Genomic DNA, 112,126 nt, shown 5'->3' with positions numbered 1-112,126 from the left:
GGAGCCGGAGAGGTTGATCGCTTTGGCGTCGGGTACCGAATAGAACAGGGTCACCATGGCCACCACGGCGATCAGGCTCGCCATGAACAGGATGAGCACCATGGAGCGTCCGATGGCGCTGCTGACCGAATGTACTTTGAACCACTTTCCCATGCCGGCTCTCTTCCTTCACTGCAGACAATAACCCCACAAAGTAGCATGGGAGTGTACTCCAACTTGTGCTAGCATCGAAAAACTAGATGAACTCCGAGCGGTTTTGCCTAAGTCCTCATGATAGGGGGAAACCGCCGTCAGCCGATGTTCGAGCTGTAAGGGTCAGGAAAGAAATGCCCTGGCCTCCCGTATTTGGAAAGGTGTTTATGTCGCCACTGCAAGATGGTTTTTCCCGTCGTTTTTACTATTTGCGCCTGTCGGTCACCGACGTGTGCAATTTTCGCTGTACCTACTGTTTGCCGGATGGCTATCGGCCACCGGCCGGTGGCAAGGCGGGGCGCCAGCCCTTTCTCTCTCTCGAAGAGATCCGTCGCGTCGTCGGTGGCTTTGCCGCCATGGGCACTCGCAAGGTGCGTCTGACCGGCGGGGAACCCTCCCTGCGCCGGGACTTCACCGCCATCATAGAGACGGTGGCCAATACCCCCGGCATCGAGAAGGTGGCCATGACCACCAATGGGTATCGTTTGAAAGAGCGGGCCAAGGAGTGGTTCGATGCGGGCCTGACCGCCCTCAACGTCAGCGTCGACAGCCTGGATCCGCGTCAGTTTCACCAGATCACCGGCGAGAACAAGCTGGCGGAGGTGATGGAGGGGATCGAAGCTGCGCTGGCCGCCGGCTTCAAGTCGGTCAAGATCAACGCCGTGTTGCTCAAGGGGCTCAACGACCACCAGCTGGATGCCTTCCTGGCCTGGATCCGGCACCAACCCATCGAGCTGCGTTTCATCGAGCTGATGCAGACCGGCGAGATGGATACCCTGTTTCGCGATCACCACGCCAGTGGGGCGCTCATCAAACAGCGTCTGCTCGATGCCGGTTGGTTGCAGCAGCTGCGTGGCGACGACGATGGCCCCGCCCAGGTATTCATGCATCCGGAGTCGATGGGTGGGGTCGGGCTCATCATGCCCTACAGCAAGGATTTCTGTGCCGGTTGCAACCGGCTGCGGGTCTCTTCCCTCGGCAAGCTGCACCTCTGCCTGTTCGGCGACCACGGGGTGGAATTGCGCGATCTGTTGACGGCCGATGGCCAGCAGGATGAATTGCAGCAGCGGATCCGCAGCGCCCTTGCCGGCAAGGCGGCGACCCACAGGCTGCACGAAGGCAATGCCGGCATGACCCCGCATCTGGCCTCCATCGGTGGCTGAGCGGCCTTGCTCGAAAAAATAGCCATCGATTAATAAGCAATCCTCAAATGGGGGTATTTTGTCTTGCCCCCGTTGTTCTTTCCTGCGCCAAGGGTTTGATCCAGCGCAAGAATCCCCCCTGTTTATCTCCCTGGTGGTATATCCCTGACCTTGTCAGGGCCGCAATATACACCCACTCTTATAATAGGTATTGAAAATACCTGTCATAGGACTCACTCGTGCGCCATCACCAGCAACAAGGAGCCGTTATGCCGGATGGGGTCAACCTGTCGCGTCGCAGTCTGTTTCGGGGTCGTCTGACATCGAATGAACCTCGGGTACAACTCCCTTGGTCCGTCGCCTGGTCCGACTTTGCCGCCGACTGCACCCGCTGCGGTGACTGTCTCACGGCCTGCCCGGAGCAGATCCTGGTCAAGGGCGATGGCGGTTTCCCGACCGTGGATTTTCTGCGCGGTGAGTGCACCTTCTGCGGAGAGTGTGTCGCCGCTTGCAAAGTGCCGATATTTCGTCCGACCACGGAGGCGCCCTGGCAATACATCGCCCATATTGAAGCCAGCTGTCTGGCTCAGGGTCAGGTGTTCTGCCAGCGCTGCCAGGACAGTTGCGAGCCCCGGGCGATCCATTTCTCCCCCGTGCTGGGCCGGGTACCGACCCCCAGCATCGAGGCCGCAGACTGCACCGGTTGCGGTGCCTGTGTGAAGGATTGTCCGGTCGGCAGCATCCGGGTGGGAGCCCCCGCCAGCGAGGAGTCCAGATGAAGCAAGATGTGTGTGAAGCAGGAGCCACAATGAAACAAGAGTTCCATGTATCGAGCCTGGTGGTGTTGACCCAGCCCTCCTTGCGCCACCGGCTCGCAGACGAGATCGCGGCCCTCGAGGGGGCCGAGATCCATGCCGTCAGTGATGAGGGCAAGCTGGTGGTGACCCTGGAAGGCCCGAGCCAGCGGCCCATCATGACGGCCATCGATGCCATCAATGCGATGCCGGGCGTGCTGTCCGCCGCCCTGATTTACCACCAGTTCGATGAGCTCGATGCCCAGTGCAAGGAGTAGCGCCATAAGGTCGAGCCTGCGTGACTCATCATGATGGCCGCCATGGATGCACAGAAAAAAGAAGCCAGGGTTCCAGTTCGCCGCCCTGAGCCAAAACCAGTTCGATACACTCGACAACTTACGCGATAAGCAATGTGAGGATATGCCATGAAGCTGAGTCGACGCGACTTTATGAAGGCCAACGCGGTGGCGGCAGCCGCTGCCGTGGCTGGTGTCAGTGCCCCCACGCTGGCGGCCAATCTGATCACCAGTACCGACAAGACTGCCATCAAGTGGGACAAGGCGCCGTGCCGTTTCTGCGGTACCGGCTGTTCTGTGCTGGTGGGTTCCCAGGATGGGCGCGTCGTGGCGACCCAGGGCGATCCCGATGCACCGGTCAACCGCGGTCTTAACTGCATCAAGGGTTACTTCCTGTCCAAGATCATGTATGGCCAGGATCGTTTGACCCAGCCCATGCTGCGCATGACCAACGGCAAGTTCGACAAGAACGGCAACTTCGCCCCCATCAGCTGGGATCAGGCCTTCGACATCATGGCCGAGAAGTTCAAGGCCACCCTGAAAGAGAAGGGCCCGACCGCCGTCGGCATGTTCGGCTCCGGCCAGTGGACCGTGTGGGAAGGCTATGCCGCCGCCAAGCTGATGAAGGCCGGTCTGCGTACCAACAACCTGGATCCCAATGCCCGTCACTGCATGGCGTCCGCGGTAGTGGGCTTCATGCGTACCTTCGGCATGGATGAACCCATGGGCTGCTACGACGATATAGAGCAGGCCGACGCCTTCGTGCTGTGGGGCTCCAACATGGCCGAGATGCACCCCATCCTCTGGTCGCGCATCTCCGATCGCCGCCTGTCCCACCAGGACGTGCAGGTGCACGTGCTCTCCACCTTCGAGCACCGCAGCTTCGAGCTGGCGGACAACGGCATGGTGTTCACCCCGCAGACCGACTTGGCGATCCTCAACTACATAGCCAACTACATCATCCAGAATGACAAGGTGAACTGGGAGTTCGTCAACAAGCACACCCAGTTCCGCAAGGGCACCACGGACATCGGCTACGGCCTGCGCCCCACCAACCCGCTGCAGCAGAAGGCCAAGAACCCGGACAACGGCGATTCCACCCCGATGAGCTTCGACGACTTCGCCAAGTTCGTGGCGGATTACGATCTGGAGTCTGTCTCCAAGCTCTCCGGCGTCTCCAAGGACAAGCTCGAGAAGCTGGCCCAGCTCTATGCCGATCCGAGCAAGAAGGTGGTCTCCTACTGGACCATGGGGTTCAACCAGCACACCCGCGGTGTCTGGGCCAACAACCTCTGCTACAACATCCACCTGCTGACCGGCAAGATCTCCCAGCCGGGTTCCGGTCCCTTCTCCCTGACCGGTCAGCCCTCCGCCTGCGGTACCGCTCGTGAAGTGGGCACTTTCGCCCACCGTCTGCCAGCCGACATGGTGGTGACCGAGCCCAAGCACCGTGCCATCGCCGAGAAGATCTGGAAGCTGCCGGAAGGCACCATCCCGGAGCAGGTGGGCTATCACGCCGTGCTGCAAAACCGCATGCTCAAGGACGGCAAGCTCAACGCCTACTGGGTGATGTGCAACAACAACATGCAGGCCGGCCCGAACATGAACGAAGAGGGGCTGCCCGGTTATCGCAACCCGGCCAACTTCATCGTGGTCTCCGACCCTTACCCGACCGTGACCGCCCAGGCGGCCGACCTCATACTGCCGACCGCCATGTGGGTGGAGAAAGAGGGGGCCTACGGCAACGCCGAGCGTCGCACCCAGTTCTGGCACCAGCAGGTGAAGGCACCGGAAGGGGCCAAGTCCGACCTGTGGCAGCTGATGGAGTTCTCCAAGCGCTTCACCGTGGAAGAGGTGTGGCCGGCCGAGCTCATCGCCAAGATGCCGGAAGTGAAGGGCAAGACCCTGTTCGACGTGCTCTATGCCAACGGTCAGGTCAACCAGTTCCCGAAAGAGCAGAGCAAGGGGGCGCTCAACGACGAGGCAGAGCACTTTGGTTTCTACGTCCAGAAGGGGCTGTTCGAAGAGTACGCTACCTTCGGGCGCGGCCATGGCCACGATCTGGCGCCGTTCGATCAGTATCACGAGGCCCGTGGCCTGCGCTGGCCTGTGGTGGACGGCAAGGAGACCCTGTGGCGCTATCGTGAAGGGTTCGACCCTTACGTGAAAGCGGGCGAAGGGGTGCGCTTCTACGGCAAGCCGGACGGCAAGGCGGTGATCTTCGCGCTGCCCTATGAGCCGGCCGCCGAGGCACCGGACAAAGAGTACGACATGTGGCTCTCCACCGGTCGCGTGCTGGAGCATTGGCACACCGGCACCATGACCCGCCGGGTCCCTGAGCTCTATCGCGCCTTCCCGGATGCGGTGCTGTTCATGCACCCGGAAGATGCCAAGGCTCGCGGCATGCGCCGTGGCGAAGAGGTGATCGTCTCCTCCCGCCGTGGCGAGGTGAAGACCCGGGTCGAGACCCGCGGTCGCAACCGTCCGCCCAAGGGACTGGTATTCATGCCCTTCTTCGACGCGAGCCAGCTGGTCAACAAGCTGACTCTGGACGCCACCGATCCGCTCTCCAAAGAGACGGATTACAAGAAGTGCGCCGTCAAGGTCGTCAAGGCATAAGGCGGGGAGCGCGAGATGAGTCGTAGTCGGCGCCAGTTTCTGGCCGACATGGCCAAGGGGGCCTGCGGTGTGGGCCTGCTTGGCGTGGGGCTTGGCGGCATGGCGCGCCAGCAGGTGCAGGCCATGCCTGCCCAGGCGCTGCGCCCGCCGGCAGCCCTCGACGAGGCCGAGTTCCTCGGCGCCTGCGTGCGCTGCGGGCTCTGCGTCGAGGCCTGCCCCTACGACACCCTCAAGCTCGCCCGGTTGTTTGAACCCGTGACCACCGGCACCCCCTACTTCAAGGCGCGCGCCGTGCCGTGCGAGATGTGTGACGACATCCCCTGCGTGGCGGCCTGTCCGAGCGGGGCGCTGGATCAGGCCATGACCGACATCGATCAGGCGCGGATGGGGGTGGCGGTGCTCATCGATCACGAGACCTGCCTCAACTACCTGGGGCTGCGTTGCGACGTCTGCTACCGGGTCTGCCCGCTGATTGACAAGGCGATCACTCTGGAGCTGCAGCACAACCAGCGCACCGGCAAGCACGCCATGTTCCTGCCCACGGTACACAGCGATGTCTGTACCGGCTGCGGCAAGTGCGAGCATGCCTGCGTGCTGGAGGAGGCGGCCATCAAGGTGGTGCCTCGTCAGCTCGCCAAGGGGGAGCTGGGCCACCACTACCGGCTCGGCTGGGAAGAGAAGGCGAAGGCGGGCAAGTCGCTCATCGGCGACAGGCTCACCCTGCCAACCCGCAAACCGGAGGGGCTATGAGTCGTTATCCGGGAGCCGAAGCCACGGCCAGGCTGGGCTGGTGGCGCGCCCATTGCTTCCTGCTGTTGCGCCGGCTCAGCCAGTTTGGCGTGCTGGGGTTGTTCCTGCTGGGACCGCTGGCGGGCATCTGGATCCTCGAGGGCAACCTCTCCAGCTCACTGTTGCTGGAGACAGTACCCCTCACGGATCCGCTGACCCTGCTGCAGTCGTTGGCGGCGGGCCATTGGCCCATCACCACCCTGTGGCTGGGAGCGGCCATCGTGCTCGCCGGTTACTGGTTGGTCGGGGGGCGGGTGTTCTGCTCCTGGGTCTGTCCGGTCAACCTCATCACGGATGCCGCCGCCTGGCTGCGAGCCCGGCTCGGTCTCAAGGGCAATGGCCAGTTCAGCCGCAATACCCGTTACTGGCTGTTGGCCATGGTGCTGGTGGCGCCGGCCATCGCCGGTGTACTGGTGTGGGAGCTGGTCAATCCGGTGTCGCTCACCCTGCGCGGCCTGCTGTTCGGCATGGGGGCGGGCTGGGCCTTGCTGGCGGTGCTGTTCCTGTTCGACCTCTTCGTGGTGGAGCGGGGCTGGTGCGGTCATCTCTGTCCGGTGGGGGCCTTCTATGCCCTGGTCAACCGGGTCGGGTTCATCAAGATTTCTGCCAAGGGGCGCGAGCGGTGCAGCAACTGCATGGATTGTTATGCGGTCTGCCCGGAACGTCCCATCCTGCGCGGCCCCGTTCACGGTGCCAAGCGTGGTCACGGGCCTTTGATTGCGGCTCAGGAGTGTACCAACTGCGGCCGTTGCATCGATGTCTGCGCGGAGCAAGTTTTTGAAATCACTGTAGGTTTTGCCGTCAAGGCAGAGAAAACGTCGGAGAACAAATAATGAAGAAGCTGATTGGAGCAATGCTGGCCTGTCTGATGGCAGGTTCCTTGATGGCGGCAGTCCCCGAGATCACCAACAGCACGGGGGGCATCAAGTCGGAACGGGGGAGCACGGATCTGGTGACGGATGCCGATGCGGCCCCCATGAAGAACTTTCGCAAGGATGGTGATCTCTACGATCGCCAGTACATGCATCAGCCCCCGCTGATCCCCCACGACACTCGCAACTATGAAGTGGACAACAAGGTCAACAAGTGCCTGGCCTGTCACAGCTTCAAGAACGCCAGCGCCATGAAGGCCCCCAAGATCAGCCCGACTCACTTCGAGACCCGTGACGGCATGACGTTGGGAGAAGTATCCCCCCGCCGCTACTTCTGCCTGCAGTGCCACGTGCCGCAAGCGGATGCCAAGCCGCTGGTGGAAAATACGTTTAAACCAGTTGAAGCCTTGAACTGAGGAACCCATAGATGAAATTACCCGGCTTTATCCAGCGTCTGTGGACCACCTTCAAGTCCCCCTCGAAGGCAGCCCTCTGGGTACTGCTGCTGATGGGCTTCTTCGGCGGGGTCATCTTCTGGGGCGGTTTCAATACCGCCATGGAAGCCTCCAACACCGAAAAGTTCTGCACCAGCTGCCACGAGATGAAGGACAACGTGTTCGTGGAGTACCGCGACACCATCCACTATGCCAACCGCTCCGGCGTGCGGGCCAGCTGCCCGGATTGCCACGTGCCGCACGAGTGGACCTACAAGATCATCCGCAAGGTGCAGGCCTCCAAGGAGCTGTGGGGCATGATCACCGGCAAGGTGGACACCCGCGAGAAGTTCGAGTCGCACCGGCGCGAGATGGCCGAGCGGGAGTGGAAGCGGATGAAGGACACGGATTCGAGGGAGTGTCGCAACTGCCACAACTTCGAATACATGGACTTCTCGCTGCAAGGCAAGCGGGGTGCCCAGATGCACTCCACCAGCCTGGCCAGCGGCGAGAGTACCTGTATCGACTGCCACAAGGGCATTGCTCACCAGCTGCCCGACATGACAGGGGTGAAGGGCTTCTAAGCCTGCACCAGCAACGAGGCCGGGTTCACCCGGCCTCGTTCATATTTCGCCCGGCCAGGGCAAAAGCACCACTGTGCCTCCTTTAAATCCCCCCTCTGGCGGGAGTTTTGATAGAATCGGCCCGCCGTGAGTCGCAGCGCATGACAGCAAGGCCAAAGGTTCAGCCCGGGCGGGCATGGACCGTGCCACCAGCGAGCGCTGTCAGCCGGGATCCTGGCCGCTTTTCTTCTTCTCTTTGCTCACGGTCCTTTGCCATCAGGAGCTGCCCATGGGACAGAAACACAACGCATTCATTCCCCTCAAGATCGCCGTGCTGACGGTCTCCGACAGCCGCACCGTTGCCGATGACAGCTCGGGCGACTATCTGGTTTCCGCCCTCGCTGAATCGGGCCATCAGCTGGCCGGCCGGGCGCTCTGCCCCGACAATCTGTTTCGTATTCGCGCCCAGGTGAGCGACTGGATCGCCGATGAGGGAGTGCAGGTGGTGCTCATCAACGGCGGCACCGGCTTCAACGAACAGAACCGGGTGCCCGAGGCGGTCGGGGTATTGTTCGAGCGCACAGTGCAGGGTTTTGGCGAACTGTTCCGTCAGCTCTCCTTCGCCGACATCAAGGGTGCCGCCATGCAGAGCCGCGCGCTGGCGGGTCTCGCCAATCGCACCCTGATCTGCTGCCTGCCGGGCTCTACCGGTGCCTGCCAGCTGGGGTGGGAGAAACTTATCCGCGATCAGCTCGATGCCCGCACCAAGCCGTGCAACTTCGTCTCCCATCTTTGAGGGCCTCTGATGAACCCGACCGAATCCAAGCAGCCTCAGCCCGGCCTGACCCATCTCAACCAGAGCGGCGAAGCCCACATGGTGGATGTGACCGACAAGCAGGTGACCGAGCGTGAAGCCCGCGCCGAGGCGTTTGTCGCCATGGCTCCCGACACCCTGGCCCTGATCCTGAGCGGTCAGCACCACAAGGGGGACGTGTTCGCCACTGCCCGCATCGCTGGCATCATGGCGGCCAAGAAGACCTCGGATCTCATTCCCCTCTGCCATCCGCTGGCATTGACCCGGGTGGAGGTAGAGATAGAACCCCAGGCGGAGCAAAATAGGGTCCATATTCGCACCCTCTGCAAGCTCTCGGGCAAGACAGGGGTGGAAATGGAAGCGCTGACCGCCGCGTCGGTGGCGGCGCTGACCATCTACGACATGTGCAAGGCGGTGCAAAAGGACATGGTGATCGAACAGGTTCGTCTGGTGGAGAAAAAGGGCGGCAAGTCCGGTCACTTCCAGTTGAATGCCGGTGCAGGAGAAAATGCATGATCAAGGTACTCTTTTTTGCGCAAGTCAGAGAGCTGGTGGCCTGCGACGAGTTGAGCCTGCCCTGTGACTACGCCAGTGCCGAGGCGCTTCGCGCCGCCTTGTGCGAGCGCGGCGACAAGTGGGCGCTGGCGCTGGAAGCGGGCAAACTGCTGGTGGCGGTCAACCAGACCCTGGTGCCGCTGGATACGCCCCTTCATGATGGCGATGAGGTCGCCTTTTTCCCGCCGGTGACCGGAGGCTGATGATGAGCGAGGCAACCATGACCGATCGCATCCTGGTGCAGCGGGAAGACTTCTCGCTGGCCGACGAATATGCCCGTCTCGCCGCCCGGCAGGACACCGGCGCCGTGGTCAGTTTTGTCGGCAAGGTGCGCGACTTCAATCAGGGGGAGCACGTGAAGGGGCTGGCCCTCGAGCACTACCCCGGCATGACCGAGAAGGCGCTGACGGACATAGTGGCCGAGGCCCGCAGCCGCTGGCCCCTGCAGGAGTGCACCCTGATCCACCGCATCGGCGAGCTGCTGCTCGGCGATCAGATCGTGCTGGTGGTGGTGAGCAGTGCTCACCGCGAGGCGGCCTTCGAGGCCTGCCACTTCATCATGGATTTCTTGAAAACCCGGGCGCCGTTCTGGAAAAAAGAGCTGACCGCCGAAGGAGTACAACGCTGGGTCGAGGCCAAGGAGAGCGACAACACTGCCGCCGCCCGCTGGCAAGCTTGACCTGTTCAAGGGGGCTGGCTCATCGGGAGCCGCGGCCCCTGTTTTCGGGGCCGCCCCCTTGGCTGGGGAGCGATAGAAGCGGCCCCACTCAGGAGGTAAAGGAATGAAACCGCTGTTATCCGTTGTCATCGCCGGGGTCTGCGCCAGTGCGCTGCAGGCAGGTGCCGTGCAGGCCGACGAGGTCAAGGTGGCCGTGGCCGCCAACTTCAAGGGCACCATAGAGCGCATCGGCAAGGCGTTCACCGCCAAGACCGGCCACACCCTGGCCATCTCCTCCGCCGCGACCGGGGTGCTCTACACCCAGATCAGCCACGGCGCCCCGTTCGACCTCTTCCTCTCCGCCGACGTGAAAACCCCGCAGAAGCTGGAGCAGGAGGGCAAGGGCAGCGAGCGTTTCACCTACGCCATCGGCCAGCTGGGTCTGTGGCAGAAGGGGGGGCCGGCTCCTGACGAGGCAACCCTGCGCGGCTGGAAGGGCAACCTCGCCATCGCCAACCCGAAGACCGCGCCCTACGGCACCGCCGCCATGGCGACCCTCGACCATCTCAAGATCGATCCCAAGCAGTACCGCCTGTTGACCGGTACCAACATCGGCCAGACCTGGCAGTTCGTCGACACCGGCAACGCCGAGCTGGGCTTCGTCGCCTGGGCCAACCTGGTGGAGGCGGGCAAGACCGGCGAAGCCTGGGCCGTGCCGGCCGACTTCTATCCGCCCATCGAACAGCAGGGGCTGGTATTGAAGAAAGGGGCGGCGGTCGAGGCGCTGGTGGCCTGGCTCAAGGGGCCGGGTCAGGCAGAGATCAAGGCGGCGGGTTATGCGCTGCCCCAGTGATGGCGCAACCACACACCTGCCTGATGAGTGGCCGGCCCTCGGGTCGGCCCACTCTTGCGATAAGGATGCACACCATGCCGTTGCCTGAATTCATCTGGAAATGCGGCTCAATCGATGTGTCTGGTGCTGGATCTGGCGTTGGGAGTGAGTCCGATGAGTGAAGGGGATCTGCTGGCGGTCTGGCTCACCCTGAGGCTGGCAGCCAGCACCACCGCCATCCTGCTGCTGCTCTCGCCGCCGTTGGCCTGGTGGCTGTCGCGCAGCCAGCACAGGCTCAGACCCGTGGTGGAGGCCCTGGTGGCGCTGCCGCTGGTGCTGCCGCCGACGGTACTCGGCTTCTATCTACTACTGGCCTTCTCCCCCTCCTATGGCCTGGGCGCCTGGTGGCGCGACACCTTCGGGGCGCCGCTCGCCTTCAGTTTTACCGGTCTGCTGCTCGCCTCCATCCTCTACTCGCTCCCCTTCGTGGTGCAGCCGCTCACCTCCGCCTTCGTCAACATGGGCAACAAGGAGCTGGAGGCCGCCGCCACCCTGGGGCTCGGGCCGGTAGAGCGCTTCTTTCACATCATCTTGCCGATGACGCTGCCCAGCTTCGTGATGGCGGCGGCGCTCGGCTTTGCCCACACCCTGGGGGAGTTCGGGGTGGTGTTGATGATTGGCGGCAACATCCCGGGCGAAACCCAGGTGCTCTCCATCGCCCTGTTTGATCACGTGGAGACGATGGACTATCAAAACGCCCACCTGCTGGCGGGTGGCCTGATGGGCTTCTCGCTGGTGATGCTGGTGCTGGTGTACGGGGTGCTGCAGCGCCGGCAACGGAGGCTGTTCGGATGAGCGACACCCGCAAGGCGAAACTGTTGCAACTCAAGGCGAGGCGGGCGTTCGGCGCCTTTACCCTCGATTGTGAACTGGCGTTGGAGCTCGGGGGGATCCTCGGTCTGTTCGGCCCCTCCGGCTGCGGCAAGAGCAGCCTGCTGCGCATCATCGCCGGGCTGGACCGTGCACCGGGCGACACGTTGAACTGGCAGGGCAGGGGGCTGAGCGATCTGCTGCCCGAGGCGCGCCGCATCGGCCTGGTGTTTCAGGATTCACGCCTCTTCCCCCATCTGAGCGTGCTCGGCAACCTGCAACTGGCGGCCCGCAAGGGGCGAGGGCGCTGGCAACCCGAGGCGCTGGCGACCCGGCTCGGTTTTGCCGAACTGCTGCCCCAGCCGGCCCACGGCCTCTCCGGCGGCCAGCGCCAGCGGGTGGCTCTGGCCCGGGCCTTGTTGGCCGAGCCCGATCTGCTGCTGCTCGATGAACCTTTCTCTGCGCTGGACAGACGCAGCCGCATCCATCAGGCCCACGTGCTCAAGGGTTTGCAGCAGGAGAGCGGCATTCCGATGATCTTCGTCAGCCACGCCATGGAGGAGGTGAGCCTGCTCTGCGATCAGCTGGTGCTGCTGGCGGATGGCCGGGTGGAGGCACAAGGTCGGCCGAGCGATATCTTTGCACGCACCGATCTCTCGCTTGCCAGTCGCGACGACGCCGGGGTGATGCTGGCGGCGAGCCTCTCTCACTACGATGAAGAGGAGCAGATGGCGACCCTGCAGCTCGGCGAGCAGCAGTTGCGAGTCACCATGACCCAGGTGCCGGACGACGGCGGCCCCCTGCAGATCAAGGTGGCCGGGCGGGACGTGGTGATCGCCACCGCTCCCATCGAGCACTCCAGCCTCTCCAACTGCCTCACCACCCGATTGCTGGCCGAACGCGAAGTGCGTCCCGGTCAGACCCTGTTGCAGTTGGCGCTGGGTCAGCAGATACTGCTGGCCCGGATCACCAGCCGCTCCGCCAGACGGCTGGCGCTCGCCCCGAACCAGCAGATCTACGCCTACATCAAGGCGGTGAGCCTGGTCAGCGAGGGTTGAGCGGATTGCAGAAGAGGCAGAAAATCAGGATGGTTCAGCGGATGAGTCGAGAGGCAATGAACTGATGCGCCGCAATCAGGTGATGAAATTCAACGGTCTTGCCCTGCGCAGCGCGGGGGAGGGCCCCTTGCTGTTGCTGCTGCACGGGCTGGGCTCCTCCAGCCTCGACTGGCAGGCGCAGATCGAACGCTTTTCCGAACACTACCGGGTGGTGGCGCTGGATCTGCGCGGCCACGGCCAGAGCATGCAGGAGGGACCGTTCGACGTGGCGACCCTGGCGGCGGACGTGGTGAACTGGCTCGACGAACAGCCTGAGCCCGCCTGGGTGGTGGGGCTCTCCTTGGGGGCCATGGTGGCGCTGGAGCTGGCGTTGCAGTTGCCACACAAGGTGCAGGGGCTGGTGCTGGTCAACGGCTGCAGCGAGTTTCTGCTGGAGACCCCAAAAGAGCAGGAGCGCTTTGCCCAGCGCCTCAAGTGGCTGCGCTGGTTCGGCCTGCGGCCGCTCGCCTGGTGGCTCGGCCGCGAGCTCTTTCCCGGCCCCGACCTTGCCCAGGTGCGTCACACCTTCCGGCTGCGTTTCGTGCGCAACAAAAAGAAAACCTACAAGGCGCTGCTGGAAGCGCTGCCCGGCTGGTCGGTGCGCGCCCGGCTCGGCAACATCTGGCAGCCGGTGGCCATCATCTCCACCAGCCACGACTATCTGCCGCTCGCCAAACGGGTGGAGCAGTTCGCCTCTCTGCCCAACGCCACCATCCACACCCCCAACGGCCATCACGCCTGGCCGGCGGAAGATCCCTCCGGCTTCAATCATCTGTTGCAGCGGATCCTCTCAACCCATTGAGGGAAATAGACAGCAGAGTAGACAGCAAAGGTGGATAAAAAAGCCGACCCAGGGGTCGGCTTTTTTGTTGGCGCAAAGGCTCGTTGAGGTGATTCACCCGTGCGAGCAGACCGGGCAGTCGGGGCGCTTGGGCAGCTTCATCTCGCGAAAGGTGCCGCCCAGGCCGTCGATCATCAGCAGACGGCCGCTGTAGCTCCTGCCCATGCCAGCCAGCAGCTTGATGGCTTCGAGCGCCTGCAGGCTGCCCACCAGTCCCACCACAGGGGCCAGCACCCCCGCCTCGACGCAGGTGAGCGCCTGCTCGCCAAATAGGGCGCTGAGGCAGGCGTAGCAGGGTTCCCCCTCCTGCCAGGTGAAGCTGCAGACTTGTCCCTCCAGCCGGATGGCGGCGCCGCTGACCAGCGGCACGCCGTGCTGGCGGGCCTTTTGGTTGAGCAGGTTGCGAATGGCCAGGTTGTCGGTGCAATCCAATACCAGCTGGTGGTGGGGCAACAGGGCATCGAGCAGCGCCTCGTCGGCCACGGCGGTGTGGGTCTCCACCTCAAGCCAGGGGTTGAGGGCGCGCAGGGCGTGGGCGGCGGAGTCCACCTTGTCGTGGCCGATGCGCTCATCGGTGTGCAGCACCTGGCGCTGCAGGTTGGAGAGCTCCACCTTGTCGAAATCGACCAGGGTGAGCCGGCCGACCCCGGCCACCGCCAGATACTGGCTGGCGGCGCAGCCGAGGCCACCGGCGCCGATCACCAGCACGTGAGCCTGCTTGAGCGCTTCCTGCCCCTCGAAATCGAAGGATTTGAGGATGATCTGGCGGTTGTAGCGCAAGAGCTCGGCGTCGCTCAGGATCTCGCTCACTTCAGCAATCCCCCGAACGGTTCGACGGCGACCGTCTCACCTGCCGCGACACGCCCCCGCTCGCGCTCAAGGACGATGTAGCAGTTGGCCCGCGACAGGGAGCTGAACACGGCGGAGTCCTGCGAGCCGGTGCTGCGCACCTCCAGGCCGTTTGGCCCCTGAGTCAGGATGCCGCGCTGGAAGTCGAGCCGGCCCGGCGCCTTCTTGAGCGGCTCTGCGGCAGTGGCTTGCAACTGGAGCGGGCGCTCGAAACGCTGGCCCGCCAGCTTGGCCAGCGCCGGTTGCACCAGCTGATCGAAGGTGACCATGGCGGAGACCGGGTTGCCCGGCAGGCCGAAGAACCAGGCGTGGGGCAGGCGACCGAAGGCAAACGGCTTGCCCGGCTTGATGGCCAGCTTCCAGAAGCCGATTTCGCCGAGCTCCTCCAGCAGCTGTTTGGTGAAGTCCGCTTCCCCCACCGAGACGCCGCCGGTGGTGATGAGGGCGTCGGCCTCGCGATCGGCCTGTTGGAAGGCGGCGCGCAGCTGGGCGGGATCGTCCGGGATAATGCCAAGGTCGAGGCAATCGCAGCCCATGCGATCCAGCATGGCCCGCACGCCGTAGCGGTTGGAGTCGTAGATGTCGCCGTGGGCGAGGGGGGTACCGACCGGTTTGAGCTCATCGCCGGTACTGAAAATGGCCACTTTCAGCGGTCGGCGCACCGACACGGTGGCAATGCCGAGGGAGGCCAGCAGCGGCATCTCCCGGGCGGTGAGGCGAGTACCGGCGCCGAGTACGCTGGCGCCCTCGCGGATGTCTTCGCCGCGGCGGCGAATGTTCTGGCCGGGCACAGGGGTGGTCAGAAAGGTGATCCTGTCGCCGTCGGCCTGGGTTTCTTCCTGCATCACCACCGCATCCGTCCCGGCCGGCACCGGGGCGCCGGTCATGATGCGCACGCAGTGGCCGGCGGGCCACTCGCCCTGGTAGGGCTGACCGGCGAAGGCCTTGCCCGCCATGATGAGGGGGGCGCCGCCGGCGAGATCGGCCAGCCGCACCGCATAACCGTCCATGGCGGAGTTGTCGAACGGGGGCACGCTGAGGGGGGAGGCGATATCCGCGGCGAGTACCCGGCCAAGGGCCTGCGGCAAGGGCAACTGTTCGCTGTCGCAGCAGCCGTCAAGCTGTGCCAGCATGCCCTGCAGGGCGTCGCTCAGGGGGAGTAGTCCGCTGGTATCAAATCCCATGTCATGACCTCATTGTGTGATGGAGGGGGGGTGAAGGGCGGATTATCCCAAAAATCCATGCCGATGGGCAGGTTGCAGCAGGATAAAACCTTTGGCTGTACAGATAGGCAGCGACCGGGCAGCGCGCCTCCCCCCGTATGGGTAGCGCCGGCGAAGTAAAAGCCGCCAGATTGGCATAAAGTCAGGGAACGGGCTTGAGTTAGCTTGAATTATGACAATAATCGCCGTCTACTATTGCGCCACAACCGAGTGCCGTCATAGCGAGGCGGCCATCACAGTCCCTGAGCGTGGGAGAGGAACAAGATGACGAGCTTAAGTCGGGAAGCCCTGTTGGTCAGGGCCGCCCTCGAGGCCGAGGGCCTCGAAACACCTCTGGTGGCCAATACCCTGGACGGCCAGCAGAAGCGGGAGAAGATCGAGGGCCACATGCGCGCCATCATGGAGACGCTGGGGCTGGATCTGGCCGATGACAGTCTGGCAGAGACACCGCACCGCATCGCCAAGATGTACGTGAACGAAATCTTCTCCGGCCTCGATTACGCCACCTTCCCCAAGGTGACGGTGATCGAGAACAAGATGAAGGTGGACGAGATGATCATGGTGCGGGACATCAGCCTCACCAGCACCTGCGAGCACCACTTTGTCACCATCGACGGGCTGGCCCACGTGGCCTATATCCCCCGCGGCAAGGTGATCGGGCTCTCCAAGATCAACCGCATCGTGCAGTTCTTTGCCCGCCGCCCCCAGGTGCAGGAGCGCCTGACCCAGCAGATCCTGCTGGCGCTGCAGACCCTGCTCGGCACCAAGGACGTGGCCATCAGCATCAAGGCGACCCACTTCTGCGTGAAGGCTCGCGGCGTGATGGACTCCACCTCCTACACCACCACCACCTCCCTGGGTGGCGTCTTCAAGACCCAGCCCGATACCCGTGCCGAGTTTCTGGCCGGTCTGAAAGGCTGATCTGCCAGGAGATGTGTCGCCACTGCGGCATGTCTCCTCGCTTTCCCCTCTTTTTTCACTGCCCCTGACGGCCCGCTGGCCGCCGGATGGTCGCACCGACGGATGGACATCCCCGGTCGATATATCCCGTTATGGCTTGTGCGCATCTTTCGGGAGTGCGTTCAAGTCTTCAAGGTGCCAGGCTTTGGCTGCTCTCTTGGCCGGGTGGGTCTGTCGATAAGAGACCTGCGCTCAGCCGGGCATCTTGTAAAAAATGTCGCCTCGTTCATGCAAGGACATATATTCATCAAGGCTGGATGAGCCGCCATGGAGGCGGTGACAGCGGGCCGTATGCGTACGGTTCAGACGAGCGTTATCTGTTCACTCATATCCAGGACATGCCATGAATACCAGTACCATGACCATCGGCAAGAAACTCACCGCGGGTTTTGCCATGCTCGGCCTGATGATGGCCTTTATCGGCGGCTTCTCGCTGCTGCAGTTTGGCAACATGAACCGGGCCGCCATCGGCTTTACCGACAGCATTTTGCCCGCCGTGGTGCGCACCAGTACCCTGGGCGAGACCATCAATACCCTGCGCCGCTATGAACTGGATGTGTTTCTGGTGGCGGCCGATCCGCAGCAGAAAGCCCACTATCGCGACCTTGGCGAGCAGACCCTGCAAGAGGTCGCCCGGCAGGTCAAGGCGCACGATGCCACCATCTGGGCGGAGGACGTGGAAGAGCGGCGCACCTTCGACATCGTCAAGCAGGACTGGGACAAGTACGTGGCCTTGCACCAGCGCATCCGGCAGATGCAGGATGGCGGCCAGCTGGCCGAGGCCCAGCAGCTGTTCATGAGCGAGGGGATCACCCTCTATACCAACCTGGCCAAGTCGGTGGGGGACCTGATCCGCATCAACCACGGCTACTCCGTGGGCTCCCGTGCCCAGGTGGTGGCTGCGTTTGACAGCGCCAAGCTGAGCATCATAGTGGCGCTGGTACTGGGTCTGGTGCTGGCGGGGGCGCTCTCCACCGTGCTGACCCGCCAGATCCGCGATCCGCTGGTGATGCTGGCCCGCCAGGCCCAGCGCATCGCGAGCGGTGATCTGGGCAAGAGCGAGTTGCAGGAGTGGATCCGCGGCAGTCGCTTCAAGCGTGACGAGCTGGGCCAGCTCGGCGCCGCCATCGATCGCATGCAGGGGGCGCTGGCGGATCTGGTGAGTGAGATCGCCGGCTCCGTGAGCCAGCTCAGCAGCGCGGTGGAGGAGGTGAGTGCCATCTCCGAGCAATCCGCCACCGGCATGGCCCGCCAGCAGAGCGAGGTCTCCCAGGTCGCCACCGCCATGAACGAGATGCAGTCCACGGTGAACGAGGTGGCCCGCAACACCACGGATGCCATGAGCGCCGCCAAGGATGCCTCGCGCACCTCGACCCAGGGCAACCAGGTGGTGCGCAGCGCCATCAGCAGCATCGAGGAGGTGTCGGTCAAGATTGAGCAGGCGGGCGCCGTGGTGCAGCAGCTGGAGCAGGACAGCACCAACATCAGCATGGTGCTTGATGTCATTCGCGGCATTGCCGAGCAGACCAACCTGCTGGCCCTCAACGCGGCCATCGAGGCGGCGCGCGCCGGTGAACAGGGGCGCGGCTTTGCGGTCGTGGCCGATGAAGTGCGCTCCCTGGCCCAGCGTACCCAGAACTCCACCGCCGAGATCAGCAAGATGATCGAGGTGCTGCAGGAGCGTACCGCCGAGGCGGGCAGCGCCATGCAGCTGAGCCGTCAGCAGATGCAGGAGAGCGTGGGGCTGGCGCGGGAGGCGGGCAACAGCATCGACACCATCAACGGTGCCGTCACCCAGATCACCGACATGAACACGCTGATCGCCACCGCCACCGAGGAGCAGAATGCGGTGACCGAGGAGCTCAACCGCAGCATCGTCAACATCCACAATGCGGCCGACGAGAACGCCCTGGGGGCCCAGCAGACCGCCCAGGCCTGTGTCGAGCTGAGCAAGCTGGCCAATACGCTGCACCATATGACTCAGCGTTTTACCCTCTAAGAGCGTTTGGCAGATAGCAAAAGGCCCCGTCCAGTGACGGGGCCTTGTTGTTTCTGGCAGGTTTGTTGATCGCAGGGTCGATGAGCGCAGCGTCATCGGCCGGCGCCAGATCCTTTATCCGGCCATTCAGCTCAGGCCGACTATCTCGCCGTGCTCGTCGATATCGATATGACGGTAACCGGTGGCAGGCTGTCGAGGCGGTGGCTTTGCCTGCAGCTGCCACTCACCATCAACCATCAGCTTAGTCCGACTATTTCGCCGTTATCATCGATGTCGATATGACGGTAGGCCGGCAGGCTGCCAAGGCCCGGCATGGTCATGATGGGGCCCGCCAGGGCATAGACGAAGCCGGCGCCGGCGCAGAGCTTTACTTCCTCGATGGGCACCTCGAAGTCGGTCGGTACCCCCTTGAGGGTCGGATCATGGCTGATGGAGAGCGGCGTCTTGGCCACGCAGACCGGCAAGTGGCCCCACCCCTCGGCGGAGAGTTGCGCCAGCTGGCGGCGCGCCTTGTCGGAGAGCTGCACGCCGCGCCCGCCATAACCACACTCCACCAGGGTCGCCAGCTTGGCGTCCAGGCTCGCCTCGTCGGGGTAGAGCAGCTTGACCTGGCCCGGCTGCCCACAGGCGGCCACCACCGCCCGGGCCAGCTCGTCGGCCCCGGCCCCGCCCTGGGTAAAGGCGTGGGAGATGGCGCAGCCAGAGGCGCCGGCTTGCATCGCCGCGCGGGCCAGCAAGGCCAGCTCCGCCTCGCTGTCGGTGGGGAAGCGGTTGATGGCGACCACCACCGGCACCCCGTAACGGCGGGCATTGGCGATGTGCCAGCCGAGGTTTGCACAACCTTGCGTCAGGGTCGGCAGATCCTCGCCCAGCAGGCTTTCGGGCAGCGGCTGGCCCGGGCGGATGTCGAGCAGGCCGCTGTTGGCCTTGAGGCCGCGCACCGTCGCCACCAGCACCACGCAGGCCGGGGTCAGGCCGGATTGGCGGCTCTTGATGTTGAAGAACTTCTCCAGCCCCATGTCGGAGCCAAAGCCCGCCTCGGTCACCACGTAGTCGGTGAGGCCGAGGGCCATGCGATCGGCGATCACCGAGGAGTTGCCGTGGGCGATGTTGGCAAAGGGGCCGGCGTGCACCAGCACCGGGGTCTGCTCCGTGGTCTGCATCAGGGTCGGCTGCAGGGCCTCCTTGAGCAGCACCGTCATGGCGCCCGCCACTTCCAGCTGCTCGGCGGTGATGGGGTTGCCGTGCAGGTCGCGGGCCAGCTGGATGCGACCGATGCGCGCACGCAGATCGTTCAGATCGCTCGCCAGCGCCAGAATGGCCATCAGCTCGGAGGCGGCGGTGATGACGAAGCGATCCGCTCGCTCGACGCCGTCGGCGGCGCCCCCCTGGCCGATGGTGAGGTGGCGCAGGGCGCGGTCGTTCATGTCGAGGGTGCGCGGCCAGAGGATGTTGTCTGCATCGATATCGAGCCGAGGCAGGCCGGTTCTGGCGCTGAACTGGTCACCGAGTTTGCGCTCATGGAACAGGCGGGCATCGAGGGCCGCCGCCGCCAGATTGTGGGCGGCGGTGAGGGCGTGAAAGTCACCGGTGAGGTGCAGGTTCATCTCCTCCATCGGCACCACCTGGGCGTGGCCGCCGCCGGCGGCGCCCCCCTTGACCCCGAATACGGGCCCGAGACTTGGCTGGCGGATGGTGGCGATGCTGGGCTGGCCGATATGGTTGAGCCCCATGGAGAGGCCGAGGGTGGTCACCGTCTTGCCCTCGCCAAGCGGGGTGGGGGTGATGGCGCTCACCAGCACCAGCTTGCCCGCCGGTTTGGGGAGCGACTTGAGCAGCTCGAGGCTGAGTTTGCCCTTGTAGTGGCCGTATGGGCTCAGCTGGTGCGAAGGGATGGCGAGGCGTTCGGCCAGCACATGAATGGAGAGACGGGGGGACTGGCGGGAGATCTCGATATCGCTTAGCATCAGCACCTCGTTGGCATGTCAGGTCAAATATGCGGCGAAGTCTAGTGGAATCAAGAGGGTTATCCAATGAGTAATAATATTTTGTCCGGCAATCGTGAGCTGCATCTAACGCCCATCGAGCTGGATCTCAACGCCCTCTATCACCCGCCCAAGCAGCCACTCACCGCCCTTGGCATCGTCAGCGCCTTCATTCCGCTGTTTGGCTACGGCTGGCAGGCGATGACCCAGGATCCGGAGACCCACTTTCGCCACGAGCTGGCCAAACGCATCAACAAGCACAAGACCGACGAGGCCAACCTCATCCTGATCCTGCAACTGGCCGGCATGCTCGATTGCCACTGCCTGCACATCAGTCTGCCCTATGCCCTCGGCGATGAGCAGCTGGCGACCCTGCGCCAGCGCCTGCCACGCTGGCAGCTGAACCTGCGCGACGTGCTGCTGGTGGCCGAGTTGCCGCTGCCTGCCGATACCGCCGCCTCATAGCCATCCCATCACCGAGGCCGCGGCAAAGACTTAAGCCTGGCGATCCCAGTAGTGGGGGGCGAGATAGCGCTCCTGCACGAACTCGATGAAACAGCGCACCTTGGCCGAGACGAAGCGGCGATGCGGATAGAGGGCATAGAGCCCCACCTGCCCCTTCTCCCACTCCGGCAGCAGTGACACCAGGGCGCCGGAGCGCAGCGCATCGCCGACGATGAAGGTGGGCTGCAAGATGATGCCCTGATCGTCGCAGGCCGCTCGGGTCAGGGCCACCCCGTTGTTGGCCCGCAGCGGCCCCTGCGGGCGTACGCTCAGCTGCTCGCCATCCCGTTTGAATACCCAGTCCGGCTGGGTCAGGGTATAGAGCAGGCAGTCGTGCTGCTTGAGATCCTCCGGGCTGTTCGGCGTGCCTCGACGGGCCAGGTAGCCCGGGCTGGCGCACACCTCCAGCCGCATCATGGCCAGCGGCTTGGCCACCAGGGAGGAGTCCGGCAGGTTGCCGATGCGCAGTGCCAGATCAAACCCCTCTTCCACCAGTGCCACTCGCCGATCGCTGTACTCTATCTCCAGCTTCAGGTCCGGGTAGCGTTCGCGAAACAGCGGCAGGGCGGGGGAGAGGTGCAGGTAGCCGAAATCCATCGGCACCGACAGCTTGAGGGTGCCCTGGGGCTGCTGGTTGTTGCGGGTCAGCTGGCTGTGGGTCTCTTCGAGCTCCGCCAGCAGCGCCTGGGAGCGCTGGTAGTAGAACTGGCCCGCCTCGGTGGGGTTGACCTGGCGGGTGGTGCGCGACAGCAGCCGGGTGGAGAGGGACTCCTCCAGCTGCTGCATCAGCTTGGAGGTCATGGCGACCGAGATGCCGAGCTGGTTGGCGGCCTTGGTAAAACTCTGACACTCCACCACCTTGATGAAGGTGCGCATGGCGGCTATCTGGTCCATCTTTCACTCTCAGTTGATAATTATTTTAATAAATCGCTGATTATCTATGTCCGGTATGGAGGTTAGCATCTTGGCTGTTGTTGTGAACCCCCAATATGAAGGAACGAACGGATGAAGATGACCAAGGCCCTGCTGGCCTCCTGCCTGTTTATGGCGGCGCCCCTGATGGCTGCCGATTACGACGTCGATGCGGCGCATACCACGGTGCAATTCAAGGTGGGACACCTCGGCTTCTCCGAGCTGGTGGGTCGTTTCAACACCTTCAGCGGCACCTTCAGCATGGACGATGCCAACCCGGCAGCGGCCAAGGCGAGCTTCGAGATCGATGCCGCCAGTGTGGACTCCAACCACGAGCCGCGCGACAAACACCTGCGCAGCCCCGATTTCCTCGACGTGAAGCAGTATCCCAAGATGACTTTCGTCAGCTCCGGTTACGAGGGCACCAAGGATAAGGGCGTGCTGAAAGGCACCCTGACCCTGCACGGCGTGTCCAAGGAAGTGGCCTTCGAGCTGGTTCACATCGGTGAAGGCAAGGATCCCTGGGGCGGCTACCGCAGCGGCTTCAACGCCACCACCACCATCAAGCGCAGCGACTTTGGCGTGAACTACATGGTGCCGAACATTCCGGACGAGATGACCATCGCACTGTTTGTCGAAGGTGTGCGCAAGTAATGGGCGCGGCACTCCTGCTTCAAACCCTGGCGGCTCCTTTGGGGGCCGCTTTGCTGTCGTGGCGCTGGCCGCGGCTGGGATACCTGTGGGGCGCCCTGGCGCTCTGGCTGGTGGGCTGTCTGCTGGGCGGTGCCTACGGGCTGCCGGTCAAGGCGTGGCAATGGCTGCCACTCACCTTGCTGGTGCCCGCCCTGGCGGCGCAGCTGGCCGACCAGCGGGCCGCGCTTGCGCTGTTTGCCGCACTCGGGGCACTGGTGTGGTGGCAGGGGCTGGCCTCGGTGCTGGCAAGCGAGCCCGCCATCTGGCTGGCGCTGTTGCCCGCCATTGGCTGGCTGGGATGGACCGGACTGCGCGGTGACAGCCGCGAGGGGCTCGGCTTTGCCCTCGGCTTCATCTGGCTGGCACTGGTGATCGGCATCGACGGCAGCCTACTGATTGCCCAGCTGGCCGGTGCGCTAGCGGCCTTCGCCGGTTTCCGTGCTCTGCTCGGGGCCTTTGCCGGCAGCCAGGTGGCGCCTGCGGCGCTCGGGTTGGCGCTGGCCTTCATGCAGATGCTCGCCTGGCAATACGTGGAAGTGCCGCTGCTGGTGTTGCTACCGGTCTGGCTGCTGCCGCTGCTGGAGTGGGCACTGCGCAACAAACCCTGGTTCCAGCGCTGGGCCCTGCTGATCCTGCTGGCGGGCGTAGGGGCGGGTCTGAGTCTGTGGAAGGTGTGGCCAGAGGCCTCTCTTTACTGATTTTTAGCATAAAAAACAGGCAATTAACCCAAAAGTTGCCGACTTCGTCATAGTCTGTACAGATAAAGATTGAGCCCCATAGTGGTTTCAGATAAAAAGGATTTTCAATTATCTGGACACACACAGAACCCGGTCTGACCGGGTTCTGTTTGCCTGCTTGTTTGCGGCGCGCTAAGGAGGCCACAGTTGCGCAGTCAAGGATCTGAGCATCTGTTTTTTCGCCATTTCACCGAGCAGGGACGTCTCGACGGTCTCTGCATCCTGCTGGTTACCCATCTGCTTCCCGATCGCCCCCAGTTTATTCAGGCCCTCGATCAGATCGGGCGGATCGGCGCCATCCTGCCCAAACCCAAGTCAGTTCACGGACCGACCCTGACCTGGGCCCAGCAGCACTATCCGGTGCTGCCTCTCAACCGCCAGTGGACCAATACCCCGCAGGGGGTGATAGAGCACATAGCCCCGCTGGTGGCGCCCCATGAACGGCTGATCATTCTCGATATCGGCGGCTATTTCGCCAGAACCCAGGCCACCCTCAGCGAGTATTTCGGCCCCCGTTTCCTCGGGGTGGTGGAGATGACCGAGAACGGCCATCAGCGCTATGAGCAGGAGGTGCTGTCCACCTCGGTCATCTCGGTGGCGCGCAGCCCTCTCAAGCAGGCCGAGGATATCCAGATCGGCCTGAGCGTGGTCTACTCCGCCGAATCCCTGGCCCGCACCCTCAACCGCACCTTCAATGTCTGCCAGGCCGCCCTGTTCGGCTACGGCAAGGTGGGGCGCAGCATCGCCCGCGAGCTCAGGTGCCGCAACCTGCATCTGGAGCTGGTGGAGACTGACGTGCTGCGCCAGGTGGAGGCGCTCTCCCACGGCTTCAAGCTGGTGGGCAAGGCCGAGGCCCTCAGCCGGGCCGAGCTGGTGATCTGCTCCACCGGCAACGGCGCGCTGGACCTGGCGGATCTGCAGCGGTTGCGCCCCGGCACCATGGTTGCCTCGGTCACCTCGGCGGACGACGAGTTTGCGTTCTGTCTCTCCCAACTGCCCTGGCCGAGCGAAGAGGTGTGCCCCCACGTGCTGGCGCTGACCCGCCCGGACGGCAGCACCATCTTTCTGCTCAACCGGGGCGAGGCGGTCAACTTCGTCCACGGCGCCGTCATCGGCGAATATGTCTACCTGGTGCTGGCGGAGATCATCGAAGGGGTGCGCCAGCTGGCGTTGCAGCCGCTTGCCCCCGGCCTGTTTGACCTGCCGCAGTCGACCATGCGCACCATTGCCCGCCACTGGCTGGCCGACTTCCACGGGGTCACCCAGTGAGCCTCTTTTTTCTTGCCGCCATTGATGGAGTGACCACATGAGCGAGACGACCTTGTCCGCCCCCAAACCCCGCATCGAGATCCGCTACTGCACCCTCTGCCGCTGGATGCTGCGCGCCGCCTGGCTGGCCCAGGAGCTGCTCTCCACCTTCGACAGCGAGCTGGGTGAGGTGGCGCTGGTGCCGGCCAGCAAGGGGGAGTTTCGCATCCTGGTGGACGGGGTGCAGGTGTGGGATCGGGTGGCGGACGAGGGCTTCCCCGAAGCCAAGGAGATCAAGCAACGGGTGCGCGATGTCATCGTCCCCGAGCGCGATCTGGGCCATGCCGATCGCAAACCGACTGCAGAGTAAACCGCAGCATCAATGACAAAGAGAGGGAGGCGCAGGCCTCCCTCTCTCGTTGTGGCGTCCGCTCAACGGTCGGCAGCTGTGCCCGGCTTATCTTCGGCGGGGAGGCCGATATAGCGGGCCCGCTTGTGGGGCTTGAGGCGGCTCACATCCACCCACACCAGGCCGTCGATGCAGTGGTTGAAGTCGGGGTCGATACCGAAATCCATGAACTGCACGCCGCCCGGCTCACACAGCTCGGAGTACTGCTTGTAGAGGGTGGGGATGGCGCAGCCCAGGTTGTCGAGGCGAGCCTTGAGCTCCTTGAGATCGGCGCCGTAATCCAGCCCGGCAAACAGGAGCGGTGTGGCGGGGTAGGGGCGGCGGGAGGGGGCGAGCGCCAGTTCGGGGGCAAAGTGCTGGCGATAGAAGCTCACCAGCAGATCCTTGGCCGCCGCCGGCAGGCTGCCGGAGAGCGACACCGGGCCGAACAGGTAGCGGTAGTCGGGATAGCGGGCCAGATAGGCGCCGATGCCAAACCAGAGGTAATCGAGCCCCCGCTTGCCCCAGTAGGCAGGCTGGATGAAGCTGCGGCCAAGCTCGATGGCAAGCTCCAGCCTGGGCAGTAGCTTCTCTTCAAAGCCAAACAGGGTGTGGCTGTAGAGGCCGTCGAGCCCCTTGCTGGCCAGCAACTCGGCCACCGGGGCGAAACGGTAGGCGCCGATGATCTCGAGCCTGGCCGGATCCCAGAGAATGAGGTGGTGATAGTCATCATCGAAGGCGTCGAGATCCCGCCGTCTGCCGGAGCCTTCCCCCACCGCCCGAAAGGCGATCTCCCGCAGGCGCCCCAGCTCGCGCAGGATCACCGAGTGACTCAGCTCGTGGCGTCGGTAGAGGTAGATCCCCTGACCGTCCGGGGTATGGCCGAGGGCCTCGCAGGATTCGATGGCCTGCTTGAGCTGGCGGCGCTCCTCCGGCAGGGCGATGGGGGCTTCGGTGGCTAGCAAGCCCCGCTTGCCACGCCCGATGCGATAGAGGTGGCTGCGCACCAGCCGGGCTGCGCTTTTGGCGGGCAGCTCCTGCACCCCGCTCACCGGAATGCGGGCACCTATGGTGATGGCGATGCGCTTGCCCTGCTGGCGAAACAGCTGCTTGACCAGCAACAGCCCGGCCCAGTCGTTGTTGAGCCAGGCGGCGAGATAGAAGGAGAGCCCATTGCGCCCGTCCAGATGGATCGGCACCAGCGGGGTGCGGGTGCGCTGGGCCAGCTTGATGAAGCCTGATTGCCAGGGGCCGTCCTTGACCCCCTTGGGGCCGAGGCGCGACACCTCGCCGGCGGGAAAGATCACCAAGGCCCCTTCTCCCGCCAGGTGTTCCCCCATCGCCAGGATGGCGCGCCTGTCTGTCTTGCCCCCCAGGTTGTCCACCGGCAGCAGCAGGGGTCGCAGTGGCGTCAGCTGGGCCAGCAACTGGTTGGCCACTATCTTGACGTCCGGCCGGATGCGGCCGAGCAGGCGCAGCAGGGCCAGCCCGTCGAGGGAGCCGATGGGGTGGTTGGCGACTATGATGACCCGGCCACTGGCCGGAATGTGCTCGAGCTGGGCCTCGCTCACCCGGTAGTCGAAGTCGAGCTCGGTCAACGCCTGCTCGACGAAGTCGAGTCCGCGCAGATGGGGGTGGCATGCGGCGAAGCGTTGAAACGCCTGCTCGTGCAGCAGCCAGCGCAACCCTTGTCGAAGCAGGGGGCGTAGCAGGTCGTTGGCCGACAGGCGGGGCAGGTGTTGTTGTAGCAGGGCATCGACACTGAACATGGGCTGGGCTCCGATGAGTCGTTGCCCTAGCGTGACGCCCTTTTGTTCCCGCCCCATGGCAGCGGGATGACAGTTTGATGGCAAAGAGGGGGAGCCGGTTAACCGGCTCCCCCTCTTTGGTCATGCTTTGGTCATGGCGGTAACGATGGCCGGTCTAGTCGCGCCAGGCCGAAGTCAGGCGCACCAGCTCCACCAGGGTGGCGACCGCTTTCTCCATGGATTGCAGCGGGATGAACTCGTGCTTGCCGTGGAAGTTGTGGCCACCGGTGAAAATGTTCGGGCAGGGCAGACCCATGAAGGAGAGCCGGGCTCCGTCGGTGCCGCCGCGAATGGGTTTTATCTTTGGCGCCACGTCGGCGGCCAGCATGGCGGCCTTGGCCAGCTCGACAATGTGCATGTGCGGCTCGATCTGGCTGCGCATGTTGCGATAGCTGTCGGTCAGGGTGAGCTCGATGCGCGCTTTTGGCGCCTCCAGCTGCAACGAGGCGACCCGCTCCTTGAGCTGGGCCTTGCGGGCGGCAAAACCCTCGTCGTCGAAGTCGCGGATGATGTAGTGCAGGCTGGTCTCCTCCACTGTGCCGTTCATCTGGGCCAGGTGGAAGAAGCCCTGATAGCCGTCGGTGCACTCCGGGGTCTGCTCGGCGGGCATGGCGGCGTGGAAGCGGGCGGCCAGGGTCTGGCTGTTGATCATGCAGCCCTTGGCGGTACCGGGGTGCACGTTGTTGCCGATAAAGCGCACGGTGGCGCTGGCGGCGTTGAAGTTCTCGTATTCGAGCTCACCGAGCTCGCCGCCGTCCACCGTGTAGGCCCAGCGGGCCGGGAAGCGGTCCAGCGGGAAGCGGTCGGCGCCGCGGCCTATCTCCTCGTCCGGGGTGAAACCAAGCCAGACATCACCGCGAGGGATCTCGGGGTGGGCCAGCAGGTGGTCGATGGCGGTGAGGATCTCGGCGATGCCCGCCTTGTCGTCGGCCCCCAGCAGGGTGGTGCCGTCGGTGGTGATGAGATCCTGGCCCAGGTAGTTTTTCAGGAAACGGTAGTCGCGAATGGCCAGCACCTCGTCACCCTTGCCCAGGCAGATGTCCCCCCCCTGATAGTTTTCGATGATCTGGGGCACCACGTGCGCCGCCTCGTAGTCGGCGGTATCCATGTGGGCGATGAGGCCGATGGCCGGCGCGTCCGGCTGGTTGCCCGGCAGGCAGGCGGTGAGGTAGCCGTGCTCGTCCAGGGTGACCTGGCTCAGTCCCATCTGCTGCATCTCGTCGCACAGGGCGCGGGCGAAGACCAGCTGTCCCTCGCTGCTGGGGCAGACGGGATTGGTCGCATCGGAGCGGGTATGAAAAGTCACGTAACGCAGAAAACGCTCAAGCAAGGTATCCATTGGCAAGCCTCAAACCTGTGGTGGAGGGTCATTGTGGCCAATCTGGCGGCGGGGCTTTTTGCGTCAGCGCAGTTTTTGCCACATTTTTTGGCGAAGATCGGGGTGGAAAGGTGTAAGGTGGTTGAGGCTGTGGTTGTTGATATCAATAACAGCATAAAATGGTCCATCAACCGCATTTTTAAGCGGCTTGTGATGGGACTCATTTTTCCGTCAATGCCCTTGGTGGCAGGGGAGGGGCGAGGGCGGGCCAGACGGGGTTATTTTCAGGGTGAAAAAGGGCGCGTGGCGGGACTTCTTCCCCCGCTTGCCAGGCCCGCTGGCAACAAGATTTGATCGCCTTATGAAAAGCTGTTTTTGAACACTATTTTTTATTGTCACCGCTGGCGGTAAGTGTGTACACTCCGCGCCGATCCAAGGGCAACCCTGAGCAGGCAGAGGCCGCCAGACTCCCGCAGGATCATACGCCTATAGGGCGAGGCACGCAGAAACGACAGACACTGCTAGGGTATGGTTTCTTTAATACCGGTTAGGCTCCGGTATCAGGGAGAACAACGGACTCTCATTTTCCGGCTGACCGAGTGAGCCATCGGCTCATCATCTTCCCTTGTCATGGGCGGTCACTGGCGGTGAGCTGGCTGTGGTTGTTGTCGTCTATCAACACGCTTGCGTGCTGACGCCTTCGCATCTCTTCCTTGAAACCCTCCCCTGCTGTCGTGACGGCTGCCGAATGATGAACGAACGACGTGGCTGATGTCGTTTGTCATCAAAGTACCGCGGCGCTGGTTGCAGCACCGCATACCGTTGAGCTTGATGTAAAGCCACCAGCCCCACATCAAGACTCGTTACTTCCCCAAGATCCACCAGGCAGCCTAGGCTTGCCGCGATGAACCAGGGAGGTGGCGACAGGTGAACGTTCAGGTCAACCCGCGGCGTCAACGCCCGGTGCCGGACGTCTTGCCTTGCTCGCCCGCAGGCCGCTTCGGCGCGCCACACCTGCTCATCGATGGTCTGGATGTGATTGAGGGTAACGAAGGCGGCCACCGGCCGCTCATTTGCGAGGCATAGCCCATGACTAACTGGTCCAGCAAGGACTCCTTGAAGGTCTACAACGTTCCCTACTGGGGTGCGGGTTTTTTCAACATCAATGACGCCGGTCATGTGACCGTCGCTCCCGACAAGTCACGCCCTGACGCACAGATCGTGCTCTCCGATGCCATCGAACAACTGCGTCAATCCGGGCTGACCACTCCGGTACTGCTGCGTTTCCCCGACATCCTCAAGAGCCGGGTCGATGCGCTGTTCAACGCTTTCGGTCAGGCCATCGAGAAGTCAGGCTATGAAGGGGACTACCTGTGCGTTTACCCGATCAAGGTAAACCAGCAGCGTCGCGTCATCGAGACCATCAGCCAGTCCTACAGCGACAAGCCCCGGCTTGGCCTGGAAGCTGGTTCCAAACCGGAGCTGCTGGCCGTGCTGTCCCATCACCATGAGCAAGGCTCGGTGATCGTCTGCAACGGTTACAAAGACCGCGAATATATCCGCCACGCCCTCTTGGGCAATCTGATGGGCCACAAGGTCTACATCGTGGTGGAGAAGCCCTCCGAGCTGGAAATGGTGCTGGACGAGTCAGCTCGCCTCAACATCAAGCCCAACATCGGGGTGCGTGCCAAGCTCGCTTCCACCGGCTCCGGCATGTGGGAATCGAGCGGCGGCTCCATGTCCAAATTCGGTCTGTCCGCCTCCCAGATCCTGGCGCTGATCGAGCGTCTGCGCGGCCTGGGCAAGCTGGACTGCCTGCAGCTGCTGCACTTCCATCTGGGTTCCCAGATCGCCAACATCCGCGACATCCAGGGCGGTATCCGCGAGTGCGGCCGTTTCTACGCCGAACTGCGTCGCCTCGGTGCCAACATCGAAGTGGTTGACGTGGGTGGCGGCCTGGGCGTGGACTACGAGGGAACCCGTTCCCAGAGCCACTGCTCCGCCAACTACAGCCTCTCCGAGTACGCCAACAACGTGGTGTGGGGCATTGGCGACGTGTGCCGCGAGTTCGACCTGCCGCACCCGACCATCATCAGCGAGTCCGGCCGTGCCCTGACCGCTCACCACGCCGTGCTGGTCACCAACATCATTGGTGCCGAAGGGGTGGAGATGAACGACATCAGCGCACCGGACGAGGATGCGCCCACCATTCTGCAGAACATGTGGAAAGGGTGGCTGGACCTGCGCGGCGAAGATCCCTCCCTGCTGGAGATCTTCCACGACTCGGTGGCAGACCTGGGCGACGTCAATACCCAGTACACCATGGGTCTGCTCAACCTCGAGCAACGCGCCTGGGCCGAGATGCTGCACCAGAACACCTGTCTGGCGCTCAAAGAGATGCTCAACCCGGTCAACCGCAACCACCGCGCGCTGGCTGACGAGCTCTCCGAGAAACTGGCTGACAAGTGCTTTGCCAACTTCTCCCTGTTCCAGTCCCTGCCGGATGCCTGGGGTATCGGTCAGGTGTTCCCGGTGATGCCGCTGGCCGGCCTCGAGCGTCCGCTCACCCGCCGCGGTATCCTGATGGACATCACCTGTGACTCCGACGGTCAGGTCGAGCACTACGTCGACGGTCTGGGTGTGGAAAGCACCCTGCCGATGCCGGTCTACGGCGAGAACGAAGAGTGCCATGTCGGCTTCTTCCTGGTGGGCGCCTATCAGGAGATCCTCGGCGATCTGCACAACCTGTTCGGTGACACCCACTGCGCGGAAGTGTGGCTGGACGAGGAAGGCAAGATGGACATTCGCAACGTGGTGCGCGGCGACACCGTCGACCAGCTGCTGCGTTACGTCAACATCGACCCGTCCGTCATTCGCGAGAACTATCAGCGGATCGTCTCCCACCCGGCGCTGGACGACGCGGCTCGCAAGGCCCTGCTCGAAGAGCTGGAGCTGGGTCTGCAAGGCTACGCCTACCTGGAAGACGAATAAGCGCCCGCGCTGGTTCGTTGCCCCGATGGCAGCAAAGAAAAGGGAGGCAGATGCCTCCCTTTTTTCATGTCTGGGCGCTCATGAGCCCAGGGCCAGGTGCAAGTCGTGCTGCAACTGCCGGCCCTCCTCGCCCGGCATGGCAACCACCCCCAGCCGCAGCGCCTCCTCTATGGTGAGGGTGCCGGCCAGCAGGGCGTCGAGGGCCGCCTCGCTTAGCAGCATCATCCGATCCTTGGGGTGCGGGCCGGCAGTATGGAGCTGGAGCAGCAGTGACTCCTTGCCCCGCAGCCTCGACCAGAGCCCGGAATCGACCAGCAGGATGGAGACGCCGCCCCTGACGCCGGCCTGCTGGAAGCGGCTCTTCAGGGTCTGCAGCCAGGCCTGGCTGCGGGCAAACCCCGCCTCGCCGGTGAGGCTAGGCAGACGGGCCACCCTCTCATCATTGACCGCTGCCGCGGTCGCCATGGCAACGTCGAGTGCGCCGGGCCAGCTCTGTTCAAACGGATTGGGGTAGAGGGCGTCATAACCGCAGGTCTGCCCCATCCCGGGGATGAGGCAGAGCAGGGTCATGCACACGCGCAGGGTGCGTCGCATCATGGGGTCACTATGTTGAACCAGAAGTTGAACTTGTCGAGCAGGCCGACGAAGTCGCTGAAGGTCTGCGGGTTCCCCTGAACCTTGATCTCGCCGCTGGCGATCTTCTGCTCCAGAGTGCCCTGGCCCAGCTGGATGTCGTCCAGGGTCTGCTTGCTCAGGGTGAGGGTGACATCCGGCTTGGCGGCATAGTGGGTGGTGTGATTGAGTACGGCGTTCTCCAGGCTCAGGGTGTGTTTCTCCCCTATGTCGGTGAAGTCCATGTTGATGACCATCTTCTTGCCGGCCGCTTTCTCCGGATTGATCCGCACCGCCAGATAGTCGAACAGCATGCTGGGGCTCATGGCGCGAATGGTGTCCGGCGAGGCGGTGACGGTACCGCCAGCGGTGGGCACGCCGTTGCGCAGCTCATAGGCCCCCTGCAGATAGACGGAGCGCCATGGGCCGGACTCGGCCTGATAGCCCAGCTGCTCGAGCGCATCGGCCAGCAGCAGCTTGCCCTCCTGATTGTTCGGGTTGGCGAACACCAGGTGCTTGAGCACTTCCGCGACCCAGCGATATTCCCCCTTGTCGAACGACGCCTTGGCTTTCTTCAGCAGCGCCTGCTCACCGCCCATGAACTCGACGTATTTGGGACCGACCATCTCGGGTGGCAGGTTGTCCAGATCGGAGGGGTTGCCGGAGTACCAGCCCATGTAGCGCTGATAGACGGCCCGGCTGTTGTGGCGCAGGGTGCCGTAGTAACCGCGGTTCGGCCAAAAGTCGTTGAGCTCGGGGGGCAAGGCAATCTTCTCCGAAATCTCCTCACCCGTGTAGCCCATGTTCATCAGCCGCACCGACTGGTCGTGGATGTACTTGTAGAGATCCCGCTGCTTCTTGAAGTAGTCGACGATGCTGGCATTGCCCCAGCGCGGCCAGTGGTGGCTCTGGAACTTGACCTGGGCCTGGTCGCCCCAGGTCTCGATGGTCTCGTTGAGGTAGCTGGACCACTTGAGGGCATCACGTACCTGGGCGCCGCGCAGGGTGAGGATGTTGTGCATGGTGTTGGTGGTGTTCTCGGCCATCCAGAGCGCCTTGCTGTCCGGGAACCAGGTGTTCATCTCGGCCGGCGCTTCGGTGCCCGGGGTCATCTGGAAGACCATCCGCACGCCGTCCAGGGTGACCTCTTCCCCACTCTTGGTGATGAAACGGGTCGGCAGCAGCAGGGAGGGCACGCCGGTGGAGGTAGTCTGCCCCAGGCCGCCATTCACGCCTCCCTGGGCATTGCGCGGCAGCAGGGCGCCATACATGTAGACGGCGCGGCGGGCCATGGCGTTGCCGGCGATGACGTTTTCCGAGACCGCATGCTCGGTGAACCCTTCGGGGGCGATGATCTGAACCCCGTTCTTTTTCACCTCGTCCGGCGAGTTGAAGAGGCCGGCGGCCCCGCCGTAGTGATCCACGTGGGAGTGGCTGTAGACCACGGCAGTGACCGGCCGCTCGCCCAGGGTCTTGTTGATGAAGGCGAGGGCAGCCTTGGCGGTCTGCGGCGAGATCAGCGGGTCGAAGACGATCCATCCCTTGTCACCCTGGATGAAGGTGATGTTGGAGAGATCGAAGCCGCGGATCTGGTAAATCTTGTCGGTCACCTTGAACAGCCCGTACTCCATGTTCAGCTGGGCATTGCGCCACAGGCTCGGGTTGACGGTATCCGGCGCCGTCTTGTCCAGGCCGATGTAGGTCTTGTATTGCTCCAGATCCCACACCACGTTGCCCTGCTCATCCTTGATGGTGAGGGTATCCGGTTTGGCGATGAAGCCGCGCCGGGCGTCCTCGAAATCCTGCTTGTCGTTGAATGGCAGGGTGTGCAGCACATTCTGGTTGGCCTGGATGGTAAATTCGCTGGCCGGCTTGGGGTTGATGACGGCCCAGGCCGGCTGCAACAGCAGGGAGCCGGAGAGCCATAGGGTGACAATGGTGTGCGTCGAGAACTTGAGCTTCATCTGTCTTTCTCCAGATTGTGGTGGGCAGGCAGGACCAAGTGTAGTCAGACTCTGATGCCTCCCAGTAATAAACAGGGTGAGTGACGGGTAGCCGAGATGACGCCAGCCATGGCTGGCGCTATCCGGACCCGGAGTGAAACGTTGGGCGAGAGATGCCCCCTGACGACATGTCCCATGAACATGGTCAGCATCGCTTGGTTAGTCGGGCGTTGCGGCATTGCGCCGAGGGCACGGCAACGGGGTCGGCACCAGAGTAGTCAAGCCGGCCGCAACAATCATGGCAGCCGGCAATAAACGACAGTTAAGCGGTGGTTAAATGAGGAGGGTCAGCTTGCGGCAATCAGGTGCAGTTGGCGGATAAACCACTGGAGGGCGGGATCCCGGCCCTGCGCCTGGTGCCAGCTGATGTAGACGGGACAGTGGCTGGAGGCCCAGGGCAGCGGAAAATCCTTGAGCCGCAGGGTGTCGCGCACCTGTGCGACATGCCACTGGCTGACCACGCAGAGCCACTCGGTCTGGCTGACCAGGGAGAGGGCGGTGAGCAGGGCGTTGCTCTCGTAGGCAATCTTGCGGGGGGGCAGGGCCTGCTCGCTGAGGCTGCGGATGACCCAGTCGTCCTTGCGGCGCACATCCCAGACCACGTGCTCCTCGGCAAAGAAGGTCTCGAAGTCGAGGCTCTCCCCGATGCGCGGATGATCGGCGCGACAGGCTACCCTGAGCTCCAGGGTCAGCAGGGATTCGTTGCAAAAGCCGGTCTCTTCCAGCGCCGTGCTGGCCAGCACCAGGTCGATGTTGCGAAGGCGCAGCGCCTGCTGACGCAGATGCTCTTCAAACATGCCGGGCACCGACTCCACCCGGCAGTGGGGCGCCACCCTGGCCAGATGGGCGAGCAGCGCCGGCAACAGCAGGAGATCGAGGTCCGGGTGGCTGGCGATGCGAAAGATACGCTGGCTGGTGAGGGGATCGAACGCCTGATTGAGCAGCAGGGAGCGTTCCATGGTATGCAGGGCGGTGCGGATCTCCCGGTGCAGGGCGAGGGCACGGCTGGTGGGGATGATCCCGCGGCCATCGCGGCGAAACTGGGGCTCGCCGATGAGATCGCTGAGCCTGCGAATGGCCTGACTGATGGCGGCGGGGGTCATCTCCAGGCTGGCGGCGGCAGCCGATACTCCCTTCTCGGTCATGACGCGATCGAAGATGCGAAACAGGTTCAGATCTATGTGGGAGTGGCTCATCTATGCCTCCTCTGTGGGCCTGGTCGTGTGGCGCCAGACGCTGGCTGTCGCCGGGCCCTGCCATGGGGTGAAGGGCGCCTGAGGGGCTGCGCAGGATCCGCTGCCCCAGCTCACATTGTGGCGGGCGTGGCTGACTGAGAACTTAACGAGCAGCATATGACCATTGCTGAGGCAGAAGAAGCGCCTTTCGGGGCTCTTTTACCGAGAAATGGTGGCGTCGGCAACCTGGCTTGATCTGCATCAAGTTTGTAACGCTCTGGTTACTTTACGGTCGAAAAAGGATGTGGGTAGTAGGTAACAGAAGGATGGATGTATGGAACTTGAAAGGGACCCGAGATGTTATACCGACGTCTGTATCGACGGTAAGTGGTATCACTATGACCACTGCAGCACGCACGTTTACATGCTGATGGGAGGGGCGGCGCCGAGCATGACGCTGGCTTATGAGCCCAGCAGCGAGGAGGAGTTGATCGAGATGCTCCGCCAGCTCGCCTGCGGTTGAACCATATTGCTGCGGCCATCGGCAGCTTGCCGATGGCCGCGCTTCATCTACTTACTCAATTGCCCCGGTTTTGCCCCCGCAGTGTCTTGCCGAGCGCCTGCACGGCGACGGCCGCGGCGTAACCGGCGTCCGACTTGCCTAGCTCATCGGCCACGTAGAGGAAGTTGGAGCCATACTTCTCCACCGACTCGCGCGGGTTGGCCGCGTCGATGAAATCCTCTTCTATCTCGAACCCCTGCGCCAGCAGCGCGGCTTTCTCAATCAGAAAGGTGGGGGAGGCCATGTCGATAAAGGTGTACTGCTGCCGGTTGGAGGCCGGGATAGAGAAAAACTGGTACTTCGCCATTTGCGATACCTCGCTTGAACTTGTGTGTCGTAATGCGAGCTTCCTCTCGTCGAACTGCCTCTCGGGCGTCGAACTGATCCCCGGGCCTGTTGCAGGCAAAAAGGTAACGTTCGAATCTTGTTGTGGCTGCAGATTACCCCGCTTGCATCTCATTGCACAATGGCTAGTCGATACTTTTTTCGCCAAGAAAAACAATGCAGCCTGACGGTCTGAATTTGCAAAAAAAGCCAGCCCGGCAAGGGGCTGGCGTGGGTGACGGGCGCCGGCTCAGAGTACGAAGCTTTGCACCATGGCACGCAGCTGCTCAGTGAGCTGGTGGATCTGGCGGGCGGCGTCGCGGGCCGCGTTGGCTACCTGCAGCGCCTCGTCGCTGCCATCGGAGATGCGCACCACGTTGCGCTCTATCTCGTTGACCACAGCCCCCTGCTGCTCGATGGCGCTGGCAATGACCGAGTTGGTGTCGACCATGCTGCCCACCCGTTCGGTGATGGCGCCAAAGGCCTGTTGGGCCTCCTGGGCCAGACCGACCCCCTCCTGCGCCTCGCGGCTGGCTGCGGACATGGCGCTGACCGAGGCACGGGCGCCGGTTTGCAGCTGCTCGATCATCTGCTGGATCTCGACCGTGGCCCCCTGGGTGCGACTGGCCAGCGAGCGCACCTCGTCGGCCACCACCGCGAAGCCGCGCCCCTGCTCGCCGGCGCGGGCCGCCTCGATGGCGGCGTTGAGGGCCAGCAGGTTGGTTTGCTCGGCGATGCCGCGGATCACCCCGATGACGCCACCAATCTGGCTGCACTGCTGCTCCAGCTGGCCGATGGCCTCGGCGGTGCGCAGCACCTCGCGGTTGATGTGGTCGATGGCGGTGATGGTACGCTCGACCACCGCCTCGCCCTGACCCACCACGGCATGCGCCTCCTGGGTCATGCGGGCGGCCTGCTGGGCGTTGCCTGCCATGTCGTGGGAGGTGGCGGCCAGCTCCTTGATGGCGGTAGCCACCTGGTGGGTCTCCCCTTGCTGATCGGCGATCACCTCCTGGGAGCGGCAGGTCCGTGCTTCGATGTCGGTGGCGCTCTCCACCACGCTGACGCCGTTCTCCCGTACCCGCAGCATCAGGGTACGCAGGGTCTGCAGGGTTATGTTGTAATCCCGGCTGATGGCCGCCAGCTCATCCTGGCCGACGATTTCGATCTGCTGGCCGAGATCCTGGGCGTTGACCCGGGCGGCGATCTCCCGCACCCGACCCACGGTGGCGCGCAAGGAGAGATAGGCGCCGATCATCAGGTAGAGATAGACCAGCAGGATGGCGGTCAGCGGCCCGGTCACCCACCAGAAGTGGCGCTGGTTGGCGGTCATGCGCTGGTGCAGATCCGCCTCTAGTCGCTGGCGCACCTGACCCGCCAGCGCCGTGATGGCGGCATCCAGCCCATCCCCCAGCGCCAGCACCTCCTGGCTGGAGAGCTGCACCTGCTGATCCTTCATCATCTTGCTTTCCAGGGTGTCGACCCCCTGATGGGCCTGCTGCAACAGGGCGTCGGTCTGCTGGCCCAGCTCGCTGCGATAGGCGGGCGCCATTTCATAGAGCAGGGTCAGGTCGGCCTCCAGCTCCTGCAGGGTGGCGTTGATGAGGTCGAGGCGAAAGCGCAGGGCGCTATACCCCTGCGCCTGAAACAGGCCGAAGTCGGCGATGGTGGCGGCCCGATCCCGAACCTGGGCCAGCAGGTCGCGCAGCTGCGGCAACCGCTCGCTGGCGAGCACCACCATGTAGTAGGTGCCGAGCGCGGGATCCTGCACCAGGCTGCTGGCGGCGGTAATGCTCTTGTAGAGGTGGCGCACCTCGGTCAGCAGCTTGTCGTGGCGCAGGTTGCTCTGATCCACCTCGAGTCCGAGCGCCTCGTTTTGCAGGCCGGCCCAGCCCTGGGCGAGGGCATCAAAGGTGGGGTTTTGCTGTCCACTGGCGGCAAAGGCGGCCAGGCTCGCATCGACGGCCCGGGCCGCGGCCTTGACCTCCTCTTCGTCGACCGGATTCTGCTCATAGCCGTGCCGGGTGACCAGGTTGCGATGGCTCAGCAGGGCCTGCTCGATGGCGGGCAGCGGTGCCAGCTTGACCACGCCGGCCAGCTCCTTGCGGGCCTGGGCATTGTCGTCCTGCAGCCGGCCCAGCAGGTTGGTCATGCTGTAGGCGAGCGGCAGCAGCATCAGGCATGACCAGAGCAAAAACTTGTATTTGAAGGAGAGCTGATTGCCGAGCCGGATGGCGGGCATGAATATCCATTTCATATGAAGCCTCGGGCCCCGAGGGGGGCGTGTAGCGGGATGGCTGGATATTACTCCTCGCCGGGGAGGCTCGGTTGGAAGGGCGGTGGAAGTTGTGATCCTCTTGGCTTTTTCACTCAGGAAGGGGGCTGAATGGGTCAAACAGGCGGGCCACCCTCAGGGTGGCCCGCCGCCGATGGCACAGGGTGCCGGCAGATCAGTTGAAGGCGAGGAAGGGCGAGACGCAGAGCAGCAGGCCGGTGACGATGATGATGTAGAGGGAGACCCCCTTGTACTTGTGCAGCGCCGGCACCTGATAGACCAGGTAGGCCGGGATGAGGCAACCCACCATGCCGAAGATGGGGCTGCAGATGGAGGTGAAGCTCAGCACCGGGGCGTTGAGCACGATGGCCCCCCAGGAGAGCAGCACGGTGAACACCATGATGCCCTTGCCCACCAGCCCCTTGTTGATGCGATCTTCCGGCATCACCCGGCGCAGCAGGTTCATCGCCAGCCCCTGGCAGGCTTCACGAAAGCCCAGATAGACGCCGAAGTAGGCGGTCATCACCGCGAAGATGTTGAGGGTCAGGCTCAAGAGTTTGAGGGTCTGGCCCGGCATGCCCTGGGCCACCATGGCCAGCGCCGAGATGTTCTCCTCGGAGGCCTTGACCGCCTGCTCGTGGCCCATGGCCAGGGTGAAGGAGACGGCGTAGAAGAACACCACCACGAACAGGATGCCGAAGGCGATGTTCATGGCGCGCATCGCCTTGAAGCGGGCCACTTCCAGGGATTTTTCCCGGGAGCGGTAGGAGATCACCATGGGGCTCAGGCTCTGGATGAAGAGAATGGAGGTGAGGGTGAAGGGGAGCATGACGATGGCATCCTTCAGCCAGTCACCGCTGGCCGGCATGGCGGTGATGTTGGCGGCATCCCACTTGCCCACCATCATCAGGCCGAGCACTGCCACCACGCTGATCTTGGTCAGCACCATGAAGGTGGAGATCTTGAACAGCAGGTTCTCGCCGCGCGAGGCCAGCGCCACCAGGGCGCAGATCAGCACCAGCCCGTAGAAGGGATTCTCGGAGAGCAGTTGCTGGGTGACCCCGAAGCTTTGCAGGAAGGAAGCGCTGTCATTGGTGATGGCGGTGGAGTAGACGAATACCCAGATCACCAGCATCACGAAGTAGAGGGCCCCGAGCAGCACGCCCCAGTTCTTGCCGAGGTAGCCGCTGATGACGCTGGGGTAGTCCTTGCACTCGGGCGAGGTGGCCAGGGTATTGATGAAGAGGCGCTGGAACATGTACATGGCCGGGTAGCCGATCACCGCCGACAGCAGAAACACCCACAGCCCCATCAATCCTACCTGCACGGGCAGGAAGACGATCCCTGCCCCGATGGCCATGCCGATGCTCATGATGACCCAGCCCCAGTCGGTGCTGTCAAAACGAACCGCTTCTTTCCATTCCAGCGTGCCCATTACGGGCCGGGTGAGTGTCGTACTGTGCGCGTCCATAAAATACCTTGTTTTTGTAGGGGTAAAAATCAAGTGCAAATATAGTTGAATAAAAAGTGGCAAAACAATGCCTTTTATCGCTCTTTTACCCAAAAAGGGAGGATGATCACGCTTTCCATTTGCACTATTACCGAATTTATCGCTGTTTTTGCAGGTTTTTGTTGAATGAAATGATTAATGAGCAAATAATGTTGAACAAGACAAGACTGTTGATTACAAATGATTGCAAAAATAATTGCATTTTAAGGAGTGGCGATATGAAAAAGATCATAGTGGCGGATGCCGCACCCGATGCCATCGGTCCCTACAGCCATGGCACAGCCTATGGCGACCTCATCTTTACCTCCGGCCAGCTGCCGGTGTGCAAACAGCAGGGCGGCGTGGTGGATGGGGGCATCGAAGCCCAGAGCCGTCAGGCGCTGGAGAACCTCAAGCATGTCTTGGAGGCCGCTGGCGGCAACCTGGATACCGTGCTCAAGACCACCTGCTATCTCGCCGAAATCAGTGATTTTGCCGCGTTCAACGAGGTTTATAAACGCTATTTCCTGAAAGATTGTCCGGCCCGCAGCTGCTTTGCCGTGAAGGATCTGCCGATGGGTGTCAGGGTGGAAGTGGAAGCGATCGCTCACATCGCTGGTTAATGTTGATAGAAAGGGTGTTCTGATGAAGCAAGCGTGGCAGCAGTATCTGCAGATTATTCAACAGGTTGTCAAACCGGCGCTGGGCTGTACCGAGCCCATCGCCGCCGCTTATGCCGCCGCCGTCGCCGCCCGGCAACTGGGCTGCAAGCCCGTCCGGCTGGAGGTGGTGGTGTCGGACAACCTCTACAAGAACTCCATGGGGGTCTATGTGCCGGGCACAGGCAAGATTGGGCTGGCCATTGCCGCTGCCGCCGGCGCCATCGGCGGCAACGCCGAGGCCGGGCTGGAGGTGCTGGCTGCCATCACGCCGGCCCAGGTCGCAGAGGCGCAGGCGCTGATCGATGCAGGCCAGGTGCAGGTGAGCCGCACCTCGGCCCCCGAGTTCATCTATTGCCGGGTCCGCTTGCTGGGCCTTGATGCAGAGGGCACCGAGCACAGCGCCGAGGTGACCCTGTGCGGCGGCCATACCCGCATCGTCGAGCAGCGCCGCAATGATGAAGTGACCTTCACGGCCGAGCAGGGTCAGGGCGGCGCCACCGGCGCCATTTGCGACGGGGTCGATATCAGCATCGCCGCCATTCATGAGTTCGCCACCCAGGTGGAGTTCGAGCAGATCCGCTTTATCCTGCAGGCCTCCGAGCTCAACGGCAAACTCTCCGACGAGGGGATGAACAACCCCTACGGCCTCGAGATCGGCCGCACCATGCAGCAGAACATCCAGGCCGGCCTCATCGGCGAAGACGTGATGAACCGCATCGTGATGCGCACCGCGGCGGCCTCCGATGCCCGCATGGGGGGCGCCAGCCTGCCGGCCATGAGCAACTTTGGCAGCGGCAATCAGGGCATCGCCGCCACCATCCCGGTGGTGGTCATCGCCGAGCGCTTTGGCGCCAGCGAAGAGCAGCTGGCCCGTGCCCTCATCATGAGCCACCTGGGGGCCATCTACATCAAGTCCCACTATCCGCCGCTGTCGGCCTTTTGCGGCAACACGGTCACCAGCGCGGCGGCGGCCATGGCCATGGTCTATCTGGCGGGCGGCAGTTTTGAACAATCCTGCCACGCCATCCAGAACGTGCTGAGCGACAGCGCCGGCATGGTGTGTGATGGTGCCAAGGCCTCCTGCGCCATGAAGGTAAGCACCTCCTCCGGGGCGGCGGTGCGCGGCTTCCTGATGGCGCTCAACAGCCATGCTGTGTCGGGGCAGGGGATCGTGGCGGGCAACGTGGAGCAGACCATTCGCAACGTGGGCCAGATGGTCAAAGACGGCATGTCTGCCACAGACAGCACCATTATTGATATCATGTCCGCCTGAGTGTCCCTGTCGGCTGCCGCCCTTGCCCGGGTCGGCAGCCCTTTTATAAGGTTTCAATGTGAAGCTGCAAGAGCTGAGTCAGACCGATTTCGAGATCCTCAAGGCGATGGAGATCATCGTGGACGGCATCGCCGCCATGTATGGTCAGCACACCGAGGTGCTGCTGCACAGCCTGGATGCGCGCAATCCGTCGATCATCAAGATTGCCAACGGCCATATCACCGGGCGCAGCGTCGGAGCCCCCATCACCAACCTGGCGATGATGAAACTCAAGAGCGGGCAGGATATCTCCAGCCCTTACATGACCAAGTGCGCCACCGGCAAGACGCTGCGCTCGCTCACCACCGTCATTCGCAACGGCGAGGGGCAGGCCATCGGCTTGCTCTGCATCAACACTGACATGGATGCCCCGCTGCAATCCGTGCTGCGCACCATGATGCCGGAGTGCCTGCACGGCCACGATGGTCACGCTACCCCGGAGGTGTTTGCCCGCAACATCGATGAGGCCCTCAACAGCACCATCGACACCGTCAGTGCCGAGGTGCGCGGCAACGAGGCGGTGCCCCCGTCCCAGAAGACCCGGGTCATGGTCAACCAGTTGCACGAGCTCGGCATCTTCGAGCTCAAAGACAGCGCCCAGATAGCGGCTCGCCAGCTCGGCATCTCGGTTCACTCCATCTACCGCTATCTGCGGGAGATCAAGAAGGGCTGAGCACGGCGCCAGTCGGCATAAACGGGTCAGCAGTGACCCGTTTTGTTTTTTCTTTCCCCCGTCTGCGCCTTGGCTGCCCCGGCACATCTGCTACCATGCCTCTCTTGTTTTTGTTATCTCGTTGAACCTGCTGGAGAAACCATGTCCCGTACCCTCTATCTGCTGCGCCACGGCCAGACCCGTTACAACGCCGAACTGCGACTGCAGGGGCGCTGCAACTCCGAACTGACCGCCAAGGGCGAAGCCCAGGCCCTCGCCATGGGGGCCCGCCTGGCCAAGCTGCTGGCCGAGCCTGCCGACTGGACCCTTTACGCCAGCCCCCTCGGCCGGGCGCGCCAGACCGCGGAGCGGGTGTGCCAGCAGCTTGGCTTGGAGCAAGCGCGTATCGTCTGGGACGAGCGGCTGGTGGAGTTGGGGATGGGAGAGTGGGAGAGTCGCCGGGTACCCGAGCTGCTGGCGGCCCACCCCGAGCTCGATCTGGAGCAGCCGGACTGGTATCTGCAGGCCCCCGAGGGGGAGAGTTTTCAGAGCATTCAGGGCCGGGCCCTGAGCTGGCTGCAGGATGAGCAGATCGCCGAGCGCGCCATCGTGGTCTCCCACGGCCTGTTCGGCGCCATGCTGCGCGGCGCCTATGCGGACCTGGATTACACCACCACCTGGCTGCAGGAGCTGCCGCAGGATGCCTTCTTCAAACTGAGCGGTGGCCGCATCGAGCGGATCCCCTGCTGACCCAGACCAACACGGCTCGCCACTGGCGAGCCGTTTTTTATGAGCGACGAAGGCGCGTTATTCTCGCACCAGCCTGGGTAGCGCCTGATAAAGGGCCTCACGCTTTTGTGCCTGGTTGACGCCATAGTGCAGCTCACGGTGGCAATTAGGGCAGAGCGCCACCGTGTTGCTGATGGTATCCGAGCCCCCTTCGGCGAGTGTGCGCAGATGATGCACCTCTAAAAAGGCCTCCCCCGTGGTGGCATGAAAAGGGGCCGGTTGTGCGCAGCTTTCGCAATGGCCTGCCGCCGTCATCAATACCCAAGCCTTCACCTTTGGATCTCGCCCATAGCCAGGACTGGCTCCATAACGCTGCTTTGGTTCTTGAATGCCTGTGGGCATGGGGAGTGTTGGCTTGGTCTGGTAGCGGCTCACTTGATGCTCAAAGGCAGCCTTGCCGGTATAGGGTTGGCCATCGAGTTCACAGAGCAGGCGCTCTATGATGGGGGCATTGTGGGGGCCCACGTTTTTAGCCGGTTTGAGACCAGATACCCAGGTTCGTCCTAGCAGGGCGCAGATATAAGAGATGTTCTGCATTCGATACTCGAATGCCTTCTCGGTGCGGCCAAACTGGTTAGCGAGTTCGGTGTAATAGCGCTTCTTGACGAAGGGGATGCCATTTTGCTCCATGGTGCGCATCGCCAGGTAGGCGCTGACCGTCGCCCTTAGTTCCTCTTCTGTCCATGACTCGCGCAAAACGGGCTCCTCAGCACTGTTTCTCGGTCGCCTCTCGCCCCCGACATGATCGGGATGGCCCCATCCGAGTTACCTGATATGGCGCGAATCATAATCCAATCGACACCTTATTTCAGCCGTGTTGGCACAATAATGTGTGCACCATCAAGCAATTAGCTGATAGTAAGCAGTAGGCTAGAGTGGGTTCTTTCGTTGAGGACTTAGAGTAGGGGAGTTACAAACGTCAGTTCACCCAGGTCAACCACAAGGAGGTGGTGATGGATCCGGTTTCTTATCTCTTCTCGGCTTATCTCAATCTGGTACAGCAGCAGGTATCGGATATTTATGGCACTGAGCTCAAGTCGCTGGTGGTGGAGTATGAGGGGGAACAAATCCCCTTTGCCTTCCAGTTCTGGCAGCTGCAGCCGAAAAGCGTCTGCCGCAGCTACGAGCAGGATGCACGGCGCTTCAGCCAATGCACCGTCAAGGCGGCGGCGCTATTTGGCAAGCTGTGCGATCAGTTGTCCCGCCAGGACGACAGCCACTCGCAGCAGCCCCAGTATCGCGCTATGTACTGTGCCGCTTCAGTCAACTACCGCCCCATGATCGCCGACATTCGCGAGAGCAAACCGGATGCGGCCCGGCAGGCTGAGCGCGCCTGCAATCAGGCCATTCTGGCCGCGATGGACAGTGATGATGAAACCCTGCTGGCCCAGCGTGATCAGGCGTGTGGTACCCAACAGTGAAAGCCACCGCCGCCTTCACTCAGCTAGCGGCTCTGCTCGACCATCTTTGCGCCATTCGGCACAGTTGCCAGGTGGGCAATTGGGTATGATGAGGGGGCCCACAAGCCAGTCTGTCTGGCCAGCGCTATCGACACACATCAGCCAGGAGGGGACATGATCAGCCATATCGACCATCTGGTATTGACGGTCAGTGACATCGAGCGGGCCGTCGCGTTTTACAGCTCGGTGCTCAACATGGAAGCCATCACCTTTGGGGCGGGGCGCCGGGCCCTGCGCTTTGGCAACCAGAAGATCAATCTGCAACTGCTGGGGCAGGAGCCGCGCAACCGGGCGCAGGTGGGCTCGGGGGATCTCTGCCTCATCACCCGCTGGCCGCTGGAACAGGTCATCGCCCAGCTCCATTGCCACGGGGTGGAGATTGTGGAGGGGCCGGTGACCAAGAGCGGAGCCTGCGGCCCCATCGAGTCGGTCTACTGCCTGGATCCGGATCAAAACCTGATTGAGATCAGCCGCTATCCCTGATGGCGCTTGGCATCGGGTGACGGCCGGTGGATGCCGCCCTGCCTGAGCAAGTACTGAGGGAGCCTACGTCAGCACCATACTGACGCACAGCCGCAACGGGCCCTGGCCAGGGCCCTAGAAGGGAGCCTCGCTCTCCTGCCCATCCTGTAGAAACTGTTCCCGCTCCGCCTGATAGGCGGCCTCGTCTTCGCTGTCCCAGACCGGGGTTGGCTGCTTGCCGGCTGGCGGTTGGGCTGGCGCTGTCAGCGTCTCTATCACCTTCTGCTGCAGATAGGGGTAGAAGGGGTTGGAGGAGGTGCGGGTGAGGGCGCCGGGGTTGACGATCAGCACCCCGCGCTCACCGCGCAGGGCCAACCCCCCCAAATTGATGCCGTATTGCTCGCGCTGCTCGGGCCGTGGCGCCATGCCGTAGAGGGGGTCATCCATCGGGAAGGGCAGGGCCACGTGGGAGAGGGAGTAGATCTCCCTGGGGTAGTCGATGTCGAGGGGCTGGATTTGCTCAGGCCCGCCGCCGGCCGGCAAACTGCTGGCCTGGGTGCGGGTGCTGGCGGGAGCCTGGTTGCCCACCACCGTCAGCCGGTAGGAGAGCGGCGGGCGCGGCAACAGGTGGCTCAGCGCCAATTCGGAGGCGCTGCTCAGCAGCGGGCCAAACAGGGTGCCGCGGTTGATGTCGAACAGCACCAGCTCGCTGCCGTTGGCAGGCAGGAAGTGATAGAGATCGGCGATGATGGAGCGGGTACTGACGGTGTAGTCCATCACCGACTGGAAGGTGAGGGTGGGCGGGAAGGCCGCCAACTCGCCGCTGGCAGCCTGCTCACGCACCTGCTGCTGGATGGCGTGGGTCAGCCGGTAGGACTGGCGCGCGCCGTTGACCGGAAACGAGTTGTACTTGAAGGGGTTGAACTCCGGCATGGTGTCGAGCCAGGCGGCACTGGCAAAGGCGGGCAGCAGGGCGGGCACCGCCTTGAGACCGGCGAAGCGGGCAAAGCGGGTCACCCCTATCATGGGGGAGATAAGCACCAGTCGATCCGGCCTTGTCAGCGTGCCCGTCTTGTCACCTTCCGCATCGAGCGCATATTTCACCGCCAGCGCGCCGCCGTTGGAAAACCCTACCAGATGCAGCGGCAGCGGGCTTGGCGCCAATACCCTGGCCTCGCGTACCGCCAGCCGGGTGGCGGCCAGCCAGGTCTCCCAGTCGATGTCGACCAGCCCGGCCGGCACGGTGCCGTGGCCTGGGATGCGCAGCCCCAGAGCGATGAAGCCCTGCTCGCGGTAGCGCTGGGCCAGGTGGCGCAGGCTGTAGGGGGAGTCGGTCAAACCGTGCAGGAACACCGCCACCCCTTTCACCTCGCCGTTTGGGCGCAGCAGATAGGAGCGGTTCCAGTCAGTCTCAAAATGAGCCGGATTGATGGGGGCGTCCTGATAGTAGCGATTGCTGTCGAGCTGCTGCTCCGGCGGCGTTCTGGCGACGACCTCCCTGGTCACCAGCTCGAACAGCTGCTGTTCGTGGGCCAGATAGGCCTGCCAGTCGCTGTCATCGAGCTGCTCGGCGCTGAGCTCGGGCGGCACCAGGGTGTGCCAGGGTTGCAGCGGTTCGGCCTGCCAGGCGAAGTAGGCGATCAGGGCCCAGCCGAGCAGCAGCAAGCCCAGCAGGCTGAGAAGAAGGCGGCGAACGAGGCGGCGGGTGCGAGCCAGCATGGGATAGTCCTTGGCACTGATAAAAGAGAGGCGGCCCCGCGTCCACGGCGGCCGTACTAAAGCTCGAAAGCTGGCTTAAAGCCTAAGGGAAACAAGATGATAAGTACAGGCAGCAGGCCGGGATGAGGTAGATGAGGGGCGCCAGGAGGTGAGGCTTTGGGCATTGTCCTGGCTGGGGATAAGGCGCTTTCATGGCGGCACTTGACGCCTGCGGCGCCGTTATATGGGGACGCATGGCGCACCGTTTTGGCGTGACGCGGCGCGCATTTTACGGGGCGCTGTGCCGGCCTGCTGCAACTATCCTGCGTGTGCGGCAGAGCAATGTGCTAATGTGCCGGCGTTTTTTGCTGACAAGGCCGACCTCGGCCGGTTTTAAAGATGGAGTGATATGCACAATTTTGACCTGGTGAGCCGGCCATCCCGCGCTCTGATGAGACATGCGCAGGCCGTGGGCCGCTGGCAGGTGACCCATGCTGGCTGATGAATCCATGCGTCTGAACAAATACATCAGCGAGAGCGGCATCTGTTCGCGTCGCGAGGCCGACCGCTTCATCGAGCAGGGCTGTGTCTTCATCAACGGTAAACGGGCCGGGGTGGGGGATCAGGTGTTCGCCGGGGATCTGGTCAAGGTCAACGGCCAGGTGATCGAGCCGCGCGAGGCGGACAGCCTGGTGTTCATCGTGTTGAACAAGCCGGTGGGTATCGTCTCCACCACCGAGGCGGGCGAGAAGGACAACATCGTCGACTTCGTCAACCACAGTACCCGCATCTTCCCCATCGGCCGGCTCGACAAGGACTCTCAGGGGCTCATCTTCCTGACCAACCACGGCGATCTGGTCAACAAGATCCTGCGGGCGGGCAACGATCACGAGAAAGAGTATCTGGTGACCGTGGACAAGCCGGTCACCGACGAGTTTATTCGGGGCATGGGCGCCGGGGTGCCGATCCTGGGTGCCGTCACCAAGAAGTGCAAGGTGAAGAAAGAGGCGCCGTTCGTGTTTCGTATCACGCTGGTGCAGGGGCTGAACCGCCAGATCCGCCGCATGTGCGAGCACTTCGGCTTCGAGGTGACCAAGCTCGAGCGTATCCGCATCATGAACGTCAGCCTCAAGGGGCTGCCGGTGGGCGAGTGGCGCGATCTCGACGGTGACGAGCTGATCGAGCTGTTCAAGCTGATTGAAGACTCCTCCTCCGAGGTGAAACCGGCCAAGGGGGCGCAACCGGGCAATGCCCAGGGTGGCAAACCCAAGGTGCCTGCGGCGCAAGGCAGCAAGTCGGCACCGGGCAAGAAGCCACGGCGCGACGACGATCACGAGATTGGCGGTCGCCCCAACGTGCCGGGCCCGGAGGCGTTCGAGAAACGGACCCCGGCAGGCAAGGGTGCTACGGGCAAAGGCGGGTCAGCAAAAGGGAGCGCTGGCAAAGGAGCCCCGAACAAGGGGGCCAAACCGGCCGCTGGCAAGCCGCGCGCCGGTCAGGGTGGGCGGCAGAAGAAGGGGCGTTAAGCCCCCTCTCACTCCCCGCGTTGACAGTAAAAAACACCGGCCACAGGCCGGTGTTTTTGTATCGATGACCCGCGATTCAGAGCTCGTCGCGGGGCTGGGTGGTGTAATCAGGCAGGGTGCTGATGGCGCTCTCTTCCTGAGGCACGCTGGCAGGGTCAAGATCGCCGCCGACGTTGCGTGGATCCGTCGGTATGGTGGAGGGGATCACCACCGCCTGCTCTGCCAGTCGCCAACCCAGAATGGTTTCCAGGCGTCCCCCTTCCTCTTCCGGCCCTGTGATGGCCTCCAGCTGCAGCGGCAGGGGGTGACCGATCAGGCGGCCGACCTCATCGACGGCGCCGGGAGCGGCCAGAGTCTGCTGGGTCGCGTAGAGGCGGGGCAGTGCGGCGCGCGGCACATACACCCGCAGCAGCACGCCATTGCGGATGCGGCCACGGGCATCCGCTTCCTGATCCTGGGCGTAACCGTAGGTGAGGGCCGGATCGCCGGCGACATAGAAGCCTTGCCAGGGGGCGATGGAGGATTGATCCCGTTCATGCACCCCCTCAAACACTATGCTGTGGGCGGCTTCGAGGAAGGTGCCGTGATAACCGACGAAGAGATAACCGCGCGCCAGCAGCTGGCGATGGGCCTGCTCCAGGCGGGTCACCGACCAGTTGCGAGTACCGGCCGTGCTGAAGCTGACCTCGTCCCCGTCACCCAGGAAGCTGGCACCGTTCGGATAGTCCCGCTCCTGCAGGGCATCGGCACTGTCGGCCGGCGCCAGGCAGTTGAGATCGGCGGCGGGGCAGGTGAGATTGACCACGTCGGCGCTGGCGGCCTGTTCTTGGCTATTGCCCGCCTGCTGGTGGCTAAAGGCATCGCTCTGGGCGGCCGCCATGCTCAGGGCCAGCCGTGCCTGGGCCGGGTTTTCCCGAATGGCTTGCGCCAGCTGCCCTCGTGGCGTTGAGCCATCCTCTGGCGTGGTGTTGGCCAGCGCCTGGGTGATCACGGTATCAAGCTGGGACCATGGCAGGCGGGTCAGCAGATAGAGGGTGACGAGATTGTGGACCGGATAGCCACACTGGCTGAGCTCTTCCCAGCCTCTGGGTTGACGGCTTCTGGCCAGGGATTCAAGGGGGATGGCGCAAACCTGATGAGTGGTGAGGGCCGCCAGACCGTCTCCCTTGGCAAAGTGCAGCCGATGACTGATGGCGGTCGGCACGATATGGGTGTCGTGAGAGGCGGGTGCCCCGGCCAATACCCGGTAGACCTTGCCTTCCCAGGTATCACCCAGGTTGCAGGTGCGCTGCGACAGATAGTTGTAGACCGCATCCAGCGGATCCAGCAGGCACAGCACCTTGCAGGTGTGCCACTCGCTCCAGCGTTTATGGCGGCTGTGCTGGGTGGGCGCCGCCACGAAGCCGACACCGGCCGCACTGAGGGTGAGGCTGCGATTGATCTCGTTGTTTTCCACGTGCCTGACGAAGAGCGTCGAGTTGCTGGCCATGGTGCGCAGCAGGTCGTCGCTCACTTCGATGCTGTAGATGGGGGAGATATGGCTCACCTCGGATCCTGCATCCAGCTCATGGAAGAAGACCTTGATGCTGGCGGGCGCATCGTCGCCGACGGGAACCAGCCAGTGCAGCGACCAGTTGCCGCGTCCCTGGCGGGTATAGCTGTAGGTGCGTGGGCCCTTGTCCGCGGTGGCGCTGGTCAGGGTGATGGTGGTGCCATCCGTGCGCAGGGTCAGCGCATTGCCGAGGGCCAGCTTGAGGCTGTTTCCACCTTCTTCCAATACCATGGAGTAGTGCAGTACCCCGGAATCGGTCTGTCCGCCCAGCAGGCTGGCGACATCGAGCTGGCTGGCGCGCACCCCCTGGGCCAGATCCAGGGTGCAGCGGGTAGCGCACTCCTGCCACAGGTTGAATGACTCGTCGGCCATGACCGGTGAGATGGCACCGCCTAGCATGGCCAAGCCACCGAGTAGAGAAGCCCATTTTGTGTTTGTCTGCATGTGATTTCCTTTGTGTGATAGCAAAGCCACTGGCGCGTGGCGCTCTCCTCCTTGATGAATACAGCCTCTTCCCTGTCAGACGAAACGAGATTAATTCTCGTCTGAGTGCCTTACCTTAATGGGCTCATATGGCAGCACAACCCTCCATATGGGAAGATTTAATATGTTATAAATCAAATGGATATGAAGTGCTTTGCTGATGCTTTGCTCAGCTGGCCCGATGCCGGAAAGCGAGCAAAGGATGGAAAGGAATAGCAGGGGGGTGAGTTTGCCTCCTCATCTGGAAAAGGAGGCGAGTACAGATCAGCTGATGGGCGTGGGGGTGGGAGACGGTGTGGCCAGCTTCATGGCGCTGGGGTAGCGGCGCGGGTCGAGACGCAGCACCAGCAGGCTCATCAGCACCAGGCCGGCCAGCTGCCACTGCCAGGCGGCGGCGAAGTCACCGCTCAGGTGATGCAGGCGGGCCGCTACCCAGGGGCCGGTGGCTGCCAGCATGAAGCCGAATCCCTGCATCAGGGCGCTGAGGGTGCCGGCGCGGCGCGGATCCGGCAGGTGATCGAGCGCGATGACCATGATGAGGGAGAAGCTGCCGCCAAGCCCGGAGCCGCACAACATGCACCAGAGGATGGGGGCGGCAGTCGGCGCCAGCCAGAGGCCGCCAAAGCCTACTAGTTGCATGGCGATGGCCAATCCCATCCAGGGCCGCCGGTCGAGCCGGCGGGCGGCCAGCAGCGGCAGGCCGAGGCCGCTCACGGTCTGGGCCAGTGCCAGCCAGGCCACCAGCTCGCCCCCCTGTTGGGGGCTCCAGCCCTGCGCCATGTAGGCCGGCGCCAGCCAGGCCACGACGATGCCGTAACCGCTGTTGATGATGCCAAAGCAGCTTATCAGCAGCCAGCTGCGGGGCAGGCTGATGAGACGCTGCTCGCCGCCGCCGGACATTGCCACCGGCGCTGCGGGCAGCCGTACCCGCCAGCCGAGCCAGCCCATGGCCAGCAGCACCGGCAGGCTCCACAGCGCCAGCGCCTGAGACCAGTCGAGCCGGGCGGCGAGCTGCGGGGTGAGGCTGGCACCCAGGGCCCCGCCCCCCATCATGCAGGCGGAGAAGATGCCCATCACCAGCGGCACCTTCTGGGCAAAGGCCTGCTTGATGAGACCGGGCAGCACCCCCTGCACCAGGGCCGAGCCCAGCCCGCAGAGGGCGGCGCTGGCGATGAGCAGGGCGCCGCTGGCCGCCTCGAAGCGCATGGCGCTGCCCATGCCCAGCAGCAGCAGGGCCGCCCCCAGCAACTGGCGCGGCCCGCTGCGACTGCGCAGGGCCGGGGTGAGCAGCACGCCGCCACCGATGAGCCAGAGTGGCAGCAGGGTCAGCCAGGCCTGGGTGTCCATGCCAAGCCCGAGCGCCTCGGCAATGTCGCGGCTCAGGGGGCCGATGGCGGTGAGAAACGGCCGCAGGTTGAGCCCGATCAGGATCACCAGCACCAGCAGGGCCTGCTGCTGGCGCGTATCGATGCGGGCCTCAAGCATGACTTTGCGCACCATAGAGCTCGGCGGCGGCCAGCGGGCTCGGCAGCTTGATGAGCGGCAGGGGGGGCGGCGCGAGGGGCAGGCCCAGCTTGCGGTAGGCGGCCGTGCTGTCAAAGCCGAACGGGGCCGCATCCTCGTTATCGAAGGCGTAATAGACGGCGGCGATGCCGTTCATCACCAGGGCGCTCAGGCACATGGGGCAGGGGTGACCGCTGGCGTAGACGATGGCGCCCGCCAGCGGCCCGACCTGGCTGGCCTGGCGCAGGGCTTCCAGTTCAGCGTGGCGGGTGGGGTCGCCATCCTGGTGCATGCCGTTGACGGCGCTGGTCACCAGCTGGTTGCCTTGCACCAGCAGGGCGGCAAAGGGTCTGCCTCCCTGCCGGCGGTTGTGGAGGGCCAGTTGCAACGCCTGCTCCAGCCACTCCTGATGAGTGGGGTTGGTGGTGAGCGAGGCGATCAGGCGTGAGCCGGCGGGTTCGGCAAGGGAGTGGGGCATGACGGATCCTCGAGGCAAGGGGAGGAGACCAGCCTAGCGGGGAAGCCAGCCATGGGGAAATTAAATGATAGAATGATATCCAGTGGTTTTGTAAATGGAGTCACCATGCTGGATCCCCTCTTGCTGCGCAGCTTTGTCGCCATCGTCGACAGCGGCAGTTTTACCCGCGCCGGTGAACGGGTGCACCTCACCCAGTCCACCATCAGCCAGCAGATGCGGCGGCTCGAACAGCAGCTCGGCTGCCCGCTGCTGGATCGCTCCGGTCGCCAGGTGGTGACCACGGCAGAGGGGGAGAAGCTGCTGGGGCTGGCCCGCAGCATCCTGGCCCTGCTGGCCCGGGCCGAGGAGCAGGTGGCCGAGGCCAGCCTGCAGCTGAGTCTGGGGGTACCGGAGGATTTTGCCGCCGGCGCCATCGCCCCGGTGCTGGCGGCCTTTGCCCGCGATTACCCGCAGGTGCGGCTGGAGGTGCACAGCGGCCTCAGCCACGAGATCTGGCAGCGTTTCGAGGCCGGCGAGCTGGACTTGGCGCTGGTCAAACAGGCGCGGGGACAGGGGATGCCGCGCGCCTGCTGGCGCGAACCGCTGGCCTGGGTCGACAGCCGAGCCTGGCCCGCCAGCGAGCGGGATCCCCTGCCGCTGGTGGTATTCCCGAGCGAAGGGCTCTATCGGCGGCAGCTGACCGAGGCACTCGACGGGATGGGGCGGCGCTGGCGCATCGCCTACGTCAGCGCCAGTTTGGCCAGCCTGCAGGGGGCGGTGAGCGCCGGGATCGGGGTCAGCCTGCTGCCCCGGCGCCTGCTGCAGCCGGATCAGCAGGAGCTGACCCACTGGCCGGCGGTGGCGCCGGTGGAGCTGGCGCTGCATCTGGGGGCGGAGCGCGGCGAGCCGCTCACTCGCCTCTGCGAGGCCCTCATCAGCCTGTGCGATCGGGTGATGGGGCCCGCTGAGCAGTGAGAGGATGCAGGCAGGGGCCTGCTTAGCGCACCTTGGTGCGCACGATGAGCAGGGTGATGAGCGCCAGGGTGAAGACGAGCGGAGCCCAGGCACCGTGATGGCTCACCAGGGTGGCGCCGGCGGCGGCCACCCCGGCCACCCCCTGCTGCAGGAAGCCGCACAGGGCCATGGCGTAGGCGCCGTGCTCGCGGCCATCGCTCACCGCCAGCGCCATGCTGTTGGGAAAGAGCACCGCCTGCCCGAAGATGATGAGGCAGTAGCAGGTCATCATGGCCACCAATCCGCCGCTGCCCTGCAGGGCGCCCAGTGCCCAGAGCAGCAGCATGCCGCCGGCCGCCAGCAGTATGAGCGCGGCCCCCTGGCGCATCAGCTGGCGGCCTCCCACCCGGGCGACCCGCCGGTTGACCGTCATGGCGCCGGCGAAGTAGGCGATACCGATCAGCAACCCCAGACTGCCGAAGGTGGTGACCTCGAGGGCAAACCCCTGCTGCAGCACGAAGGGGCTCACCTCCTGCAGGGTTACCGTGATGGCAAAGCCGATGCCGCCGGCACAGGCCGGCCAGAAAAAGCCGGGGCGGCGCAGCAGGCTGGCGTAACGGGCCCACATGCCGCCGCCCGCAGCCGCCGGATTGGGCCCGTGCAGCGGCAGGCTGCTCATCAAGAGCAGCGCCAGCACGCCGACCCCGGCCATCAGCACGAACCCCAGCTGCCAATGGGCATAGTGGCTGATGAGGCCGCCTATCCACTGACCGCCGCCAAGGGCGGTGATGAAGGCAATGGAGAGCACCGAGAGGCGGCGCGCCAGCTCATCGCCGTGCCAGTGATCCCGCACCAGGATGCGGGCGATGATGGCCGCACCGCCGGCCGCTACCCCTTGCAGAGTACGCAGGATCAAGAGCAGCGGCCCCTGGCTGGTGGTGGCCAGCAGCAGGCTGAGGCCGACAAACAGCAAGAGTGACAGGGCGAGGGGCAGCCGGCGACCGTAACGATCGGCGGCGGCGCCCCAGAACAGCACCGGCAGGGCGGCGCCGATGACGAACAGCGAGATGGAGAGCTCGGCCCCCTGCCGGGTCATGGCGAGATCCGTCATCACCACGGGCAGGGAGGGGAGGTAAACGGTGGTGGCCATCTGGGCCATGAAGACGATGAGGCAGGCCAGCGTCATGATGCGGGCGGAGCGGCTCCAAAGACCAGCCTGGTCGAGACATTCCTGGTTATCCATAACAACTCTCGGGCAGTAGGGGAGCCATATCCTTGCACCGCCCGTGCGCCGAGTCAGCCCCTCGTCTGGGTTAAACCTGGCCGGTTTACCAGGGCAGAGCGCGGTATGCTCAGGCGATGGCCTGGCGCGGCAGCACGGCGAGCCAGAGTTCGACCTCGCCGCTGCCGGTCTCCGGGTCAAAGGCGGCGCCATAGCGCTCGAAATCGGGCTGGTGGGCCGACTGGTAAGCGGACTGCGCCAGCCACTCCAGCGCCAGCTGCCAGGTGTGCGGCATGGTCGAGACATGCCCCTGATGCAGGAAGACGGCATAGGTCTGGGGCTCGATGCGCATCCGCCCCAGCATCTTGGGCAGCACCTCCAGCGCGGCGACCTCTACCGCACACATGTATTCGCACTCGGTGGCGGTCACGCCGCAGATGACGCCATAGGCATGTTCGCCCAGCTGGCCCGGCAGCGGACCCAGGGCGCTGAAATCGCGCCACTGGCCGCCGAAGTCGGCGTGGGCGAAGGCATGGTGACGGCGCAGGCCGCCAAGCAGCATGGGGCGGCCGGTTTCAAAACGGATGGGATCAGTCATGACACCTCCTAGGCAAAATGGGGTGGGCAAGGCAACCTTGCTCAGCACTCCTTGCCTTCGTTGAGCTTGCGCTGATAGTCCGCGGAGACGATGGCCAGCGCCGCCAGGGCGAGGGCCGGCTCAATCCGGTTGGTCTCCAGCAGTTCGATGAGATCCACCGCGAGCTGGACCTCGGGCGGGGCAGTTTCCAATGACATGACAGACTCCGTAACGGGGAAAACGCCATTATACAGGGCCGCACCCGGATGGGGACCTGTCTGGTTGCGGGCGACCCGGCTAGAGGTGCTGGCGCATCTCCTGGTCGATCTGCTCGCGCAGGGCCATCAATTTGAGGGCGTACTGCTGCAGCTGCCGATCGCTCTCGTTCTGCGGTTGCCACTGGGGCACCGGGGTCGGTTTGCCGTGCTCGTCCATTGCCACGAAGATGATGATGCAGTGGGTGGTCTTGTGGCGCTCTCGCTGGGTCGGGTGGCGGCTGTAGACATCCACCGCCAGGTGCATGCTGGTGGTGCCGGTGTGGATCACCTGGGCGTGCACCTCCACCAGCTGACCTATCTGGATGGGGCGCAGAAAGCGGATCCCCCCCACATAGACGGTCACCGCGTAGCCGCCGCACCAGCCGGCGGCGCAGGCGTAACCCGCCTGATCGATCCATTTCATCACCATGCCGCCGTGCACCTTGCCGCCGAAATTCACATCGGCGGGCTCGGCCAGAAACTGCAGGGTCAGTTCGCGGGGTGGGGTCATGGGGTCTCCTTGATTGAGGGTCATTGCCGGTAGCTCTTGCGATAGTCGTCAGCCTGCTGGCAGGGGGCCAGGTTGTTGAGATCGGGCCGTTTGTTGCCCTCGCGCTGGCCGAAGCTGGCGAACTCCTGCTGGCACTTGGCAGCCTTGCCGCCCGCCTTGATGCAGGCGTCGATCCGCTGTTGCTTGCCCTGTTCGACCAGCTGTTGCTGGGCCTGCTGGCAGGCCGCATCCAGCTTGGCCTGTTTGGCATCTCTGTCCTCCACTGCGGCCAGCAGGGGGAGCGAGAGGGCACAACCGAGCAGCAATACGAGCATCTTCATGATGATTTTTCTCCTGATGGGGGGCGTCCGGCAATGACCAGGGCGATCCCCCCCAGGATGCCCAGGGTCGACAATACCAAGCGCAGCGACCAGGACTCATCCAACCAGATGAGCCCGGCCAGGGCGGCGAGCAGGGGCACCAGCAGCTGGACGCTGGCGGCCAGGGTACGGCCAAGGTGAGGCAGCACCAGATACCAGAGCGCATAGCCAAGGCCGGAGGCCAGCGCCCCCGAGGCCAGGGCATAGCCGATGGCGGCGGGGCTGGTCTGCAGCTGCCCTAATAGCAGATAGAGCAGGGCGGCCGGCAGGCTGGCGCGCAGAAAGTGGCCGGCGTTGGCGGCGACCGGGTCGGCAAAGCGCGAGGCCCGCAGGGTATAGCCGGCCCAGGCGATGCCGGCCACTATCATCAGGGCCGCCCCCAGCGGATCCGGCGCGCTGAGGCCGGGTAGCAGCAACACCACCAGGCCCGCCATGGCGAGCAGCAGGCCGAGCCACTGGCGGCGGGGCAGGGGCTCCCCGCGTAGCAGGGGCGGCGCCAGCATGCTGAGCTGGACGGCGGCAAACAGCAGCAGGGCGCCGGTGCCTGCGGTCAGGGTGAGGTAGGAGAACGAGAACGCCGCGCCATAGGTGATGAGGGCCAGGGCGCCGCCCCAGTCCCCCTGGCGGGGGGATTTTTTGCGCGCGCCGCACAACAGCACCAGCACCAGGGCGCCGCTGGTCAGGCGCAGCAGGGTGAAGAGGGCGGGATCCATCCGCTCTTCGAACAGGGCGAGCCGGCAGAGCACCGAGTTGGCGGCGAACGCCATCAGGGTCAGCAGGGTCAGCGACAGCAGGCGGGGCAGCGGCATCCATTCACCTTGAGTTCAGTGGGGCAGGTTCAGCATGGTTCACCATCCAACGAGGAGGTCCCATGAAACAAATGCTGGAGCAATTGATGGGAGCTGGCAAGGGCTGGCTCAACGAAGGTGGCGACAGCCGCAAGGCGCAGATGAAGGGGATGGCGCAAGGGGGCCTCGCCGCCGGTGCCATGGCCCTGCTGCTTGGCAACAAGAAGGTGCGCAAATATGGCGGCAAGGTAGCGGCGGTGGGCGGCGCGGCGGCCCTCGGCGGCCTGGCCTACAAACTCTATCAGGACTGGCAGGCCCAGCAGTCTGCCCCGGCCCAGCCGACCCAGCCCCTCGATACCCTGCAGGGCAATGCGCTGGATGCCAGAGCCGCCCTCCTGGTGCGCGCCATGGTGGCGGCGGCCCGGGCCGACGGCCATATAGACAACGACGAGCGTCAGAAGATCCAGCAGTACCTGACCGAGCAGGGCCAGAGCGATGCGGCGCGCTGGATTGATGCCGAGCTGGCTCGCCCCCTGGATCCCCACGCTCTGGCGCGGGAAGTGACCGACATGGAGCTGGCCACCGAGGTCTATCTCGCCTCCCTGCTTGCCATCGACGTGGATCACTTCATGGAGCGCGGTTATCTGGACGAGCTGGCGCGCGCCCTCAAGCTCGATGAGAACCTCAAAGGCAGCATTGAGCGCCAGGTGGCCCAGCTGGATGCCCCCGCCTGACCCCCCGCTCAGTACATGGATTGTCGACAAGGCCCCGTGACGGGGCCTTGTTGTTTTCAGATGCCTGCCAAAGGCTGTTACCGCACTTCTTGTCTGGCCGGGCAGCCACTATGATGGAGCCCTGATCAAAGGGAGCAGATGAGACCGTCTCATCACCAGGACACATCATCGTCAGGACACAGAGGCAAGGAGCATTCATTGGAAATACGCAAGGCACGTGAGCAGGACATAGACGCCATCCTCGAGCTGAACCGGCAGATAGGGGAGATCCACTTCGCGCAGGCGCCGCAGGTATTCTGCCCGCCATCCCCCGAGGAGCGGGCCTTTCTGCTGGCAGCCATCGCCGCCGAAGGGCGCCTGTTTTGCGTGGCCGAGCAGGAGGGGGCCGTGGCGGGCTTTCTGACCGCCCGCATCGACATCAACGAGACCATCCCGTTTCTGAGCAAGGAGCCCATCTGCCGCATCGGCACCCTGGTGGTCGATGAGGGGCACCGTTCCCAAGGCATAGGCAAGGCGCTGATCGCCCATTGCGATGAGTGGGGCAAGGCGCAGGGCGCCAGCCAGTTGCGGCTGGAGGTGATGGCATTCAACGAGCGCGCCAAGGCGCTCTACGAGAGGTTGGGGTTCAAGATACTGTCACAGACCATGGCCAGATAAGCCCGTTTCAACCGGATAATTTCGCAAGGAAAAGGCCCCGTCATGGGGCCTTTTGGTCCTTGGCGGGAGCTGTGTCCAGCTGTTGGTGAATAAGTTCGGCCAACCGGGTGAGGGCCGCCTCCAGCTGCTCGCTCCAGGGATGGGAGCTGTTGAGTCGCAGGCAGTGGTTGTGCAGCCCCTTGCTGGAAAAGAGGGCGCCGGGCGCCAGCGAGAACCCGCTGGCCAGCGCCCGGGCGTGCAGGGCGCGGCTGTCGAGGCGCGGGTCAAACTCGAGCCAGAGAAAATAGCCGCCATCGGGGGAGGAGATGCTCACTTCCCCCGGCAGCAGGCGCAGCAGGGCGGCCCGCATCTGCTGCTGGCGCTGGGCCAGGGTGTGGCGCAGCCGGCGAAAGTGGGCATCCACCCCGCCCTGGCGCAGCATCTCGGCCAGCGCCAGCTGGCTGGGCACATTGGTGGAGAGGGTCGACATCAGCTGCAGCCGCTGCACCCGCTCGGCGTGGCGACCCGCCACCACCCAGCCGACCCGAAAGCCCGGTGCCAGGCACTTTGAGAAGGAGCTGCACAGCAGGCTCTCGCCCCGGGTATCCCAGTATTTGATGGGCCTTGGCCGCTCACGGCCAAAATAGACCTCGGCATAGACGTCATCCTCCACCAACGCCACCCCGCGTCGGTTGAGCAGCGCCATCAGCGCCTGCTTGTGCTCATCCGGCATGGTGTGACCCAGCGGGTGCTGAACATTGCCCATCAGCCAGCACGCCTTGATGGGGCGCTGGGCAAGGGCCTCCTCCAGCAGGGCGAGATCGATGCCCACCCCCGGGATCACCGGGATCTCCACCGCATTCAACTTGAGCCGCTCGATGGCCTGCAGGGCGCCATAGAAGGTGGGGGACTCCACCACCACCCAGTCACCGGGCTCGGTCAGCACCTGCAGACTGAGGGAGAGCGCCTCCATGGCGCCGGTGGTGATGATGATCTGCTGGGGGTCCACCGCCAGCCCCTCGCTGGCGTAACGCTGGGCGATGGCCCGGCGCAGCGCCTCGTTGCCGGGGGGCAGGTCTGCCACCGTGCTGAAGGGGTCGAGCCGACGCATGCAGCTGGCCAGCGCCCGGCCAAGCTGGGGATGAGGAAACAGGGTGGGGTCGGCCACCGACATGCCAAGGGGCACCAGCCCCCGTGACTTGCTCGCCTGCAACACCTCGAACACCAGATCGTTGATGTCCACCGAGCCGCTGTAGTGAGCCTGCTGGGGCAGGCTGGCGGCAGGACGGGAAGGTGCCGCCTTGACGTAGTAGCCGGACTGGGGGCGGGCGAGGATCCGCCCCTGGCTCTCCAGCAGCTGATAGGCCTGCAACACCGTCATGGGGCTCAGACCATGGGTCTTGCAGCTCTGGCGGATGGAGGGGATGCGTTCGCCGGGTTGCCACACCCCGGCTTCTATCTGCTGTTGCAGGCGGTCGGCCAGCTGACGGTAAAGGGACATGTGATGCAGTAACTGTTATAGATGTAATTCAATATAACTGCATCTGTTATAGGTGTCATGCTCCGTGGTGTACTTGTCTCGCACAAAACGTGCAAGGTAAATACAACAAAAGAGAGTGACGCATGATCAATCCGGATGACGTGGTCAGCCTATCGCGCCTGCAATTTGGCGCCACGGCCATGTTCCACTTCCTGTTTGTGCCCCTCACGCTGGGGCTGTCCTGGATCCTGGTGATCGCAGAGTCGGCCTATGTGATGACCGGCAAGGTGATCTACAAGGACATCACCCGTTTCTGGGGCAAGCTGTTTGGCATCAACTTCGTGATGGGGGTGACCACAGGCATCACCCTGGAGTTCCAGTTCGGCACCAACTGGGCCTACTACTCCCAGTATGTGGGGGACATTTTCGGCACCCCGCTGGCGGTGGAGGGGTTGATGGCCTTCTTCCTCGAGTCGACCCTGGTGGGACTCTTCTTCTTCGGCTGGGACAAGCTCTCCCGCGGTCAGCATCTGCTGGTGACCATGCTGGTGGCGCTCGGTTCCAACCTCTCCGCGCTCTGGATCCTGATCGGCAACGGCTGGATGCAGAACCCGGTGGGCGCCGAGTTCAACCTGGTGACCCAGCGCATGGAGCTGGTGGACGTGGTCGCGGTGATCTTCAACCCGGTGGCCCAGGTCAAGTTCGTGCACACGGTGGCGGCGGGCTATGTGGCCGCCTCCCTGTTCGTGATGGGGGTGAGCAGCTGGTATCTGCTGCGCCGCATGGAAGTGCGCTTCGCCCTGCGCTCCTTTGCCATCGCCTCGGGCTTTGGGCTGGCCGCCATTCTCTCGGTCATCGTGCTGGGTGACGAGTCGGGTTATCGCACCGGCGAGGTGCAGAAGGTCAAGCTGGCCGCTATCGAGGCGGAGTGGGAGACCGAACCTGCGCCGGCCGCCTTCACCCTGTTCGGCTTCCCGGATCAGGGGGCCGAGACCACCCACGCTGCGGTCAAAATCCCCTATCTGATGGGCATCATCGCCACCCGCTCCCTCGATGAGGCGGTGACCGGCATCAAGGATCTCAAGGCCCAGCACGAGACCCGCATTCGCAGCGGCATGGTGGCCGCCGGTGCGCTCGAGCAGATCCGCGCCGGCAACGACTCGGCCGAGAACCGTGCGCTGTTCGACAAGCACGGCCAGGATCTCGGCTACGGGCTGCTGCTCACCCCCTATGCCAGCAACATCGCCAAGGCCGGTGAGGCCGAGATCGCCAGGGCGGTGGAAGACTCGGTGCCGCAGGTGGCGCCGCTGTTCTGGGGCTTTCGGATCATGGTCGGGTTGGGGGTCGTGATGCTCGGGCTGTTCGTGGCGGGTTTCGTTCAGCTCTGCCGCAACCGGCTGCTCGCCTCGCCCCGCCTGCTCAAGGCGCTGCTGTGGAGCATTCCGCTGCCCTGGATTGCCATCGAGGCGGGCTGGTTCGTGGCCGAGTTCGGTCGCCAGCCCTGGACCATCAGCGACGTGCTGCCGGTGTCGGCCTCGGTGTCGCTGCTGCAGCCGGGCCAGCTCTGGTTCAGCCTGATCTCCATCTGTCTCATTTACTCCTGCCTGCTGGTGGTGGAGCTGTTCCTGCTGCGCCGCGTGATCCGCCAGGGGCCCGCCGTGCTGCATACCGGCCGCTACAGCGGTGAACAACCCGAACTTGCGAGGATCGCCTGATGGATTATGAAACCCTGAAACTCATCTGGTGGGGGCTGGTGCTGTTCATGCTGGTCGGCTTCATCGTGATGGATGGCTTCGACCTCGGCATCGCCATGCTGCTGCCGGTGGTTTCGAAAGAGGATGAAGACCGCCGACTGGTGATCAACAGCGTGGGGCCGGTGTGGGAGGGCAACCAGGTGTGGCTCATCGCCGGCGCCGGCGCCCTGTTCGCCGCCTGGCCGCTGGTCTACGCCGCCGCCTTCTCGGCGCTCTATGTGCCCATGATAGTGCTGCTGCTTGGCCTCTTCCTGCGCCCGGTGGGGTTTGACTATCGCAGCAAGCTGGCCGATCCCCTCTGGCGCCGCTGGTGGGATCGCGCCCTGGTGGCTGGGGGGCTGGTGCCGACCCTGGTGCTCTCTGCCGCCATCGCGCTGGTGATGCAGGGCCTGCCGTTTCGCTTCGACAGCGCACTGCGCCTGCACTACGGGGCCTTCGATTTCCACTGGAGCTGGATTGTCAGCGTGGTGGCGACCGGGGTGAGCCTGTTGCTGCTGCACGGTGCCAGCTTCCTGCAAGCCAAGGTAACGGGCACCCCTGCACTGCGGGCTCGTGGCCTCGCCATCCTGCTGGCACCGCTGGTGACCCTCTGCTATCTGCTGGCTGGCTGGCATCTGCTGGGGTTGCCGGGTTATCAGCTGACCGGCCTGGCGGGCCAGCCCTTTGACCCCAATGCCGCTATCAGCCCACTGATGAAGGGGGTGATCCCCCACGCCTGCGGCTGGCTTGGCAACTACTTTGACTACCCGCTGCTGTGGCTGGTGCCCCTCATCGGCGCCCTGGCACCGCTGGCCAGCGGCATCGCCGCCTGGCAGGAGAAGGGACGGCTGGCGCTGCTGGCCAGCGGCCTGGCCTGCGCCGCCATGCTCTGCTCGGTGGCCATCGCCCTGTTCCCCTTCGTGCTGCCCTCGTCGCTGGATCCGGCCAGCAGCCTGACCCTGTGGGACGGCACCTCCAGCTTCAAGACCCTGACCATCATGTTCGGGATCGTGCTGGTGCTGATGCCCATCAACCTCGGCTACACCGGCTGGGTCTACCGGGTGGTGCGCGGCAAGCTGGATCGTGCCGGCATCAAGCGCGACAGCCATCAACTCTACTGACCCCAAGGGAGCCGCTATGTGGTACTTCACCTGGATTTTGGGCCTGGGTTTCGCCCTGTTGCTGGGCCTGTGCAACCTGCTCTGGCTGGAAGCACGCTGGGAAGCCGATGAACGGGATGAGCCCCGCTCTCAACCCTGATCCCCCTCGGTCGGGGAGGGCAGACACTGCCTCGCCCCGACCCCTTTCTCTTGTCATCCAACCGACAGGTAATCCGTTATGAAACAGACAATCAAAGCGGTGACGCTGGCCATCGGCTGCGCGCTCGCCACCGCGCCGGCCTGGGCCGAGCCCGTACAACTGACGCCACTGGACAAGGCATTCACCCTGCAGGTGCTCGGTAGCGGTGGCCCCATCTCCGACGATCTGCGCGCCTCCTCCAGCGAGGTGATCTGGTGGAAGGGCAAATCGCGCATCCTGATCGATGCCGGTGGCGGCGTCTATCTGCGCTTCGGCCAGGCGGGCGCCAAGCTCGAAGAGGTCGACTTCATCGGCATCACCCACTTTCACACCGACCATGTGACCGACCTGCCTGCGCTGCTCAAGGGGGCCTACTTCTTCAAGCGCAGCGATCCCCTCGATCTGGCGGGGCCACAGGCCGGCTCGGCCTTCCCGAGCATGAGCGGCTACTTTGATGCCCTCTTCAACAAAGACAAGGGCGCTTATGCCTACCTGAGCGGCTTCAAGGATGGCACCGATGGTCTCTTCCCCATCAATGTGCACGATGTGCCCTACCAGACGCCCAGGCCGCAACAGGTCTATCAGCAGGATGGCCTGACCATCACGGCGCTCGGCATTCCCCACGGGGACGTGCCCTGTCTGGCCTATCGCATCGAGAGCGCCGAGGGGACCATCGTCATCTCGGCGGATCAGAACGGCAGCAACCCGGCCTTTGTGCCGTTTGCCAAGGGGGCCGACATCCTGGTGATGCCGCTCGCCATCCACGAGGGCGCCGATCCCGTCTCCGCCTCGCTCCATGCCAAGCCCTCGGTGGTCGCCAACATTGCCGCCGAAGTGAACCCCAAGCTGCTGGTGCTGAACCACTGGATGGGGGTCGGCCTCAATCACAAGAAGGAGGCGATGGCCATCGTCAAGCAGCAGTTCCACGGCCAGGTGGTGGCCGCCCGCGATCTCTCCAGTTACCCCGTTTCATCCGTCAAGGAGTCCAGCCATGAGTAACGCAAGCAGCATCAAAACCTCCTGCAAATTGAGCCTCTCCATCGCCATGACCGGCCTGATCGCGCTGACCCCCGGGCTTGCGCTGGCGGCCACCCCGAGCGAGGCGCCGGTGAAGGCGGCGCCGAGCGAACAGCACGGCGGCAAGTGTGCGGCCGGCAAGTGCGGCACCGAGAAGCGCTTCGAGAAGCAGGCTCTCGACAGCGATCCACAGGGCCGGCTGGTGCGCGCCCGCGATGGCAAGTGTGGTCTGGCGGAGCAGGGGATCAACGGCGAGACCCAGCGCCAGGAGAGCAAGATGACGGAGGGGGTATGCGGCCAATAAGCGCCAGCAGCCGTGGCGTGGGGCTGCGCCAGGAGCATCTGGCCCAGCTCTGTGCGGCGCCTGCCCGCCCCGGCATCGACTTTCTCGAGCTGGCGCCGGAGAACTGGATGGCCATTGGCGGCGCCAGGCGGGAGCAACTGCAGCAGATCGCCGCGCGCTATCCACTGGTGGCCCACGGGCTCAGCCTCTCCCTCGGCGATTGCCAGCCGCTCAATATGACCCTGCTCGGCCAGATCCGCGCCTTTCTCGACGAGTTTGCCATCGACATCTATAGCGAGCACCTGAGCTTTTCCCGCGATGCCCGGGGTTATCTCTACGAGCTGCTGCCGGTGCCGCGCCAGTGGGAGAACCTCCCCTACCTGGCGGAACGGATCCGGCAGGTACAGGATGCGCTGGCCCGCCCGTTGGTGCTGGAGAACATCTCCTACTACCACGGCTATGAGCACGAGATGGCGGAGGAGGCGTTTCTGACCGAACTGGTGGCGCGCAGCGGCTGCGAGCTGCTGCTCGACATCAACAACGTTTTTGTGAACAGCCGCAATCACGGCTACTGCCCCGAGCGGATGATTGCCGGGCTGCCGAGCCAGGCGATCCGCTACTTCCATATCGCCGGCCATCTGGAAGAGGCGGACGGCACCCTGCTGGATACCCATGGTCGTCCGGTCTGCGAGGAGGTGGTGGCGCTGGCCCGCTATACGGTGCAGACCCACGGCCTGCACCCCCTGCTGCTGGAGCGGGATCACCATCTGCCCCCCTTGCCCGTGCTGGAGGCCGAACTGGCCCGGGTCCATCAGGCCTGCTGCGAGGCGACGGCGCATCCGGCGGGTCGGGAGGTGTGTCATGACTAGGCGAGAGCAAGCGGCATGGCCTGCCGCAGCGGTCCCGCCCCGGTTGTGGCAGCAGACCGAGTGGCTGGCTGGTTGCATACGGGAGTCGGCCACCGAGCTAGCCCCCCACTATGTGCGCAGTGTGCGGGCCAATGTCGAGGCGGTGCTGGAGAGTACCTTCGCGCTCACCCTGAACCACCTGACGCCGGCTGAGCGCGATGCGCTGGTGAATGGTTTCGTCGCCCACCATGGCGCGATCGAGCCCGCCTTTCACCAAATTGCCACCGAGTTGGTGCGCCATGTGCAGCTTGGCCAGGGTGAGGGTTGGCTCAACTGGCCCGGGCTGCGGTTGGCGCTGCTGGAGTATGAGTGGGCCTGCCTGTGCGTCGAGATTGACGACGCGCAGGTGCCGCGTCCGCTCGCAGGGGAAGCGGTGGAGATGGGCAGCCAGCTCTGGCTCAACCCCACCCTGCAGTTGCTGACGCTGCCCTTTGTGATCCAGCAGGGGCGGGTAGTGGCAGCCGGTCAGGCGCCTCAGCTCTGCGCCCTGTTTCGCTGCCCTGCCCATCAGCTGGTCAGCCAGACGCTGCGCGAATTCGATGTGGCCCTTCTGCAGTTGCTTGGGCAGCAGCAAGGGGTCAGTGTGGCCGGGTTGGCCGCCCAGGTGCACCCCTATCGCAGCGGTTTTGATCTGCTGGGGTGGGCCCGCCATTTTCACCGGCTCGGCCTGCTGGTCACGCAACCGCCATCCATTGAACGTCAGGTACCCCCTTTCCAAGGAGACATCCCATGAACAACACCCTTATCCATTGGTACGAGCGGGCCGTGGCCCAGTGCAAGCGGCTCGATTTTCTGGCCCTGCTGGCCATTCGCCTCTACCTCATCCCGGTCATCTATGTGGGGGCCCACTCCAAGGTGGTGGGGTTTGCCGGCACGGTCGCCTGGTTTGGCGCGCCAGTCTCGGAAGGGGGGCTCAACCTGCCGTTCCCGACCCTGCTCGCCTTTCTGGCGGCGGGCACCGAGGTGCTGGGCTGCATCTGCATCGCCCTTGGTCTCTTTACCCGGATCATGGCCATTCCGACCATCTTCCTGATGAGCGTGGCGAGCGCCATGGTGCACTGGAAGCACGGCTGGGATGCCATCGCCACCGGCAGCATGGAGGCGACATTGCGCCTCAACGGCTTTATCGAGTGGCTGGCCGCCAACTTCCCCGGTCGTTACAACTACATCACCGAGCTTGGGGATCCCGTGATGCTCAACAACGGGATGGAGTTTGCCGCCACCTACTTCGTGATGCTGCTGGTACTGCTGGTGTACGGCGGCGGTCGCTACGTCAGCCTCGACTACTGGCTGGCACGCGCCGTGACAGGCAAGGCCGGGCCGCAAGCGGCATAACAAAAATAAACAGAGCGTGAAAGCGAGACGAGCGGCATCAGCCGCTCGTTTTTATTTTGCATAACAAAGGCCTGCGGTTTCAGTACTGGGGGCAGGCCTGTGCCATCCGGGCGGCTTGCCGCTCGCTGACATGGGTGAGGCCGTAGGCCAGCAGCACGATCAGCGCGCCGATCCAGGGGGTGTGCATCAGACCCAGGTGCTCCACCACCAGGCCGCCGACCACGGATCCCAGCGCGATGCCGACGTTGAAGGCGGCGATATTGAGGCCGGAGGCCACATCCACCGCCCTCGGCGTGTGTTGCTCGGCCTGTTTCACCACCAGCACCTGCAGGCCCGGCACGTTGCCAAAGGCAAAGGCGCCCCACACCAGCACGGTGAGCACCGCCAGCACCGGGTGTGGCGCGGTAAAGGTGAGCACCAGCAGCACCATGGCGAGACCTGCAAACAGCAGCTTCAGCGCAGGCAATGGGCCCATCTTGTCGGCCAGCTTGCCGCCCCAGATATTGCCGACGGCGACCGATACCCCGTACACCAGCAGAATGAGGCTGACCGCGCCGGCGCTAAAACCGCTCACCTGCTGCAGGATGGGGGCGAGGAAGGTAAAGGCGGTGAAGGCGCCGCCGTAACCGAGCGCTGTCTTGGCGTAGACCAGCAGCAGCGGCTTTTTGGTCAGCACCGAGAGCTGCTCGCGGAGGGTCGAGGCCGCCCCCTTGGGCAGGTTATTGGGGATCAGCAGCAGGCTGCCCACCATGGCGACCAGCCCCAGCAGGCTCACCACCAGAAAGGTTTCACGCCAGCCGAAGACCTGACCAATCCAGGTGCCGAGCGGGACGCCGGTCACCAGCGCTATGGTGAGGCCGCTGAACATGATGGCGATGGCACTGGCCGCCTTCTCTTTGGCCACGAGGCCGGTGGCGATGGTGCTGCCTACCGAGAAGAAGACCCCGTGGGCCAGCCCGGTCAGGATGCGGGCCAGGATCAGGCTCTCGTAACCGGGGGCCTGCCAGGCCAGCAGGTTGCCTGCGGTAAAGAGCGCCATCAGCCCCACCAGCAGCCACTTGCGCGGCACCTTGCCGGTGAGTGCCGTCAGCACGGGGGCGCCGATGGCCACTCCAAGGGCATAGAGGCTGACCAAGAGGCCCGCCGAGGGGAGCGAGACATTGAGCTGCTCGGCGATGGTGGGGATAAGCCCCACGATCACGAATTCGGTGGTGCCGATCGCAAAGGCACTTAAGGTGAGGGCAAACAACGCCAGTGGCATAACAACTCCTTGGATGGTGACTCCCGACGGGAGAATGGCGCCAGTATGCCGAGGCAGTTTGTTGGCAAAAATGACGGCGACATCAAATTACTTTTGCCAAATAAGCAGCAATAGAACAGTGGAAGGAGGAGTGGCAGAGGCAACGCGCACGGCAGCAATCCGTGCATAGCGAGCCAGGACAACGAGAAAAAAGGAAAGAGGAAAGAGTTAAGAAACAAAGGGTTGATGGAAGGCACTGGGGGAGCGGCACGGGCGGCCGTGGCGCTGTGTTGGAAACAAAAAAGCGGGAGGCATGATGCCTCCCGCTCAGGTTCTCGTCGATGTTGTCGGGTTTTCTTTGCTCCCTTCTTCCCTTGCGGGAGAAGGGTTGGGGATGAGGGGGGCCTGATGACCCAAAAAGAGGAGCTTGCCCTCACCCTGACCCTCTCCCACAGGGAGAGGGGATAGTCCGTGGCTGCAATAGGCTCGTGCGGGTTGCCGCTATCCGCCGCCGAAGCGAGAGGCCATGGCTCCACTCCCGTTTAATCCCAATCCGGCGCAAAGTCCGGGTTGGCACAGCGCTCGCCCCGCTCCAGGGTGGCGATGGCGGCCAGCTCGTCGGCAGTGAGGGTGACCTTCAGCGCCGCCAGGTTGGCGGCGAGATTCTCCCGCTTGGTGGAGCTCGGGATCACAGCCATATTCTGCGCCAGCAGCCAGGCCAGCGACACCTGGGCCGCCGAGACGCCGTGGTGCTGGCCGATCTCCATCAGCAGCGGCTCGGTGAGCACCTTGCCATAGGCGAGCGGCATATAGGCGGTGATGGCGATACCGTGGGCTTTGCAGAACTCCACCACCTTGCGGTTTTGCAGCAGGGGGTGGATCTCCACCTGCTGGTGAGCGATGGCCCCAGGCCCCAGAATGTCGATGGCCTGTTTGAGTTGTGCCACGGTGAAGTTGGAGACCCCGATCTCGCGGGTCAGGCCCCGGGCTTTGGCCTCGGCCAGCTGCTCCAGATAGACCGTCATCGGCACCTCATCCCTGGGGGAGGGCCAGTGGATCAGCGCCAGATCCAGATAGTCGGTGCCCAGTTTTTCCAGGCTCACCTCCAGGCTCGGGATCACCTTGCCCGGCCCGAACTCGCTGGTCCACACCTTGGTGGTCAGGTAGATATCCTGGCGGGGCACGCCGCTCTCGCGCATCAGCTGGCCCACTTCGGCCTCGTTGGCGTAGATCTGGGCAGTATCGATATGGCGGTAGCCAAGCTCGAGCCCCTGCAGCAGAGAGTCGCGCAGGGGTTGGCCGGTCAGGCGAAAGGTACCAAGACCCAGGTTGGGCATCTTCATCATTTATTCCTCGAATGGGTTGCAAGAATGCGCTCGGCGGCGCGGCACATCAGGCGTCCAGCGGCTGATAGCGGCGAATGGTGCTGCCGGCAAACCAGGGCTCGGCCCTGGCGACAAATTCGGTAAAGTGGGGCTGGCCCTGATGGGCGCGAAGGGCGGCCTCGCTCTCCCACACCTCGTAGAGCATCCAGCTGTGGGGATTGTCCAAATCCTGATGCAGCTGGTAGCGCAGGCAGCCAGCCTCCTGCAAGGTGGCGGCGATCAGCGCCTCGAGGGCGGCGCAAAACTGGGGGGCGAATTCGGGTTTGGCTTCAAGCTGGGCAATCACAATCACGGGTGATGACATCGGAACCTCCTTGCAAAAACGAAGGGTCAGTATGCCCACCGCGACTTGCCCGAAACAGGGCCGCTGTCGCAAAACACTATTGAGATAAGAGCAGCAATGGGACACATAAATGCCACCGACAAAGGGCGGTGGCTAAAAATTTGTCAGAGACTATCTATAAGTTTCTTTGTCATATCATATAAGGCTTGGCGCCCCTCACTAGTTTTCAAAACTTCCTTTATTGTTTTGGTGATTTTGCTTACAGCTGTTTTGTACCAAATACCTTTTGGGAAAGCATCGATATCAGATTTTGTTTTTTCTATAGTAGCTTCTAATTTTATTTTGTCTGCTGCAGTTAAATTGTATTTTGACTCTAATTCGGATAGCCTTGCTTGCAAAGAGTCTAACTTTCGATAAAGTGCCTCAGCCTCTGATTTGCTAAAATAATCATTGGGGTTTTCTATAGATTCATCAATCGATTGATGAATATCTTTAAGGAAATCATCTGGTGTTGTATTGTTTGCATATTTTGCGCTAACTAATTCCTCTCTGATGTGTCTAGTCCATGTGTGAATGTAAGATATGGCACTATCAAGTTCGCTATGAGAAATTATTTCTGTATTTTTATATTTCCCCGGAGATATGTGGCATTTAAATTCATCAATGTATTCATTTGTAGTGTTTTTCCCTAGCGTAATCAAAGCATTACTAGCAAAAGAAGTAACGGATTTTTTATCCTCCTTAACATAGAAATAATATTGCTCTTTTGCTAAGAAGACTATGGATAACAAGATGCTTCCATTGTCAGGGAAAGACAGCTTAAAGTCTTCTGAACAAAATTCAGAACTATCTAATGTTTGTATAACGTCTGCTATTATAGAGTTTTTCAGTAGGGTCATGACATATCCATATTTTGTCTTTTCAAAGGTTTGGTTTAATTGCCAATTGTTTATGACTTGAAACCATCTCATTAAATCAGGAGGGGGTGAGAGTTAAAATTAAAGTTTATCTATAACATTGATTAGCAACATAAGGTCACGCGATAGATTATGAACTTTCATCTGAATCAGCATGCAAAATATTAACATATTTTTGTGAACCGAACCGAACTGAATTGACCGGGACGGAAGGACTTTTCCTTACCGCCCCTTACCATTAGGAGGCCTGTTCGGACCAGACCGCAAATTCATTGCCGCTGGGCTCGACGAAGTGAAAGCGGCGGCCACCGGGAAAATCGAACAGAGGGCGAACTATGGTGCCCCCTGCGCTGGTCACCTTGGTCTGGGTTGCGACAATATCGGTACTGTAGAACACCAGCAGGGCGCCGCCTTGCGCACTCTGGTTGCAGAGGTCTGCGCGGTAGAAGCCGCCATCCAGCCCTTCTCCCTCGAAGGCGCAGTAATCGGGGCCATAATCGGCAAATTGCCAGCCGAAAGCGGCCTGAAAGAAGGCCTTGGTGGCGGCAAGATCCCTGGCCGCAAACTCCACATAGTTCAGTTTTTCATGGGCCCTGGTCATGAGGATCTCCTTGTCGGTGATTATTTCGGTTGCCAGCGTTTTTGCGTGCGGATTGTGGAGTGGGGCAAGGCGTCCCAAGGGGTCAGCTTGAGCTGCTTGCGCCGAAACCAGAGCCAGGTTGCCATCAGCAGACCGACCCCTATGCCGAACAGCAGGCTCTGGCGCAGGGCAAATGCTGGCGTTACCTCATGTTGCCAGCCGAAGAACCACATCAACACCCCCCAGATAGCGCCGATGGGGATCCCCAGAGCAAGGACATTGACCAGAAAGCGTTCGTAGTGGGGCGGCCTGATGGTGAACCCAGCCTTTCGCAGCAGCCAGGTGATCGGCGGGTTGTAGTTGAGCGTCTGCACGCCTTTCTCTGCCAGCTCCCGGTGGGCGGCCGCCAGCCTGTTGTCGAATATCATAGGTCGTCCTTGTAATAGCGTGGCGCCATACGATGCCAGTTGACGGCATTGTACTGACAAGGACGGAGATAAAACAGGCTGTATGTCACGATACGAAGCGACGCCGTACTTGCCAACCCAAGGACAATACGCCTATAAAGGCCCATTACTCTTGTCTGGATTGCAGCAATGAAGACCCATTCTGATGAACTGACCCTGTTTGTGGCGGTGGTGGAGGCGGGCAGCTTTCGCCAGGCGGCGGAGAACCTCGGCGTGGACAATTCGGTGGTGAGCCGCGGCATCAAGCGGCTCGAGGAGAAGCTCGCCACCGTGCTGCTCAATCGCACCACCAGGCGGGTCAGCCTGACCGAGGAGGGGGGCTGGTTCTATCAGCGGGCGGTGAAGATCCTGACCGAGATGAGCGAGGCGGAGGGGCTGCTGCTGATGCGCCGCGAGCAGCCGGAGGGGGTATTGCGGGTCGATGCCGCCACTCCTTTCATCCTGCACCGGCTGGTGCCCATCATCGGCGAGTTTCGCCGCCGTTATCCCGCCATCGAGCTGCAACTGCACAGCTCCGAGGGCTTTATCAACCTGATGGAGCGGCGGGTGGACATGGCCATTCGCATCGGCGAGCTGACCGACTCCTCCCTGCGGGCGCTGCCGCTGGGCCGCTCGCGGCTGCGGCTGCTGGCGTCCCCCGACTATTTGCGCGAGCACGGTACCCCGCGCCAGCCGGCGGATCTGCTGAGCGGGCACGAGCTGCTCGGCTTTTTGCACCCCGATCACCTCAACCACTGGCCGCTCTTGAGCCAGGAGCAGGGGGATCGCTTTCCCATCACCCCGACCCTGCGGGCCAGCAGCGGCGAGACCTTGCGCCAGCTGGCGCTGCGGGGGCAGGGGATCGTCTGTCTGTCGGACTTCATGACAGGGGATGACAGGGCGAGCGGGGCGCTGGTGGAGGTGCTGGCTCGCAGCAACAGCGGCGCCTCGCGCCCCATCAATGCGGTCTTCTACTCCGATGCCCAGCGCGACATCCGGCTGCGGGTCTGGCTCGATTTTCTCAAGGAGCAGCTGGGCAGCCATGCCCTGTGATCCAGCGGTCGGGTGAAGGGGGCAGGGGCCGCTCCGGATAAGCAGACGGCCGCCTCAAGGGGCGGCCGTCTGCCTGGGAAGGTGGGGAGGGCTTAGCGGGGCAATCTGCCCCATACCCGGCTGAGCAGGGCGCCGCCGATGGCAGGCGGCACGGCCAGCAGCAGCGTCCCATACCAGGGGAGCTCAGCCAGGGTGGTGGCCAGGACGATGCAGGTGAGCACCAGCAACTGGGCAACCATCATCAGCAAGGTGCCTTCACGGGGGGTCAGCGCCGCCTTGTGGGTGACACAGGTTTGGGCGGCGGGGGTGTGAGTGGTGGTCGGCTTCATGGCGATGTCCCTGGGTTGCGTCTGATCTGACTCAACGATGACTAGCAATGACCGTTCCAAATCTTTTCGTGTTACTTATCAATTGGTTGTGTATGTGCGTGCCATTCCCGTTTCGGGAGTGATGCAAAATCGTTCGCAAAATGAAAACGCCACCCCAGGGTGGCGTCTTGTCTGACCGACAGCGGTTCAACCGATCCGGTATTGGCGGATCTGCTCGTCTATTGCCTTGGCCAGTTCGAACAGCTCGCGACTGGCGGCATTGCTCTCCTCTGCATGCTCCCGTTGATGCTCGGCCACCATGGCCAGCTCGTCCAGCGCCGCTCTGGCTTGTCCCATCTGTTGATCCTGCGCCTGGGCCAGCGCGCTGATCTCGTTTATCTCGAGGGCGGTCTGCTTGATCTGGCGGCTGGCATCCATCAACACCGCCCTGGCCTGATGCATGCGGTCATGGCTCTCTTCACTCAGGGTGCGGGAGTCAGCCATGGAGCCGCTGGCCTGGCGGGTACCCTCCTGCAGACGCAGGATGAGATCCTGCACATCCTTGGTGGCGGTCTGGGTGCGCACCGCCAGCTGGCGCACCTCGTCGGCCACCACGGCAAAGCCGCGTCCCATTTCGCCCGCCCGCGCCGCCTCGATGGCGGCGTTGAGCGCCAGCAGGTTGGTCTGGTTCGAGACGTCACGGATGAGGTTCATGATCTGGGTGATGTTGTTGCTGTCCTTGACCACCTCTTCGAGCAGGGCGGAGGAGCTGCCGATGCTGCTGCGCAGGGTATCGAGCTGCTGGGCGCTCTGACTGACGTCCCGTTCGATGGCGAGCATGTGATCGGCGATGCGGTGGGTCACCTCGTTGACCCCCTCAGAGCGACCGGCAATCTGCTCGGCATTGTCGCCGATGAGGGCGACCACGCTGCTCAGCTCCTGGATGCTCTGGGCCTGCTGGCAGGCCTCTCCTGCCAGGGCCTGCGCCTGATGCAGGGATTGGGAGGACTGGGCCGAGAGGGCGCTGCCTGACTGCTGGAAGCGGGAGAAACTCTGGTTCAGGCTCTGGATCAAGCGGTTGAAGCTCTGCGCCATCTGGCCCAGCTCCGACTGATCCGAGAAGTCCAGGCGGGTCGCCAGATCCCGATCGGCGGTGATGTGGTGCATGCCGTCGGCGGCCTGGCGAATGGGGCGGCTGATGGAGTGGGCGAGCCAGGCGGAGGCCAGCATGGCGAGCCCGCCGATAGCCAGCGACACCATGATAATAAGCCGGCGGGATTCGCTGCGTCCCTCTTCCAGTTCGGCTGCATTGATCTCGCCTATCAGCAGGCGATTGAGTGCCGGAATGTAGCGCACGGCTATCAGATAGGTCTCTTTCCCAAGCGTCAGCGCCTGGACCGCGACCTGTTCTCTGGCTGCCGGGATCAGCGCCCTGACGGTGTCGAGGAAGGCGCTCTGATGGTGGGCAGCCTCTTTGAGCTCCTGCTCTGGGTGGATCTCGATATGACCCTCCATGTCGGCCAGATAGACCTGCCCGCTCTTGCCTATCCGGTAGCTGCTGATGAGTTTGCGCAGTGCGCTCATGTCGATGGAGGTACCGGCCACCGCCAGAGTCTTGCCCCCTGCCGTGACGGCGGTATTGATATAGAGGGAGGCGCGCTTGTCAAAGTCGGAGATGTCGAGGTTCAGCTCGTAGGGCTTGCCCCGTTTCAGAAAGCCGTAAAACCACTCGTCTTTGGGGTCCGATGCGCTCAGTCTCTTCTGGGCCGTGGTGCCGTTGCTGAAGTTGAGCAGGGTGGCGCTCTGGCGCGGCGCGATAAACACATTGCCCCCGATGCGTTGCTGCAGTGCCAGAAAGTAGCGCTCCATGACCGGCCACTGCTCGGCGGGCATCTCCTGGCTCAGCCAGTCGATGACAAAGCTGTTGCCGGCCAGTGCCTCGGCTTCGGTCAGGTGCTGGGTCAGCTCGGCGGTCAGCTGGTTGGCGATGCGCTCCACGCTGCTTGGCAATTCATAGCGTTCCACCCGCTGCTGTGCCTGGTCGTGGGAGATCTGCTCCAGGATCAGGGTGATGCAGCTGATGGCAATGATCATCAGGATGGCTACTCCGAGCAGGATCCGGCTGCGGATCCCGAGCCCCGACCAGAGTGATTGCAATCTAACAAGGTGTATCGCCCGCTCCATAACGCTCTCCTGTATTAAATAAGGTCGCATATGCGACCCAAGAGATGATTATAGATAGATAACTCAATTGAGAATGACTGACATGAAATCGTCATCAAGGCAGAGGCGGCTGGCAGGGGGCGGCAGGCCATAAAACAAGAGGCCGACATTGCTGTCGGCCCCTTCAGTTTCTATTTCAAGGATATCGGTTGCCCGATCACTCCTCTTCGGCCCAGCGGCGTGAACGCTCGACCGCCTTCTTCCAGCCGTTGTAGCGCTTGGCGCGATCGTCGCGGTCCATCTGCGGGATGAACTCACGGTCCACACTGAACTTGTCTTCCAGCTCTTCCGAGCTCTTCCAGAAGCCGACGGCGAGGCCAGCCAGGAAGGCGGCGCCCATGGCGGTGGTCTCGATCCGGGTCGGACGCACCACAGGGGTGTGCATCATGTCGGCCTGGAACTGCATCAGGAAGTCGTTGGCTACCGCGCCACCGTCCACCTTCAGGGCCGCCAGCTTGATGCCGGAGTCCTGCTGCATCGCATCCAGCACATCGCGGCTCTGATAGGCGATGGATTCCAGCGCGGCACGGATGATGTGGTTGCGGTTGGCGCCGCGGGTCAGGCCGACCATGGTGCCGCGAGCATACGGATCCCAGTAGGGGGCGCCCAGGCCGACGAAGGCCGGTACCAGGTAGACGCCGTTGGTGTCGCCCACCTTGGAGGCGAAGTAGTCGGTGTCGCGGGCATCGTGAATGATCTTGAGCTCATCACGCAGCCACTGGATGGTGGCGCCGCCCATAAATACTGCACCTTCCAGCGCGTAGTTCACTTCCCCTTTCGGGCCGATGGCGACCGTGGTCAGCAGGCCGTTGCTGGAGCGAACCGGCTCGGTGCCGGTGTTCATCAGCATGAAGCAGCCGGTGCCGTAGGTGTTCTTGGCCATCCCTTTCTCGAAGCAGAGCTGGCCGAACAGGGCAGACTGCTGGTCACCGGCGATACCGGCGATGGGGATGCGGGAGCCGCCGCCACGGGTGGTGTAGCCATACACCTCGGAAGAGGGTTTCACTTCCGGCAGCATGGAGGCAGGGATGCCCAGCTCGTCCAGCATGCGCTGATCCCACTTCAGGTCGCGGATGTTGTAGAGCATGGTACGAGAGGCGTTGGTCGGGTCGGTGACGTGTACTTCGCCGTTGGTCATCTTCCACACCAGCCAGGTGTCGATGGTGCCGAACAGCAGCTCGCCGTTCATCGCCTTCTCGCGGGCACCTTCGACGTTGTCGAGGATCCACTTCACCTTGGTGCCGGAGAAGTAGGCGTCCAGCACCAGACCGGTGTTTTCGCGGACGTACTCTTCCAGGCCGCGGGCTTTCAGCTCTTCACAGATGGCCGCGGTACGGCGGCACTGCCAGACGATGGCGTTGTAGATGGGTTTGCCGGTGGCCTTTTCCCATACCACTGTGGTTTCACGCTGGTTGGTGATGCCGATGGCGGCGATCTCTTCGCTGCGCAGGCCAGTCTTGGCCAGCACTTCGGTGAAGACGGAGGATTGGGTCGCCCAGATCTCCATCGGGTCGTGCTCCACCCAGCCCGCTTTCGGGTAGTGCTGGGTGAATTCGCGCTGGGAGGTACCGACTATGTTGGCGTCCTGGTCAAACACGATGGCACGGGAGGAGGTGGTACCCTGGTCCAGAGCGACGACATATTTCTTTTCAGCAGACATGATGTTCTCCACGTTTTTATTTTCCACGTTTTTACACGTTGGGGAGGGCAGCTCTTAGGCGGCGGCCTCTTCTTTGGCGGTTTGGGCAGCTTGCTCGGTGGCGGCAACACGGTTGCCCGGCACACAGGGAGCCAACACTTTCACATAGAGGGCGGTACCAATCTGGGCGCCGACGATGGGGCCGAGGATGGGGACCCAGAAGTAGGGGTTGTCACGACCACCGGTCAGGGCCACGTCACCCCAGCCGGCCAGGAAGGCGAACAGTTTGGGGCCAAAGTCACGAGCCGGGTTCATGGCAAAACCGGTTAACGGGCCAAGGGAGGCGCCGATCACCGCGATCAGGATACCGATCAGCAGGGCGGCGGCGAAGCCTTTGGGGGCGCCGTTGTTGTTGTCACCGAGTGCCATGATGCCCAGCATCAGCACGGCGGTGATCACCAGCTCGACGGTGAAGGCCTGCATGTTGGAGAGCAGGGCATTCGGGTAGGTAGAGAAGATGCCGGCGGTGCCGAGGCTCTCGACGCTGCCGCGTACCACGTTGTGGGTCACTTCCCACTGGCTGAAAAGGTTACCATAGAGGAAGTAGACCAGCGCCGCGAAGCAGAAGGCGCCAGCCACCTGGGCGATGATGTAGGGCACCACCTTGCGCTTGTCGAACCCGCAGAAGGTCATCAGCGCCAGGGTGACCGCAGGGTTGAGGTGGGCACCTGAGATGCCGCCGGTCACATAGATGGCGATGGCGACGCCCAGACCCCAGGTAATGGAGATTTCCCATTGCCCGAAGTTGGCACCGGCCAGCACCAGTGCGGCCACGCAACCGACGCCGAAGAAGATCAGCAGGCCGGTTCCGATAAACTCGGCGATGCACTCGCCAAGCAGGGTATTGGGTCTTTGTATGCTCATACCGTTATTCCTTATATCCACCCAGAGTAGGTTTGATGTTCCGTTTTGTTGTTTTTCATTCCCATTGTTGCGCCCGAAAACGTTTCTTCTTGTTTTTTGAGCTGACGCAAACGTTATGCTCGTTTACGCTCGTTCTCGGACGAGAGAGAAAATAAACCGAAATCGACCATTCACCACTCCCTCCCCGCAGGAAATGTGGACAAGATCCCACTCATTGCTAAGAAAATGTGACGGAAAGCAAGTTGACACCGTGGTTATACCACTTAGTGGGTAGCTATAAGCCTTGCTACACAAGGGATTGCGGCTGATGAGTGATTACTCATCTGACACTTTCTTTTGTAATAAAACTGCAATATTTCCGACTACATCACAGATTAAATGTTCACATATGAGCACAATAGGCTCGCTTTCGAATCGGGACTCCTCTGATTGGTCAGCATGGACAGGGCACCCTCAACCGCCCACAACAACAATAAGGAAGCAGAACATGCTTAGTCTCTTCAGGCCTGCACCACACATAGACAGGCTCCCGGCCGACAAGGTCGACCCCTTCTACAAACGCATGCGTTGGCAGGTGTTCTTCGGGATCTTCTTCGGTTATGCCGGTTACTACCTGGTACGGAAAAACTTCAGTCTGGCGATGCCTTATCTCATCGAGCAGGGCTTCTCCCGCGGTGATCTGGGCCTGGCCCTGTCCGGCGTCTCCATCGCCTACGGTCTCTCCAAGTTCCTGATGGGGAACGTGTCGGACAGATCCAACGCCCGTTACTTCCTCTCCGCCGGTCTGCTGCTGTCGGCCGGTATCATGTTCATGATGGGGACCATGCACTGGGCCACCTCCAGCATCGCCATCATGTTCGTGCTGCTGTTCCTGAACGGCTGGGCACAGGGCATGGGCTGGCCGCCCTGCGGTCGCACCATGGTGCACTGGTGGTCGCAAAAAGAGCGGGGCGAAATCGTCTCGGTCTGGAACGTGGCCCACAACGTGGGTGGCGGCATGATAGGCCCGCTGTTCATTCTGGGGATGGGCTGGTTCAACGACTGGCGCAGTGCCTTCTACGTGCCGGCCGCAGCGGCAGCCGCCATCGCGGTGATCGCCTTCTTCGTGATGCGTGACACCCCGCAATCGGTGGGCCTGCCGCCCATCGAAGAGTTCAAGAACGACTATCCGAAGGACTACAACGAGAGCCACGAGCAGGAGTTTTCCGCCAAGGAAATCTTCATGAAGTACGTGCTGCACAACAAGCTGCTGTGGTACATCGCGATCGCCAACGCCTTCGTCTACCTCATTCGCTACGGTGTGCTGGACTGGGCGCCGACCTACCTGAAAGAGGCCAAGGACTTCAGCGTCGACAAGTCCTCCTGGGCCTACTTCCTCTATGAGTGGGCCGGTATTCCGGGCACCCTGCTGTGCGGCTGGATCTCCGACAAGATGTTCCAGGGCCGCCGCGCCCCGGCCGGTATCCTGTTCATGGTGCTGGTGACCATTTCCGTGCTGGTTTACTGGTTCAACCCGGCCGGCAACCCGACCATCGACATGATGGCGCTGGTGGCCATCGGCTTCCTCATCTACGGTCCCGTCATGCTGATCGGCCTCTATGCCCTGGAGCTGGCGCCGAAGAAGGCGGCCGGTACCGCGGCGGGCTTCACCGGTCTGTTCGGTTACCTGGGGGGCGCAGTTGCGGCCAACGCCATGCTGGGCTACACCGTTGACCACTTCGGCTGGGACGGCGGCTTCATGGTGCTGACTGCCTCCTGCTTGCTCTCCATCGTGCTGCTGGCGATGACCCTCAAGCACGAGAACGAGTCGATTGCCGCCAAGGCTGCTGTTCATAAGGCATAAAACGTGATCCTGCCCTTATCGATTGGAAAAGGGATCAGGTAAACTGCCCAAGGCCCCGCATCTGCCGGGGCCTTTTTTCGTCTCATCATCGGAGTTCAAGCGTGAAGCAAACCCAACGACATCTGGAGATCCTGGACGTCCTGACGCGGCAGGGCTTTGTCTCGACCGAGGATCTGGTGACCCATTTTGACGTCAGCCCCCAGACCATTCGCCGGGATCTCAACGATCTTGCCGAGCAGAACAAGATCCGGCGCCACCATGGCGGGGCCTCCCTGCATTCGAGTACCGTCAACACCGCCTACAGCGCCCGCAAGGTGATGCAGCTCAAGGAGAAAGAGCGCATCGCCCGGGAAGTGGCCGCCAATATTCCCGATGGCTCGTCGCTGTTCATCGACATCGGCACCACCACCGAAGCCATCGCCCGCGCCCTGCTCGATCACCGCGAGCTGCGCGTGGTCACCAACAACCTCAACGTCGCCAGCATCCTGACCGCCAAGGATGACTTCACCGTCATCATCGCCGGCGGCGAAATTCGCAACCGGGACGGCGGCATCGTGGGGGAGGCGACCCGCGACTTCATCGGTCAGTTTCGGATGGACTACGGCGTCATCGGCATCTCTGGCATCGACAGCGACGGCTCACTGCTCGACTTCGACTACCACGAGGTGAAGATCGCCCAGGCCATCATCGCCCACTCCCGCCAGGTGTTCCTGGCCGCCGACCACACCAAGTTCGGCCGCAACGCCATGGTCAACCTCGGCAACCTCAGCCAGATCCACGCCCTGTTCACCGATCAGGAGCCGCCGGAGAAGCTGATGCGGCTGATGTCCCAGCATCAGATCGAGTGTCACATCTGCTGAGTCGCCGTTAATCCGCTCCAGCATCAGGCCGCCATCGGGCGGCCGCTTCGTTTTCAGCCTCCCGCCTTTCTGCTCGCCCTCATTCCACTGCCGATGCCGCGCTGATTACCCAAAAAGCGCGAACTCGCTCACAGCCTTGCCCCCGTTTTCCCCATGCTCTGCCGCTTTATCACCGACCGGCAGCATTTTTAGCATTGCCAAAACAATCGCGATCACATTTTCTCCATAAAATGTTCGTTTATCATTTTTTCATGCTCTAATATGAGCGAAATCAAACATTGCGACGGTTTCGCAAGAGCAAAATAAGAAAGTAGGTGAACATGAGCGAACATTATGATCTGGTCGTCGTCGGCGGCGGCATCAACGGGGTAGGCATTGCGGCTGATGCGGCAGGGCGGGGTCTGAAGGTTGCCCTGTTCGAGGCGCGCGATCTCGCCTCTGCCACCTCTTCCAACTCCAGCAAGCTGATCCACGGCGGTCTGCGCTATCTCGAACACTACGAATTCCGGCTGGTGAAAGAGGCGCTGGCGGAGCGGGAAGTGCTGCTCGGCATGGCCCCTCACATCGCTCGCCCCATGCGTTTTCGGCTGCCCCATCGCCCGCACCTGCGCCCGGCCTGGATGATCCGCGCCGGCCTCTTCCTCTATGACAACCTGGCCAAGCGCGACAAGCTCAAGGGCAGCTGCGGCGTGCGCTTCCTGCCGCAGGATGGCCTCACCGCAGGCATCAGCAAGGGGTTCGAGTACTCGGACGCCTGGGTCGACGACGCCCGGCTGGTGGTGCTCAACGCCATGATGGCGCGCGACAAGGGCGCCGACGTGCAGACCCGCACCCGCTGCGTCAAGGCGGTGCGCGGCTCCAAACACTGGACTCTGACCCTGGAGCGGGAAGGGGGCGAGCAGTTCAACGTCACCTGCCGCGGTCTGGTCAATGCAGCCGGCCCCTGGGTCAAGACCTTCTATGACGAGAGCCTGCACGAGAAATCCCCGCGCGGCATTCGCCTCATCAAGGGCAGCCACATGATAGTGCCGCGCATCCATGAGCGCGAAGAGGCCTACATCCTGCAAAACGAGGACAACCGCATCGTCTTCGTCATCCCTTATCAGCAGGACTACTCGCTGATCGGCACCACCGACGTGGAGCACAAGGGCAGCCCGCGCGAAGCCAAGATCAGCGACGCCGAGATCAACTACCTGTGCAAGGTGGTCAACGCCCACTTCACCCGCCAGATCGCCCCCAAAGACGTGATCTGGACCTACGCCGGGGTGCGCCCGCTGTGCGATGACGAGTCCGACTCGCCGCAGGCGGTGACCCGCGACTACACGCTGGAGCTCAGTGGCGAATCCGACGGGGCGCCGCTCTTGTCGGTGTTCGGCGGCAAGCTCACCACCTACCGCAAGCTGGCTCAGGCTGCCTGCAACAAGCTCAAACCCTGGTTCAGCCAGATGGGGGATGACTGGACCGCCAACAGCCGGTTGCCCGGTGGCGAGTTCGACTGCTCGGTGCGCGAACTGGCGCGCGCCTTTGCGCTGGAGTTCGACTGGCTCGATGATCGCAGCGCCCTGCGCATTGCCGAGGCCTATGGCGCCCATGCCCGCCTCTGGCTCAAGGAGCCCCGTGGTCAGCACTTTGGTGCCGGTCTGTACGAAGCCGAGGTGCGCTACCTTATCGAGCGGGAGTGGGCCTGTAGCCTGGAAGACATCCTGTGGCGCCGCAGCAAGCTGGGGCTGCGCCTCTCCGACGCCGAGCAGCAGCAACTGGCTGCCTGGCTGAGCGAACACCATCACGCCCTGCCAAAAGCAAGCTGACCCCCTGCGGGCGGCCTCGGCCGCCCGCCGTAAAACTGCAATAAACCTCTGTTATAACAATAACCTACATCCCATAAACAATAACAAAGAGCACCGCGCATGAAAAAACATACTCGCTCCCTGATTGCCCTTGGTCTGGGGGCTGCCCTGGCATTGCCCGCGCTGGCCGCCGAGGAAGGCAAAATCGTGATCGCTCACCGGGGCGCCTCCGGCTACCTGCCCGAGCACACCCTGGAGTCCAAGGCATTGGCCTATGGCATGGGGGCCGACTATCTGGAGCAGGATCTGGTGATGACCAAGGATGACCAGCTGGTGGTGATGCACGATCACTTCCTCGATGGCATCACGGACGTGGCCGAGCGCTTCCCCGGCCGGGCTCGCCCGGATGGTCGCTACTATGTGGTGGATTTCACCCTGGACGAGGTGCGCTCCCTGCGCATGACCGAGCCGTTCCAGCTGGTGGACGGCAAGCAGGTGCCCGTCTATCCGGCCCGCTTCCCGCTGTGGAAGTCCAGCTTCAAGATCCACACCTTCCAGGAAGAGATCGAGATGATCCAGGGGCTCAACAAGAGCACCGGCAAGAACATCGGCATCTACCCGGAGATCAAGGCCCCCTGGCTGTTCCGCCATGAAGGCAAGGACATCTCCAAGGCGGTGCTCAAGGTGCTGAAGGAGTACGGCTACACCAGCAAGAACGACAAGGTCTATCTGCAGTGTTTCGATACCAACGAGCTCAAGCGCATCAACAGCGAGCTGATGCCCGCCATGGGGATGGACTTGAAGCTGGTGCAGCTGATGGCCGAGACCGACTGGAACGAGACCATGGTCTACGACGCCAAGGGCAAGGCGACCCCCTACAACTATGACTGGATGTTCAAGCCGGGCGCCATGAAGGAGATCGCCGCTTACGCCGAAGGGATCGGCCCCTGGAAGCCGATGATAGTGCCGGAGCCGGGTACCCTGGGCAAGCCGACCTTCACCGGCATGGTGAAAGAGGCCCATGCGGCCGGCCTCAAGGTGCATCCCTATACTTTCCGTCAGGATGAGGGCCAGATCCCGGCCTACGCGAAAGACTTCACCGATCTGCTGAATATCTTCCTCTATCAGGCCGATGTGGATGGCGTGTTCAGCGACTTCCCCGACAAGGCGGTCGAGGTGATCAAGGCGCACGGCAAATAATAAAAGAAGAGCAACACGGGAATGCAAGCGGGGCCAGGTGCCCCGCTTTTTTATGTCTGCTGGCAAGGGAAATCAGCAAGAGTGTAATTTTATGTTTACGATTTTGGTGTTTTGAGCATGTAGCTAGCACTACTTTCTGGTCGAAAGGGTCTCTTTTGTGGTCATTTATCCATCTGTCAGCGAATAAGCCCGCTAGTTTCACTTGATTGTTTGTTTTTAATTGGTAAGGTGGGGGCGGTTGCGTAACAAAGTGCTGACTTGTGTAAACAAAGCTGAACGGTCGGCGCAGTTGGCTTGAAACAGTAGAGAGAATGAGAAAATGCAAAGAGACCCCCTCAACAACATCCATATCCAGTCCGAACAAGTGATGATCACGCCTGCCCAGCTCAAGGAGAAACTGCCCATCTCCGATCGCGCGCTGGCATTCGTGCAAGGGGCCCGCAATACCATCGCCGACATCATCCACCGTCGCGATCACCGTCTGCTGGTGATCTGTGGTCCCTGCTCCATCCACGACATGGACGCCGCCAAAGAGTACGCAACCAGACTCAAAGTGCTGCATGACGCCTATCAGGACACTCTCTACATTGTCATGCGGGTCTACTTTGAGAAGCCACGCACCACGGTCGGCTGGAAGGGCTTCATCAACGACCCTAACCTGGACGGCACCTTCGACGTGGAGCTGGGGCTGCACCGGGCCCGCGAGCTGCTCTGCTGGCTGGCCGAGCTGGAGCTGCCGCTGGCCACCGAGGCGCTCGACCCCATCAGCCCGCAATACCTGGCGGAGCTCTTCTCCTGGTCGGCCATCGGTGCCCGTACCACCGAATCCCAGACCCACAGGGAGATGGCGTCCGGTCTCTCCATGCCGGTTGGCTTCAAGAACGGCACCGACGGCAACCTGGGTACCGCCATCAATGCGCTGCAGGCGGCCTCCAGCCCTCATGCCTTCATGGGGATCAACCAGCAGGGCCAGGTCGCGCTGCTGCAAACCCAGGGCAACCCGGATGGGCATGTGATCCTGCGCGGCGGCAAGCACCCGAACTACGACTCGGTCAATGTGTCGCTCGCGGAAGAGGCGTTGGAGAAGGCGGGCCTGCTGCCCGGCCTGGTGGTGGATTGCAGCCACGGCAACTCCAGCAAGGATCACCGCCTGCAGCCCAAGGTGGCTGACAACGTGATCCATCAGATTGAGGAGGGCAACCGCTCCATCATAGGGGTGATGCTCGAATCCAATCTGTTCGAAGGCAATCAGTCGAGCGAGCAGCCCAAGTGCGAGATGCGCTACGGTGTCTCCATCACCGATGCCTGCATCGACTGGGAGACCACGGACGCGCTGCTGGCCCGTTGCCACAGCCAGCTGGCGGCACCACTTTTGGCCAGAACCAAGGCATAAGCCGTGGTATCTTGTCAGCACTGATTGAACAATCGAGGTGTCACCGGCCGAGGCGGTGACACCTCGTTGCCTCTTGAATCACAGGGCGTCGCTGCGGGCGGCGCCGCAGGGACCGGATATGGCTGAAGAGTTGAATGCCCTCAGGGACAAGATAGACGCGGTGGACAAGCAGCTGATTGATCTGCTGGCCGCCCGTCTCGCCCTGGTGGGGGAAGTGGGGGAAGTGAAGAGCCGGCACGGCCTGCCCATCTATGCACCGGATCGGGAGGCGAGCATGCTGGCCCGCCGCCGCGCCGAGGCCGAGGCTCTGGGAGTGCCGGGGGATCTCATTGAAGACGTGCTGCGCCGGGTGATGCGCGAGTCCTATATTCTGGAATCCGCCAGCGACAAGGAGCACCACTTCAAGTGCATGAAGCCGGACCTTGGCAAGGTGGTGATCATCGGTGGTCAGGGGCAGCTCGGTCATCTGTTTGGCAACCTGTTCAGTCTCTCGGGCTACCGGGTCGAGACCCTGGGTCAGGCCGACTGGCCGCGCGCCGACGAGATCCTGCACGGCGCCGGACTGGTGATGGTGGCGGTGCCCATCGACGTCACCTGCCAGGTGATCGATCGGCTCGGCAACCTGCCCGAGAACTGCCTGCTGGTGGACGTGACCAGCGTCAAGAGTGAACCGCTTGCCCATATGCTGGCGGTGCACAAGGGGCCGGTGCTGGGGCTGCATCCCATGTTTGGGCCGGACGTGGCGAGCCTCGCCAAGCAGGTGATCGTCTGCTGTCAGGGGCGCGACAACGATGCCAGCCAGTGGCTGCTGGAGCAGATGACCATCTGGGGCGCGCGTTTGCAGCAGGTGGAGGCCAGGGCCCACGACGAGGCGATGACCTTTATCCAGGCGCTGCGCCACTTTGCCACCTTCGCTTACGGCTGGCACCTCTCCCGTGAGCAGGCCAACCTCGACCGCCTGCTGGCGTTGAGCTCCCCCATCTACCGGCTGGAGCTGGCCATGGTGGGACGGCTGTTTGCCCAGGATCCCCACCTCTACGCCGACATCATACTGTCGTCGCCGCAGAATCTGGCGATGATCCGCCGCTACTACCAGAACTTCGGCGAGGCGCTGGGGCTGCTGGAGCGGGGAGACAGGGAGGGCTTCATCGAGGCCTTCAGCCAGGTTTCGGGCTTCTTTGGCGAGCGGGCGGACGAGTTCCTGCGCGAAAGCCGTACCCTGCTGGCCCAGGCCAACGATCGTCGCCATCACGGCTGACGATGACCAAAAGCAAAAGGGGCCAACAGGCCCCTTTTGCTTTTGCATGCCAGCGCGCGTTGCGGCGTTTTTATTCTGGCTGCGGCAAGCGCAGATCGGCGCCATCCCAACCCAGCGGCAGGGTGAGCAGCTGATCGATCAGCTCCCGCCGATCGGACTTTTCCAGATAGGCGAGGTAGAGCGGACGGCTCAAGGCCTGGGCGCCTTCCACCAAGTGCAGACGCCCCTGCTCCAGGAAGGGGCTTACCATGCGCCTTGGCAGGTAAGCTGCGCCGCCGTTGGCCAGCACGAACTGCAGCGCCATGTTGGCGGAGCTCGAGTGCAGCACCGGGGTCTTTTGCAGGCTCTGCAGCCGGCTGGGCTGCGGCTCAAAGCTGGTGCCCCAATCCAGATGAATGTGCGGCATCTGCATCAGGCTGTCGGCGTTGGCCGCGCCATCCCGGCTCACCAGCTCGAACACCAGCTCACCGATGGGGTGCAGGGCAATCTCGTCGATCTTGGTCGGCTCGGAGAGCAGGGCGAGATCGAGGGAGCGCTCCAGCAGCTGGCGACACAGATGCTCGCGGGAGGCGGTCTCGAGCCGCACCGCAAGACCCGGGGCCAGGGCATAGACATGGTTGAGCCAGTCATTGAAGTCGAGCTCCCAGAACACCGCGGGGGCGCCGATGGCGAGCTGCTGGCTGAAACCGGGGGAGAGGGCCACATCCTGCTTGGCGCGGCCCAAGGTATGCAAGATGGCGTCTGCGTAGGGCAGCAGACGCTCACCGGAGGCGGTCAGGCGGATGTTGTTGCGATGGCGGGCAAACAGACTGACCCCGAGTTGCTGTTCGAGCTGGCGGATCCGAAAGCTCACCGCCGACTGGGTCAGGTAGAGATTTTCAGCAGCCCGGCCGAAGTGCCGGGTCTTGCTGACCTCGATAAAGGTCCGAAGCAGTTCGGTATCCATTAATCGATGGACTCGTCGCTACCGCTGCCACCTTCAAAACCGCCGCCACTCGCTTCCTCGTTGGCACCGCCGGCGACGGTGCACAGACGGTGCACGCGCTTGGGACCGATCACCTTCAGATACTTGAACCACACCTTGGCGTGGGGGTTGTTGCCGGCGGCGCCGGACTTGACCTGCTCGATGAAGGCGCTTTCCACGTCATCGCGTGCGGCCAGGTTGCCCTGATAGAGCGCCAGCATGGCGGTACCGTATTTTTCCAGACTGTCCGCTTCGGCCACAGTGAATTCGCCACTGCGACGCAGGCCACGGGGAAAATGTTTGAAGTCGTTGAAACGCTTGTCTGATTCGAAGCTCATAGTGCTCTTTTTCTGGTTAGTTTGACCTTTGCGGGCAAGTATCATCAGGCCGTCGCAGAGTGCAAAATCAATTTTTTCACTATATTGATAAATCTCTTTCATCGAAAGTGATTTGCCGCGGATCCATGGGCCCGGGTCGGCTGAAAAGGGCAAAAAAGTGAGAAAAAAAGCGGAGTTATGTCAGGTTCTATAAAGGTTGGCGGGGTGGGAAACAGCACAGTTTGTTACAAATAAAGCGCCATTCGGCGCTCTATTTGATGTCATTCATGAACCAAAGCGGGAGGTTTGGTCTCGGTAGAGACTCACTCGATCATGGCTGGCTGAGCCAGGGTATCGGCACGCCACAGACGGTAGCGCACTTCATACTCCTGCGGTACGTAGAGCACGAACGGCAGCTTGGAGTTGTAGTTCACGAAGAAGCCCTGGCCGTAGATCTGGACGAAGGTCTCTTTCTTCTGGCCATCCGGGCAGGCCATCAGGGTGCTGATGGGATCGGACACCTTGCCGAGCATCAGGTAGTTGTAGCCCCAGCCTTTGACGCTGTGCTGTTCCAGGTTGCCGGCAAAGCGCGGCACATTGCAATCGACCATCATTTTCTTGCCGACCTGCAGCTCGACCATCATGTCGGCTTCGTTTTCGACTTCCGGCAGGCGGATCACCACACGTTCCTGGTTCACTTCGGCGGCCGGGAACATGCTGATATCAAATTTTTTCGGTTCGGCGGCGAAGGCATGGCCGCCCAGCAACAAGGCGCCCAGCAGGCTAAAACGCAATACGGTTTTCATCTGTACCTCATGGGGTTGGTTCAACGCCGCTAGACTAACCGCTCTGCCCGTTTCATGCCAGCGATCTGCTACGTAAAAACTGCGTAAAATGATGCAGATCCGGCACACAATGACGTCTTCTGGCTATTTTCTGACAGGGCGCAGATCCGCCGAACGACAGGCCGGGCCGCAAACGCGGGTGGCCAGCCGGGATCCTGTGTTCATCGGGATCCCCTGGCCACCCGACTCCATCAGCGCACCAGCAGCACCTGCTTGGCCCAGGCGCCGGGGGCCCGCATGCCGACGGCGCCGCTGGTGATATCCAGATAGGCGACCCCCTTGCTGGCCGGCACCGGGGTGGAGGACCAGAGGTAGACGTAACCGTCGTTCACCTCTTTGCCGTCACCGGCCATGGCGCGGGGGAAGATGGTTTCGTTGAGCGCCGGTTTGTAGCAGGCGGACTCCAGCACGCTGGCCAGCTCCTTGATGGTGGGCAGGCGCCAGCCGCCGTGGCCGCCGAAGTTGTACAGCGCATGGCTCGGCTCGGTGCGGATCCGCTCGGCGGTCAGCAGGGCCTGCTGCCAGTAAAGCCGGGTCGGCTCGCCTTGGCAGCTCTGGTTGCGCCAGGTCTGGCCGAGCTGGCAGCGCATCCAGGTCAGGCCGGTGGAGCGATCCGTGACGGTGCCGTTGCTGCGGTCGATGAAGCGGGCGGTGGGACTGGTTCTGGGCATGTTGTCATCACAGATGGCGGTGGCCAGGGCGAGGGGACTGCCAAGGGTCAGCAGCAGGGTCAACATCAAGCGGTTCATCGGGTTACCTCCGCCACCAGTCGCAGTTGCAGACCGTTGGCATCATCGCTGTTTTGAACTGTGGTTGCGTAGTCGGTGCCGGCGTCATCGCCAAGGAAGATGTGGGCGATGGCGCTGATGGGGGCGCTCTCCAGCCGGCGCGAAGGGGTCAGGGTCTGGCTCCAGTAGTAGCCGCTGAAATCCTTGCTGGTGGTGCCGACATCGGGGAAGTAGCGCACGTCCATGCTCACCGGCTGGTCGTCCTGGCGGGAGAGGGAGCCGTAGTGCTGCAGGCTCATCAGCTCGCGCGAGTGGGGCATGCGCCAGCTGGTGATGCCGCACAGCTGCTGGGCGTTGAGCCACTGGCGGTACTGCTCCGTGGTGCAGATGGCCTCGCCATCCGGGCAGGCGTAGTCCAGCTCCTGCTGGGTGGGGTGATAGTCGTCAAGCTCCCAGGCGAAGGTGCGGTGCAGATCGCGCGGGCTGGCGGGATCATCGAGCTTCTTCTCCCAGACCAGACCGGTGTTGAGATCTTCCACACACTCCCAGACGGGGGCGTCATCGGCCAGCGGCTGCCCCTTGCCGTCGAGCTTGCGATAGCGCAGCGGCGCCTTGTTGAGGCTGGCCTCCTGCCCCGGGTGGTCGGCGGGTTCCTGGGTGAGCAGGTAGTCGACCCCGTCCGTGTAGGTGGTGACGCCACTGCCGGTGATCAGTGGATGGGAGTGCTGTTGCAGCAGCCGGGCGCGGACGTCTGCCTGCTGGCTGGCCAGCTCGCCGTGCAGGGCAAAGTGGCCAGCCAGCTCGGGCAGCAGGCTGCCGATGGCAGGCCACACCAGCATATGCAGGGTGGCGGTGGAGAAGCCCTCCTGGGCCTTCAGATCGGTCTCGACGACCGCCTGCAGCAGCTGGCCCAGCGCCATGTTGAAGTCGCTCAGCCGGGAGAGGGCGGCCAGATCCTGACCCGGTTGCAGCGGCGCCAGCGCACTCAGCAGCTCGCCGAGGGCTTGCCTCGGGGGCTGCCCCTCGGCGATGCGGTATTGCAGCAGGGTGCTGAGCGGGCTGGGGGTCAGGTGCTGATCATCGAGCCGGGCGGCGGGATGCAGCAGCACGGGGGCGGCCGGGTTGCTTGGCAAGAACAGCAAGGTGCTGGTCAACAGGGCCGGGGCGCTGCCGCTCAGCCGGTGAGTACCGGCCGCGCCGCTGACACTGGGCTCCCCCGCATCACAAGATGCATTCTGGTTGAGGTTGATGCACAGGGTGCCGGCTTCGGGCAGGGTCACGGTCAGGCTGTAGTCGGGGACCGCCAGCGGCGCCTCGTCCGAGCCGCCACCGCCACAGGCGGTGAGCAGGGGGGCCAGCAGGCAGGCCAGGCGGGAGTAATGTGGTGTCATCTCTAGTCCTTAGGGAGGGGGCCTTGGCCCCCTCTTCTTATATATGGATGGGGTGGATTCAGGTGCGCTGGCGCAGGCGGCGCCAGAGTGCCAGCGGCAGCAACCAGAGCAGGTTGGTCGTACCGCCGCCGCTGCCGTCGTCCACCTGGAAGTGGATGATGCCGTCATCGGGCGGGGTGACCGGCTTGCTGCACTGGGCGCCGGTGCGCTGGCTGATGCTCCAGCCGTTGATGCGGCCCCGATTGCCGGGCTTGCTGTCCACTATCTCCAGCGTCCAGCGACCGGCCAGCGGCTCGCCTTCCAGTGCGCTGAAGGGCTGCAGGGGCAGCAGCTCGGTGGGGAAGACCCCCTTGAGGCGCGGCAGCGGGCTGTAGCCCTTGTCCCAGATCTGGATGCGGGTGCCGGAGGGGGAGTTGAGCCAGATCTCCAGCTCATCGAGCGCCGGGTGCTGCAGATCCAGGTTCAGCTGCAGCCGGTCGCTCACCCTGGCCTCGCTGCTCTCTATCAGCAGGCTGGTTTCGCTGAGGCCACGCACCTCGTCGCTGATGGCATCGCTCAAAGTGAGCGGCTGACCGCTGGCGCGGCTGACGATGGGGGCGCCGATGGGCAGGGTCAGCGACTGTTGCCACTGGCGCTCGGTCGGGCTGGTGCCGCTCATGGCGAGGCTTACCGGCAGCGCCACCTCATCACCACAGGCGAGCGGGCTCTGGGCCAGCAGGCGCAGGGTGGTGGTCATGCTGGCACCCGCCGCGAGGGTCGCCGGTTGCCAGCTGTAAGGATCGGCCTGCAGCCCGCTTGGCAGCTGGAGGGCCAGCTCGTTCAGGGTCACCGGCGCCTTGCCCTGGTTGGTGAGGGTCAGCTGTACCGACTGGCGCTGCCCCAGCTCGATGACACTACCATCACCCAGGCCCACATTGACCGGTGCCTGCAGCAGGCCGTGCTGGCGAAACGCCTGCTCCAGCAGCCTGGCATAGGGGCGGGCCGGGTAGAGGCGGGCGGCGGTATCCACCGTGATGCGGGCCAGTTGCGGCATGCGGATGGCCGGGCCGAGACCGAAGTGAGACTCGATGATCAGGCGGTCAAACTCGTCCCGTGCCCCTTCGCCCTGCTCGGCGACCGCGGCCAGCAGCGCCTGGAACAGCGGGGTGCCCCACAGCTGGTCGCCATTGCTGCCGTTGATGGTGCGGTGGGCCGGATAGTTGTAATCCGGGTGGTAGCGGGCGCGCAGATCGTCCAGCTGACGCGGGGTGCGGTCGGTGAAGCGGGCATCCCAGTTGAACACCATGGCGGGCTCGAACTGGCGGCCGGCCTCGCTGCGCTGGCGGTGGCTGGCGGCCAGGTAGTCGCTGAAGCCCTCGCCGATGGCGCCCCAGTCCGCCTCGTCCCCCAGATCCGGCACTATGTGATGCTGCACCGCGTGGCCGAACTCGTGCCAGATCACCATGGGATCCTCGGCATCGGGCACGCCGCTGCGACCCAGCTCCAGCCGGCGTTCGAACGGATCGTAGAGGGAGTTGTCCTGATAGCCGGCCTCGGTGTCGATGTCGAGCGCCCCCGGGATGAGGTCGACAAAGCCGAGGCGCTTGAGGTGGCGCTGGGCCAGATCCAGGTGGTAGTAGGCGTTGATGTCGGCAAAGCCGCGATCATCGCGGGTCAGGCGAAACGCCTGCGGGCTGTCGGCGCTGAAGGGGGCGGTATCCGGCTCCATGGCATCCACCACCCGGGCGTGGGGGCCGCTCAGCAGATAGCGTCCGCCCGCCAGGGTGACCGGCAGCGGCACCTTGTCCTGATAGGCGGCGTTCGCCAGTTGCAGGGATTCGTGCCAGACCAGACCGGCGTCGCGCAGCTGGGTGCGGGGATCCGGATCGAATACCCGAGCCTCCAGCTGGGTGTCGCCGGCGTCGGCGGTGCGGCTGGCCCGGGTGCTGGCCGCATCCATCCAGCGGCCGAGCTCGCGGCTGCCGTCACAGCTGGCGAACAGCTGCACCTGGCTGGCCTTGGCGTTGCCCGCCTGATGCTCGCGCACCCGTTGGCGCAGGGCCGGCACCAGGGTGTCGCCGTCGCGCCAGTACCAGGCTTCGACCGGACCAAGGGTGTCGATCTCGCTGCCGCCATCGCGCAGCTGTTCCAGCAGGGGATCCAGATTGCCGGTTGCGTCGCAGCCGGGTTCGCGGCTATCCAGCGGCCGGCTGTTGTGATAGATGCGCCAGGGCTTGCCTGTTTGATCGACGCTGACGGCGGCCTGGATGGTGGCCACCGGCAGGCCGTTGACCAGCTGGCGGAAGCTGTAGTGATGGCCGAGCAGGCTGGCCCGCTCGTAGTCGGGGGCCAGGCTCACGCCAAGGCGCTGCTCGAGCCAGAGCTTCGGCGTGGTGGTCAGCGGCTGTTCATCGACAAACTGCAGCTCGGCCGCCAGCAGCGGCTGGGAGAGCAGGGTTGCCGCCAGCCAGAGGGCCAGGGAAGAGGGTTTCATGGTTTACTCCAACACAAAAATGAGAAAAGGGATCACCGGCGGGCACCTGCCAGGGTGAGCAGGAAGGCGTACTCGCGGGCCGCCTGCTGGCGCGCGTTGGCCGGGCTGATGCGGTGGCCGCCGTCGAGTGCCGTGCTGAGCAGATAGGGACCCGGCCCCGTGCTGTGTTCCCGCAGACGGGCCACCCACTTGAGCGGCTCCCAGTAGGGCACCTGACTGTCGTGCAGCCCGGCCGTCACATAGACGGGGGGATAGGGGGCCACATGCAGGTTGTCGTAAGGGCTCAGGCGGCGCATGGTGGCGTAATCGGCGGCAATGGCCGGGTTGCCCCACTCGGCGTACTCCTGGCGGGTGAGCGGCAGTTCGGGATCGCTCATGGTGCCGATGAGATCGACGAAGGGCACCTGCAGCACGGCCCCGGCGAAGCGGGTCGGTGCCTGGTTGAGGGCCGCCGCCACCAGCAGGCCGCCGGCGCTGCCGCCCATGGCAAACAGCCGGGCGGGGTCGATGGCGGGATCCCGGGCCAGCGCCTCGGCCACAGTCAGGAAGTCGTCCACGCTGTGCTGTTTGTGGCGACCGCGTCCCGCCAGATACCACTCATCCCCCAGCATGCCGCCGCCGCGCACGTGGGCGATGGCGTAGACGAAGCCGCGATCCAGCAGGCTCAGCACCTGCGGCTGGTAGTAGGGGCGCATGGGGGTACCGTAGGCGCCATAGCCGTAGAGCAACAGCGCCTTGGGAGTGTGGATGTCCTTGCGCCACACCAGAGAGACCGGCACCTTGACGCCATCCTTGCCCACCACCCAGCGGCGCTCGCTCTGGTAGGGGGAGGGACGCTGCGCCTGCGCGTCGGCTTGCCACTGGCCGCTGGCCAGATTGAGCCAGCGTTGGTGTGGCGGCTCGGCCATGCCTTGGCGGCGGATCAGGATCTGCCCGCTGGCGGGGTCGTGGGCACCCTGGATCCAGGCCGTGCCGGCCCCCTCGGTCAGCAGCAGACGATGGCTGAGCCGGCCGCGGCCATCCAGCACGTCGAGCCAGTCATCCCCTTTGTGGCGATACTGCAGCACCGTGTAGTCGGCAAACAGGCGCCACTTCTCGAGGCTCCTCTCTTCGCCGGACCAGAGCGGCTGCCACTCACCCTTGGCCACCTGGCTCAGATCGGCCACCTGATAGAGGCCGAGGGCACCGTCCCGGTTGCTCTTGAGCAGCACCCGCTCCCCCTGGGTATCCAGGTAGTACTCGAGGCCGTCCTGACGGGCCTTGAGCAGAGCAGGTCTGCCCTCGTCCAGCAGGTACTGCTCGGCGCTGTCGTGGTTGTTGCTTTGCAGCAGCAGGTGGCGCCGATCCGTGGTGCGATAGAGGCTGAGCAGCCAGGCGGGATCCGCCTCCTGGTGGATCTGCTGATCCTTGCCATCGCGCCAGGCCCACAGCTGCCAGGGGCGCAGGGTGCGAGGTTCGTTGGCGATGGTGTAGAGGGTCTTGCCGTCCAGGCTCCAGAGCAGATCGCTGGCCCGGTGCGCCAGGGTGGCCAAGGGCTGGCCGTCGGCCAAGTTGAGCAGGGTAATGCGGTAGTCCCTATCGCCCTGCAGATCTTCGGCCAGGGCCAGCCAGCGCCCGTTCGGGTGCAGGGCCCAGCTGGCGAGCTCGTAGTAGCCGCTGGCCGGCTGACGGGCCGCCAGCCGTTGCCGGGGTTCAGCCTGCTCGCTATCTCGCTGCCACAGGCTGCCGTCGACTTCCATCCGCCACTGGCTGCCCGCCTCGCTCAACCACTCTTGCGGCATGGGTTCACCGCGCGCTTGTGCCTGCCACTCGGCCTGCAGAGCCTGTTCCAAGGGCCGCTGAGCGGCGAGCTGCTGCTCGGTCCAGCGGTTCTGCTCGCCCAGCAGGGCCAGCAGGGCGGGATCCTGGCGGCTGTCATCGCGCCAGCCGCCATAGGGATCGAGCCGGGCCCGCTCCCCCGGCATCGGTAGCGGGCGGTGAGGAATAAGCGGGGCCACGAGCGGCGCCGACGCGGCGACGGCCTGGCTCGGGGCGCCGGCAGGTGCAATGGCTGCGGGCTGGGCAGCCGCCGGAGTGGCCAGCAGGCTGGCCAGCATCAGGAGTGCGTGCATCAGAGCCCCACGAAGGTGTAGCGCAGGCTGGCGCTCAGGGAGCGGCCTGTCTGGGTGTAGAGGCCCGCATCCGTGCCTGCTTCCAGCCCGGCGACATCCTGATAGCGGGTGTAGCGGGTGTCGAGCAGGTTGTCGAGCTTGAGGTTGGCCTTGAGGGCGTCGGTGATCTGCCAGTCGGCGGTCAGGGCGAAGCTGAGCCAGCCGGCGGTTTTCAGGCACTCGCCCTGCTGCTGGGTCAGGCTGTTGCCACAGGTGGGCACCCGGCTCATGGCGGCGGCGTAGTCGGCCTGCAGCCCCAGGCTCCAGTCGTTGGCCTGATAGCTGAGGCGGGTGTTGCCCTCGAGCGGCGTGAGGTTGCGCGGCGATTCGCCCTGGCTGGTCTTGCCGTCGACCCAGCCCAGCTTGGTGGCCAGCTCCCATTGCGGGGTCAGCCAGTAGCTGGCGGCGACTTCGGCACCCCAGGTCTCGGACTTGGCGACGTTGCGATATTGACGCAGCATGACCCCGTCCCGCAGGCGGAAGCCCACCTGACGCCAGTCGACGAAGTTGTAGTAGCGGTTGTAGAAGAGGGCCGGCTTGATGCTCCACTCATCCCCTTCCCCGCTCACTCCCCACTCGAAGCTGTGGCTGGTCTCCTCCTTGAGATCCGGGTTGGCGATGATCTCGAACGGCGGCAGGGCAAAGTAGTGGGGGATGTTGCCGTACACCTTGTCGTAGGAGGGGGCGCTGAATCCGTTGGCGTAGCTCAGCCAGCTGCGCCACTGCTCGTTGAAGCGGTAGCTGGTGGCCAGACTCGGCGAGAGGTGCCAGCTGTGGTTGCTCTCGCCCCGACCATCCTGCGGGCTCAGCCACTGCTGATCCATGCGCAGGGTCGGGGTGAACTGCCACTGGCCCAGGGTCGCCACGTCTCCCAGCCAGATGCCGGCCCGATCGGTGCGGGCGCTGCTGAAGGGGGCGGACTGGGTGGGTTGGGGAATGCCGGCTTCCAGCATCAGCTTCTCCACCGGTCGCTCGTGCCGGGTGCGCGCCAGCTCGATGCCGTAGCTCAGTTTGTGCTCGATGGGGCCGGTGACCAGATCGCGGCGGATATCCAGCTCGCTGCCGAGCAGGTGCTCGGTGAAGGTGGCCAGCTCCCGCTCGCTGCGATAGCGGGGGTAGCCGCTCAGCTCGTCATTTTGCAGCAGGCTGCGCTTGTTGGCGGTGTTCTTGGCGTAGTTGCCGTGCAGGTTCCAGGTAAAACGGTCGGCCAGCGGGTGGCCCAGATCCTGCGCCTCCCAGCTCAGCTTGCCGCCCTGGGAGCGCTGGCTGCCGTTTTCACGATACTGGCGCACCTGCCACTTGCCGTCGGGCTGGGGAATTTCGCGCGGCCCCTGATCCCGCTTGGCGTTGTCCTCGAAGTAGTCGAGCTCGAGGCGCAGCAGATGCCGTTCATTGAGGGTCAGGCTGGAGCTGGTGGAGGCGCTGAGGCCGTCGAGATCCGCCGGAATGCGGCTCTGGTCGTAGTTGGCAGTCTCGTGCCCCTGCCAGCCGGAGAGGCGCAGCAGGTGGGCGCTCTCGCCCCAGCGGGCGGCGCCGGTGGCGCTCAGCTTCTGCTTGTCGCTGCTGCCGTCGTGCAGCACCTTGCTGCTGAGGTAGCCATCCTGCCCTTGCAGGTAATCTTCCGGCTGCTTGGTGGTGATGACCACGGTGCCGCCGATGGCGTCCGAGCCGTGCAGGGCGGAACCGGCTCCCTTGGCCACCTCGATCTGCTTGACGTCATCGAGATCGAAGCTGAAACGGCCCACCTTGTCGTTGAGATCGTCGGCGCCGAAGCCGTCGCTGACCCGGACTCCGTCCTTGACGATCAGCACCCGGTTGCCACCGATGCCGCGGATGCTGATGTTTTGCGGCCGACCCGCCGAGCCGGTCACCGAGACGCCGGGTTCGTTCTTGAACACGTCGGTGAGCTCGGTGGCTATCTGGCGCTCCAGATCCTCTTCGGTGATGACGGTGATGGAGCCCGAGATGTCGGACAGTTTCTGCTCGACCCGCTGACCCTTGACGATTATGGTCTCGCGCGTCTTGGGCGGGGTGGTGCCGGAGGTGTCTATCCCTGCGGGATCGCCGGCGGCCAGCGCTGTACCGGACAGCAGCATGGGCCAGTAGTGAAGTAGTGTTTTCATTTTGAGAATAATTATTATTTAAGCCTGAAGGCCGCGGATTATTGCAGAGAGGTCCAATCAGATCAACGATTGATAATCATTATCATTTTGTTTTTATGATCCTGATCAGGCTGCATTTTTTGATGAAGACATCAGTAGCAAAGTGGGCCAACGTTTGCGCCTGCAGGACGCAGGGCAGGCAGACGGGGGGATGAAATGGGGGAGGGTGGCAAGGTGTTGGCTGAGGGTTTGGCAGCTCATGCCAAGGTTATGTCGGCAATAAAAAACCCGCTCGGGGAGCGGGTTTTCAACGGATACAGGACGGGCCTCAGGGGGCGCGGTAGAAGCGGTTCAGCTCGTTCATCACCTGGATCATGACCCCCATGTCCGGGGTGCCGTGCTTGATGGGACGGTAGCTGTTGCGCTCCAGCAGCTCGAAGTCACCCTGCTTGTTGAAGTGGGTGATGGTGTTGCCCTGATAGATGGCAAAGTCGCGCTGATCCCCGGCCAGCAGCCAGTTGCGCGGGCTGTTGTCGAACAGGTTGCGGCCTATGCTGTAGTCCCGCGGCGGGTTGCGCACCCCCAGCATCCCCTGCATCAGGGTCGGCACCAGATCCAGGTGGCTGCTCACCGGGCTCGTCGGCAGTGTCTCGTTGCCCGGCCAGGCCAGCACGAAGGGTACCTGCACCTGATAGGGCGAGTAGTTGGTGCCATAGCCCCAGCTGTTGCTCTGGGTATCGTTGAACTCCTGGCCGTGGTTGGCGGTGACCACGACGATGGTCTGTTCACTGAGCCCCTGCTGTTGCAGCTGGGTCAGCATCTGCTCCAGCAGCTGATCGGTGTAGAAGACCGAGTTCTTGTAGCGGTTCTCCAGCTTTTGCAGGTTTTCGGCCTGATAGGCGGTGGCCGGGTTGAACTTGGTGAGCTCCGGCTGGAAGGGGCCCTTGATGCCGGCCGGCAGCTGGTAGTCGCCCGGGCTCGACAGATAGACCAGCGAGAACCAGGGGCGGTCAGGGGAGCGCTTGGCGAGCCACTGCTGCCAGTCGCCGACAAGCTGGGTATCGTCGGTCTGCTCGGAGACGAACACCTGTTTGCGCAGGCCGGAGAGGATGCTCTGGCGATACTGCTGGGCATCTTCCAGCGCGCCGAACAGGCCGAACTGGTAGTCCTGGCGCAGCATCTCGTCAAAGAGCACCGGCGGGGTCTTGTCGTTGCGAATGTCGTCGTAGTAGTGACCTGGCAGGCCGTAGAACAGGCTGAACATCCCCATGGCGTCATCGTTGCCGCCACTCATGTGGTTGGCAAAGTTGAGGTGCTGATCCGCATAGCGCTGCAGATTGGGCATGTTGATGTTGTTGAGCATGTCGGCCCGCAGGGAGTCGACCACCACGATCAGCAGGTTCTTGTGGGTCAGCGGGGCGTTGACGCTGAGCGGGCGCAGCGGGTAGCGCAGCCGGCTCGCACTGTCGCCATCCTGGGACTCGGCCTTCTTCTCGTACTGATCCAGATCCAGCCAGCCGTGCTTGGCGAGGAAGCTCTTGGCTGTCATCGGGTAGGAGAGCGGGAAGTTGGCGCGCTGCATGGTGATGGGCTGATACAGGGTGGCATCGGCCCAGCTGTTGACCACGTGGGTCAGGATGAAGCAGACCAGCAGGGCCAGCCCCACCTGATTGCCGTACTGGCGGCGCTTGCGCTTGTTGATCTTGCGCCACACATAGGCCGACAGCAGCAGTTGCACCAGGAAGATGGTGGGCACCGCCACGAAGATGATGCTCCAGATCGAGCCCTCCTCGGTCTGGGCCTGATCCAGCAGCAGCTGCCACACCTGACCGTTGAGGTGGAACTTGAACAGCTGGAACACCTGGGTGTCGATAAGCAGCAGCACCAGCGCCAGGGTGGCGATGATGGCGGAGATGAAGCGCAATGGTTTCTCCCTGGGCAGCACGAAGCTCAGGGGGAAGATCGTCAACAGGTAGGTGACAAAGCTCAGAAACGAGAAGTGACCGATCCAGCTGATGATGAGATAGGTCACGCCGAGCGTGGTCGACGGCCAGCTGATCGCCCCCAGATAACGGGTGGCGATCAGCATGGCCAGAATGATGTTGAAGAAGGAGAACCAATGCCCCCAGGTGATCAGGCGAGAGACATTATCACGATAGGGGTTGCCGGTTTCGACCATAGTGATCCATCTGCTTGAAAAACATCAAAGAATGCGAAGAGACTCAATGAGCGTCGTGGCGATGATCGACCGAGGCGGTGAGCGCCTGGATGAATTTCTCGGTGATCGCCTGACGCTGGGCCGGGGCCATGCCATTGATGATGTTGGTGGTCAGGTTGCCGAGCACCATCAGACTGAGGTCCACCGGCGCCTTGTGCTTCTCCAGGGCGGTGATCAGGTCGTTCATCAGGGCGTCAAACTGCTCGTTATTGTACTTTGATACGATGGGCATAATCTTGGGTTCATCTCGGTTCAAAGCGCCTTATAATACTTCACCCTTTCGGCTAACACTATGGCTTTGTGACATGAGTCTCGATATCGACAAGATCATTCTTCACTCCCTGCGCCAGGGCGGCGATGGTCAACCTCACGCCGACACCCGCAGCCAGCTTCTGCCTGCCGATGAGGCGGTACAGGGGCTGATGGCGGAGCTGCACCGCATTTACAACGGCAAGGGGGGCAAGGGCTTTGGCTTCTTCGCCGACCCCGAGGCCGCCGTCGCCGAGCTGGCAGAGGGGGAAGAGGCCCCCAAGCAGCCCTCTCCCCTGTTTCGCATCGCGCTGGAAAAGCTGCTGGACGAGCAGCTCGAATTCGTTCCCTTCTCGGTGGAGATGACCCAGCTGCTGGTCAAGCAGCTGGTGGAGCACGCCCTCGACGAGCAGGGGGTGCTGCTGTTTGCCAAGTACAACTACGTGGGTGTGGATTATCTGATGATCGCCCTGCTGGAGGGCAAGGAGAGCGTCACCGTCAGCGAGGCGCTGGAGCTGCGCCACATCCAGTATCTGGATATCGGCAAATTGAACCTGGTGGCCCGCATCGATCTCACCGAATGGAAAACCCAGGCTGATTCGCGCCGTTACATCACCTTCAGCAAGGGCCGGGTCGGTCGCAAGCTGGGTGATTTTTTCATGGATCTGCTGGGTGCCCGCGAGGGGATGGATGCCAAGATCCAGAACAAGGGGCTGCTGCAGGCGGTGGACGACTATTGCGACAGCCGCCAGCTCGAACCGGCCGAGCGCAACGACTACAAGAAACAGGTCTTCAAATATTGCACCGAGCAGGCCAGCGCCGGTGAAGAGATCGAGATCAGGGAGCTGTCGGCAGAGCTCTCGTCAAAAGAAGCAGGAGAGGGCGACCTTGATTTTTACAGCTTCATCGGTCAGGAGTATGAGCTGGAAGAGCGCTTCCCGGCGGACCGCTCCACCCTGCGCGGGTTGACCAAGTTCGTCGGCTCCGGTGGCGGGCTGACGTTGAGCTTCGAGCAGAAGCTGCTCAACAGCCGGATTTTCTACGATCCCCAGACCGATACCCTGACCATCAAGGGGGTGCCGCCCAACCTCAAGGATCAGCTGTTACGCCAGTCGTAATGTGATCTGCTTTCCACTTTTGGCAAAAAGACACCGCAGCCTGCTGCGGTGTCTTTTTATTTAACGGGGTAGGTGGCAGCGAAACCAACTCGGTGATTTGTTAACAAATTAAACAGAATAATCCCTGTGAAAGGGTTTTCAATGAGGTGAAAACCCTTTCATTCATGTTTATTTATTTCTCTTTGGTAATTTAATTTCTTAATTTGGCGATAAATATGCCAATAAATGGCGTTAACCCCCTGAAATAAGAAAATGTTTTCAGAACTTTCCGGAAGAAAATACGTAATTGCGTTTCAAAAATGCGAGTTGCGTCATGTGAGGCGGTAACGGCTTGGGATAATATTCATCTCGCACACAATGCTCTTGCAGCGCGGAACTAATACAAGGAAAGGCTCATGAAAAAGAAATTGCTGTCATCCCTGATCGGTCTGGCTACTCTGGGTGTGGCTTGCTCTGCCACTGCCGCCATTGACGAAGGCCAACTGACCATCTGGATCAACGGTGACAAGGGATACAATGGTCTGGCCGAAGTAGGTAAGAAATTTGAAGCCGAAACCGGCATCAAGGTGACGGTTGCTCACCCTGATCAGGTGGAAGTGAAATTCCAGCAAGCCGCTGCCACCGGCAACGGCCCGGACATCTTCTTCTGGGCTCACGACCGTTACGGTGAGTGGGTCAAGGCCGGTCTGCTGGTCCCCGTGACCCCGAATGCCGCCACCAAAGCCAAGTTTGAACAGTTCGCCTGGGATGCCATGACCGTTGATGGCAAGACCTACGGTTATCCGGTTGCCGTCGAAGCCGTCAGCCTGATCTACAACAAGGATCTGCTGCCGGAGCCGCCGAAGACCTTCGAAGAGATCGCCAAGATTGACGAGACCCTGAAGAAGAGCGGCAAGCGCGCCATCATGTGGGCCTATGACACCCCCTACTTCAGCTACCCGCTGGTAGCTGCCAACGGTGGCTACGCCTTCAAGAAGACCGCTACCGGTTATGACGTGAAAGACACCGGCGTGAACAACGCGGGTGCCAAGGCCGGTGTCGGCTACATCTCCGAGATGATCAAGTCCGGTCACCTGGAAAAAGGCATCGACTACGGTGTGATGGACGCCAAGTTCAACAAGGGCGAAGTGGCCATGATGATCAACGGTCCCTGGGCCTGGAGCAACCTGGACAAGAGCGGCATCAAGTACGGCGTCGCCTCCCTGCCGACCCTGAAGGGTAAACCGGCCAAGGCCTTCGTCGGCGTGCTGGGTGCCACCATCAACGCCGCCAGCCCGAACAAGGATCTGGCCATCGAGTTCCTGGAAAACTACCTGCTGACCGACGCCGGTCTGGCTCCGGTCAACGCCGACAAGCCGCTGGGCGCCGTGGCGCTGAAGTCCTTCCAGAAGACCCTGGAAGCGGATCCGCACATCAAGGCCACCATGGTGAACGCCCAGAATGGCGAGCCGATGCCGTCCGTGCCTGAAATGAGCCGTTTCTGGTCCTCCTTCGAAACTGCCCTCAAGAACGTGACCTCCGGCCGTCAGAGCGTTGACGAAGCCCTGGATACCGCTGCCAAGCGTATCGTTCAGTAAGCACGCACTACCCGGGAGGCCGCAACGGCCTCCCACTCTCTCAAATCTCTCTTGGCGTTATAAAGGTTAATTGGCATGGAAGTAGTACCTTCTATCGAATCCTATGCCGGTCCGAAGGATAAGCACACCTGGCTTAAGTGGACCATTGCTGCCCTGGTAGCCATCCTCAACGGTTATGCAGCCGTGATGATGTACGCCAGCGGTGAGTGGGTATTCGCTCTGCTTGATCTGGTGGTGGTCTCCGTCGGTCTGTATGTCTTCATGAACAAGAAGACCTATGCCCACCGCTATATCTTCCCCGGTGTGGCTGGCATGGTTGTTTTTATCATCTTCCCTCTTGCCTACACGATCGGCATCGCCTTCACCAACTATTCGGGATCCAACCTGCTCTCCATCGAGCAGGCGCGGGATTACCATCTGAAAAAAACCTATAAGGTGGCGGGCGGTGAATTCGATTTCACCCTCCTGGGTGGTGAGAACAATCAGTTTCAGCTGCTGCTGAAACAGGACGACCAATCCTTTATCAGTCAACCCGTTACCCTGATGAACAACAAGGCCCGTGAACTGGCTGTCCGCGAAGGCAGGGTTCATGACAAGGTACAGGTTGTTCAGCTGCAACCCCTGGCCGGTGAGGCCGTGGACCAGGTGGCGCCCATCCGGGCCATCGTCGACCACCGCACCCACCTGAGCGCACTCGATCTGGTGCTGCCGGATGGCGGAACCCACCTGACCCTGAGCAGCCTGCGCAAGTTCGCCGCCCAGAAACAGCAGTACACCCGTCTGCTGGACGGTGCCGTGCTCAAGTCCGGGGTGGTGATAAAAGACAGCAACCTGCTGCGTGACAACCAGAGCGGCGAGCTGATGCTGCCCAACGGCGACACCGGCTTCTATCAATACATCGACGAGCAGGGCCAGTTTGTCGGCAAGAGCGTGGCGCCCGGTTTCGTGGTGAGCGTGGGCTGGAAGAACTTCGCCCGCATCGTCACCGATCCGGGCATCCAGGCGCCGTTCCTGCAGATCTTCGTCTGGACCGTGATCTTCTCCGCCTGTTCGGTGGGCTTCACCCTGGCCATCGGCATGGTGCTGGCCTGTCTGGTGCAGTGGGAGTCTCTCAAGGGGCGCGGCTTCTACCGGGTCATGCTGATCCTGCCCTATGCCATCCCGGCGTTCATCTCCATCCTGGTGTTCAAGGGTTTGTTCAACCAGAACTTCGGCGAGATCAACCTGTTCCTGGAAGCGGCGTTCGGCATCAAGCCGGACTGGTATACCAACCCCTTCCTGGCCAAGGTGATGATCCTCATCGTCAACACCTGGCTTGGCTACCCCTACATGATGATCCTCTGCATGGGCCTGCTCAAAGCCATTCCGGAAGATCTCTATGAGGCGTCCGCCATGGACGGTGCCGGTCCGGTGCAGAACTTCTTCAAGATCACAGTACCGCTCTTGATGAAGCCGCTGACACCCCTGTTGATTGCCTCGTTCGCGTTCAACTTCAACAACTTCGTGCTCATCCAGTTGTTGACCAACGGCGCGCCGGACATCATTGGCGCCAGCACCCCGGCCGGGACCACCGACCTGCTGGTGAGCTACACCTACCGGATCGCGTTCCAGGGCTCGGGTGGTCAGGACTACGGTCTGGCCAGTGCCATCGCCACCGCCATCTTCCTCATCGTGGGTGCGCTGGCCTTGCTCAACCTGAAATTGTCCAAAGCCGACAAGCAACTGTAAGGAGGCTTCAACATGGCAATCGTACAACCCAAATCAGTCAAATACCGGGTGTGGGCAACCCACCTGGTGATGTGGGGCTTCCTGGCACTGATCATCTTCCCGCTGATCATGGTCATCGCCATCTCGTTTAGAAACGGCAACTTCGCGGTAGGGGAGATCATCCCCTCCAACCCGACCCTGGATCACTGGAAGCTGGCGCTGGGCATGTCCATCACCAACGCCGACGGCAGCATCACGCCGCCGCCGTTCCCGGTGCTGACCTGGTTGTGGAACTCCATCAAGATCGCGGGCATCACCGCCCTGATGATAGTGGTGCTCTCCACCACCTGTGCCTACGCCTTCGCCCGCCTGCGGTTCCGTGGCAAGTCCACCATCCTGCAGGGCATGCTGATTTTCCAGATGTTCCCGGCGGTGCTGGCACTGGTGGCCATCTATGCGCTGTTCAACAAGATTGGTGACTACATCCCCTGGCTGGGTCTCAACACCCACGGCGGCCTGATCCTGGCTTACATGGGCGGCATCGCCCTGCACGTCTGGACCATCAAGGGCTACTTCGAGACCATCGACTCCTCCCTGGAGGAGGCGGCGGCCATCGACGGTGCCACCCCGTGGCAGGCGTTCCGGTTGATCCTGCTGCCGCTGTCGGTGCCCATCCTGGCGGTGGTGTTCATCCTGGCCTTCATCGGTTCCATTACCGAGGTGCCCATGGCCTCTATCCTGCTGCAGGATGTGAACAACCTGACCCTGGCGGTCGGGGCCCAGCAGTACCTCTATCCGCAGAACTACCTGTGGGGTGACTTCGCCGCGGCCGCCGTGCTGTCGGGCTTCCCCATCACGGTCGTCTTCCTGCTCGCCCAGCGCTGGCTGGTGGGTGGTCTCACTGCCGGCGGCGTGAAAGGTTAACGGTTCATGGCCGGGGGAGCCGACTCCCCCCGCCATCACGATTTGCAAAGATTCAAGAGCGGAGCTCGACATGGCTGAAGTAGTACTCAACAACGTTCGCAAAAATTACGACCCGGCTGTCCACAAGGACACCCTGCGCAATATCAACCTGGCCATCAAGGAAGGGGAGTTCATCGTCTTCGTCGGCCCGTCCGGTTGCGGCAAGTCCACCTTGCTGCGGATGATCGCCGGTCTGGAAGACATCACCAGCGGCGAGCTGACCATCGGCGGGCGCTACATGAACGACGTGCCGCCAGTGGAGCGCAACGTGGGCATGGTGTTCCAGTCCTACGCCCTCTATCCGCACATGAACATCTACGAGAACATGGCCTTTGGCCTCAAGCTCAAGAAGATGGACAAGGAGAACATCCACAAGCGGGTGATGCGCGCCGCCGAGATCCTGGGTCTCGAGCCGCTGCTGGACCGCAAGCCCAAGGCCCTCTCCGGCGGTCAGCGCCAGCGGGTCGCCATCGGCCGCAGCATAGTGCAGCAGCCGCAGGTGTTCCTGTTTGACGAACCCCTGTCGAACCTCGACGCCGCCCTGCGGGTCAAGATGCGCATCGAGATCGCCAAGCTGCACAAGGAGCTCAACTCCACCATCATCTACGTGACCCACGACCAGGTGGAGGCCATGACCCTGGCCAACCGCATCGTGGTGCTGAGCCCGCTCAAGGCGGATGCGACCACCAACCTGGAACAGTTCGGCACCCCGCTCGAGCTCTACCACAACCCGGACAACAAGTTCGTGGCGGGCTTCATCGGCTCTCCCAAGATGAACTTCCTGGCCGGCGAGCTGGTGGAGATTGGCGAGCAGGAGTGCCTGGTCAAGCTGACCACAGGCGACAGCGTGCGGGTGCGGGTCGATGCCCGCCGCGGCGCGGTTGGCGACAAAGTGGAGCTGGGCATTCGCCCCGAGCACCTGGTGCCGCTTGATCACGCCCATGCCGACAGCCGCGTGAGCGGGGTGGTGCAGGTGGCTGAACACCTGGGGGCCGAATCCTTCGTCTACATGGACGTGGCGGGCCACGACTTCACCGTCAAGGCGAGCTCCGACGTGGACGTGGCCACCGGCCAGCAGTACAGCGTCGGCATTCCGGCCGAGGCCTGCTACCTGTTCGATGCCAAGGAGCAAGCCTTCCCGCGCACGGCCAAATACATCCGCACCTGACAAGGGGCGGCTGCCGAGGTTTCCTTTTCTTTATATTCAATGCCTTTTTGCCGGTCGCAAGACCGGCTTTTTATTGCCTGCCGTTTGGCGAGCACGGCAGGCGAGGTGGCAGGGATCAGGCCTCGAGCGCGGCTGTGATGTCCGGCACAAAGTGCTGGCTGGTGAGCGGCGGGCGCTCGTAGCCTTCGGTGTTGATGGGGGGGAGGGTGATGGGCTCGTAGTGGATCGCCTCGTAGGGCACCTTGCCCAGCAGGTGAGAGATGCAGTTGAGGCGGGCTCGGCGCTTGTCGTCTGCCTCCACCACGAACCAGGGGCAATCCTCGGTATCCGTGTAGGTGAACATGTCGTCCTTGGCGCGGGAGTACTCCACCCAGCGGGAGCGGGACTGCAGATCCATCGGGCTGAACTTCCAGCGTTTGATGGGGGTGTTGATGCGTTCCTTGAAGCGCTTCTCCTGTTCTTCGTCACTGACCGAGAACCAGTACTTGATGAGGGTGATCCCTGAGCGAGTCAGCATCCGCTCGAACTCGGGGCAGGCGCGCAGGAACTCGCGATACTCGTTGTCGCTGCAAAAGCCCATCACCCGCTCGACCCCGGCCCGGTTGTACCAGGAGCGGTCGAACAGCACCATCTCGCCGGCGGCGGGCAGGTGGGTCACGTAGCGCTGAAAGTACCACTGGGAGCGCTCCCGGTCAGAGGGTGCTGGCAGGGCGGTGACCCGGCAGACCCGGGGGTTGAGGGGCTCGGTGATCGCCTTGATGACGCCCCCCTTGCCGGCGGCGTCGCGCCCCTCGAACAGCACCACCACCTTCAGCCCCTCCTGCTTGACCCACTCCTGCAGTTTGACCAGCTCCTCCTGCAGATGGGCCAGGTGGTGCTCGTAGGTCTTCTTGTCCAGGCGCGGGCGCTTCTTGCTCTTGTCCTTCGGCATGATTGTCTCCTTATTGAGTCCTTTCCAGATTGCACCAGGCGGGCGTCACTGCCAAGGGGGTCGTGTTACACTGCCGCCTCACGAGCCGCCGGCGGGCAATAAAAAACATGACGCCAGTGATGGCGATGTGCACTGCCGTCTCATCACCGGCTGTTGGCAACAGGAGAAAACATGAAGCAAGTTATGGAGATAGCAGGCCGCCAGATGGCCTATCTGGACGAGGGGCAGGGCCCGGTCGTGCTGTTTGGTCACAGCTACCTGTGGGACAGCGCCATGTGGGCGCCCCAGGTCGAGGCCCTCAAGGGGCAGTACCGTTGCATCGTGCCCGAGCTGTGGGGCCACGGTGATTCCGATGCGCTGCCAGAGGGGGGCTGCACCCTGGCGACCCTGGCCCGCGACCACCTGGCCCTGCTCGATGCGCTCGGCATCGACGAGTTCGTACTGGTGGGGCTCTCCATCGGCGGCATGTGGGGCGTGGAGCTGGCGCGCATGGCGCCCGCGCGCCTCAAGGGGCTGGTGCTGATGGACAGCTTCGTCGGCCTCGAGCCCCAGATCACCTGCGAGCGCTATCTCGGCATGCTGGCCATGATCGAGCAGCTTGGCACCATCCCGGCTCCCATCGTCGAGCAGGTGGCGCCGCTGTTTTTTGCCGACCAGCCGGATGCCGCCCTGATGAGCGGTTTCAAGGCGCGTCTCGCCGCCTGGCCGGCCGACAAGGTGGCCGCCATGGTGGCGGTGGGCCGCAGCTTCGTGACCCGCGAAGATCGCATCGAGTGGCTGGAAGAGATGAGGCTGCCCGCGCTGGTGATGACGGGTTGCCAGGACAAGGCCCGCCCTGTGCTGGAAGGCTACCTGATGGCCGAGGTGCTGGGCTGCCCGTTCAAGGAGATCCCGGCGGCCGGCCACATCGCCTCGCTGGAGAACCCCGCCTTCGTCAACGGCGCGCTGGCCGAGTTTCTGGCCCACCTGTGACAGTGTTCTCTGCCGGATAACAAGAAAAGGAGCCATGGGCTCCTTTTCTCTTTGGTGCAGGGATGGCCGGGGAGTTACCAGATATAGCCGAGCCCCAGCCCGGCATAGAGCTCCCCCTGATGCTGGACGAGGGGGCTGTCCGCGATGTCGCCGTCATAGCGCTCGTAGTTGATGCCAAAGCCGCCGATCCAGTTGGCGTTGAAGCGATAGCTGCCGATGAGGGAGACCATGGGGGAGAGGGTGGTGCCGGTGTTCCACGCCGGCCTGTCCGCCCTCGCTTCATCTTGCGAGACACCGCCGAAGTAGTAGTTGGCGAGGTTGTGGCTGCGCAGCATGACGCCGGCCCCCGGCATCAGCAGCAGCGGGCCGCGGATGATGGGGAAGTTGGCCCACAGCATCAGCTCCTGGCCATTGCTGGTGCCGGTCACGTCGCTGGTGGCCCGCACGCTCCAGAGGGCATAGGGGGTGATGAGATCGGCCCCGATCCCGGCCTCGAACTCACCCTTGCGCTTGTCGAGGCCGTGCAGGAAGGGATCATCGTCCGGATCCAGATTGCCAAAGCGCATCCGGCCGAAGGCGTAGGTGGAGAGGCCGCCATTGCGGCTCAGGTAGTAGCGGGCCCGATCCCCCAGATACATGAGGTTGTCGCCAAAGTAGAGGGCACCCGGGATCGGCAGCAGGGTGTCATCCTGGTGCTGGTAGCGGGCCTGACCGCCGATGACGGCCCCACCCAGCACCAACCCCTTGGGGATGGGGCTGTCGGGGCTGTCGCTGGAGAAGGCGCTGAGCGCCCCGATATCGAGATCGGCCCGGGCCGGCAGGGTGGTCAGGAGCAGGGCCGCCAGCCCCGTCCGTGTGAGCATTTGCAATATCTTCATGGACACTCCGTTGTCATCGATGGCCAGGCACGACTATCGCATTATTTGGGCACGGCGGGCAGCTCTTCGCGCTTGGGCCAGGCATTGAGCACCGCCTTGACCAGGGTGGCGAGGGGGATGGCGAAGAAGACCCCCCAGAAGCCCCACAGGCCGCCAAACACCAGCACGGCAACTATGATGGCCACCGGATGCAGGTTGACCGCCTCGGAGAAGAGCAGAGGTACCAGCAGATTGCCGTCGAGGGCCTGGATCACCAGATAGGCCACCATCAGCCAGGTGAACTCCGGGGTCAGCCCCCACTGGAACAGGGCCACCATGGCCACCGGCACCGTCACCGCGGCGGCGCCTATATAGGGGATCAGCACCGAGAAGCCCACCGCTACCGCCAACAGCGCCGAGTAGCGCAGCCCCATCAGGGCGAATGGGATATAGGTCGCGACCCCGACGATGAGGATCTCGATCACCTTGCCACGGATGTAGTTGAGGATCTGCTCGTTCATCTCCACCCAGACCCGGTTGACCAGGGTGCGGTTGCGCGGCAGGAAGCGGCGCAGCCCCCCCATCAATATCTCTTTGTCCTTGAGCATGAAGAAGACCATCAAGGGCACCAGGATGGCGTAGATGAGGATGGCCACCACGTTGATGAGGGAGCCGAGGGAGGCGGTCACCAGCTGCTCGCCCCCGCTCAGGATACGCTGGCGCATGTTGTCGATGACGGTCTCCACCAGGCTGACATCGACCAGCTCGGGGTACTGCTCCGGCAGGGTGCGCACATAGTCCTGAGCATGGGAGAGCATGGCCGGAGACTCCTTGGCCAGGTTCAGCCCCTGGCTTGCCAGGGTCGGGATGAGGCCGAGAAACGCCATGGCGGTGAGGGCGATGAACAGCAGCAGGATGAGGCTGGTGGCCAGGGTGCGGGAGAGTCCGGCCCGCTGCAGCCGGCTCACCGGCCACTCCAGCAGGTAGGCCATCACCAGTGCGACCAACAGTGGCGCCAGCAGATCGCCAAACAGCCAGAGCACGGCGAAACAGGCCGCCAGCAGCAGAAACAGGGTGACGGCATCGGGATCGGAGAAACGGGTCTGATACCAGCGCTTGATGACTTCTAACATGGCGACATCCTTTACGTTACTGGGGCTGGCTGTGGTGCCTGGCCCCGACCACCAACTGCAAAGAGAGGGTATTGTCCGGCGCTTCCTGCAAGGTGAAGGGGTGACCCTGGCGCTGCAGATAGGCGGGAATGTCCTGCCGGGAGCCGGCATCGGCCAGCCGGATGGCGAGGGCTTGACCGGTTTTGGCCTCTCGCAACCAGAGCTTGAGCCGGATCAGCGGCTCGGGGCAACGCCAGGGGGTCAGGTCGAGGTATTCCATGGAGGCTCCATCGCGCGTGATGGCGGCTATTATGGCCGTGATGAGAGCGCGAAACAACGCTTGTAGCCCTTGATGGGCAAGGGTATTCTGCCGGTGTCCCGGTAGGGTCTGATTGGAGATAGAGATAACGTGGCACGCTTTTCCCCCCTGATGGCATCGCTCCCCCTGCTGGCTTCCCTGATGGGCGCCACTTTCCATGCCCAGGCCAGCAACCAGCTTCCCGATATCGGCACCGCCGGGGTGGCCGCCCTGCCCATCGAGCAGGAGGTGCGCTACGGCAACGCCTTCATGCGCTTTGCCCGGGCCGGTTTGCCGATCATAGATGATCCCGTGTTGAGCCAGTACATCGACGATCTGGGCCAGCGGCTGCTCTCCAACGCCGACGGGGTGCGCTTCCCGTTCACCTTCTTCCTCATCAACGACCCCAGCATCAACGCGGCCGCCTTCCTCGGCGGGCGGGTCAAGGTGCACACCGGCCTGTTTCTCTATGCCGACAGCGAGAGCGAGCTCGCCTCGGTACTGGCCCACGAAATCACCCACGTGACCCAGCGCCACATCGCCCGCTATATGGAAGCGCAGGCGAGCAGCTCCGCCATGACCCTGGCCGGGCTGGTGGGCTCCATTGCGCTGGCGGTGATCAACCCCACCGCCGGGATCGCCGCGCTGCAGACCACGCTGGGTCTCTCCATGCAGTCGGCCATCAACTACACCCGCGACAACGAATACGAAGCGGACCGGATCGGCATGAAAACGCTGTATGACGCCGGTTTCGATCCCATGGGCATGGCCAACTTTTTCCAGAAGCTGGCGGCCGAGTATCGCTACGCCAGCAAGCCGCCTGAGATGCTGCTGACTCACCCGCTGCCGGAGACCCGGATCAGCGAGGCGCGCGCCCGGGCGGGCAGTTATGGCCGTCGCAATCTGCCACCGAGCCTCGACTTCTGGCTGGCCAAGGTGCGCATCCAGGTGCGTTTTGGCACCGAGAGCCCGCAGGCCCTGCTCACCTATTTCGACAACCGGTTGCAGAAGGGGGACTACCCGCTCAAGGATGCGGCCATCTACGGCAAGGCGCTGGCGCTGCTGCAGCTCAAGCGCACCGACGAGGCCGACGCCCTGATGCAGGAGCTGGCGACCCGCCACCCGGAAGATCTGTTCGTGGTGGACGCCCTCACCGACATCGACCTGGCCAAGGGGCGCAGCGCCCAGGCCATCGCCCGGCTCGAGAAGTTCCGCACCCGCATGCCGGACAACGAGGTGGTGGTGGTGAACCTCGGCAACGCTTATCTGGAAGGGGGCAACTACAAGAAGTCCATCGCCATTCTCGACCCCTATGCCCGTGAGCACGAAGAGAACAACCTGGCCTGGAGCCTGCTCTCCGATGCCTATCGCAAGGCGGGCAGGATGACCGAGTTGCACATGGCGCGCGCCGAGATGCTCTCCCTGCGCGGTGACTACCAGGCGGCCATCGACGAGCTGATCGTGGCGCGTGGCACCACCAACGACAAGTTGACCCTGGCCAGACTGGAGGCACGGATCACCGAGCTGGAGCGGGCCAAGAAGGATCTCGACAGCCTCAAGGGCTGACGGGCCAGCGGCTCTCACGCACGACAAGGGCGCACCAGGGTGCGCCCTTGTCGTTGATGCAGGTGGCCGATGGGCAACAACAGGGGGGAAGGCGGGGAAACAGAGCGGCCGGCGGCAAGGGGTCAGGCTCAGTGGCCAGCCGGCTTGACGGAAGCCCTGAGGGCGTCGAGCTGCGATGGGGTGAGCTCCCCCACCAGGCTCTGCAGGAGGTTCCCTTTGCCATCGAGCAGATAGCTGGTGGGCAGCCCGGCGGGGCGAGGGAAGGGGAGGCTCGCCTCCTGCCGGGGGATGAGCAGCGGCACCCTGATGTGGTACTGCCCGGCCAGTTTGCGAAGCTCGGCCGGTGTGGTCGGGTCGTAGTTGATCATCACCACGGCGATCTCTCCCTCCCGCGCCAGCGCCTCCAGCAGCGGCAGCTCCCGCAGGCAGGGGGCGCACCAGGGGGCGAAGTAGTTGACCAACAGCGGCTTGCCGGCAAAGTCGGCCAGGGCCACCGGCAGGTTCTCGCTGTCGGTGAACTGGGGCGCCGGGCTGCAGGCCGTCAGCAGGCCGGCCACAATCAGCCAACAAATTCGTTTCAATTCCTGCACTCTCGCGCTTACCCTGACCATCAGTTTCCCCTACAATAGCGCCGTTTCTTGTCCCATCTTGCGATTAATCAGGGAGTTATCATGAGCGAGACCCAAATCTACCACAATCCGCGCTGCTCCAAGAGCCGTGAAACCCTGGCCTTGCTGGAACAACACGGGATCGCCCCGGCTGTGGTGCTCTATCTGGAGCAGGCCCCGAGCGAGGAGGAGATCCGCACCCTGCTGAGCCAGCTGGGGTTCAGCGATCCGCGTCAACTGATGCGCACCAAGGAAGATCTCTACAAGGAGCTGGGTCTTGGCGAGGTGAGCGGTGACGCCCTCATTCGCGCCATGCATCAGTATCCCAAGCTCATCGAGCGCCCCATCGTCATCAAGAACGGCCAGGCCCGCATCGGCCGCCCGCCCGAGCAGGTGCTGGA

General features: G+C 63.1%; 109 protein-coding genes and 1 riboswitch (2 of these 110 cut by a window edge). Of the genes, 59 read left to right on the top strand and 50 right to left on the bottom strand.

The window, feature by feature from the left end; translation table 11 throughout:
- Window positions 1-153, bottom strand: partial view of a nitrate/nitrite two-component system sensor histidine kinase NarQ gene (gene narQ / locus CK627_RS18170; protein ID WP_005299320.1) — the 5' portion only. Its footprint begins 1,560 nt before the window's first position; the window shows 153 of its 1,713 coding nt (coding positions 1-153); the start codon lies at window positions 151-153; the stop codon falls past the left edge of the window.
- A gap of 79 nt (window positions 154-232) precedes the next feature.
- Window positions 233-372, top strand: a riboswitch (molybdenum cofactor riboswitch).
- Here narQ and moaA point away from each other — a divergent pair.
- From moaA to CK627_RS18090, 16 genes are all read left to right on the top strand, one after another.
- A complete protein-coding gene (moaA, locus tag CK627_RS18165; protein ID WP_095593041.1) occupies window positions 360-1,355 on the top strand; it encodes a GTP 3',8-cyclase MoaA in 996 nt (331 codons plus the stop codon). (Overlaps the previous riboswitch by 13 nt.)
- Before the next feature lie 248 nt (window positions 1,356-1,603).
- Window positions 1,604-2,113, top strand: a complete 510-nt coding sequence (gene napF, locus CK627_RS18160) for a ferredoxin-type protein NapF (RefSeq protein ID WP_095593040.1) — start codon at window positions 1,604-1,606, stop codon at window positions 2,111-2,113.
- Window positions 2,114-2,142: 29 nt separating this feature from the next.
- Entirely contained in the window at window positions 2,143-2,406 is a 264-nt protein-coding gene (locus CK627_RS18155; RefSeq protein WP_095593039.1) for a chaperone NapD, read from the top strand.
- A gap of 147 nt (window positions 2,407-2,553) precedes the next feature.
- The gene (gene napA / locus CK627_RS18150) at window positions 2,554-5,043 is read left to right on the top strand and encodes a nitrate reductase catalytic subunit NapA (protein ID WP_095593038.1); all 2,490 of its coding nucleotides are present in this window, start codon (window positions 2,554-2,556) and stop codon (window positions 5,041-5,043) included.
- Between the two features lie 15 nt (window positions 5,044-5,058).
- Window positions 5,059-5,793: a ferredoxin-type protein NapG gene (gene napG / locus CK627_RS18145; RefSeq protein WP_017783901.1), complete on the top strand. Its 735-nt coding sequence runs from the start codon at window positions 5,059-5,061 to the stop codon at window positions 5,791-5,793.
- The gene (gene napH, locus CK627_RS18140; protein WP_095593037.1) at window positions 5,790-6,665 is read left to right on the top strand and encodes a quinol dehydrogenase ferredoxin subunit NapH; all 876 of its coding nucleotides are present in this window, start codon (window positions 5,790-5,792) and stop codon (window positions 6,663-6,665) included. Before napG ends, napH begins: the two co-directional genes overlap by 4 nt.
- Complete coding sequence (locus tag CK627_RS18135; protein ID WP_005299342.1) at window positions 6,665-7,120, top strand: nitrate reductase cytochrome c-type subunit; 456 nt, start codon at window positions 6,665-6,667, stop codon at window positions 7,118-7,120. The genes napH and CK627_RS18135 overlap by 1 nt, the downstream gene beginning before the upstream one ends.
- An 11-nt stretch (window positions 7,121-7,131) precedes the next feature.
- The gene (locus CK627_RS18130; RefSeq protein ID WP_005299345.1) at window positions 7,132-7,722 is read left to right on the top strand and encodes a cytochrome c3 family protein; all 591 of its coding nucleotides are present in this window, start codon (window positions 7,132-7,134) and stop codon (window positions 7,720-7,722) included.
- A gap of 268 nt (window positions 7,723-7,990) precedes the next feature.
- The gene (moaB, locus tag CK627_RS18125) at window positions 7,991-8,497 is read left to right on the top strand and encodes a molybdenum cofactor biosynthesis protein B (RefSeq protein ID WP_095593036.1); all 507 of its coding nucleotides are present in this window, start codon (window positions 7,991-7,993) and stop codon (window positions 8,495-8,497) included.
- A 9-nt stretch (window positions 8,498-8,506) separates the two neighbouring features.
- A complete protein-coding gene (gene moaC / locus CK627_RS18120) occupies window positions 8,507-9,031 on the top strand; it encodes a cyclic pyranopterin monophosphate synthase MoaC (protein ID WP_095593035.1) in 525 nt (174 codons plus the stop codon).
- Window positions 9,028-9,273, top strand: coding sequence for a molybdopterin synthase sulfur carrier subunit (gene moaD / locus CK627_RS18115; protein ID WP_005299353.1), 246 nt, complete (start codon window positions 9,028-9,030; stop codon window positions 9,271-9,273). The genes moaC and moaD overlap by 4 nt, the downstream gene beginning before the upstream one ends.
- Window positions 9,274-9,275: 2 nt before the next feature.
- Complete coding sequence (gene moaE / locus CK627_RS18110) at window positions 9,276-9,749, top strand: molybdopterin synthase catalytic subunit MoaE (RefSeq protein WP_026141294.1); 474 nt, start codon at window positions 9,276-9,278, stop codon at window positions 9,747-9,749.
- A 103-nt stretch (window positions 9,750-9,852) separates the two neighbouring features.
- Entirely contained in the window at window positions 9,853-10,581 is a 729-nt protein-coding gene (modA, locus tag CK627_RS18105) for a molybdate ABC transporter substrate-binding protein (RefSeq protein WP_095593034.1), read from the top strand.
- Between the two features lie 153 nt (window positions 10,582-10,734).
- Window positions 10,735-11,415, top strand: a complete 681-nt coding sequence (gene modB / locus CK627_RS18100) for a molybdate ABC transporter permease subunit (RefSeq protein ID WP_016350259.1) — start codon at window positions 10,735-10,737, stop codon at window positions 11,413-11,415.
- Window positions 11,412-12,488 (top strand): molybdenum ABC transporter ATP-binding protein, encoded by a 1,077-nt coding sequence (gene modC, locus CK627_RS18095; protein ID WP_095593033.1) that lies wholly within the window; start codon window positions 11,412-11,414, stop codon window positions 12,486-12,488. Before modB ends, modC begins: the two co-directional genes overlap by 4 nt.
- Before the next feature lie 64 nt (window positions 12,489-12,552).
- Window positions 12,553-13,329: an alpha/beta fold hydrolase gene (locus CK627_RS18090; protein WP_010634435.1), complete on the top strand. Its 777-nt coding sequence runs from the start codon at window positions 12,553-12,555 to the stop codon at window positions 13,327-13,329.
- A 93-nt stretch (window positions 13,330-13,422) separates the two neighbouring features.
- Here CK627_RS18090 and moeB read toward each other — a convergent pair whose 3' ends face one another.
- Together moeB and moeA are read right to left on the bottom strand one after the other, a co-directional pair.
- Window positions 13,423-14,178 (bottom strand): molybdopterin-synthase adenylyltransferase MoeB, encoded by a 756-nt coding sequence (gene moeB, locus CK627_RS18085; protein WP_095593032.1) that lies wholly within the window; start codon window positions 14,176-14,178, stop codon window positions 13,423-13,425.
- A complete protein-coding gene (gene moeA, locus CK627_RS18080; RefSeq protein WP_095593031.1) occupies window positions 14,175-15,401 on the bottom strand; it encodes a molybdopterin molybdotransferase MoeA in 1,227 nt (408 codons plus the stop codon). Before moeA ends, moeB begins: the two co-directional genes overlap by 4 nt.
- A 303-nt stretch (window positions 15,402-15,704) precedes the next feature.
- Between moeA and folE the strand changes: the two genes are divergently transcribed.
- Window positions 15,705-16,361 carry a GTP cyclohydrolase I FolE gene (gene folE / locus CK627_RS18075; protein WP_005299391.1) on the top strand — a complete coding sequence of 219 codons (657 nt, stop codon included), beginning with the start codon at window positions 15,705-15,707 and terminating at the stop codon, window positions 16,359-16,361.
- Between the two features lie 382 nt (window positions 16,362-16,743).
- A complete protein-coding gene (locus tag CK627_RS18070) occupies window positions 16,744-18,399 on the top strand; it encodes a methyl-accepting chemotaxis protein (RefSeq protein ID WP_019840723.1) in 1,656 nt (551 codons plus the stop codon).
- Window positions 18,400-18,635: 236 nt separating this feature from the next.
- Here CK627_RS18070 and CK627_RS18065 read toward each other — a convergent pair whose 3' ends face one another.
- Window positions 18,636-20,366, bottom strand: coding sequence for a formate--tetrahydrofolate ligase (locus tag CK627_RS18065; RefSeq protein ID WP_095593030.1), 1,731 nt, complete (start codon window positions 20,364-20,366; stop codon window positions 18,636-18,638).
- A 66-nt stretch (window positions 20,367-20,432) separates the two neighbouring features.
- Between CK627_RS18065 and CK627_RS18060 the strand changes: the two genes are divergently transcribed.
- On the top strand, window positions 20,433-20,849 hold the full coding sequence (locus tag CK627_RS18060; protein WP_005299401.1) for a hypothetical protein: 417 nt from the start codon (window positions 20,433-20,435) through the stop codon (window positions 20,847-20,849).
- A 30-nt stretch (window positions 20,850-20,879) separates the two neighbouring features.
- Here the strand turns inward: CK627_RS18060 and CK627_RS18055 are convergent, their stop codons facing one another.
- On the bottom strand, window positions 20,880-21,782 hold the full coding sequence (locus CK627_RS18055; protein WP_095593029.1) for a LysR family transcriptional regulator: 903 nt from the start codon (window positions 21,780-21,782) through the stop codon (window positions 20,880-20,882).
- A 111-nt stretch (window positions 21,783-21,893) separates the two neighbouring features.
- On the opposite strand from CK627_RS18055, the gene CK627_RS18050 reads away from it, so the two are divergent.
- From CK627_RS18050 to CK627_RS18035, 4 genes are all read left to right on the top strand, one after another.
- Complete coding sequence (locus CK627_RS18050) at window positions 21,894-22,454, top strand: YceI family protein (protein WP_095593028.1); 561 nt, start codon at window positions 21,894-21,896, stop codon at window positions 22,452-22,454.
- On the top strand, window positions 22,454-23,191 hold the full coding sequence (locus tag CK627_RS18045; RefSeq protein ID WP_095593027.1) for a hypothetical protein: 738 nt from the start codon (window positions 22,454-22,456) through the stop codon (window positions 23,189-23,191). Before CK627_RS18050 ends, CK627_RS18045 begins: the two co-directional genes overlap by 1 nt.
- A 186-nt stretch (window positions 23,192-23,377) precedes the next feature.
- Complete coding sequence (locus CK627_RS18040) at window positions 23,378-24,499, top strand: adenosylhomocysteinase (protein ID WP_095593026.1); 1,122 nt, start codon at window positions 23,378-23,380, stop codon at window positions 24,497-24,499.
- A 37-nt stretch (window positions 24,500-24,536) separates the two neighbouring features.
- Window positions 24,537-24,848, top strand: coding sequence for an Rdx family protein (locus tag CK627_RS18035; protein ID WP_095593025.1), 312 nt, complete (start codon window positions 24,537-24,539; stop codon window positions 24,846-24,848).
- 62 nt (window positions 24,849-24,910) lie between these two features.
- Here the strand turns inward: CK627_RS18035 and olsF are convergent, their stop codons facing one another.
- The gene (gene olsF / locus CK627_RS18030) at window positions 24,911-26,635 is read right to left on the bottom strand and encodes a bifunctional ornithine lipid synthase OlsF (RefSeq protein WP_095593024.1); all 1,725 of its coding nucleotides are present in this window, start codon (window positions 26,633-26,635) and stop codon (window positions 24,911-24,913) included.
- A 154-nt stretch (window positions 26,636-26,789) separates the two neighbouring features.
- Window positions 26,790-28,013: a peptidase T gene (gene pepT / locus CK627_RS18025; RefSeq protein WP_095593023.1), complete on the bottom strand. Its 1,224-nt coding sequence runs from the start codon at window positions 28,011-28,013 to the stop codon at window positions 26,790-26,792.
- A 33-nt stretch (window positions 28,014-28,046) separates the two neighbouring features.
- On the opposite strand from pepT, the gene CK627_RS18020 reads away from it, so the two are divergent.
- Window positions 28,047-28,346, top strand: a complete 300-nt coding sequence (locus tag CK627_RS18020) for a hypothetical protein (protein ID WP_095593022.1) — start codon at window positions 28,047-28,049, stop codon at window positions 28,344-28,346.
- A gap of 735 nt (window positions 28,347-29,081) precedes the next feature.
- Entirely contained in the window at window positions 29,082-30,983 is a 1,902-nt protein-coding gene (gene speA, locus CK627_RS18010; protein WP_005299427.1) for a biosynthetic arginine decarboxylase, read from the top strand.
- A 78-nt stretch (window positions 30,984-31,061) separates the two neighbouring features.
- Here speA and CK627_RS18005 read toward each other — a convergent pair whose 3' ends face one another.
- The 3 genes from CK627_RS18005 to CK627_RS17995 form a co-directional block, all read right to left on the bottom strand.
- Complete coding sequence (locus CK627_RS18005) at window positions 31,062-31,580, bottom strand: hypothetical protein (protein ID WP_017786607.1); 519 nt, start codon at window positions 31,578-31,580, stop codon at window positions 31,062-31,064.
- Window positions 31,577-33,559 carry an alkyl/aryl-sulfatase gene (locus CK627_RS18000; RefSeq protein ID WP_095593021.1) on the bottom strand — a complete coding sequence of 661 codons (1,983 nt, stop codon included), beginning with the start codon at window positions 33,557-33,559 and terminating at the stop codon, window positions 31,577-31,579. The genes CK627_RS18005 and CK627_RS18000 overlap by 4 nt, the downstream gene beginning before the upstream one ends.
- Window positions 33,560-33,885: 326 nt before the next feature.
- A complete protein-coding gene (locus CK627_RS17995) occupies window positions 33,886-34,794 on the bottom strand; it encodes a LysR substrate-binding domain-containing protein (RefSeq protein ID WP_095593020.1) in 909 nt (302 codons plus the stop codon).
- 313 nt (window positions 34,795-35,107) lie between these two features.
- On the opposite strand from CK627_RS17995, the gene CK627_RS17990 reads away from it, so the two are divergent.
- Window positions 35,108-35,296, top strand: a complete 189-nt coding sequence (locus CK627_RS17990) for a hypothetical protein (RefSeq protein ID WP_010634417.1) — start codon at window positions 35,108-35,110, stop codon at window positions 35,294-35,296.
- A 55-nt stretch (window positions 35,297-35,351) separates the two neighbouring features.
- Here the strand turns inward: CK627_RS17990 and CK627_RS17985 are convergent, their stop codons facing one another.
- From CK627_RS17985 to CK627_RS17975, 3 genes are all read right to left on the bottom strand, one after another.
- Entirely contained in the window at window positions 35,352-35,642 is a 291-nt protein-coding gene (locus CK627_RS17985; protein ID WP_167385380.1) for a hypothetical protein, read from the bottom strand.
- Window positions 35,643-35,909: 267 nt separating this feature from the next.
- Window positions 35,910-37,916 carry a methyl-accepting chemotaxis protein gene (locus CK627_RS17980; RefSeq protein WP_095593019.1) on the bottom strand — a complete coding sequence of 669 codons (2,007 nt, stop codon included), beginning with the start codon at window positions 37,914-37,916 and terminating at the stop codon, window positions 35,910-35,912.
- 193 nt (window positions 37,917-38,109) lie between these two features.
- On the bottom strand, window positions 38,110-39,405 hold the full coding sequence (locus tag CK627_RS17975; protein ID WP_005299451.1) for an SLC5/6 family protein: 1,296 nt from the start codon (window positions 39,403-39,405) through the stop codon (window positions 38,110-38,112).
- A gap of 257 nt (window positions 39,406-39,662) precedes the next feature.
- Between CK627_RS17975 and CK627_RS17970 the strand changes: the two genes are divergently transcribed.
- The 4 genes from CK627_RS17970 (at window position 39,663) to CK627_RS17955 (ending at window position 42,799) form a co-directional block, all read left to right on the top strand.
- Window positions 39,663-40,046: a Rid family detoxifying hydrolase gene (locus CK627_RS17970; RefSeq protein WP_095593018.1), complete on the top strand. Its 384-nt coding sequence runs from the start codon at window positions 39,663-39,665 to the stop codon at window positions 40,044-40,046.
- A 22-nt stretch (window positions 40,047-40,068) separates the two neighbouring features.
- Window positions 40,069-41,358 carry an L-cysteine desulfidase family protein gene (locus CK627_RS17965; protein ID WP_005299458.1) on the top strand — a complete coding sequence of 430 codons (1,290 nt, stop codon included), beginning with the start codon at window positions 40,069-40,071 and terminating at the stop codon, window positions 41,356-41,358.
- 58 nt (window positions 41,359-41,416) lie between these two features.
- Window positions 41,417-42,070 (top strand): helix-turn-helix transcriptional regulator, encoded by a 654-nt coding sequence (locus CK627_RS17960; protein WP_005299461.1) that lies wholly within the window; start codon window positions 41,417-41,419, stop codon window positions 42,068-42,070.
- A gap of 141 nt (window positions 42,071-42,211) precedes the next feature.
- Entirely contained in the window at window positions 42,212-42,799 is a 588-nt protein-coding gene (locus CK627_RS17955; RefSeq protein ID WP_017783919.1) for a histidine phosphatase family protein, read from the top strand.
- A 57-nt stretch (window positions 42,800-42,856) separates the two neighbouring features.
- On the opposite strand, the gene CK627_RS17950 is transcribed toward CK627_RS17955, so the two are convergent.
- A complete protein-coding gene (locus tag CK627_RS17950; protein ID WP_095593017.1) occupies window positions 42,857-43,534 on the bottom strand; it encodes an HNH endonuclease in 678 nt (225 codons plus the stop codon).
- Between the two features lie 257 nt (window positions 43,535-43,791).
- Here CK627_RS17950 and CK627_RS17945 point away from each other — a divergent pair, with 257 nt between their 5' ends.
- Together CK627_RS17945 and CK627_RS17940 are read left to right on the top strand one after the other, a co-directional pair.
- Window positions 43,792-44,259 (top strand): hypothetical protein, encoded by a 468-nt coding sequence (locus tag CK627_RS17945; RefSeq protein WP_017781761.1) that lies wholly within the window; start codon window positions 43,792-43,794, stop codon window positions 44,257-44,259.
- A gap of 153 nt (window positions 44,260-44,412) precedes the next feature.
- A complete protein-coding gene (locus CK627_RS17940; RefSeq protein ID WP_010634411.1) occupies window positions 44,413-44,781 on the top strand; it encodes a VOC family protein in 369 nt (122 codons plus the stop codon).
- 114 nt (window positions 44,782-44,895) lie between these two features.
- Here the strand turns inward: CK627_RS17940 and CK627_RS17935 are convergent, their stop codons facing one another.
- Complete coding sequence (locus CK627_RS17935) at window positions 44,896-46,479, bottom strand: alpha/beta hydrolase (RefSeq protein WP_095593016.1); 1,584 nt, start codon at window positions 46,477-46,479, stop codon at window positions 44,896-44,898.
- A 470-nt stretch (window positions 46,480-46,949) separates the two neighbouring features.
- On the opposite strand from CK627_RS17935, the gene rluF reads away from it, so the two are divergent.
- Entirely contained in the window at window positions 46,950-47,984 is a 1,035-nt protein-coding gene (gene rluF, locus CK627_RS17925; protein ID WP_095593015.1) for a 23S rRNA pseudouridine(2604) synthase RluF, read from the top strand.
- Between the two features lie 76 nt (window positions 47,985-48,060).
- On the opposite strand, the gene CK627_RS17920 is transcribed toward rluF, so the two are convergent.
- The 3 genes from CK627_RS17920 to CK627_RS17910 all read right to left on the bottom strand — a co-directional run bounded on the left by CK627_RS17920 (window position 48,061) and on the right by CK627_RS17910 (window position 52,000).
- Window positions 48,061-49,941, bottom strand: coding sequence for an exotoxin A binding domain-containing protein (locus tag CK627_RS17920; RefSeq protein WP_095593014.1), 1,881 nt, complete (start codon window positions 49,939-49,941; stop codon window positions 48,061-48,063).
- A gap of 342 nt (window positions 49,942-50,283) precedes the next feature.
- Window positions 50,284-51,504 carry a cyanate transporter gene (locus tag CK627_RS17915; protein WP_095593013.1) on the bottom strand — a complete coding sequence of 407 codons (1,221 nt, stop codon included), beginning with the start codon at window positions 51,502-51,504 and terminating at the stop codon, window positions 50,284-50,286.
- Window positions 51,497-52,000: a nucleoside deaminase gene (locus CK627_RS17910; RefSeq protein ID WP_024942217.1), complete on the bottom strand. Its 504-nt coding sequence runs from the start codon at window positions 51,998-52,000 to the stop codon at window positions 51,497-51,499. Before CK627_RS17910 ends, CK627_RS17915 begins: the two co-directional genes overlap by 8 nt.
- Window positions 52,001-52,105: 105 nt before the next feature.
- On the opposite strand from CK627_RS17910, the gene CK627_RS17905 reads away from it, so the two are divergent.
- Window positions 52,106-52,954, top strand: coding sequence for a LysR family transcriptional regulator (locus CK627_RS17905; protein ID WP_095593012.1), 849 nt, complete (start codon window positions 52,106-52,108; stop codon window positions 52,952-52,954).
- Between the two features lie 22 nt (window positions 52,955-52,976).
- On the opposite strand, the gene CK627_RS17900 is transcribed toward CK627_RS17905, so the two are convergent.
- From CK627_RS17900 to CK627_RS17875, 6 genes are all read right to left on the bottom strand, one after another.
- Window positions 52,977-54,176: an MFS transporter gene (locus tag CK627_RS17900; protein WP_095593011.1), complete on the bottom strand. Its 1,200-nt coding sequence runs from the start codon at window positions 54,174-54,176 to the stop codon at window positions 52,977-52,979.
- Window positions 54,177-54,285: 109 nt separating this feature from the next.
- Window positions 54,286-54,753, bottom strand: coding sequence for a GyrI-like domain-containing protein (locus tag CK627_RS17895; RefSeq protein WP_095593010.1), 468 nt, complete (start codon window positions 54,751-54,753; stop codon window positions 54,286-54,288).
- A 41-nt stretch (window positions 54,754-54,794) separates the two neighbouring features.
- Window positions 54,795-54,950 (bottom strand): pleiotropic regulatory protein RsmS, encoded by a 156-nt coding sequence (gene rsmS / locus CK627_RS17890; protein ID WP_005299504.1) that lies wholly within the window; start codon window positions 54,948-54,950, stop codon window positions 54,795-54,797.
- 79 nt (window positions 54,951-55,029) lie between these two features.
- Entirely contained in the window at window positions 55,030-55,500 is a 471-nt protein-coding gene (locus CK627_RS17885; protein ID WP_005299506.1) for an acyl-CoA thioesterase, read from the bottom strand.
- A gap of 20 nt (window positions 55,501-55,520) precedes the next feature.
- Entirely contained in the window at window positions 55,521-55,820 is a 300-nt protein-coding gene (locus tag CK627_RS17880; RefSeq protein ID WP_054545151.1) for a hypothetical protein, read from the bottom strand.
- Window positions 55,817-56,668: an EamA family transporter gene (locus CK627_RS17875; protein WP_095593009.1), complete on the bottom strand. Its 852-nt coding sequence runs from the start codon at window positions 56,666-56,668 to the stop codon at window positions 55,817-55,819. The genes CK627_RS17880 and CK627_RS17875 overlap by 4 nt, the downstream gene beginning before the upstream one ends.
- A 62-nt stretch (window positions 56,669-56,730) precedes the next feature.
- On the opposite strand from CK627_RS17875, the gene CK627_RS17870 reads away from it, so the two are divergent.
- Together CK627_RS17870 and CK627_RS17865 are read left to right on the top strand one after the other, a co-directional pair.
- Window positions 56,731-57,381 carry a tellurite resistance TerB family protein gene (locus tag CK627_RS17870; protein ID WP_017766005.1) on the top strand — a complete coding sequence of 217 codons (651 nt, stop codon included), beginning with the start codon at window positions 56,731-56,733 and terminating at the stop codon, window positions 57,379-57,381.
- 138 nt (window positions 57,382-57,519) lie between these two features.
- Entirely contained in the window at window positions 57,520-58,038 is a 519-nt protein-coding gene (locus CK627_RS17865) for a GNAT family N-acetyltransferase (RefSeq protein ID WP_095593008.1), read from the top strand.
- A 40-nt stretch (window positions 58,039-58,078) separates the two neighbouring features.
- On the opposite strand, the gene CK627_RS17860 is transcribed toward CK627_RS17865, so the two are convergent.
- Entirely contained in the window at window positions 58,079-59,518 is a 1,440-nt protein-coding gene (locus CK627_RS17860) for an aminotransferase-like domain-containing protein (RefSeq protein ID WP_017779411.1), read from the bottom strand.
- A 122-nt stretch (window positions 59,519-59,640) separates the two neighbouring features.
- On the opposite strand from CK627_RS17860, the gene CK627_RS17855 reads away from it, so the two are divergent.
- From CK627_RS17855 to CK627_RS17820, 8 genes are all read left to right on the top strand, one after another.
- Window positions 59,641-61,212 (top strand): cytochrome ubiquinol oxidase subunit I, encoded by a 1,572-nt coding sequence (locus tag CK627_RS17855; RefSeq protein WP_095593007.1) that lies wholly within the window; start codon window positions 59,641-59,643, stop codon window positions 61,210-61,212.
- A complete protein-coding gene (gene cydB, locus CK627_RS17850) occupies window positions 61,212-62,351 on the top strand; it encodes a cytochrome d ubiquinol oxidase subunit II (protein ID WP_017779409.1) in 1,140 nt (379 codons plus the stop codon). Before CK627_RS17855 ends, cydB begins: the two co-directional genes overlap by 1 nt.
- A gap of 16 nt (window positions 62,352-62,367) precedes the next feature.
- Entirely contained in the window at window positions 62,368-62,490 is a 123-nt protein-coding gene (cydX, locus tag CK627_RS17845; protein WP_017766001.1) for a cytochrome bd-I oxidase subunit CydX, read from the top strand.
- 78 nt (window positions 62,491-62,568) lie between these two features.
- The gene (locus tag CK627_RS17840; protein ID WP_095593006.1) at window positions 62,569-63,528 is read left to right on the top strand and encodes an MBL fold metallo-hydrolase; all 960 of its coding nucleotides are present in this window, start codon (window positions 62,569-62,571) and stop codon (window positions 63,526-63,528) included.
- Window positions 63,521-63,850: a hypothetical protein gene (locus CK627_RS17835; RefSeq protein WP_010634393.1), complete on the top strand. Its 330-nt coding sequence runs from the start codon at window positions 63,521-63,523 to the stop codon at window positions 63,848-63,850. The genes CK627_RS17840 and CK627_RS17835 overlap by 8 nt, the downstream gene beginning before the upstream one ends.
- Complete coding sequence (locus tag CK627_RS17830) at window positions 63,838-64,698, top strand: MbnB/TglH/ChrH family RiPP precursor modification enzyme (RefSeq protein ID WP_095593005.1); 861 nt, start codon at window positions 63,838-63,840, stop codon at window positions 64,696-64,698. The genes CK627_RS17835 and CK627_RS17830 overlap by 13 nt, the downstream gene beginning before the upstream one ends.
- Window positions 64,699-64,741: 43 nt before the next feature.
- On the top strand, window positions 64,742-65,470 hold the full coding sequence (locus CK627_RS17825) for an HvfC/BufC family peptide modification chaperone (RefSeq protein WP_095593004.1): 729 nt from the start codon (window positions 64,742-64,744) through the stop codon (window positions 65,468-65,470).
- Window positions 65,467-66,072, top strand: coding sequence for an HvfX family Cu-binding RiPP maturation protein (locus tag CK627_RS17820; RefSeq protein WP_095593003.1), 606 nt, complete (start codon window positions 65,467-65,469; stop codon window positions 66,070-66,072). Before CK627_RS17825 ends, CK627_RS17820 begins: the two co-directional genes overlap by 4 nt.
- A gap of 79 nt (window positions 66,073-66,151) precedes the next feature.
- Here the strand turns inward: CK627_RS17820 and CK627_RS17815 are convergent, their stop codons facing one another.
- The 6 genes from CK627_RS17815 to CK627_RS17795 form a co-directional block, all read right to left on the bottom strand.
- On the bottom strand, window positions 66,152-67,333 hold the full coding sequence (locus tag CK627_RS17815) for an MFS transporter (protein WP_095593002.1): 1,182 nt from the start codon (window positions 67,331-67,333) through the stop codon (window positions 66,152-66,154).
- Window positions 67,334-67,854: 521 nt separating this feature from the next.
- Window positions 67,855-68,658 (bottom strand): 2,5-didehydrogluconate reductase DkgB, encoded by an 804-nt coding sequence (dkgB, locus tag CK627_RS17810; RefSeq protein WP_095593001.1) that lies wholly within the window; start codon window positions 68,656-68,658, stop codon window positions 67,855-67,857.
- A gap of 46 nt (window positions 68,659-68,704) precedes the next feature.
- Window positions 68,705-69,001 carry a putative quinol monooxygenase gene (locus CK627_RS17805; RefSeq protein ID WP_095593000.1) on the bottom strand — a complete coding sequence of 99 codons (297 nt, stop codon included), beginning with the start codon at window positions 68,999-69,001 and terminating at the stop codon, window positions 68,705-68,707.
- A 143-nt stretch (window positions 69,002-69,144) separates the two neighbouring features.
- Window positions 69,145-69,879 (bottom strand): hypothetical protein, encoded by a 735-nt coding sequence (locus CK627_RS22680; RefSeq protein WP_021465546.1) that lies wholly within the window; start codon window positions 69,877-69,879, stop codon window positions 69,145-69,147.
- 256 nt (window positions 69,880-70,135) lie between these two features.
- Window positions 70,136-70,498, bottom strand: coding sequence for a VOC family protein (locus tag CK627_RS17800; RefSeq protein ID WP_021465545.1), 363 nt, complete (start codon window positions 70,496-70,498; stop codon window positions 70,136-70,138).
- A 20-nt stretch (window positions 70,499-70,518) separates the two neighbouring features.
- Entirely contained in the window at window positions 70,519-70,905 is a 387-nt protein-coding gene (locus CK627_RS17795; protein ID WP_095592999.1) for a DUF6404 family protein, read from the bottom strand.
- Window positions 70,906-71,073: 168 nt separating this feature from the next.
- Here CK627_RS17795 and CK627_RS17790 point away from each other — a divergent pair, with 168 nt between their 5' ends.
- A complete protein-coding gene (locus CK627_RS17790; RefSeq protein WP_095592998.1) occupies window positions 71,074-71,976 on the top strand; it encodes a LysR substrate-binding domain-containing protein in 903 nt (300 codons plus the stop codon).
- Between the two features lie 92 nt (window positions 71,977-72,068).
- On the opposite strand, the gene CK627_RS17785 is transcribed toward CK627_RS17790, so the two are convergent.
- The 4 genes from CK627_RS17785 to CK627_RS17770 all read right to left on the bottom strand — a co-directional run bounded on the left by CK627_RS17785 (window position 72,069) and on the right by CK627_RS17770 (window position 77,070).
- Complete coding sequence (locus tag CK627_RS17785; RefSeq protein ID WP_095592997.1) at window positions 72,069-72,305, bottom strand: hypothetical protein; 237 nt, start codon at window positions 72,303-72,305, stop codon at window positions 72,069-72,071.
- Window positions 72,306-72,491: 186 nt separating this feature from the next.
- A complete protein-coding gene (locus tag CK627_RS17780) occupies window positions 72,492-74,468 on the bottom strand; it encodes a methyl-accepting chemotaxis protein (RefSeq protein ID WP_095592996.1) in 1,977 nt (658 codons plus the stop codon).
- Window positions 74,469-74,664: 196 nt separating this feature from the next.
- Complete coding sequence (glpK, locus tag CK627_RS17775) at window positions 74,665-76,167, bottom strand: glycerol kinase GlpK (RefSeq protein WP_005299552.1); 1,503 nt, start codon at window positions 76,165-76,167, stop codon at window positions 74,665-74,667.
- Between the two features lie 54 nt (window positions 76,168-76,221).
- Window positions 76,222-77,070, bottom strand: coding sequence for an MIP/aquaporin family protein (locus CK627_RS17770; protein ID WP_005299554.1), 849 nt, complete (start codon window positions 77,068-77,070; stop codon window positions 76,222-76,224).
- 487 nt (window positions 77,071-77,557) lie between these two features.
- Here CK627_RS17770 and glpT point away from each other — a divergent pair, with 487 nt between their 5' ends.
- The 6 genes from glpT (at window position 77,558) to tyrA (ending at window position 85,411) form a co-directional block, all read left to right on the top strand.
- Window positions 77,558-78,913 (top strand): glycerol-3-phosphate transporter, encoded by a 1,356-nt coding sequence (glpT, locus tag CK627_RS17765; RefSeq protein ID WP_005299556.1) that lies wholly within the window; start codon window positions 77,558-77,560, stop codon window positions 78,911-78,913.
- A 101-nt stretch (window positions 78,914-79,014) separates the two neighbouring features.
- Entirely contained in the window at window positions 79,015-79,773 is a 759-nt protein-coding gene (locus CK627_RS17760; RefSeq protein WP_005299558.1) for a DeoR/GlpR family transcriptional regulator, read from the top strand.
- Window positions 79,774-80,093: 320 nt separating this feature from the next.
- Complete coding sequence (gene glpD, locus CK627_RS17755; protein ID WP_017781731.1) at window positions 80,094-81,581, top strand: glycerol-3-phosphate dehydrogenase; 1,488 nt, start codon at window positions 80,094-80,096, stop codon at window positions 81,579-81,581.
- A gap of 99 nt (window positions 81,582-81,680) precedes the next feature.
- Entirely contained in the window at window positions 81,681-82,760 is a 1,080-nt protein-coding gene (gene glpQ, locus CK627_RS17750; protein ID WP_095592995.1) for a glycerophosphodiester phosphodiesterase, read from the top strand.
- Between the two features lie 319 nt (window positions 82,761-83,079).
- On the top strand, window positions 83,080-84,153 hold the full coding sequence (locus CK627_RS17745; RefSeq protein ID WP_095592994.1) for a 3-deoxy-7-phosphoheptulonate synthase: 1,074 nt from the start codon (window positions 83,080-83,082) through the stop codon (window positions 84,151-84,153).
- A gap of 118 nt (window positions 84,154-84,271) precedes the next feature.
- Window positions 84,272-85,411: a bifunctional chorismate mutase/prephenate dehydrogenase gene (tyrA, locus tag CK627_RS17740; RefSeq protein ID WP_095592993.1), complete on the top strand. Its 1,140-nt coding sequence runs from the start codon at window positions 84,272-84,274 to the stop codon at window positions 85,409-85,411.
- A gap of 70 nt (window positions 85,412-85,481) precedes the next feature.
- Here the strand turns inward: tyrA and hdfR are convergent, their stop codons facing one another.
- The 10 genes from hdfR to CK627_RS17690 all read right to left on the bottom strand — a co-directional run bounded on the left by hdfR (window position 85,482) and on the right by CK627_RS17690 (window position 98,831).
- On the bottom strand, window positions 85,482-86,357 hold the full coding sequence (hdfR, locus tag CK627_RS17735) for an HTH-type transcriptional regulator HdfR (RefSeq protein WP_005299567.1): 876 nt from the start codon (window positions 86,355-86,357) through the stop codon (window positions 85,482-85,484).
- Window positions 86,357-86,713 (bottom strand): MaoP family protein, encoded by a 357-nt coding sequence (locus tag CK627_RS17730; protein ID WP_010634377.1) that lies wholly within the window; start codon window positions 86,711-86,713, stop codon window positions 86,357-86,359. Before CK627_RS17730 ends, hdfR begins: the two co-directional genes overlap by 1 nt.
- 302 nt (window positions 86,714-87,015) lie before the next feature.
- A complete protein-coding gene (gene eco, locus CK627_RS17725) occupies window positions 87,016-87,498 on the bottom strand; it encodes a serine protease inhibitor ecotin (RefSeq protein WP_005299572.1) in 483 nt (160 codons plus the stop codon).
- Window positions 87,499-87,728: 230 nt separating this feature from the next.
- Window positions 87,729-88,286: an Lcl C-terminal domain-containing protein gene (locus tag CK627_RS17720; RefSeq protein ID WP_095592992.1), complete on the bottom strand. Its 558-nt coding sequence runs from the start codon at window positions 88,284-88,286 to the stop codon at window positions 87,729-87,731.
- A complete protein-coding gene (locus tag CK627_RS17715) occupies window positions 88,283-89,656 on the bottom strand; it encodes an Lcl C-terminal domain-containing protein (RefSeq protein WP_095592991.1) in 1,374 nt (457 codons plus the stop codon). The genes CK627_RS17720 and CK627_RS17715 overlap by 4 nt, the downstream gene beginning before the upstream one ends.
- Before the next feature lie 58 nt (window positions 89,657-89,714).
- A complete protein-coding gene (locus tag CK627_RS17710) occupies window positions 89,715-92,129 on the bottom strand; it encodes a proprotein convertase P-domain-containing protein (protein WP_095592990.1) in 2,415 nt (804 codons plus the stop codon).
- A 32-nt stretch (window positions 92,130-92,161) separates the two neighbouring features.
- Complete coding sequence (locus CK627_RS17705; protein WP_095592989.1) at window positions 92,162-94,240, bottom strand: prolyl oligopeptidase family serine peptidase; 2,079 nt, start codon at window positions 94,238-94,240, stop codon at window positions 92,162-92,164.
- Window positions 94,240-96,402, bottom strand: a complete 2,163-nt coding sequence (locus CK627_RS17700) for a TonB-dependent hemoglobin/transferrin/lactoferrin family receptor (protein ID WP_095592988.1) — start codon at window positions 96,400-96,402, stop codon at window positions 94,240-94,242. The genes CK627_RS17705 and CK627_RS17700 overlap by 1 nt, the downstream gene beginning before the upstream one ends.
- Window positions 96,403-96,709: 307 nt before the next feature.
- Entirely contained in the window at window positions 96,710-98,560 is a 1,851-nt protein-coding gene (locus CK627_RS17695) for a DUF3413 domain-containing protein (RefSeq protein ID WP_095592987.1), read from the bottom strand.
- Between the two features lie 43 nt (window positions 98,561-98,603).
- The gene (locus CK627_RS17690; protein ID WP_005299589.1) at window positions 98,604-98,831 is read right to left on the bottom strand and encodes a YejL family protein; all 228 of its coding nucleotides are present in this window, start codon (window positions 98,829-98,831) and stop codon (window positions 98,604-98,606) included.
- Between the two features lie 73 nt (window positions 98,832-98,904).
- On the opposite strand from CK627_RS17690, the gene yejK reads away from it, so the two are divergent.
- The 5 genes from yejK to CK627_RS17665 all read left to right on the top strand — a co-directional run bounded on the left by yejK (window position 98,905) and on the right by CK627_RS17665 (window position 105,381).
- Window positions 98,905-99,966, top strand: a complete 1,062-nt coding sequence (gene yejK, locus CK627_RS17685; protein WP_026140927.1) for a nucleoid-associated protein YejK — start codon at window positions 98,905-98,907, stop codon at window positions 99,964-99,966.
- 395 nt (window positions 99,967-100,361) lie between these two features.
- Entirely contained in the window at window positions 100,362-101,543 is a 1,182-nt protein-coding gene (gene malE, locus CK627_RS17680) for a maltose/maltodextrin ABC transporter substrate-binding protein MalE (protein ID WP_005299593.1), read from the top strand.
- Window positions 101,544-101,618: 75 nt separating this feature from the next.
- A complete protein-coding gene (gene malF, locus CK627_RS17675) occupies window positions 101,619-103,271 on the top strand; it encodes a maltose ABC transporter permease MalF (protein WP_005299595.1) in 1,653 nt (550 codons plus the stop codon).
- A gap of 12 nt (window positions 103,272-103,283) precedes the next feature.
- Window positions 103,284-104,174 carry a maltose ABC transporter permease MalG gene (gene malG / locus CK627_RS17670; RefSeq protein ID WP_005299600.1) on the top strand — a complete coding sequence of 297 codons (891 nt, stop codon included), beginning with the start codon at window positions 103,284-103,286 and terminating at the stop codon, window positions 104,172-104,174.
- A 70-nt stretch (window positions 104,175-104,244) separates the two neighbouring features.
- Entirely contained in the window at window positions 104,245-105,381 is a 1,137-nt protein-coding gene (locus CK627_RS17665) for an ABC transporter ATP-binding protein (RefSeq protein WP_005299602.1), read from the top strand.
- Between the two features lie 115 nt (window positions 105,382-105,496).
- Here CK627_RS17665 and ppk2 read toward each other — a convergent pair whose 3' ends face one another.
- Complete coding sequence (ppk2, locus tag CK627_RS17660; protein ID WP_005299604.1) at window positions 105,497-106,312, bottom strand: polyphosphate kinase 2; 816 nt, start codon at window positions 106,310-106,312, stop codon at window positions 105,497-105,499.
- 171 nt (window positions 106,313-106,483) lie between these two features.
- On the opposite strand from ppk2, the gene CK627_RS17655 reads away from it, so the two are divergent.
- Window positions 106,484-107,284 (top strand): alpha/beta fold hydrolase, encoded by an 801-nt coding sequence (locus tag CK627_RS17655; protein WP_095592986.1) that lies wholly within the window; start codon window positions 106,484-106,486, stop codon window positions 107,282-107,284.
- Between the two features lie 74 nt (window positions 107,285-107,358).
- Here the strand turns inward: CK627_RS17655 and CK627_RS17650 are convergent, their stop codons facing one another.
- Genes CK627_RS17650 through CK627_RS17640 form a run of 3 tightly spaced genes read right to left on the bottom strand, consistent with a single transcriptional unit; the run spans window position 107,359 to window position 109,533 of the window.
- A complete protein-coding gene (locus CK627_RS17650) occupies window positions 107,359-108,147 on the bottom strand; it encodes a MipA/OmpV family protein (RefSeq protein WP_010634368.1) in 789 nt (262 codons plus the stop codon).
- Between the two features lie 56 nt (window positions 108,148-108,203).
- The gene (locus CK627_RS17645) at window positions 108,204-109,274 is read right to left on the bottom strand and encodes an AI-2E family transporter (RefSeq protein ID WP_017786655.1); all 1,071 of its coding nucleotides are present in this window, start codon (window positions 109,272-109,274) and stop codon (window positions 108,204-108,206) included.
- A 16-nt stretch (window positions 109,275-109,290) separates the two neighbouring features.
- Window positions 109,291-109,533: a sulfurtransferase TusA family protein gene (locus CK627_RS17640; RefSeq protein WP_010634366.1), complete on the bottom strand. Its 243-nt coding sequence runs from the start codon at window positions 109,531-109,533 to the stop codon at window positions 109,291-109,293.
- Between the two features lie 129 nt (window positions 109,534-109,662).
- Here CK627_RS17640 and bepA point away from each other — a divergent pair, with 129 nt between their 5' ends.
- Entirely contained in the window at window positions 109,663-111,117 is a 1,455-nt protein-coding gene (gene bepA / locus CK627_RS17635; RefSeq protein WP_010634365.1) for a beta-barrel assembly-enhancing protease, read from the top strand.
- Between the two features lie 128 nt (window positions 111,118-111,245).
- On the opposite strand, the gene CK627_RS17630 is transcribed toward bepA, so the two are convergent.
- Window positions 111,246-111,728 carry a TlpA family protein disulfide reductase gene (locus tag CK627_RS17630; RefSeq protein ID WP_095592985.1) on the bottom strand — a complete coding sequence of 161 codons (483 nt, stop codon included), beginning with the start codon at window positions 111,726-111,728 and terminating at the stop codon, window positions 111,246-111,248.
- A gap of 60 nt (window positions 111,729-111,788) precedes the next feature.
- On the opposite strand from CK627_RS17630, the gene arsC reads away from it, so the two are divergent.
- Window positions 111,789-112,126: the 5' portion of an arsenate reductase (glutaredoxin) gene (gene arsC / locus CK627_RS17625; RefSeq protein ID WP_017779378.1), read on the top strand. Its footprint extends 13 nt past the window's final position; only the first 338 of its 351 coding nucleotides appear in the window; it begins with the start codon at window positions 111,789-111,791; its stop codon lies off the right edge, out of view.

The organism is Aeromonas dhakensis (assembly GCF_002285935.1).
Lineage (GTDB): Bacteria > Pseudomonadota > Gammaproteobacteria > Enterobacterales > Aeromonadaceae > Aeromonas > Aeromonas dhakensis.
The sequence above is the reverse complement of the archived record's forward strand: the minus strand, read 5'-3'. Positions and strand labels throughout refer to the sequence as shown.

Excerpts from the sequence above, each read along its gene's own strand:
- CK627_RS17935 (WP_095593016.1), bottom strand. The coding sequence starts at position 46,479 with ATGCTGGCTCGCACCCGCCGCCTCGTTCGCCGCCTTCTTCTCAGCCTG.
- CK627_RS17820 (WP_095593003.1), top strand. The coding sequence starts at position 65,467 with ATGAACAACACCCTTATCCATTGGTACGAGCGGGCCGTGGCCCAGTGC.
- CK627_RS17985 (WP_167385380.1), bottom strand. The coding sequence starts at position 35,642 with ATGGCGAAGTACCAGTTTTTCTCTATCCCGGCCTCCAACCGGCAGCAG.
- folE (WP_005299391.1), top strand. The coding sequence starts at position 15,705 with ATGACGAGCTTAAGTCGGGAAGCCCTGTTGGTCAGGGCCGCCCTCGAG.
- CK627_RS18130 (WP_005299345.1), top strand. The coding sequence starts at position 7,132 with ATGAAATTACCCGGCTTTATCCAGCGTCTGTGGACCACCTTCAAGTCC.
- CK627_RS17780 (WP_095592996.1), bottom strand. The coding sequence starts at position 74,468 with ATGGAGCGGGCGATACACCTTGTTAGATTGCAATCACTCTGGTCGGGG.
- CK627_RS18005 (WP_017786607.1), bottom strand. The coding sequence starts at position 31,580 with ATGATGCGACGCACCCTGCGCGTGTGCATGACCCTGCTCTGCCTCATC.
- CK627_RS17700 (WP_095592988.1), bottom strand. The coding sequence starts at position 96,402 with ATGAAAACACTACTTCACTACTGGCCCATGCTGCTGTCCGGTACAGCG.
- CK627_RS17990 (WP_010634417.1), top strand. The coding sequence starts at position 35,108 with ATGGAACTTGAAAGGGACCCGAGATGTTATACCGACGTCTGTATCGAC.
- CK627_RS17835 (WP_010634393.1), top strand. The coding sequence starts at position 63,521 with ATGAGTAACGCAAGCAGCATCAAAACCTCCTGCAAATTGAGCCTCTCC.
- CK627_RS17785 (WP_095592997.1), bottom strand. The coding sequence starts at position 72,305 with ATGAAGCCGACCACCACTCACACCCCCGCCGCCCAAACCTGTGTCACC.
- CK627_RS18090 (WP_010634435.1), top strand. The coding sequence starts at position 12,553 with ATGCGCCGCAATCAGGTGATGAAATTCAACGGTCTTGCCCTGCGCAGC.
- moaB (WP_095593036.1), top strand. The coding sequence starts at position 7,991 with ATGGGACAGAAACACAACGCATTCATTCCCCTCAAGATCGCCGTGCTG.
- CK627_RS17805 (WP_095593000.1), bottom strand. The coding sequence starts at position 69,001 with ATGTCATCACCCGTGATTGTGATTGCCCAGCTTGAAGCCAAACCCGAA.
- CK627_RS17885 (WP_005299506.1), bottom strand. The coding sequence starts at position 55,500 with ATGACCCCACCCCGCGAACTGACCCTGCAGTTTCTGGCCGAGCCCGCC.
- CK627_RS17860 (WP_017779411.1), bottom strand. The coding sequence starts at position 59,518 with ATGTCCCTTTACCGTCAGCTGGCCGACCGCCTGCAACAGCAGATAGAA.
- dkgB (WP_095593001.1), bottom strand. The coding sequence starts at position 68,658 with ATGATGAAGATGCCCAACCTGGGTCTTGGTACCTTTCGCCTGACCGGC.
- CK627_RS17945 (WP_017781761.1), top strand. The coding sequence starts at position 43,792 with ATGGATCCGGTTTCTTATCTCTTCTCGGCTTATCTCAATCTGGTACAG.
- yejK (WP_026140927.1), top strand. The coding sequence starts at position 98,905 with ATGAGTCTCGATATCGACAAGATCATTCTTCACTCCCTGCGCCAGGGC.
- pepT (WP_095593023.1), bottom strand. The coding sequence starts at position 28,013 with ATGGATACCTTGCTTGAGCGTTTTCTGCGTTACGTGACTTTTCATACC.
- CK627_RS17995 (WP_095593020.1), bottom strand. The coding sequence starts at position 34,794 with ATGAGCCACTCCCACATAGATCTGAACCTGTTTCGCATCTTCGATCGC.
- CK627_RS17840 (WP_095593006.1), top strand. The coding sequence starts at position 62,569 with ATGAAACAGACAATCAAAGCGGTGACGCTGGCCATCGGCTGCGCGCTC.
- CK627_RS17955 (WP_017783919.1), top strand. The coding sequence starts at position 42,212 with ATGTCCCGTACCCTCTATCTGCTGCGCCACGGCCAGACCCGTTACAAC.
- CK627_RS17855 (WP_095593007.1), top strand. The coding sequence starts at position 59,641 with ATGATCAATCCGGATGACGTGGTCAGCCTATCGCGCCTGCAATTTGGC.
- moaA (WP_095593041.1), top strand. The coding sequence starts at position 360 with ATGTCGCCACTGCAAGATGGTTTTTCCCGTCGTTTTTACTATTTGCGC.
- CK627_RS18000 (WP_095593021.1), bottom strand. The coding sequence starts at position 33,559 with ATGAAGCTCAAGTTCTCGACGCACACCATTGTCACCCTATGGCTCTCC.
- CK627_RS17695 (WP_095592987.1), bottom strand. The coding sequence starts at position 98,560 with ATGGTCGAAACCGGCAACCCCTATCGTGATAATGTCTCTCGCCTGATC.
- CK627_RS17880 (WP_054545151.1), bottom strand. The coding sequence starts at position 55,820 with ATGAAGATGCTCGTATTGCTGCTCGGTTGTGCCCTCTCGCTCCCCCTG.
- CK627_RS18035 (WP_095593025.1), top strand. The coding sequence starts at position 24,537 with ATGAGCGAGACGACCTTGTCCGCCCCCAAACCCCGCATCGAGATCCGC.
- CK627_RS17720 (WP_095592992.1), bottom strand. The coding sequence starts at position 88,286 with ATGAACCGCTTGATGTTGACCCTGCTGCTGACCCTTGGCAGTCCCCTC.
- modA (WP_095593034.1), top strand. The coding sequence starts at position 9,853 with ATGAAACCGCTGTTATCCGTTGTCATCGCCGGGGTCTGCGCCAGTGCG.
- CK627_RS17940 (WP_010634411.1), top strand. The coding sequence starts at position 44,413 with ATGATCAGCCATATCGACCATCTGGTATTGACGGTCAGTGACATCGAG.
- napF (WP_095593040.1), top strand. The coding sequence starts at position 1,604 with ATGCCGGATGGGGTCAACCTGTCGCGTCGCAGTCTGTTTCGGGGTCGT.
- speA (WP_005299427.1), top strand. The coding sequence starts at position 29,082 with ATGACTAACTGGTCCAGCAAGGACTCCTTGAAGGTCTACAACGTTCCC.
- modB (WP_016350259.1), top strand. The coding sequence starts at position 10,735 with ATGAGTGAAGGGGATCTGCTGGCGGTCTGGCTCACCCTGAGGCTGGCA.
- CK627_RS17630 (WP_095592985.1), bottom strand. The coding sequence starts at position 111,728 with ATGGTCAGGGTAAGCGCGAGAGTGCAGGAATTGAAACGAATTTGTTGG.
- CK627_RS17865 (WP_095593008.1), top strand. The coding sequence starts at position 57,520 with ATGAGACCGTCTCATCACCAGGACACATCATCGTCAGGACACAGAGGC.
- CK627_RS17715 (WP_095592991.1), bottom strand. The coding sequence starts at position 89,656 with ATGACACCACATTACTCCCGCCTGGCCTGCCTGCTGGCCCCCCTGCTC.
- CK627_RS17980 (WP_095593019.1), bottom strand. The coding sequence starts at position 37,916 with ATGAAATGGATATTCATGCCCGCCATCCGGCTCGGCAATCAGCTCTCC.
- rsmS (WP_005299504.1), bottom strand. The coding sequence starts at position 54,950 with ATGTCATTGGAAACTGCCCCGCCCGAGGTCCAGCTCGCGGTGGATCTC.
- CK627_RS18060 (WP_005299401.1), top strand. The coding sequence starts at position 20,433 with ATGAGTAATAATATTTTGTCCGGCAATCGTGAGCTGCATCTAACGCCC.
- CK627_RS17665 (WP_005299602.1), top strand. The coding sequence starts at position 104,245 with ATGGCTGAAGTAGTACTCAACAACGTTCGCAAAAATTACGACCCGGCT.
- tyrA (WP_095592993.1), top strand. The coding sequence starts at position 84,272 with ATGGCTGAAGAGTTGAATGCCCTCAGGGACAAGATAGACGCGGTGGAC.
- CK627_RS17710 (WP_095592990.1), bottom strand. The coding sequence starts at position 92,129 with ATGAAACCCTCTTCCCTGGCCCTCTGGCTGGCGGCAACCCTGCTCTCC.
- CK627_RS17650 (WP_010634368.1), bottom strand. The coding sequence starts at position 108,147 with ATGCTCACACGGACGGGGCTGGCGGCCCTGCTCCTGACCACCCTGCCG.
- moeA (WP_095593031.1), bottom strand. The coding sequence starts at position 15,401 with ATGGGATTTGATACCAGCGGACTACTCCCCCTGAGCGACGCCCTGCAG.
- modC (WP_095593033.1), top strand. The coding sequence starts at position 11,412 with ATGAGCGACACCCGCAAGGCGAAACTGTTGCAACTCAAGGCGAGGCGG.
- malE (WP_005299593.1), top strand. The coding sequence starts at position 100,362 with ATGAAAAAGAAATTGCTGTCATCCCTGATCGGTCTGGCTACTCTGGGT.
- eco (WP_005299572.1), bottom strand. The coding sequence starts at position 87,498 with ATGAAAACCGTATTGCGTTTTAGCCTGCTGGGCGCCTTGTTGCTGGGC.
- CK627_RS18070 (WP_019840723.1), top strand. The coding sequence starts at position 16,744 with ATGAATACCAGTACCATGACCATCGGCAAGAAACTCACCGCGGGTTTT.
- CK627_RS17975 (WP_005299451.1), bottom strand. The coding sequence starts at position 39,405 with ATGGACGCGCACAGTACGACACTCACCCGGCCCGTAATGGGCACGCTG.
- CK627_RS17905 (WP_095593012.1), top strand. The coding sequence starts at position 52,106 with ATGCTGGATCCCCTCTTGCTGCGCAGCTTTGTCGCCATCGTCGACAGC.
- moaD (WP_005299353.1), top strand. The coding sequence starts at position 9,028 with ATGATCAAGGTACTCTTTTTTGCGCAAGTCAGAGAGCTGGTGGCCTGC.
- malG (WP_005299600.1), top strand. The coding sequence starts at position 103,284 with ATGGCAATCGTACAACCCAAATCAGTCAAATACCGGGTGTGGGCAACC.
- CK627_RS17745 (WP_095592994.1), top strand. The coding sequence starts at position 83,080 with ATGCAAAGAGACCCCCTCAACAACATCCATATCCAGTCCGAACAAGTG.
- CK627_RS17895 (WP_095593010.1), bottom strand. The coding sequence starts at position 54,753 with ATGACTGATCCCATCCGTTTTGAAACCGGCCGCCCCATGCTGCTTGGC.
- CK627_RS18055 (WP_095593029.1), bottom strand. The coding sequence starts at position 21,782 with ATGGACCAGATAGCCGCCATGCGCACCTTCATCAAGGTGGTGGAGTGT.
- CK627_RS18045 (WP_095593027.1), top strand. The coding sequence starts at position 22,454 with ATGGGCGCGGCACTCCTGCTTCAAACCCTGGCGGCTCCTTTGGGGGCC.
- CK627_RS17915 (WP_095593013.1), bottom strand. The coding sequence starts at position 51,504 with ATGCTTGAGGCCCGCATCGATACGCGCCAGCAGCAGGCCCTGCTGGTG.
- napH (WP_095593037.1), top strand. The coding sequence starts at position 5,790 with ATGAGTCGTTATCCGGGAGCCGAAGCCACGGCCAGGCTGGGCTGGTGG.
- glpK (WP_005299552.1), bottom strand. The coding sequence starts at position 76,167 with ATGTCTGCTGAAAAGAAATATGTCGTCGCTCTGGACCAGGGTACCACC.
- CK627_RS18155 (WP_095593039.1), top strand. The coding sequence starts at position 2,143 with ATGAAACAAGAGTTCCATGTATCGAGCCTGGTGGTGTTGACCCAGCCC.
- cydX (WP_017766001.1), top strand. The coding sequence starts at position 62,368 with ATGTGGTACTTCACCTGGATTTTGGGCCTGGGTTTCGCCCTGTTGCTG.
- CK627_RS22680 (WP_021465546.1), bottom strand. The coding sequence starts at position 69,879 with ATGACCCTACTGAAAAACTCTATAATAGCAGACGTTATACAAACATTA.
- CK627_RS17770 (WP_005299554.1), bottom strand. The coding sequence starts at position 77,070 with ATGAGCATACAAAGACCCAATACCCTGCTTGGCGAGTGCATCGCCGAG.
- CK627_RS17690 (WP_005299589.1), bottom strand. The coding sequence starts at position 98,831 with ATGCCCATCGTATCAAAGTACAATAACGAGCAGTTTGACGCCCTGATG.
- napA (WP_095593038.1), top strand. The coding sequence starts at position 2,554 with ATGAAGCTGAGTCGACGCGACTTTATGAAGGCCAACGCGGTGGCGGCA.
- glpQ (WP_095592995.1), top strand. The coding sequence starts at position 81,681 with ATGAAAAAACATACTCGCTCCCTGATTGCCCTTGGTCTGGGGGCTGCC.
- rluF (WP_095593015.1), top strand. The coding sequence starts at position 46,950 with ATGCTGGCTGATGAATCCATGCGTCTGAACAAATACATCAGCGAGAGC.
- malF (WP_005299595.1), top strand. The coding sequence starts at position 101,619 with ATGGAAGTAGTACCTTCTATCGAATCCTATGCCGGTCCGAAGGATAAG.
- moaE (WP_026141294.1), top strand. The coding sequence starts at position 9,276 with ATGAGCGAGGCAACCATGACCGATCGCATCCTGGTGCAGCGGGAAGAC.
- CK627_RS17730 (WP_010634377.1), bottom strand. The coding sequence starts at position 86,713 with ATGAGCTTCGAATCAGACAAGCGTTTCAACGACTTCAAACATTTTCCC.
- CK627_RS17965 (WP_005299458.1), top strand. The coding sequence starts at position 40,069 with ATGAAGCAAGCGTGGCAGCAGTATCTGCAGATTATTCAACAGGTTGTC.
- ppk2 (WP_005299604.1), bottom strand. The coding sequence starts at position 106,312 with ATGCCGAAGGACAAGAGCAAGAAGCGCCCGCGCCTGGACAAGAAGACC.
- CK627_RS17970 (WP_095593018.1), top strand. The coding sequence starts at position 39,663 with ATGAAAAAGATCATAGTGGCGGATGCCGCACCCGATGCCATCGGTCCC.
- moaC (WP_095593035.1), top strand. The coding sequence starts at position 8,507 with ATGAACCCGACCGAATCCAAGCAGCCTCAGCCCGGCCTGACCCATCTC.
- CK627_RS17900 (WP_095593011.1), bottom strand. The coding sequence starts at position 54,176 with ATGGATAACCAGGAATGTCTCGACCAGGCTGGTCTTTGGAGCCGCTCC.
- CK627_RS17795 (WP_095592999.1), bottom strand. The coding sequence starts at position 70,905 with ATGATATTCGACAACAGGCTGGCGGCCGCCCACCGGGAGCTGGCAGAG.
- CK627_RS17875 (WP_095593009.1), bottom strand. The coding sequence starts at position 56,668 with ATGCCGCTGCCCCGCCTGCTGTCGCTGACCCTGCTGACCCTGATGGCG.
- CK627_RS18050 (WP_095593028.1), top strand. The coding sequence starts at position 21,894 with ATGAAGATGACCAAGGCCCTGCTGGCCTCCTGCCTGTTTATGGCGGCG.
- CK627_RS17910 (WP_024942217.1), bottom strand. The coding sequence starts at position 52,000 with ATGCCCCACTCCCTTGCCGAACCCGCCGGCTCACGCCTGATCGCCTCG.
- hdfR (WP_005299567.1), bottom strand. The coding sequence starts at position 86,357 with ATGGATACCGAACTGCTTCGGACCTTTATCGAGGTCAGCAAGACCCGG.
- glpT (WP_005299556.1), top strand. The coding sequence starts at position 77,558 with ATGCTTAGTCTCTTCAGGCCTGCACCACACATAGACAGGCTCCCGGCC.
- CK627_RS17815 (WP_095593002.1), bottom strand. The coding sequence starts at position 67,333 with ATGCCACTGGCGTTGTTTGCCCTCACCTTAAGTGCCTTTGCGATCGGC.
- CK627_RS17645 (WP_017786655.1), bottom strand. The coding sequence starts at position 109,274 with ATGTTAGAAGTCATCAAGCGCTGGTATCAGACCCGTTTCTCCGATCCC.
- napG (WP_017783901.1), top strand. The coding sequence starts at position 5,059 with ATGAGTCGTAGTCGGCGCCAGTTTCTGGCCGACATGGCCAAGGGGGCC.
- CK627_RS17790 (WP_095592998.1), top strand. The coding sequence starts at position 71,074 with ATGAAGACCCATTCTGATGAACTGACCCTGTTTGTGGCGGTGGTGGAG.
- glpD (WP_017781731.1), top strand. The coding sequence starts at position 80,094 with ATGAGCGAACATTATGATCTGGTCGTCGTCGGCGGCGGCATCAACGGG.
- olsF (WP_095593024.1), bottom strand. The coding sequence starts at position 26,635 with ATGTTCAGTGTCGATGCCCTGCTACAACAACACCTGCCCCGCCTGTCG.
- CK627_RS18135 (WP_005299342.1), top strand. The coding sequence starts at position 6,665 with ATGAAGAAGCTGATTGGAGCAATGCTGGCCTGTCTGATGGCAGGTTCC.
- CK627_RS17705 (WP_095592989.1), bottom strand. The coding sequence starts at position 94,240 with ATGCACGCACTCCTGATGCTGGCCAGCCTGCTGGCCACTCCGGCGGCT.
- CK627_RS17800 (WP_021465545.1), bottom strand. The coding sequence starts at position 70,498 with ATGACCAGGGCCCATGAAAAACTGAACTATGTGGAGTTTGCGGCCAGG.
- cydB (WP_017779409.1), top strand. The coding sequence starts at position 61,212 with ATGGATTATGAAACCCTGAAACTCATCTGGTGGGGGCTGGTGCTGTTC.
- CK627_RS17655 (WP_095592986.1), top strand. The coding sequence starts at position 106,484 with ATGAAGCAAGTTATGGAGATAGCAGGCCGCCAGATGGCCTATCTGGAC.
- CK627_RS17870 (WP_017766005.1), top strand. The coding sequence starts at position 56,731 with ATGAAACAAATGCTGGAGCAATTGATGGGAGCTGGCAAGGGCTGGCTC.
- CK627_RS17830 (WP_095593005.1), top strand. The coding sequence starts at position 63,838 with ATGCGGCCAATAAGCGCCAGCAGCCGTGGCGTGGGGCTGCGCCAGGAG.
- CK627_RS18065 (WP_095593030.1), bottom strand. The coding sequence starts at position 20,366 with ATGCTAAGCGATATCGAGATCTCCCGCCAGTCCCCCCGTCTCTCCATT.
- CK627_RS17640 (WP_010634366.1), bottom strand. The coding sequence starts at position 109,533 with ATGGAATACCTCGACCTGACCCCCTGGCGTTGCCCCGAGCCGCTGATC.